The following is a 111628-nucleotide window of genomic DNA, read 5'->3' as shown; positions in this document are numbered from 1 at the left end:
ACCAAGGCGGACCGGGAGCTGTCCACAGCCTGGGGATGGGTGCCGGTCCTGGACTTCGCCTGGGCGCTGTGCGACATCGTCGAGCAGGTGGACCAGGACCCGCTCGGCAGCCGCGCCTCCCGCCCCCAGTACGCGGAGCTCGACTTCACGGAGTCGGCGGACCGCATGCTGTTCACGCGGCGCTTCGGGTGGGTGGACATCGAGGCGGACTGGATGCGGGCGGAGGAGCCCCCGCTGACCTTCTCCCATACGGAACTCCGCCGCGAGGCCCGTGACTTCCTCCAGGACCTCCTGGCAGACCTGATCGACCTCCACGAGTCCCTGGCGGACAACCCCACGATCTGGACGCTCCAGTCCCGCTTTCCCCGGGCGTAGGCGCCTGACGGTCCAATCCCCCCGCACCCGGCATCGAGACCCGAGGGGACGTGCCGGTATTTCCGCCCGGAGCACGGACATTCCGGCGCGCCCCCGCCCCCGGCACGGACCAGCACCGCACCCCCAGACGCCCCCGGCACGGGCACCGGAACCGGCACCGCCACCCCCGCCAGAGCCGGACGCTAGTCCACCGGTACCGCCAACCCCCGCCAAAGCCGGACGCTAGTCCACCCGCACCCCCACCTGCGCGGCGAACGCCGGTGCCAGGTCCATCAGCTGCCCCGCACTGATCACCGCCCCCGCCAAGCAGTCGATCCCGCGCAGGATGTCCACCTCCGCCGCGTCCCGCAGGTCGACGTCCTTCATCCGGACCCCGCTGAAGTCCGCCCCCTTCAGCACGCAGCCCACGAACTCCACCCGCTCCAACGACGCCTGCCCGAAGTCCGGCTCCACCAGCACGCACCCCTCGAAGACGACGTCCTTCAACCGCGCCTTCCGCAAGTTCAGATAGTCCAGCTTCCCGCCCCGCACGACGACCCGCTCCAGCACACTCCCGTGCAGCTGAACGCCCCCCAGCCGCGCGTCCACCACCTCCACGTCCCGCAGCGAAGCCTCCACGAGCTCCGTGCCGACTCCCCGCGGCTCCGTCAGCACGGAGTCCACGAAGCGCGCCCTGCTGAGCCGCGTCTCCGTCAGCCCGCAGCCCGTCACCGCGCAGTCCAGGAACAGCGCGCCCCCGCCGTCCTGCCCCGCGAGATCGAGATCCCGGAACGCGAACCCGTCGTAATCCCCGTCGGGCTCCAGCCCGCCCCCCTCGAACTCCCGCAGCGCGGGCAACCGCACCTCGGGCCGCCGCGCCTTCTTCACCGCTGCCGCATCCCTCTGTCCCATCCGCCCATCGTGCACCCACCCACTGACAATGCCGCGCCCCCCGATGTCACATCCGCCGCACCCCATCCGTCGTACGGAGTGAGCCCCGCGACAAGGCGCCACCCGACCACGACAGGAGCCCCACCCCATGCCCACCAACAGCACCAACGGCACCAACCAGAAAGCCCACAACCACAACCACACACCCACCCCCACTCCTACCCCCACCCCTACCCCCACCCCCCTGACCATCATCGGCGGCGGTTTCGCCGGCCTCACCGCCGCCATCACCGCCGCGGAATCCGGCGCCCGCGTCACCATCCACGAGGCCCACCACACCCTCGGCGGCCGAGCCCGCACCGCCGAAGGCGCGTACCGCACGAACGAAGGCCCGCACGCCCTCTACAACGGCGGCCCCCACTGGACCTGGCTCAAGCAGCGCGACCTCATCGGCCCTCTCGCGTCCCTCCCGCCCGTCGAAGGCACCCGCCTGCGCCTCCACCACCGGGGCAGGCTCCGCCGTACCCCACCCGTGGCGATGGTGAAGCTCCTGCGCCGCAAGCCCGAACAGGCGCCCGTGGACGTCGACTTCATGACCTGGGCCACCGGCGAGGTCGGAGAGGAAGGCGCCCGCGCCGCCGCGCACTACATCGCCGTGGCGACGTTCCACCACGACCCCGGCTCCCTCTCCGCGAGGTTCGTGCACGAACGCCTGCGCCGCGCCACGAAGCTGCCCCCGGAGGCGCACTATCCCAGCGGCGGCTGGGGCTCGGTCATCGACCGCATGGCGGCACTCGCCTGGAACCTGGGCGTACGCGTGGAAACGCTGTCCCGCGTCGACACTCTGGCCTCGCTCCCGGCGTCAGGCCCGGTCATCGTGGCCACCTCCCTCCCCGCGGCCCGCCGCCTCCTCCAGGACGACACGCTGCACTGGGACAGCGCCCGCACCACCCTCGTCGACCTGGCCCTCAACTCCCGCAGGGGCGACCCCTTCGCCATCTCCGACCTGGACAGGACCGGCTGGATCGAACGGTTCACCACCCAGGACCGCACCCTCGCCCCCGCCGGGCAGGAACTCGTCCAGGGCCAGATCCCGCTCTCCCCCGACGAGACCAAGGCGGACGGCGTGGCCCGCGCCGACCACCTGCTCGACCTCGGCTTCCCCGGCTGGCGCGACCGCCTGATCTGGCGCCGGGACTCCGTGTCCAACGGCCGCACCGGCGCGGTGGACCTGCCCGGCACCACCTGGCGCGACCGCCCGGCCATCAACCGCGGCGCCGGCGTCTACCTCGCCGGTGACCAGGTCGCGGCGCCCGGCCTGCTCTCCGAGGTCTCCTTCAACAGCGCCCTCGAGGCGGTGACGCTCGCACTGACCTCCAGGAGGCTTGACCTCAAGTCCGCTTGAGATACGAGGGTGGGGCCACACGCCGGGAGAAGAACCGGCGCCGAGCACCCGAAGCCCGAGCACCCAGAGCCCGGGCACCCGACGAAGCCCGAGGAGCCACCCCATGCACGCCATCCGCCTGCACACCTTCGGCCCGGCCGAGCACCTCACGTACGAGGAGACCCCGGACCCCGCGCCGGCCCCCGGCCAGGTCCGCATCGCGGTGACCGCGGCCGGCGTGCACCTCCTGGACACCGCGATCCGCGCCGGCATCAAGGGCCCGCTCCCCGAACTACCCGAGCTGCCCACGATCCCCGGCCGCGAAATCGCCGGCACCGTCGACGCGCTCGGCGAGGGAGTCGACGCGGGCTGGCTCGGCAAGCGCGTGGTCGCCCACATCGGCTTCGCCCCCGGCGGTTACGCCGAACTCGCCGTCACCGAAGCCGCCCGCCTGCACGAGATCCCGGACGCCCTGGACGACGCACAGGCCGTGGCCCTGATCGGCACGGGCCGTACGACGATGGGCATACTCCAGTTCACCGAGCTGACCCCCGACTCCGTCGTCGTCATCCCGGCCGCGGCCGGCGGCATCGGCACGCTCCTGGTCCAGTACGCCAAGCACGCGGGCGCCACGGTGATCGGCCTGGCGGGCGGCCCGGAGAAGACGGACCGGGTCAGCGCGTACGGCGCGGACCTCGCCGTCGACTACCGCGATCCCGGCAACCCGGACTGGCCGGACGACGTACGCGCGTATCTGACGAAGATCGGCGCCCCCGGCGCCACCGTCGTCTTCGACGGAGTGGGCGGCGCGCCGGGCCTGGCCGCCGTGGACCTCCTCGCCCCCGGCGGCGAACACCTCGTCTTCGGCTGGTCGGGCAAGGGCCCGCACGACGGCGAACCCCTGACGTTCACCGACGAGCAGCTCGCGGCCCGCGGCATCACGCAGACCGGCGTCCTCGGCCCGGCGATGATGCGGAAGGCGGGCGGCGACAACCCCGTCCGCACCCTGGAGCTCGCCGCACTGGCCGAGGCGGCGAAGGGCCACTTCACCCCGGCGGTCCAGCGCTACCCCCTGTCGAAGGCGGCAACGGCCCACGCCGACCTGGAAAACCGCCGCACCGCGGGCAAGGTGGTCCTCATCCCCTGAACCAACCCCGCCTCCTAGTCGACAGCAGCCCCCAGCCCCGCCAACGCCCCGTCGGTCAGCCGGTACACGGTCCACTCGTCCTGCGGCAGCGCACCGAGGGACTTGTAGAAGTTGATCGACGGCTCGTTCCAGTCGAGCACGGACCATTCGAGCCGCTCGTACCCCCGCTCCACGCAGATCCGCGCGAGCTCGCGCAGCAGCGCCTTGCCGTGACCGCCGCCGCGCGCCTCGGGCCGTACGTACAAGTCCTCCAGGTAGATCCCGTGCACCCCGCGCCACGTGGAGAAGTTCAAGAACCACAGCGCGAACCCGACGACCTCCCCCGAATCGTCGTCCTGCGCGATGTGCCCGAACGCGGCGGGCCGCTCCCCGAAGAGCGCTTCACGCAGCTGCTCCTCGGTGGCCCTGGCCTCGTCGAGAGCCTTCTCGTACTCCGCCAGGTCACGGACCATGGCGTGGATCAGGGGGACGTCGTCGGGCGTGGCGGTGCGAATCATGGCCGCAGGGTACGACGCCCCTCGGCGCGCCCCCAACAGATTTACCCCACACCGCCCCGCCAGGATGACCTCACCCCGCCCCCCCCAGCCAGGGCTACCTCACCGCGCCCCCGACAGCAGCCGCGCGACCTCCAGATCCTCCTCGTCCAGCGGCCGCCCGTCCTCGATCTCCCACAGCGCGTTCTGCAACACCCGCCCCAGCGTCCAGGCCTTCGCCCGCTCCCGGTCGAGCCCGAGGACCTCGCTCATCGCGTCGAACCGCCACAGCACGTCATCCGCGTCGAAGCGGTTGTTGAGCGCGGGCCAGAGGTCGAAACCGGGGTCCCCGGCCAGCGGCTTCGGGTCGATGGCGAGCCACGGTTCGCGCTCGGCGGCCAGGACGTTCTCGAAGTGCAGATCCCAGTGCAGGAGTTGGTCGCCGGGCTCCCCCATCACCTCGCGCACCGCGCCCCCGCACCGCTCCACGAGCGCGCGCTGCACCGGATCAGAGATGGCCCGCAGAGCCTGCGGCAGGTCATCGACCATCTCCGCCGCGATGTCACCGAGCCGCCGCATCCCCTCGGGCGCGGGCACGGCGGTGAGCCGCGCGAGCAACTCGGCGATGACGAGCACCGCCTTGCGCGTACTCGATCTGCTGTCCGCCGTGGAGGACAACATCCGCCCGGAGTCGAGGCGTTCGAGCAGCATCGTGCCGGTGGCGGCGTCATGGTCCAGCAACCGCACGGCCCCGTCGCCGTCCCACACCCGAAGACCGACGGGCTCCCCCTCGGTCTCCTCGTCGAGCAGCTGGAACTTGACCGCGGCGGGGGTGCCGTCCCGCCGCACCACGGGCAGCACGAGCGCCGCCATGCCGTGCATGGACGGCCCGTCGAGCGTGAGATCCCAGCGCTCGACGAACTCCGTCACACGCGCGGGCAGCGCCGCGATGAAGGCCCGGCCGGGTTCCCCCGCGTACTCGTACTGCGATGCGATCAGCTCGTCCGGAACGCGAATGTCGATCACGCCCGCGACGCTACCGGCGCGGATAAGTCGCCGCACGGGGATTATCCGGGCCCCGAGACCACCACCGGGGAGGGATGCGGACGGTCAGGAGATCCCGGCGGCCTTGAGTTCCTCGGCGAACGTGTCCCGGGCGAACAGCGACCGGCTGTCCGCCTTCTTGCCGTCGATCACGACGGTCGGCGTGCCCTGCATGCCGTCGTCGGTGAAGGCCTGCATGGCCTCACCGACCCACTTCTTGTACGTCCCCTTCCGCACGGCCTTGTCGAACTCGGCGCCCCGCAGCCCCTCCACCTTGTCGGCGATCTTCAGCAGGAAGGCGGGGGTGTAGGCGTCGTCGGTCTCGACCTCGGCCTGGTTGGCGAAGACCGCGGCGTGGAACTGCGGGAACTTGCCCGCGTCCACCGACGCCCGCAGCGCGTTCGCCGCGTTGACCGAGCCGCTGCCGCCGAGGTTCTTGTCGAGGAACGAGGCGAGCGTGTACTCCACCTTCACCTTGCCCTCCGCCACCGGCTTCACCAGGGCCTGCGCGCCGGTCTCCTCGAACTTCTTGCAGATCGGGCAGCGCGCGTCCTCGTACAGCTTGACCGTGTGCCCGGCCTTCGGGTCGCCGACCGTGATCACCCCGCCCTTCACGGTGGCGGGCGTCTTCGCGAGCGCCTCGGTACCGGCCGGCGGCGCCTTCGCCTCGGGACCGCCGTCGGACGCGGAACCGCCCGCCGAGGCCGACGCCTTGTCGTCGCTGCCACCGCCCCCGCCCGTGAGGTCCTCGGGCCCGCAGGCGGCTGCGCCCCCGGCGAGAAGTGCGGCGGCGGCCACCGCGGTGACGATGCGCCCGGCCTTGCGTACGGCCATCTGAACAGTCCTCCATGATCAAGGCACATGGCACTTCGCCACGCGCCGGATCAACGTATCGGACCCCCCGCCCCGAACCCGTACGCCACGACCCTCCCCAAAGCCCCCACCAGCGCAGTAACGTCCCGCGCATGAGCAGCACGATCAACGGCGGCATCTCGTACTGGTATGCGGACCACGGCACTCCGGCCCCCCGTGAACCCCTGCCGGGCGACGAGAGTGCCGACGTCTGCATAGTCGGCGGCGGCTACACCGGCCTGTGGACCGCCTACTACCTGAAGAAGGCGGCCCCCTTCCTCCGCATCACCGTCCTGGAACAGAAGTTCTGCGGCTACGGCGCCTCCGGCCGCAACGGCGGCTGGCTCTACAACGGCGTCGCGGGCCGCGACCGCTACGCCCGCCTGCACGGCAAGGAAGCGGCGACCCGCCTCCAGGAGGCGATGAACGACACGGTCACCGATGTGATCGAGACGGCGAAGGCGGAAGGGATCGACGCCGACATCCACCACGGCGGCGTACTCGAAGTCGCTTACACACCGGCCCAGTTGGCACGCCTGAAGGAATTCCACGCCACGGAACTCGCGTACGGCGAGAAGGACCGCACCCTGCACGGCGCACGCGAGACGGCCGACCGCATCCGCGTCGCGGGCGCCGTCGGCTCCACCTGGACCCCGCACGGCGCACGCCTGCACCCGGTGAAACTGGTCAAGGGCCTGGCGTCAGCGGTCGAAGCGCTGGGCGTGACGATCCACGAATCAACGCCCGTCACGGAGATCAAGCCGAAACACGCCATCACCCCGTACGGCACGGTCCGCGCCCCCTACGTCCTGCGCTGCACGGAGGGCTTCACGGCATCGCTCAGGGGCCAGCGCCGCACCTGGCTCCCCATGAACTCATCCATGATCGCCACAGCACCCCTCACCGACGCCCAATGGGAGTCGGTCGGCTGGGAAGGCCGGGAAACACTCGGCGACATGGCGCACGCGTACATGTACGCCCAGCGCACCGCCGACGGCCGCATCGCGCTCGGCGGCCGGGGCGTCCCGTACCGCTACGGCTCGAAGACGGACAACGACGGCCGCACCCAACCGGCCACGATCGAGGCCCTGCGCGAGATCCTCACCCGCTTCTTCCCCCAACTGGCCGGAGTGGAAGTGGCCCACGCCTGGTCCGGCGTCCTCGGCGTCCCGCGCGACTGGTGCGCCACGGTCACCCTCGACCGCGCGACGGGCCTCGGCTGGGCGGGCGGCTACGTCGGCTCGGGCGTGGCCACCGCCAACCTCGCCGCCCGCACCCTGCGCGACCTGGTCCAGCAGGACTCGGGCCAAGCAGGCCCCACGGACCTCACCACGCTCCCCTGGGTCAACCACAAGGTCCGCAAGTGGGAACCGGAACCACTGCGCTGGCTCGGCGTCCACGGCATGTACGCGACCTACCGCAACGCGGACCACAAAGAGCTGACCACCCCCACACCCCGATCCCCCCACCTCGCCCGCCTCGCGGACCGCCTCTCGGGCCGCCACTGAACACACGAACGCCGAGGGCCCCGCACGCGACCGGCCCCGGACAAGAAGTCCGGGGCCGGAGGCAGAGCCCCCTGTCGGATTCGAACCGACGACCTACGCATTACAAGTGCGTTGCTCTGGCCATCTGAGCTAAGGAGGCGTGACGCGTCTACTGACGTGCCCGAGCAGTGTAACCAACACCGCTCGTGCCCTCGTCGAAAATTTCCCCGAACATCGCAGCTCCCCGGCTACTGACAGACGTATGGCCCTCGGGGTACGGTCACGAGCAGTTCACTCAGGTGGACTACACCACTCCTCTCTTTACAACGGATCGTCCGGCACGTTCCTGCCGGTGAAGGGGGCCCTCACCATGGCCACTGTTTCGTTCGACAAGGCGACCCGCATCTACCCGGGTGGCGACAAGCCCGCCGTCGACCAGCTCGAGCTCGACGTCGCGGACGGCGAATTCCTCGTCCTCGTCGGTCCCTCCGGCTGCGGAAAGTCCACCTCCCTGCGCATGCTCGCGGGCCTGGAGGACGTGAACGCCGGCGCCATCCACATCGGCGACCGCGACGTCACGCACCTGCCGCCCAAGGACCGGGACATCGCCATGGTGTTCCAGAACTACGCGCTCTACCCGCACATGACCGTCGCCGACAACATGGGCTTCGCCCTGAAGATCGCCGGCGTCAACAAGACCGAGATCCGCCAGAAGGTCGAGGACGCCGCGAAGATCCTCGACCTCACGGAGTACCTCAGCCGTAAGCCGAAGGCCCTCTCCGGCGGTCAGCGCCAGCGTGTCGCCATGGGTCGCGCCATCGTGCGTGAGCCGCAGGTCTTCCTCATGGACGAGCCGCTCTCCAACCTCGACGCCAAGCTGCGTGTCTCCACGCGTACGCAGATCGCGTCCCTCCAGCGCCGCCTCGGCATCACCACCGTGTACGTCACGCACGACCAGGTCGAGGCCATGACCATGGGTGACCGTGTCGCCGTGCTGAAGGACGGTCTGCTCCAGCAGGTCGACTCGCCGCGCAACATGTACGACCGCCCGGCCAACCTCTTCGTCGCCGGCTTCATCGGCTCCCCCGCCATGAACCTCGTCGAGGTCCCGATCACCGACGGCGGCGTGAAGTTCGGCAACTCCGTCGTGCCGGTCAACCGCGAGGCGCTCTCCGCCGCCGCCGACAAGGGCGACCGCACGGTCACCGTCGGTGTCCGTCCGGAGCACTTCGACATCGTCGAGCAGGACGGCAGCACGGCGAAGTCCCTCTCCAAGGAGACCGAGGACGCCCCGGCGGGTCTCGCCGTCTCCGTGAACGTCGTCGAGGAGCTCGGCGCCGACGGGTACGTCTACGGCTCCGCCGAGGTCGGCGGCGAGCACAAGGACCTCGTGGTCCGCGTGAACGGCCGCCGGGTCCCGGAGAAGGGCACGCAGCTGCACGTCGTGCCGCGTCCGGGCGAGATCCACGTGTTCTCGACGTCGACGGGCGAGCGCCTCACCGACTGACGAAGCCGACGCAGGCGAACGACAGCACGCGAAGGGCCCCGCACTCCGGTGCGGGGCCCTTCGCGTGCGCCACGTTGTCGACAAATACCCCGGCAGACCGGTCATTTCGGCGAGCGCCCGTCAACCCCGCTCCGAAAAAACCTCATTCTCCGTCGCTCGACCGAGTGACGTAATGTCGCCAAATCATCACCGACCGCTACGCTCACTCGCGTGACGCACTCCGCCAACTACACCCAGAAGCCGCGCCGAGCCCACCGAGGCCCCGCCCGACGCATCGGCCGCACGCTCGCCCTCGTCCTGCCCGTGATGCTGGTGCTTTCCGGGACCCTAGCGGTCACCAGCGTCAACTGGTCCGGGAACAACTCGGATTCGATGCTCACCGCATCCGCCGACGACCTCTCCGCACCGGCCAAGTCCCGCGCTCCGCACGACGTCCTGCGCGACCGGCTGCTGCTCGAACTCCAGGAGAGGAACCCGGGCGTGTCGCTCACCCACCTCCAGCAGGAGGTGAACCGCCACCCGTCGCTCGCCCGGCACTGCGTATCCATCGCCCGTGCCCTCGGCCGCGCGGCCGTCCAGAAGTACGGCCCGGTCCGCGCCCAGTCGTACGCGCGCCCGGTCTGCGACACGTCCTACGCGTCGGGCGTCGCAGCCCGCCAGAACGGCTGACCCGGGGCGGCACGTAGGGTTTCCGGCATGACCGGCGACCCCCACTCCCACAGGCCCACGCAGGCCGTTGTCCTGGCCGGCGGCCAGGGCTCGCGCCTCCGTCCGTATACCGATGACAGGCCCAAGCCGATGGTCGAGATCCCTGGCACAGGGACCCCGATCATCGGCCATCAGCTTTCCTGGCTGGCGGCCGAGGGCGTGACGGACGCGGTCGTCTCGTGCGGCCATCTCGCCGAAGTGCTCCAGGAGTGGCTGGAGTCGGCCGATCTCCCTCTGAACGTCACCACGGTGGTCGAGAACGAGCCCCTGGGCCGCGGCGGCGGCCTCAAGTACGCCGCGCGCCACCTCCCCCACGCGGACCGCCCCTGGTACGCGACGAACGGCGACATCTGGACCCGCTTCTCGCTGCGCGACATGGCGGAGTTCCACGCCGAGCGCGATGCCACCGCGACGCTCGCCCTGGCCCGCCCCCGTATCCCGTGGGGCGCCGTCGAGACGGACGCGTTCGGTCACATCACGGACTTCATCGAGTCCCCGCCGTCCCCGTATCTGATCAACGCGGGTGTGTACGTCTTCTCCTCGTCGTTCACCGCCCTCCTGCCGGACCGCGGCGACCACGAGCGCACCACGTTCCCGCGTCTGGCCCGCGAGAAGAGCCTGGCGGGCTTCCCGCTGCCGCAGGGCGCGTACTGGCGGGCGATCGACACCGCCAAGGACCTCACAGAGGCCGCCAAGGAGCTCGCCGCCCAGACCACCGGCTGAGGCATCACGCAGGTACGGCGAAGGGCCCCGCACAGTGTCTGTGCGGGGCCCTTCGCCGTATGGCCGGGGAGTCTGCTCAGCCGCCGCCGAGAAGCCCGCCCACGAGCCGCCCGTTGCCGCCCGTGCCGCCACCGCCGCCACCGCCGCCACCGCCGCTCGCGCCGCTCTCGGGGGCGGCGCCACCGCTGCCGCCGCTGGACGTGGGTCCAGCGGTGGCCGAGGCCGGAGGCTGCTGGGGCGAGGACTGCTGCGGCGGGGCCTGCCCGGCCGCGCCCTGCGTCTGGCTCGGCTGCCCTTGTCCGGTGCCCGCGCTGGTCGTCTCCGGCACCGCACCCGGCGTGGCCGCATTGCCCGCGCCCTGCGTGGGGCTCGCGGAGCTGCCCTGCGTCGGCGCCTGCGACCCGGGGGCCGTGGGGCTCTGCGACTGGGTGCCCTGGCGGTGGCGCTGCTTGCCGGGCTCCTGCGGGAGCGGTGAGCCGGGCAGTTCGTTGCGCGGGGCCTCGCCGGGTCCCGGCACGGTCACGCGGTCGGCATCCCGCACCGCGCCGCCGAGCATCGAGCCGATCAGCAGCGTGCAGCCGATGACGAACGCCCCGACGAGCCCGCCGCGCCTCAGCACACGGCGCCGCAGCTCCCAGATGTCCACGCGCGGGCCGAGCCGCCGCCAGGCCTCGCCGGCGAGGCGTCCGTCGACGGAGTAGACGGGCGCGCCCGCGATGATCAGCGGTGACCATGCGGCCAGATAGATGATGTCCGGCGCGTCGTAGACGGGGACGGACTTCCAGCTGACGGTGACGAGGAGCGCGGCGGAGAGGAGCACGCCGACGCCGGCCGCGAGGCGCTGCCAGAGTCCCAGCACCGTGAGCACGCCGACGATGATCTGCAGGAAGGCGATGCAGAGTCCGGCGCCCACCGGGTGCGAGAGGGCGAAGTCCCGCAGCGGCTCGGCGGCGGTCCACGGGTGCAGCGAGTTGAGCCACTTGACCATGGACCCGCGGTCGCCGCCGTCGAAGTACACGGGATCGCAGAGCTTGCCCATACCGGCGTAGATGGAGATGAACCCGAGGAAGACGCGCATGGGGAGCAGTACGACGCCGAGGTTCATGCGGCGGCCGGGGTAATAGGCGTGCCGCACGGGGTCGGCCCCGTGCCGCTTGGTCGCCTGACGCCCGTCCGCGTCGTCGTCACCGGCGTCACCGGCGCCGTCGTACTCGTCGTACTCGTCGTCCTCGTAGGGGAGCCGCTCGTCGAGGTCGCTCTCCGACGCCGGCAGGCGCGGGATGAGCCGGGTCCCGGACTCGGGGTGACGAGGACCGATGACGGCAGGCGTGGCCTGCGTACTTTCGAGGTCGTCCTCGTCGATGCGGGGGATGGTCTGGGTGGAGCCTCCGTCGTCGTACGAGGCGCCGCCGGCCTCGGCCGAATGGCGCACGCCGGTACCGCGCACCGCCTGGAGCAGGCCGGTGGCTCCGGGGTCGCCCGGCTCGGACTTGCCGCTCCAGACGACGGGCGAGCGGCGACGTGCGGCGGAGCCGGCCGCGGGGATGTGCACGGTGTCGTCGGCATTGCTCAAGTGCCGTGCGATACGCGGGGATTGGGTCCGCTGCGCGGTGGGGAGCTGCACGCGGAAGCTCGCGTGATTCACGATGACCTGCGCCGGGTCGCTCGGCACCTTCACCATGCTCAGCGCGGGAGCTTCGTCGAACCCTGACGAGCTTCCCCCCGTGGGATTGCGGGGCGTTCTGGTGTCCACACTCATCTAACCGAGTGATGTGTGTTTAGGACACTGCCTTGACCGCGTTGAAATGTCCGGGCCGCGTCAAGATCTTCGCCGGATGCCCGCCGGCCCGGAAGTACTGGGCCGGCGGGCGTCCGGGGAGACGGCTAGCTGCGCTGCCGTGATGCCTCGTAGAGCACGACTCCCGCCGCGACACCGGCGTTCAGGGACTCCGTGCCGCCCGGCATGGGGATGCGCACGCGGTAGTCGCAGGTCTCGCCGACCAGGCGCGAGAGGCCCTTGCCCTCGCTGCCGATGACGACGACCACGGGACCGGACAGCGCCTCGAGGTCGCCGACCTCGTGCTCGCCGTCCGCCGCGAGGCCGACGATCGCCAGTCCGTCCTTCTTGTATGCCTCCAGGACGCGGGTGAGGTTCGTGGCCCGCGCCACCGGCGTACGGGCCGCGGCTCCGGCGGACGTCTTCCAGGCACCTGCGGTCATTCCGGCGGCACGCCGCTCGGGGACGACGACGCCGTGGCCGCCGAAGGCGGACACCGAACGCACCACGGCACCGAGGTTGCGGGGGTCGGTCACGCCGTCGAGCGCGACGATCAGCGGGTCCTGGCCCACGTCGTACGCGGCGGCGGCGAGCTCGTCGGGGTGGGCGTACTCGTAGGGCGGCACCTGGAGCACGAGGCCCTGGTGGTTAAGCCCGTTGGTCATGCGGTCCAGCTCGGGGCGCGGGGCCTCCATGAGGTGGATGCCGCCGCGCTCGCCGGCGAGCTGGAGCGCCTCACGGACGCGCTCGTCGTTGTCGATGAACTGCTGGACGTAGAGCGTCGAGGCGGGCACGCCCTCGCGCAGCGCCTCGACGACGGAGTTGCGCCCGACGACCATTTCGGACGTGCCCTTGCCGCGGCCCTTCACGCCACTGGGGCGGCGTCCCCCGCCGGGGCCGCCCGCGGACTTCTTGGCGGCGGCGTTGGCGATGCGGTTCTTCTTGTGTCCCTTGCGCGCCTCGGCGGGCGGCGTCGGGCCCTTGCCCTCAAGGCCGCGGCGCCGGTTCCCGCCGCTGCCGACCTGCGCGCCCTTCTTGCCGGACATGCGGCGGTTGTTAGCGGCCATGACCTACCTGTCTCTGTGATGCGTGCGGTGCCGTCGTACGGCACGGGCGCACTGCGTGAACTGCGTACGTATATGAAGTGTGCCGCCCGGCTCGCCGGGCGGCACATCGCGAGGTCAGACGCTCAGCGCGGGCCGAGAGTCCACCGCGGTCCGTTCGGGCCGTCCTCGATGACGAGGCCGGACTGGTTGAGCTGGTCGCGGATGGCGTCGGCGGTGGCCCAGTCCTTGCGGCCGCGCGCCGCCTCGCGCTGCTGGAGCACGAGGCGTACGAGGGTGTCGACGACGCCGTGGAGATCCTCGCCGCGGTCGCCCTCGCCGGCCCAGTGCGGGTCGAGCGGGTCGAGGCCGAGCACGCCCAGCATGGCCCGCACCTCGGCGAGCCGCTCGACGGCAGCTTCCTTGTCGTCGGCGGCGAGGGCGGAATTGCCCTGCCGGACCGTCGTGTGGACGATGGCGAGCGCCTGCGGGACGCCGAGGTCGTCGTCCATCGCGTCGGCGAAGGCGGGCGGCACCTGGGCCGCGGGCTCGACGACGCCCCCGGCCTTCTCCACCACGCGCTGCACGAAGCCCTCGATCCGCGCGAAGGCGGACTCGGCCTCGCGCAGGGCCTCCTCGCTGTACTCGATCATTGAGCGGTAGTGCGGGGTGCCGAGGTAGTAGCGAAGGACGATCGGGCGCCACTTCTTGACCATCTCGGAGACGAGGACGGAGTTGCCGAGCGACTTGGACATCTTCTCGCCGCTCATGGTGACCCAGCCGTTGTGCACCCAGTACCGCGCGAAGGCGTCGCCGTAGGCCTTGGCCTGCGCGATCTCGTTCTCGTGGTGCGGGAAGATCAGGTCGATGCCGCCGCCGTGGATGTCGAACTCACGGCCGAGGTACTTGTGGGCCATCGCCGAGCACTCCAGGTGCCAGCCGGGACGGCCGCGGCCCCAGGGGGTCTCCCAGCTGGGCTCGCCCTCCTTGGCCCGCTTCCACATGGCGAAGTCGCGGGAGTCGCGCTTGCCGGTCTCGCCCTCGCTCTCGGGCTGGAGGAGGTTGTCCAGCTCCTGGTTGGAGAGCTCCAGGTAGCCCGGGTAGGACTTCACGTCGAAGTAGACGTTGCCGTCCGCCTCGTAGGCGTGGCCGCGCTCGATGAGGCCGCGCATCATCTCGACCATCTCGGTGATGTGGCCGGTGGCGCGTGGTTCGTAGGTGGGCGGGAGGCAGCCGAGGACGTCGTAGCCGTCGTTGAAGGCCCGCTCGTTCTCGTACCCGATCGACCACCACGGGCGGCCCTGCTCGGCCGACTTCCGGATGATCTTGTCGTCGATGTCGGTGACGTTGCGGATGAAGGTGACGTCGTAGCCGCGGTAGTCGAACCAGCGGCGCATGATGTCGAAGTTCAGGCCCGACCGGATGTGCCCGATGTGCGGGGCGGCCTGCACCGTCGCGCCGCACAGGTAGATCGAGACACAACCGTCGTTGAGCGGGCTGAAGTCTCGGATCTGCCGGGCGCTGGTGTCGTACAGGCGAATCGTCACCACTCCAGGGTAGTGGTCCAGGGACAGTGCCCTGTGACCTCCCGGGTCAACAGGGCACGGAACTGTGACATGCGCGGGCGCGGCGGAGCCTCAGAGGCGGCCGACGACCTTGCGCGGCGTGACACGGACGACGACGCGGGTGTCGTCGTCGGCGGAGGACGGGTTGAACTCCGCGTACTTCAGACCGGTGTACTTCAGGGCGAGCTCGTCGATGAGCTCCTGCCCGCCTTCGGTCGTCATCGCCGCCTCGCCGCGGATCTCGGCGTAGGTGTACGGGGCGTCGAAGGGCTGGAGCAGCACCGTCACGCGCGGGTCGCGGCGCAGGTTGGTCTCCTTGCGGCGGCCGACCGTGGTGGAGAAGAGCAGGTCGTTGCCGTCGCGCTTCACCCAGACCGGTGAGACCTGGGGGCTGCCGTCGGGCTGGATCGTGGCGACGGAGACGAAGACGGGGGTGTCGAGAAGGGCCTTGAGCTTGTCGGACATTTCGGCGGACATGGGGGATGCCTCTCTCTCGTACGTCGGGGTGCGTTACCGATACTGCTTCAACGCACCCCGTGGCAGCGGCATTTCACCTGTTTCCGGTGGTCCGGCAGGCCGGCGGGCCCGTACGCCGGTCAGCCCGGCCGCACGACCAGTGCGGTGGCGATCGCGGCGAGGCCCTCGGCACGCCCCGTGAGTCCGAGGCCGTCCGTCGTGGTGCCGGACACGGAGACCGGGGCCCCCGCGGCGGCGCTCAGCGTCTTCTGCGCCTCGTCGCGCCGCTTGCCGATCTTGGGGCGTACGCCGATGACCTGGACGGCGATGTTGCCGATCTCGAAGCCTTCGGCGCGCACGATCCTGGCGGCCTCGGCGAGCAGCGTCACCCCGGAGGCGCCGGACCATTCGGGCCTGCCGGTGCCGAAGTGCGCGCCGAGGTCGCCGACGCCGGCGGCGGAGAACAGGGCGTCGCAGGCGGCGTGCGCGGCCACGTCCCCGTCGGAGTGGCCGGCGAGGCCCGCGCTCTCGCCCTCCCAGAGGAGCCCGGCGCACCACAGTTCGCGCCCTTCCTCGAAGGCGTGCACGTCGGTGCCGATGCCGACCTGCGGGAGCGTCACGCGCGGCTGCTGCTGGTCAGAAGCCATCGTTGGCCCTCCTGCGGGCGAGTACGGCCTCGGCGAGTACGAGGTCGAGGGGCCGCGTCACCTTGAAGGCCTCTTCGTGGCCGGGCACGACGACGACCTGGAGGCCGAGCTGCTCGACCATGCTGGCGTCGTCGGTGACGTTGTCGGTGACGGTCGCGTGGGCGCGGACGAGGGTGTCGCGGTCGAAGCCCTGCGGGGTCTGCACGGCGCGCAGACGGGCCCGCTCGGGCGTGGCGACCACGGGTTCCGGCGCGCCGGGCTTGTCGGGGCCGGCCGGCTCGACCTGCTTGACGGTGTCGGCGAGGGGCAGCGCGGGGACGACGGCGGGGGCGCCTTCGCGGACGGCCTCGATGACGCCGTCGACGGTGTCGACGGGCACGAGCGGGCGGGCCGCGTCGTGCACGAGGACGACGCCGATGCCCTCGGGCAGGGCGTCGAGGCCGAGCTTCACGGATTCCTGGCGGGTCGCGCCGCCGGGCACCACGAGGAAGTCGGTGCGCTCGGGCAGCGCGTGGTCGGCAAGGAGGGTCTTGACCTCGGCGGCGCCCTCAGGCGGGGCCACGACGACGACGAGCGAGACGGCGCGGGATGCGGCCATGGCCCGTACGGCGTGGATGAGCATGGGGGTGCCGTTCAGCGCGCGGAGCGCTTTGGGGGCGCCCGGGCCGAGCCGTACGCCGCGTCCGGCAGCGGGGATCACGACCGCGGTGCGGGATTCCTCAGACATCGCTTCCGTTCAGGTTTGTGTGCTCGGGGGAGGTGGGTATGGCCACAGCGAGCCAGCCGGGCGCGAGCCTTGACCGGACCCTTCCGTGACATCCGGTCGAGCCGACTATCCGCGCCCGGCACGCATGCCGAGCAGCATCGAGCGGGACTCGAGCACCACGCGAGAGCACAACGTAAGAATTCAAGGACTGCGTCTTACCGCGTCTTCCAGGATTGCGTCCCGGACTTCGAGGACCCCGTCCGGGTACGAACATGCCGCAGCGCCCGGCGACACCATTGAGGGTCAGCGGGCACCGCGGCATTCATGGCGCCAAGACGTATGCGTACGCGTATGTCAGGACGCGATCAGGACGCGAGGACCTCGTCGAGCAGAGCCTCGGCCTTGTCCTCGTTCGTGTTCTCCGCGAGGGCGAGCTCGCTCACCAGGATCTGGCGAGCCTTGGCGAGCATGCGCTTCTCACCTGCGGAGAGTCCGCGCTCACGCTCACGACGCCACAGGTCACGCACGACTTCCGCGACCTTGATGACATCGCCCGAGGCGAGCTTTTCGAGATTTGCCTTGTAGCGACGGGACCAGTTCGTGGGCTCTTCGGCGTACGGCGCGCGCAGTACTTCGAAGACCCGATCGAGCCCGTCCTGACCGACCACATCACGCACACCGACGAACTCCGCATTGTCCGCAGGCACACGTACCGTCAAGTCGCCCTGAGCGACCTTCAGCACCAAGTAGGTCTTGTCCACGCCTTTGATCTGGCGAGTCTCAATGGCCTCGATCAGCGCGGCCCCGTGATGGGGATAGACCACGGTGTCGCCAACCTTGAACGTCATGTGACAGGTACCCCTTCCGTGGCTATCCATCCTAACACGAGAACCGCCTCTTCTGAATGGCGTTTTCGCAGGTCAGGGCATATCTCGGGGCTTGACAACTACAACAGGAACGTGCTGCGGAAGGCTTCCGGAGCGAGGTATTCGCAGGTGGGAGCGGCTCTTCGGGGGAGCAGAAACACGCCCGTCACACGCCCCCCGAGAGCGCTCCCTGAGGCTGAACGTCCCGGTTTGCGTAGTTCCAGACGGTGAACTTGGGCTACTCCGTTCGGCGAGTGGAGAGACGTACGACTCCGCGTTCGAGATGAATCCGGAATTGATCAAGCGCCCTCGGTGATCAATTTCCCGGACTTCCCCGGACCGCCATGCATTCCTTACCGGAAATCCGCAGGGAGGGCCGTGACGACGCTTGACGACGCTTATGTGAATGGTGGACGAGAGGCCAATGGCGCGGATGTGACGGCAGTGACACGTGCGGCGGGACATAGCGGGAGGCTGAGGTGAGGCAGAGGTGCGACACAGGCGGGACCCGGGGGGTGCGGGAGAGGCTCGCGGGCCATAGGGGCGGGTCGGGTGCGGTGGCGCGCGGACGGCTCGGTAACCTAAGGCCGCTGACACACACTTAGGGCGGCTTTACGGCCGTCCGCCCCTCCTGCCCCGCCCTCGTTCAAGGAGTTGCCGCCGCCGTGAGCCGCAGCCTTCGACGTGGCGCACTCGCCGCCACCGCCATCGCGTTCTCGCTCGCGTCGCTCGCCGCGTGCGGCGCCGGTACCGACGCCCAGACGCACGAGATCAAGCCGGACAACGCCGCGACGTCCGTCGGCGACATCAAGATCCAGAACGCCATGGTGATCACGCAGCCCGACCTGAAGTCGACGGGTCCCGCGGTGATCGCCGCGACGGTGTTCAACACCGGCCGCACCGACCAGACCCTGAACGAGATCTCGGTCACCGGCACCGACAAGAAGGCCAAGATCACGCCGGGCAAGGACGACAAGACCTCCAAGAAGGGTGGTCCGCTGACCATCCCCGCGGGCGGTTCCGTCGTCATCGGCGGCAAGGACAACGCCTCCGCCGTCCTGCCCAGCAGCCGCGAGGCCGTCAAGGACGGCAACGCGCAGGCGGTCAAGTTCGTCTTCAGCAAGACCGGCGACGTGAAGATGAAGACGTTCGTCGTGCCGGCCGAGAGCTACTTCGAGAAGTGGGGCCCGAGCGAGGTTCCCGAGGCTCCGGACGGGAAGCCGTCGACGAGGCCGTCCGGCTCGGCGAGCGGTGAGCCCCGCGACGGCGCCTCCGACGCCGCGACCGAGGGCGCGACCGAGGGCGGCGCGGCCAATCCGTCGAACAAGCCGTCGGGCAGCGCCTCCGGTGCCGCCTCCGACACGGCCGGAACCGGGACCGGTTCGCAGGACGCGGGAACGACCGCGGGCGCGGGCACCGAGCACTGACGCGAGGCCGCGCGTACTGAACGCACATATCGAACGCACATGAGGAAGGGCGGGAACCCGGTGCCGGGTTCCCGCCCTTCCTCGTGCTTCCTCATGTCCGCGGGCTTGCTCTCGCCCGCGGAAGTGCTCTCTACGGCTCGAACTTATAGCCCAGGCCCCGCACCGTGACCAGGTACCGCGGCGCGCCCGGGTCCGGCTCGATCTTTGCGCGCAGGCGCTTGACGTGGACGTCGAGGGTCTTGGTGTCGCCCACGTAGTCCGCGCCCCAGACGCGGTCGATGAGCTGCATGCGGGTCAGGACGCGGCCCGCGTTGCGCAGGAGCATCTCCAGGAGGTCGAACTCCTTCAGGGGGAGGTCGACCTTGGAGCCGGAGACCGTGACGACGTGGCGGTCGACGTCCATCCGGACCGGGCCCGCCTCCAGGGCCTGCGGGGTGACCTCCTCCGGCTCTCCGCGGCGGCGCAGGACCGCGCGGATGCGGGCCACCAGTTCGCGCGAGGAGAAGGGCTTGGTGACGTAGTCGTCGGCTCCTATTTCCAGGCCGACCACCTTGTCGATCTCGCTGTCCTTGGCGGTGACCATGATCACCGGGACGTTGGAGCGGTTGCGCAGCTGACGGCAGACCTCCGTGCCGGGCAGGCCCGGCAGCATCAGGTCGAGCAGGACGAGGTCGGCGCCGTTGCGCTCGAACTCGTCGAGTCCGTCCGGGCCGGTGGCCGCTATGGCGACCTCGAAGCCCTCCTTGCGGAGCATGTAGGACAGGGCGTCGCTGAAGGATTCCTCGTCCTCGACGACGAGCACTCGGGTCACGGAAGGACCTCCGGGGCAGGAATGGGTTCGTACGCAGTGGTCTCGTCGGGCCGTGCGGTGCCGGCTTCGCTGCCGTCTCCGCCGTGACCGGATCCGCGGTCGCGGGTCGCGGCTGCTTCGGGCAGCCGCAGGGTGAAGGTGGAGCCCTGTCCCTCGGAGCTCCACACGGTGACCTCCCCGCCGTGCGAGGCGGCCACATGTTTGACGATGGCGAGGCCGAGGCCCGTGCCGCCGGTGGCCCGGGAGCGGGCCGGGTCGACCCGGTAGAAGCGCTCGAAGATGCGCTCCTTGTCCTTGTCGGATATGCCGATCCCCTGGTCGGTGACGGCCACCTCGATCAGGTCTCCGCCCGGCGCGTTGACCCGGCGGGCGGCGATGCCCACCCGGGTGCGGGCGGGCGAGTAGTTCACGGCGTTCTCGACGAGGTTGCCGAGTGCCGCCGCCAGTTGGCCGCGGTTGCCCCATATCTGCAGGTCGGCGGTGCCGCCCGCGGCCATGGTGATCTGTTTGTGGGAGGCCTGGTGGCGGCTGCGGTCGATCGCCTCCGCCACCAGTTCGTCGACACGGACGGGTTCGGCGTCCTCCAGGGGGTCGTCGTTCTGGACCCTGGAGAGGTCGATGAGTTCCTGCACGAGGTTGGTGAGGCGGGTCGCCTCGATCTGCATGCGGCCCGCGAAGCGTTCGACGGCCTCGGGGTCGTCGGAGGCGTCCATGACAGCTTCGGAGAGCAGCGAAAGTGCCCCTACCGGGGTCTTGAGCTCGTGGCTCACGTTCGCGACGAAGTCGCGTCGTACGGCTTCGATGCGGCGGGCCTCCGTGAGGTCCTCCACGAGAAGCAGGACCAGGCGGGAGCCCAGGGGGGCCACGCGTGCGGAGACGGCGAGGGCTTCGCCCCGGCCGGTGCCGCGGCGCGGCAGATCGAGCTCGACCTGCCGTATCTCGCCGTCGCGGCGGGTGTCGCGGGCCATCTGGAGCATCGGCTCGACGGCGAGCTTGCCGCCGCGGACCAAACCGAGGGCGTACGCCGCGGAGCTGGCCTTGACCACGCTGTCCGCCTCGTCGAGGACGACGGCGGAGGAGCGGAGTACGGAGAGAACCGTGTCGACGCCCGGTGGCAGTACGGGGTCCGTGTGCAGGGAGGTCCGGGTGGGGCGTTTCAGGTCGCGCTCGCTCCAGCGGAACGCCAGCATGGCGATGACACCGGTGCACACCCCGGCGATCGCTGCCGCTGCGGCGACCGCCGCGTTCACGTCCATGCCTCCAGGTTATGCGCCTGACGAGCATCAGCCCCAGCCGTCAGGGGGCCCGCTCGAACACTCGTCGCCCAGAGTTCACCGAGGGGACGGTGATGGTTCACTTCGGCCGAACGGGTCACTCCGGTGCGCGCCGGTGCGCCCCTCCGGCGCGCACCACACGTCGCCCACAGTTCACCTCGGTGACAGGGGCGGTTCATTCGGGATGCCGGAAACGGACGCGTGGGAGCCGCACCGTGGGAGCGTGGGGGTCACCCCCCGGGACGGCACTAGAGAGGGACATCCACATGCGGGACGCGTACCACGAGGAACTTGACTCGATCGGCGAAGGCCTGGTCGAAATGGCCCGCCTGGTCGGGTCCGCGATCGGGCGCGCCACCACGGCCATGCTCGACGCCGATCTCAAGATGGCCGAGAGTGTGATCGCCGCTGACCAGAAGGTCGACGATCTGCAGCACGACCTGGAGGCGCGCGCGATAGCCCTGCTCGCGCGGCAGCAGCCCGTCGCCACCGACCTGCGCATCGTAGTGACCTCGCTGCGGATGAGCGCCGACCTGGAGCGCTCCGGCGACCTGGCCCAGCACGTCGCCAAGCTGACCCGGCTGCGCTTCCCGGCGTCGGCCGTGCCGCAGGACCTGCACGCGACGATCCTGGAAATGGGGCAGCTGGCACAGCGCCTCATGGCCAAGGCGGCGGAGGTCATCATCACCAAGGACGTCGACCTGGCGCTCCAGCTCGAGCAGGACGACGACGAGATGGACCTGCTGCACCGGACGCTCTTCCAGCACCTGATGGACGACCGCTGGAAGCACGGCATCGAGACGGCCGTGGACGTGACGCTGCTCGGCCGCTACTACGAGCGCTTCGCCGACCACGCGGTCTCGGTGGCGAAGAGGGTCGTCTACCTGGTCACGGGCGAGCACGCGGACGAGATGCAGCCGACGGGCACGCCGGTGGAGGGGGCCTGAGCCCTTCCCCGGTCATTCCTGCCTTTGAGGCGCGCAGAGGGGCGGGCCCGCACTGTCGGTGCGGGCCCGCCCCTTTGTGCTCGCGGTCCTCTTTGTGCTCGGCGTCCTCGCCTTTGTGCTCGCCGTCCTCGCCGTCTCAGCCGCAGCCTCCGCCGCACTGGCACGTTCCGCCCGACTGGCAGCCGCAGCTGCAGCCCGAGCCGCAGCCGCAGGCGCCGAGGAGCACGAGTGCGGGCAGGCCCGGCGTCTCGGTCGGCTGCTCGGGGACGGTTCCGGTGATGGGGGACTCGGCCATGGGTCTCCTCCTCGATGGCGTACTGCCTGTTCCCGTTCCATGCCCACTGCGGAGGGGCGCACCAACGGCGCACACGCGCGCGGGTGTTGCGGGGCGGCGAGGGGCGCAGGCCCCCTACGCGCGGGCGGGGAGGTCGGCGGGGGCGACCGGTGCGGCGGGGTCTTCGGGGGCGGCGGGGACGACCGGTGCGGCGGGAGCGCCGGGGGCGGGAGCGACCGGCGAGGCGGGGTCGCCGGGGCTAGTAGAAGCGGCCGGCGCGGTGGCCGGGCCCGTCGCCGTCTCCTCCCCGGGCAGCCCCCGCATCAGCGACCAGTAGCCGAGAGCGGCGACCGTTCCGATGACCGCGCAGGTGCCCCAGAGCCACTCGGCCCCGAAGCGGTCGATGACGAAGCCGGACATCAGCGGGGCCACGAGCGCGGCGACGGCCCAGGACAGGGTGTACATGCCCTGGTAGCGGCCCCTGCCGTGGGTCGGCGAGAGGCGTACGACGAGACCGGTCTGCGTGGGGGCGTTGACGATCTCGGCCAGGGTCCAGACGCACACGGTGAGGGCGAAGACGCCGATGGACCCGGCGAAGGCGGTGAGGCCGAAGCCGTAGCCGGCGAGCAGCGCGGAGACGACCAACAGGCGTTGCGGATCGCGGTGTTCGATGAAGCGCGTGACCGGGATCTGGAGGACGACGATCAGTACGCCGTTGACGGCGATGGCCATCCCGTAGTCGGCGGGCGTGAACCCTGCCTCGCCCATCGCGACGGGCAGCCCCACGGAGCCCTGCTGGAAGATCAGCGCGACGAGGAACGAGAGCCCGACGACGCCCATGAAGCGTCCGTCGCGCAGGACGGTCCCGAGCCCGACGTCGGGCTCCGACGCCTTCTCCAGTGCGGTCCGCACGGGCCGCGACTCCGGCAGCTTCACGAAGACGACGACGGCGCAGACCAGGGTCATCACGGCTTCGATGAGGAACCCGGCGAGGTAGCTGAACTCGGCGATGAAGCCGGCGCCCATGGAGGAGATCGCGAACCCGAGGTTGATGGCCCAGTAGTTGAGCGAGAAGGCCCGTACCCGGTCCTCGGGGCGGACGATGTCGGCCATCATCGCCTGCACGGCGGGCCGGGAGGCGTTGCTCGCCATGCCGACGAGGAAGGCGACGGCGGCGATGGCCAGGGGGTCCTTCATGAAGCCGAGGAGCGCGACGGACAGGGCGGTGGAGGACTGGGCGACGAGCAGCGTGGGCCGCCGCCCGAGCCGGTCGGTCATCACGCCCGCGCCGATCGAGGAGACGACGCCGCCGAGTCCGTGCAGGGCGGCGACGAGACCGGCGTACGTCGCGGAGTAGCCGCGGTCCAGGGTCAGGTAGAGCGCCATGAAGGTGGCGACGAAGGCGCCGAGCCGGTTGACGAGGGTGCTGGTCCACAGCCACCAGAACTCGCGGGGAAGACCGGAGACGGACTCTCTGGCGGCGCGTCTCATCGCGGCGAGTGGCATTCGGGGTCCCCCACAGGTCAGGCAGCTCTGTAAGCGTCAATATCAGCATGTGCACATTACGACTACTGAGTCGCCGGGAGCCAGCGGATTAACAGAAGCCGTCAACTGACGCCCCGCCCGCGGCCGTACTGTCCGGGCCGCGGGCGGGCGCGCGGGGCACCCGGCGGTTCGATTACGCTCAGGGGCATGGCCGACGCACCGTACAAGCTGATCCTCCTCCGCCACGGCGAGAGCGAGTGGAACGCGAAGAACCTGTTCACCGGCTGGGTGGACGTCAATCTCAACGAGAAGGGCGAGAAGGAGGCGGTCCGCGGCGGTGAGCTGCTCAAGGACGCCGGCCTGCTGCCCGACGTGGTCCACACGTCGCTCCAGAAGCGCGCGATCCGCACGGCCCAGCTGGCGCTGGAGTCCGCGGACCGCCACTGGATCCCCGTGCACCGCTCGTGGCGCCTGAACGAGCGCCACTACGGCGCGCTCCAGGGCAAGGACAAGGCGCAGACGCTCGCCGAGTTCGGCGAGGAGCAGTTCATGCTCTGGCGCCGCTCGTACGACACCCCGCCGCCGCCGCTGGACCGCGACGCCGAGTACTCCCAGTTCGAGGACCCGCGTTACGCCACGCTCCCGCCCGAGCTGCGCCCGCAGACGGAGTGCCTCAAGGACGTCGTCGTCCGGATGCTCCCGTACTGGTTCGACGGCATCGTCCCCGACCTCCTGACCGGCAAGACGGTCCTGGTCGCGGCCCACGGCAACTCCCTGCGCGCCCTGGTCAAGCACCTGGACGGCATCTCGGACGAGGACATCGCGGGCCTGAACATCCCGACGGGCATCCCGCTGGCGTACGAACTGGACGCGGACTTCAAGCCCGTGAAGGCCGGGGGCACGTACCTCGACCCCGAGGCGGCGAAGGCCGCGATCGAAGCGGTCAAGAACCAGGGCAAGAAGAAGTAAGCAAGCCCTGCGCTTCAAGCCCTGCGCTTCACCCCGCGCTTCAAGCGCTTGCTGTCTCTCGCCCCCTGCCCGTGGATTTCTCGCGGGTGGGGGGCTTTTGCGTGCGCGGAGGGCGTCGACGAGTTGGGCGGACTCGGCAAGGACGACGCGGGCGTCGTTCGCTCCGTGCGACCACCATCAGCGGGGTGCGCCGGACGAGGGGTGGCCAGAATCGTCACTTAGTGACATGCTGTCATCAAGTGATGCAACCGGCATCGCCTCGCCACCAGACGAATCGGGAGCACTGACCGCCATGAAGATCAACTTCCTGGAGACAAAGCCCGACGCGCGCGCACCGCAGGCAGGACAGCAGGCAGAGCAGCAGGCAGGGCATGCAGGACAGGCAGCGCACGCCGTGCCCCCGCAGCGCCCCTCGGTCCTCGATCAAGCGGGCGGCACCAAGGGCATCGTGTACTCGGCGCTGCCCGTGCTCGCCTTCGTCGTCGTCCACAACCTCCGCGGACTCAAGGCGTCGATCATCGCCGCCTTCGCCGTCGCGGTGGCCATCGGCGTGCAGCGCGTCGCGCGCAAGGAATCCGTGCAGCCCGCGATCGGCGGCGTGTTCGGCGTCGCGATCGCGGCCGGCATCGTCTGGTTCACCGGCTCCGCCAAGGACTACTTCCTCATCGGCATCTGGGCGAGCCTGGCCGGCGCCGTCCTGTTCGTCCTCTCCGTCCTCGTGCGGTGGCCGCTGGCCGGCGTGATCTGGAACGTGGCCACCGGCAAGGGCAGCATCTGGCGCGCGGACAAGCGCTCGCGGTTCTACTACGACATCGCCACCCTGGTCCTCGCCGCCGTCTTCGGTGCCCGGTTCGCCGTCCAGCAGTACTTCTACGTGACCGACCAGGTCGGTTCGCTGGGCGCCGCCAAGATCGCCATGGGCTTCCCGCTGCTCGCCCTGGCCCTCCTCGTCGTCGCCTGGGCGGCCCGGAGTTCGAACAAGCGGCTCGCGGCCATCGGGCTGCTGCCCGCCAAGAACGCCTGACATCCCGGTACGCACCGGTTCCGGACGTCACTTAATGTCAGTGAAAGCCACGAGTGAGAGCTACGGCAGGAACGCGAGCGGAGGCAGGAAAATGAAGGAGCAGCGCCGTGACCGGCTGCGCCTGGAGATCTCCCGGGAGGCGTCGCGGCTGTTCTGGGAGCAGGGCGTGGACGCCACCAGCGGTGATCAGATCGCGGAGGCGGTGGGCCTGTCCACCCGTACGATCTGGCGCCACTTCCGCAGCAAGGAGAGCTGCGCCGAGCCCATCGTGTCCCGAGGCGTCGCATGGGAGATGCGCACGCTGCGCGGCTGGCCCGCGGATCTCTCGCTCGAAGAGCACTTCAGCGCGGAGGCGATCCGGTTCCACCGTGAGGCCGACCCCGTCGAGATCGCCGACAACGCGCTCGCGATGCGGATGATCCGTCTCGCCGACACGGAACCGCCCCTGCGTACCGCCTGGTTGATGGCCTGTGACCAGGTGGAGCGCGAGATGGCCGGGATCATCGCGAAGCGTCTCGACCTCCCGGCCGACGACCTCCAGGTGCGCCTGCACGCCGCGGCGGCCTCCGGCGCCCTCCGTGTCCTCAACGAGCACATCGGCGCGGCCCTCCTGGACGGCGAGGACCCCGCGCAGTTCGCCGACGCGGCGGAACGCGTGGCAAGCGCCGTCCGCAGGGCCACGGGAGGGGCCGTGGGAGACCCCGTGAAAGACCCGATCGCCACCGCGCCGGACCGGGGCTGATCAGGGGCCGGCGCCCACATTCGAGATGCCCTGCGCGACGTCGCTCACGGCGTTCATGATCCCGTGCCCGAAGGCGGTCGGGGCGATCAGCACCCCGAAGACCAGGACGACGGCCATGGTCAGCCCCGTGTCGAGCCGGCTTCGGGCCTGTACGCGTCTGCGCCACAGCAAGTAGATGACGACAGCCAGCAGAACCGCGAGATCGATCGTCAGCACCACTTGGCCAACCCCCCATCACGCACCAACGCCCCCGCGTCCCAGTCCTCCTATGTAGCCGAAGTACGTGGTGCAGTCACGCAGTCACCCACGGTTGGCGACATACCGCGCATCTTGGGCCGGAATGGCCCGTGCCAGGCGCGTATGCCAGGAGCAAGGCGAACCCACGGGCGCCCTGCACGGGGAAGATGTCCCGCAGGGCCTGATCGCTTCGGCGGAACTAGTCCTGCGGCCGGGTCAGATGAGTGAACGCGTCCAGGTTCCGCGTGGACTCGCCGCGCGACACCCGCCACGCGTACTCCTTGCGGATGGCCGACGCGAAACCCAGCTCCAGGAGCGTGTTGAAGGAGCCGTCCGCGTTCTCCAGGACCGAGCCGAGGAGGCGGTCGAGCTCGTCCGGGGTGACCGCCGAGAGCGGGAGCTTGGCGGTGAGGTAGATGTCGCCGAGGGAGTCGATCGCGTAACTCACGCCGTACAGGCGCAGGTTGCGCTCAAGGAGCCAGCGGTGGACCGCCGCGTCGTTCTCGTCGGGGTGCCGGATCACGAACGCCGTCAGGGAGAGGGCGTGCTTGCCGAGCCTGAGGGAGAGCGTCGTCGACAGTTTGCGGGTGCCCGGCAGCGTCACCACGTAGGAGCCGCTCTCAGGGCTTTCCCACTCCAGCTCCGCCTCGTTCAGCGTCTGCTCGATGATCGCGGTCGCGGCGTCGTCAGCCTGATCAGCCATGATGCGAGCGTACGCGACGCCTGTGCTCGTGCACCGCCGCCGTGTACACGTCCGCCGTGGCCGACGCCGCCGTGTCCCAGCCGAAGGACTGCGCGTGCAGGGCCGCCGCCTCGCCCATGCGGTCCACGAGGTGCGGGGTCTCGGCGAAATCGCGCAGCACGCGCGCGTAGTGGGCCGGTTCGTGGCCGTCGACCAGGAAGCCCGTCACCCCGTCGCGCACGGCGACCGGCAGACCGCCCACCGACGCCGCGAGAACCGGCGTGCCCGCCGCCTGGGCCTCTATCGCCACCAGGCCGAAGGACTCGCTGTACGAGGGCATCACCAGGACCGAGGCCGCCCTGAACCAGTCCGCGAGCTGCTCCTGGCCCACCGGCGGCTGGAAGCGGACCACGTCCGCGATGCCCAGCCTGGCGGCCAGCTTCTGCAACCCCTCCGGCTTCGCGAGCCCGCTGCCGCTCGGGCCGCCCACCACGGGTACGACGATGTTCGAGCGGAGCCCGGGGCGCTGGTCCAGGAGCTCCGCCACCGCGCGGAGCAGCACGTCCGGCGCCTTCAGGGGCTGGATGCGGCCCGCGAAGAGCGGGACGAGGGCGCCCTGCGGGAGGCCCAGACGCTGCCGGGCCGCCGCGCGGCCGTCGGCGGGGCGGAAGCGGTCGAGGTTCACGCCGGGGTGGACGACGGCGACCTTGCCCACCTCGGCTTCGTAGTGGCGTACGAGCTCGTCGGCCTCTTCGGAGGTGTTGGCGATGAGACGGTCGGCGGCGCGCACGATCTGCGTCTCGCCGATCACGCGCGCCGCGGGCTCCGGGGTGTCGCCCTCCGCGAGGGCGGCGTTCTTGACCTTGGCCATCGTGTGCATGGCGTGCACGAGCGGTACGCCCCAGCGCTCGGCGGCCAGCCAGCCGACGTGGCCGCTGAGCCAGTAGTGCGAGTGGACGAGGTCGTAGTAGCCGGGGCGGTGGCCCGCCCACGCCTGCATCACGCCGTGCGTGAAGGCACAGAGCTGGGCGGGCAGCTCCTCCTTCGCCAGGCCCTCGTACGGGCCCGCGTCCACGTGGCGCACGAGGACACCGGGGGCGAGTTCGACGGAGGGCGGCAGCGCCCCTGTCGTCGAGCGCGTGAAGATCTCGACCTCGATGTTGATCGCCGCGAGGCGTTTGGCCAGCTCCACGATGTAGACGTTCATGCCGCCCGCGTCGCCCGTGCCGGGCTGGTGCAGCGGGGACGTGTGCACGCTGAGCATGGCCACCCGACGCGGACGCCGGTTCGCACCGGGGAGCCGGAGCCTGCCGGGCGCCGCCGGCGAGCGACGGCCGAGCCTTGTCACGTACTGGCTCACGAGGCGGTCCTCCTGGTGTGCGCGCGGTCACGGCTTAGCGGGCATGCCTCAAGGGAGGGCGTGCACGGTCCTCCAGGGGGAGAACATCGGAAGGCGCAACTCCATTTCCTCTTTGCCAAATCATTACCGGCTACTGCTCAACCAATGACTCGGCCGATGACCTCACCAGCGCCTTGACCCGCGACCGGCGTCCGCTCCGACCAGCCTCGACGAGTACCCCGCCACCACGGCGCATACCCTTCTGACCATGGCCTCCCGCACCCCTTCCCGCCCCGTGGGAACGGTGACGCGCGGGACCACCAACCCCAACCGGCTGCGCCGCATGGACCGCTGGATCGCCGCGACGCACGGCGCGGAGCTGCGGCGCTCCCCCGATCCCGTCGCCGTCGACCTCGGCTACGGAGCCGCCCCCTGGACGGCCGCCGAACTGCTCGTCCGGCTCCGGGCCGCGGCACCGCACGCGCGCGTGGTCGGCGTCGAGATCGATCCGGCGCGGGTCGCGGCGGCGAAGCCGTACGAGAGGGAAGGGCTCGCCTTCCGGCACGGCGGCTTCGAGGTCCCGCTGCCGGGCAGGCCCGCGCTGATCCGCGCGGCGAACGTCCTCCGGCAGTACGACGAGGAGCAGGTCGCCGCCGTGTGGGAACGGCTGTGCGGACGGCTCGCGCCCGGCGGGCTCCTCGTCGAGGGGACGTGCGACGAGATCGGGCGGCGGCACGTCTGGGTCGCGCTCGGGCCGGGCGGTCCGCGCTCGGTGACCTTCGCGACCCGCCTCGGCTCGCTCGACCGGCCATCCGACCTCGCCGAGCGCCTGCCCAAGGCGCTGATCCACCGGAACGTACCGGGCGAACCGGTGCACGCGTTCCTGCGCGACTTCGACCGGGCCTGGGCCGCCGCAGCGCCCTACGCCTCGTACGGCGCCCGGCAGCGCTGGATCAGGACGGTGCGGGAACTGGCCGCGGACTGGCCCGTGCTGGACCGGGAGACCCGGTGGCGGCAGGGCGAAGTGACGGTGCGATGGGAGGCGCTGGCGCCGCGTCAGGGATGACGGGGGTGAAATCGCGGGGTGCCTACGGGTGAAATCGCGAGGCGGCGGCGGGTGAACTCCGCGCGCGACGCGCCGGAAAGGGAACGATCTCAGGGTGCCGTTCGTCACATGTGGCGGTGGGGATCGGAGTTGCCGTCGCGCTCTGTCGGATTGCGCGTCGGCATGGCACCATCCCCGATGGCAACCGTAAGTTACTGACGGTAAATCAGCTCCTGGGGGAGGCGGACGTGACCGGCAAGCGGAGTTCGACTATGGCTGGCCTGGCGCTGATCTGCGCGGCGGCGGTGCTGAGCACTCCCGCCACGGCCTATGCGAGCCCGGCGAAGCCAACGCCCGGCACCACCAAGTCCCTTGAGGACCTGCGAAAAGAGATCGAGAAGCTCTATCACGACGCGGGCGTCGCCACCGACGCGTACAACGCCGCGGAGGAGAAGAGCGAGAAGCAGTCCAAGCAGATCGTGAAGCTCGCCCGGTCCATCACCAAGGGCCAGCAGAAGCTGAACAAGCTCAAGTCCCGCGCGGGCGCCGCCGCCCGCGAGCAGTACCGCAGCGGCGGAGTCTCCTCCGAGGCCCGGCTGATGCTGAGCGACGATCCGCAGGAGTTCCTGGACAGCGCAGGGCGGATGCGGCAGGGCCACAAGGCCACCAAGGGCATGCTGACCGAGCTGGAGCGGACGCAGGAAGACCTGCGGATATACGCCAAGGACGCCACCGCCCAGTGGAAGAAGCTCGAAGAGAACCGCAAGGCGAAGGCCGCGTCGAAGAAGAAGATCAAGAAGAAGATCGCGGCCGCCGAGAAGATGGAGTCGGAGCTCGAGAAGGAGGAGCTCGAGCGGCTCCGGAAGCTCGAGGAGGAGGCCCAGCTCAAGAAGCAGTCGGCCTGGGTGAGTTCGGGCGTCCTGGAGGACATCAAGGGCAAGGCGAGCGGACCCGGCAAGAAGGCCGTCGAGTTCGCCACCGCCCAGATCGGCAAGCCGTACGTCTGGGGCGCCGAGGGCCCGTCGTCGTACGACTGCTCCGGGCTCACGTCCAAGGCCTGGGCCGCCGCCGGCAAGGGGATTCCGCGCACTTCACAGGAGCAGTGGAAGCAGCTGCCGCACATCGACATCAAGAACATGCGCCCCGGCGACCTGATCATTTATCACGCGGACGCCAGCCATGTCGGGATGTACGTGGGCGACGGCGCGATCGTGCACGCGCCGCGGCCGGGGCGCGATGTCACCGTCGCGGGGGCCGGATCGATGCGGATCCTCGGGGTCGTGCGGCCCGACAAGTAGGGGCCGCGGGCTCCACGCGGCCCCCGCATGGGGCGGGGCGAGCAGCGGTACGAGGCGGCGCGAGCAGCGGCACGAGCGGCGGTACGGCACAGGGCGGACGGTCCTGTGCCGTACGTCATGTGATCCACCGCACCCCGCGGACGGCCGCTCAACCCTCCGGGCGTGATGTTCGTCATCCCGGTCGGGACCTGACGTGCCCAATTGCGGTCCTTGTCGCGGCATATGACGGTGGCTGTTTGCCGTGCGCCATTCCAATCGGGTGGCGCCTACCGCTATGGTCCCCGTCGGTGGAGCGTTCGACCGTCGACCCACCGTGCCCTCGGGGGGAGGGAAGGAAACCGAAGCCATGCCCGTACCCATACCGCGGCAGAGAGCGATCCCGGCCGCGGAAGGCGGTCAGGCTCAAGCTCTGCCGACGTCACCCGCGCCCGCGCCCGCACCCCTGCCGGCGCCCGAACCCGTGCCCGCATCCGTGGAGCCCGTACGCACGCCCGTGTCCAGGGACGCGGACAAGCAGACGGGCAGCGGCCCCGGCCTCAGCCTCCTGGTGATCGAGGACGACCCGGTGGGCTCCCTGAGCGTCCCGCAGATGCTCGACTCCGCGGGCAAGCCCATCAGGGTCCGCACCGCCCGCAACCTCACCGAGGCCGAGCGGCTGCTCACCGACGACGTGCACTGCATCCTGCTCGACCTGACCCTCGCGGTCCCCGCCGCCTCCCCCGAGGAGGAAGAGGACGAGCTCGCCACGCTCAAGCACGTCCTTCGCCTCGCGCCCCGGCACGCCGTGCTCGCGCTCACCGCGAGCGGCGACACCGAGGGCGGCGCGGAGGCCGTGCGGGTCGGCGCCCAGGACTATCTCTTCCGTGACGAACTGGACGGACGGCTCCTGAGCCGCGCCATTCGGTACGCCGTGGAGCGCAAGCGCGCGGACGCCGCCCAGCGCCAGCTGACGGAGTCACGCCTGCGGGCCCAGGAGAACGCCCGCCTGGAGCGCGGCCTGCTGCCGACGCCGCTGCTCGACGGATCACCGCTGCGGTTCGCCTCGCGCTACCGCCCCGGTCGTTCGCGGGCGCTGCTCGGCGGGGACTTCTATGACACCGTGCGCACCCCCGACGGCTCCGTGCACGTCATGATCGGCGACGTCTGCGGCCACGGCCCCGACGAGGCCGCGCTCGGCGTGGAGCTGCGCATCGCCTGGCGGACGCTGACCTTCGCGGGCCTGTGCGGCGACGAGCTGCTCAGCACCCTGCAGAAGGTTCTGGAGCACGAGCGCGCCGACGACGAGATCTTCGCGACGCTGTGCACGGTCGACATCGCGCCGGACGGCCGCCGCGCCGGGCTCTGCCTGGCCGGCCACCCGTCCCCGCTGATCGCGCGCGACGGCCGTCTCGCCGAGCTGCTGCCGTACGAGAACAACGGTCCCGCGCTCGGGCTCCTGCCCAACGCCCGCTGGCCGCGGCGCCAGGTGGAGCTCGGCGGCAAGTGGAGCCTGATGCTCTACACGGACGGCCTGATAGAGGGCCGCATCGGCGAGGGCAACCAGCGTCTGGGGCAGGACGGCATGGTGGAGATGGTGCGCCGCCAGATCGCCGCGGGCCTGCGCGGCGACGAGCTGCTCGAAGCCGCGGTGAACGAGGTGCGGGAGCTGAACGGCGGCGACCTGACCGACGATGTGGCCGTGCTGCTGCTTGATCGCGACGTCTAGCGAGTGTGGCGTTCCGCCGGAGGTGCGGTGCGTTGCTGTGCCGGTGCGGTGCGGTGCCGCGTGGTGCGTGCGGCGCTGTGATGCGTCCGCGGGGCGGTGGGGGCTGGGCGCGCAGCTCCCCGCGCCCCTTACGGGGCGCTGTCAGCGGCCGCCGTTGTACGGGCCGTACGGGCCGTCGCTGCTGGAGCCGCCTCGGCGGCCGCCGCCTCCGCCGGTGATCTGTCGCAGCGCGGGCCGCACGTCGACCATGTAGACGATGGTCGCGATGAGCCCGATGATCGGCAGGAACGACAGGATGTTGAAGATCAGGTTCACGATGAAGGCCAGGCCGAGGATGATCAGCCAGAACGGCTTGGTCTTCTTGTCCGCGGCGCGATAGGCGTCCTCACGCCGGATGGCCGCGTCCAGGAGCGCGAAGCCGCTGAAGACGATCAGCGCCAACGACAGCAGCCACATGAAGTTTGCGAACCCCTGCATCAGCACTACGTCCACCACCAGTCTCGGCTCTTGAGTACGCGCACACCGTACCCGCTACCCGGAGAACGGGCCGGACACTTCCAGAGTGCCCGGCCCGCCCCCTCCGTCTGATCAGCCTTACTTGGCCGGCGGCGTGGTCTTCTTCGCCGCCGGCTTACGGGCGGCCGGAGCCTTCTTCGCGGCGGGCTTCTTCTCAGCGGCCGCGGCGGCCTGCGGCTCCGAGGTCTGCGAACCGGACGTCTGCGAACCGGCGGACGCCGACTCCCCCGAAGCGGGCTTCTCGTCCGCGTCCGGCTCGACGGCCACGGCGAGTTCGTTGATCTCCTCGGCGGCCTCGCCGCGCCAGATCCGCACGGCGTGCTCGCCGTGCTCGGCGACCTCTTCGTACTTCTCGCGGGCCTTCACGGCGTACTCGGCGGCGACGCCGACCGAGCTGAGGGCGAGGCCCTGGGCGCTCTCGCTCAGCTTCTTCAGGTCCGTGTCGAGCGTGCCGAGGAACTCGGAGAAGCGGGCCTGGATGGTCGTCTGCGCCTCCTTGGCGCGGGCGACGGCCTTGTCCTGGACGGCCTTCGTGTCGGTGTTGCGCACGGCGTCGAGACGGGCCGGTGCCTCGGCGATCAGCTGCTCGATGGCACTCGGCACCTTCTTCGCCTGCTGGAACGCCAGATCGGCGGTGCCGACGACGAAGTAGGCGGGCGTGGTGTCGGTGAGGGTGTTGCGCAGGTCGTCCTTGATGGCCATGGTGCTGGTCCTCCCGGATTCGCGTCAGCTTGAGGGATGGTCCCTGGTGTCGGCAGCACTGCCGTCGGCCGTGCGGGGGCCGTCAGCGGTGGTGTCCGTGTCGTCAACGACGTGGGCGCCATCGACGTGGTCGCCATCGACGCCGCCGCCATCGACGCCGTCGTCCGAGTACCCGGAGACCTCGAAGCCGTTCTCTTTTCTGAACGACTCGTAGATCTGCAACAGGACCTGCTTCTGCCGCTCGTTGATGGAGGGGTCGGCGAGGATGACGGCGCGCGTCTCCAGCTCGTCCCGCTCCTTCTCGTCGAGGATCCCGGCCCGGACATACAGCGTCTCGGCGGAGATTCGCAGCGCCTTGGCCACCTGTTGCAGCACGTCCGCGCTGGGCTTGCGCAGGCCGCGCTCGATCTGGCTCAGATACGGATTGGACACCCCGGCGGCGTCGGCGAGCTGCCTGAGCGAGAGCTGCGCGTTGCGCCTCTGCTCACGCAAGTACTCACCGAGATTGCCGACGTTGAGTGATGCCATGCGTCGATACTGCCTGCCCCGTGCTAACTATTGCAAGCGCCTGCTTGCAAAAGTGCGCTACGCCACTGATCGTCTCTGATCGCCACTGATCGCCTCCGAGTCGGACGACTTCGCGCCGACGCGCCGCCGTGCCGCCGCGCTGGGTAACGTGGCGGTGTGGCTGCGTCTCCGTCTCTCTCCGACCTCGTCCGGCTCCGTCAGGCCCGTGACCGGATGGACCGTGACTACGCGGAGCCCCTGGACGTCCCGGCTCTCGCCAAGGCAGCCCTCATGTCGCCGGGCCACTTCTCGCGCAGCTTCCGCGCCGCCTACGGAGAGACCCCGTACAGCTATCTCATGACCCGCCGGATCGAGCGGGCCAAGGCGCTGCTGCGGCGCGGCGATTTGTCGGTGACCGACGTCTGCATGGCGGTGGGCTGTACGTCCCTCGGCTCCTTCAGCTCACGGTTCACCGAGCTGGTCGGCGAGAGCCCGAGCGCGTACCGGGCCCGCGACCACGAGCACGGCGCCGCCATCCCGGCCTGCGTCGCGAAAACCCGTACGAGGCCGGTCAGGAACGGAGAAGCGAAACCCGGCACGGGTACGTAGCGTCGTACGCATGGAAATCAACCTCTCCCAGTGCTTCATCGCCGTCGACGACCACGACAAGGCGCTCGCCTTCTACCGCGACGTGCTCGGCCTCGAAGTGCGCAACGACGTGGGATTCGAGGGCATGCGCTGGGTGACCGTCGCCTCGCCCTCGCAGCCGGACGTCGAGATCGTCCTCGAACCGCCGCTCGCCGACCCGAACGCGTCGGACGCCGACCGGCAGGCGGCGGCGGAGCTTCTCGCCAAGGGCATGCTGCGCGGCGTCATCTTCCGCAGCACCGACGTCGACGTCACCTTCGAGCGGATCCGCGCCGCGGGCGGCGAGGTGCTGCAGGAGCCGATGGACCAGCCGTACGGCGTCCGCGACTGCGCCTTCCGCGACCCGTCCGGAAACATGCTGCGCTTCAACCAGCCGCGCCAGAAGTAGCCCACAGCAGCCCAGAGCAGCCCAGAAGCAGCGGCGGGCACGACGCGCGCCGGGCGGCCTACCCGGCTTGGCCGAACGCCCGGCGGTAGTCCCCCGGTGAGACTCCCACCTGCTTGAGGAAGTGGTGGCGGAGGTTGTTGGCCGTGCCGAGGCCGCTCAGTTCGGCGATCTTGTCGATCGGGGCGGCCGTCGCTTCGAGGAGGCTCTGGGCGCGGGCGAGGCGCTGGTTCAGGAGCCACTGGAGCGGGGTCGTGCCGGTGGCGGCCTGGAGGCGGCGGTAGAGGGTGCGCGGGCTCATCGCCGCCCGGCGGGCCAGGTCGTCGACCGTCAGGGGGCGGTCGAGACGTGCGCGCGCCCAGTCGAGTACGGGACCGAGGCCCTCGTCGTCCGTCGCGGGCACGGAGAGGTCGATGAACTGGGCCTGGCCGCCGGGCCGGTGCGCCGGCACGACCATGCGGCGGGCCAGTTGGTTGGCGACGTGCGCGCCCAGATCGCGGCGGACCAGATGCAGGCACAGGTCGAGGCCCGCGCTGACGCCCGCGCTGGTCAGGACGTCGCCGTCGTCCACGTACAGGACGGAGTCGTCGACCTCCACCTTCGGGTAGCGCGCGGCCAGTTGAGCCGTGTGCATCCAGTGCGCGGTGGCCCGGCGGCCGTCGAGCAGCCCCGCTTCGGCGAGCGCGAAGGCGCCGGTGCACAGGGAGACCATGCGGGCCCCCGCGTCGTACGCGCGGCGCAGGGCGGCAGCAAGCCCCTCCGGCAGCGGGCGGCCCTCCTCCACGCAGGCGTCCGGCACCGACGTGACGATGACCGTGTCCGCCCCGACGAGGTCGTCCAGGCCGTACGGGGTGCGCACCGTCATGCCGAAGGCGGCCTCTCCCCCGCTATCGCCGCCGACCCCGCCCCCGTCCCCGCCCCCGTTCCCGTACGCGGTCCCGCACAGCCGGAAGTCGTACCACCGCTCCGACAGGTCCGGCTGCGGCTTCCCGAACACCGTGCAGGGGATGCTCAGTTCGTACAGATCCCACGACGGGATCGCTATCTCCCCGGACACGACCAGGGCCACGGAACCAGCGCTCATGCGGTGAGACTAAGCCGCGGCGGCGACCCGTCGGGGCGTGGCAGGAATTTGGTGGCCGCCGTCACCCCTGTCACTGTCCGGCGCCGCCGCCCGCTGCGAGCGTGGGGGCATGAGCAGCACAGAGCGCACAAAGAAGACCTCAGAGAAGACCCCCGTCACCGTCATCGGCCTCGGCAACATGGGCTCCGCCCTCGCCGCCACCCTCCTGGAGCAGGGGCACCCCACCACCGTCTGGAACCGTTCCGCCGCCAAGGCAAAGCCCTTCGCCGACCGGGGCGCCGTCGTCGCCGCGACTCCCGGGGAAGCCGTCGCCGCCAGTTCGTTGATCATCGCCTGCGTCTTGGACTACGACGCCCTGTACGCAGTCATGGACGCCGCCGGGCCCCTGGCGGGAAAGGCCCTGGTCAACCTCACGTCAGGCGCCCCGGAGCAGGCCGACGAGGCGGCGGCCAGGGCCCGTGCGCTGGGTCTCGGCTATCTCGACGGAGCGATCATGACCACGCCGCCGGGGGTCGGGAACCCGGAGATGATGTTCCTCTACAGCGGCTCGGCCGACGTCTTCGAAGCGCACCGCCCCGCCCTCGCCGCACTCGGTGACCCGCTGTACCTGGGCGCGGAGCCCGGCCGCGCCTCGCTCTACGACGTGGCCCTGCTCGGCCTGATGTGGGCCGCGTTCACCGGCTGGCTGCACGGCACGGCCGTGGTCGCCGGCGACGCGACGAAGGCCGCCGACTTCACGGCCGTCGCCATCCGCTGGCTGACGAACGCGGTAGCCGGGTTCCTCGGCACCTACGCCCCCCAGGTGGACGCCGGTCGCTATCCGGGCGACGACGCCACCGTCGACGTACAGATCGCGGCGATCGACCACCTCATCCACGCGGCGGCCGACCGCGGCGTCGACAACGCGCTGCCGGAACTCCTCAAGGCGACCATGGAGCGGGCGAGCGCCGCCGGTCACGGCTCCGACAGCTATGCGAGCGTGATCGAAGTCCTCCGTAAAGCGTCGCGGAACGGTGCCGCCGTGTGACCATTCGGCAACAACGTGGGCGAGATCCGTAAATACGTGCGCATGATGAACCCACATCACATGCTGGAGTCACGGGCCTTGGGGGGACCGTATGAACAGGCCGCTGCGCCGCGTCGCCGTCTTCTGCGGGGTGCTCACGCTCGCCCTGCTCCTGCGCGCGAACTGGGTGCAGTTCGCGCAGAGCGAGTCCCTCGCGAAGGACGAGAAGAACCGCCGCGTCCAGATCGAGGCCTTCTCCCACCCCCGCGGCGACATCATCGTGGGCGGCAAGTCGATCACCGGCTCGAAGGAAGTCAGCGGCACGGACTTCAAGTACCAGCGGGTCTTCAAGGAAGGCCCCATGTACGCGCCGGTCACCGGCTACTTCTCCCAGGCCCAGGGCGCCACCTTCCTTGAGGGCGTCGAGAACGACGTGCTCAGCGGCGACGACGACCGCCTCTTCATCAAGCGCACCCTGGACATGCTGACCGGCGAGAAGCGCCAGGGCGGCGACGTCGTCACGACCATCAATCCGAAGGCCCAGAAGGCCGCTTACCAAGGCCTGGTGGACCTCGACGCCCGGGGCGCGGTCGTCGCGCTCGACCCGCGCTCCGGGAAGGTGCTCGCCATGGCGAGCACACCCTCGTATGACCCTTCCGCCTTCGCCGGGATCTCCCAGAAGGAGGGCAAGGAGTTCACGAGGCTCAGCAAGAACAAGGACAAGCCGCTCTCCAACCGGGCGCTGCGCGAGATCTATCCGCCCGGATCCACCTTCAAGATCCTCACGGCGGCAGCCGCCCTGGAACACGGCGTGGTCGACGACATCGACGAGCCGACCGGCGCCAAGGCCCCCTACAAACTGCCGCTCAGCTCGACGACGATCGGCAACGACGTGCCCGGCGCCCCCTGCGACAAAGCCTCCCTGAAGGTCGGCATGCAGTGGTCGTGCAACAACGTCTTCCTCGACGCCGCGCTCAAGGTCGGCGACGACGACATGCGCGAGACTGCGGAGAAGTTCGGTTTCAACAAGCAGCAGTTCATCCCCGTGCGCTCGTCGGCCAGCAGCTACCCGGACGGCCTCGACAAGCCGCAGACCGCGCTGACCGGCATGGGCCAGGGCAGCCTGACCACCACGCCGCTCCAGATGGCGATGGTCACGGCGGGCCTCGCCAACGACGGCAAGGTGATGAAGCCCTACCTGGTCGAGGAGTTGCGCGGCCCCGACCTCTCGACGATCGAGACGGGCAAGCCGCAGGAGCTCAGCCAGGCCGTCTCCGAGGACACCGCGGGCAAGGTGCAGGAGATGATGGAACACACCGTCGACGAAGGCACGGCGAGCAAGGCCAAGATCGAGGGCGTCACGGTCGGCGGCAAGACCGGAACCGCCCAGCACGGCTCGAACGTCAACGACGAGCGGCCGTACGCCTGGTTCGTCTCGTACGCCAAGCAGGACGACGCGTCGCCGGTCGCCGTCGCGGTGTTCGTCGACCCGAAGGACATGAACATCCCGCGCTCCGAGATCGCCGGCGGAAAGCTCGGGGCGCCGATCGCGAAGGCGGTCATGGAGGCCGTACTCGACGACTGAGGGGCCCGGCCGCTACGGCATCAGCCCTCCAGGAGCTGCCCCGCGAGGCGCTCGATGCGCGCATGCCACGCGGAAAGCGCCGCGTCCGCCGCAGCCGCGTCGTCGAAGGGGCCGGTCTGCGTGAGGACGAGCCGGGTGCCGTAGCCCGTCCCCTCGCCCAGCTGCCAGCGCACCTCGCCCTTGGGATGCACGGTGTACGCGAGTTCCACCGGCTCCCGCAGCACGGTGACCGGCCCCGCGGAGACGCCGTCCGCCAGGAACCCGTCGGGTGCGGTGTCGCCCGCCAGCGGCACCTCGTCCGCGCACAGGACGGCCCACACCGCGCCCGCGGGCCGCACGAGCTGCCGCTCGAAGCGGATGCCGTCGTCGACCACCTCGCCGTGGCCCAGGTCGAACTGCTCCAGGTACGCCTCGTGCAGCTCGCCCGCGTCCCGGCTCACCTCGGCCCGGCCGCCGTCCAGGAACTGGCCGAGCGCCGAGATGCACAGCTGCCAGCCCGCGGCGAAGCTCGGGGCGCCGAAGCGGTCGCCGAAGGTGTGGACGAGCGTGAGCAGCGAGCCGTGCCCGTCGGGGCCGTCCGGGGTGATCTCCCAGCGCAGGTGGTCCTCGCCCCAGCTGAAGGCGAAGAGGCGCGGCTCGTCGACGTCGGTGACCTCACCGGTCATGCCGGGGCCCTCGTCGCCGGGGAAGTGGAAGCCCATCTCGCCGCCGGGCCGCAGTTCGAGGGTCACCTCGGAGGGAAACCACTGGGCGAGGTGCTCCGGCCGGGTGATCGCGGCCCAGACCTTGGCGGGCGGGTGCGCGAGGCGGCGCTCCATCCGCAGGACGCTGCGGTCGCCTTCCTCGTCGGGGCCGAGGGTGTCGGAGTGCGGGTTCATGAGGAGTCACCGTCCAAGGTCATCGTTCATCAGGACTCACCGTCCATGACGTCGAGGTGCCGTTCGAGGGCGTCGAGCCGACCCGACCACAGGTGCCGGTAGTGGGCAAGCCATGCGTCGAGCTCGGCGAGGGGCTCGGGCCGCAGCTCGTACCAGCGGCGCTGCGCGTCCTGCCGCACCCGCACGAGTCCCGCGTCTCGCAGGACCCGCAGATGCTTGGACGTGCCGGGCTGGCTCAGACCGAGCCGCTCGGTGAGCTCGCCGACCCTGTGGGGTCGTTCGAGCAGCAGGTCGAGGATCTTCCGGCGGCTGGGCTCGGCGAGGACGTCGAACGGTATGGGCATGCTCCGAACATAACCCTGTGGCTATATAACTGCAACGGCATGTACCGCCCGCCCCCGCAGGCAGGCACCGCGTCTCACACGTACTGCGCCTCGCGGGCGGTCGCCCTCACGCCTCCCACGGCAGCGGGCGGCTGTGCAGTACGTCGAGCCGGGAAACGGCCCTGGTCAGGACCACGTACAGGCGGCTGGGCCCGCGTTGTTCCGCCTCCGCGATGGCCGCCGGCTCGACGGCCACGACGTGGTCGTACTCCAGACCCTTGGCCAGGGACGCGGGCAGCACCGTCACGCGGGCATCCGGGTCGTCCGGGCCCGCACTGTCGATACCGGCCTCGGCGAGCGCCTCGCGCAGGTCCGCGACATCGGCGTCGGCGGCGATGACACCGAGCGAGCCCTCGCGGGAAAGACCGGCGCGTACCGCGTCGACGGTGGCGGCGCCCACGTCTGGTACCTCCCGGATCCGCAACTCGCCGTCCGTACGCAGCGAACGGGCGGGCGGTACGTCGACGTCGAGCGTGGCCAGTACGTGATTGGCGAGCCCCACGATCGCCTTCGGTACGCGGAAACCGGTGGTCAGCGGGGTCACGGCGGCGTCGGGCCTGCCGAGGTGCGCGAGGAGTCCGGGCCAGTCGCGGGCGGCCCACGGGGTGGTGCCCTGGGCGAGGTCGCCGAGGACGGTGAGCGAGCCGAAGTCCGCGCGCCGGGCGATCACGCGGGCCTCCATCGGCGAGAGGTCCTGGGCCTCGTCGACGACGATGTGGCCGTATCCCTCGGGCCGTTCGAGCAGCCCGGCGATCTCGTCGAGCAGGACGAGATCGGCCGCGGACCACTTGGCCGACTTGTACGAGCGCGGGGGCCTGGTCCAGGCGATCGCCCGCTGCTCGGCGACGTCGAGAATGCCGTCGGCCGCGGCGGCGAGCGCTGCCGGGTCCGCGAGCAGGGCGGCGAGCACCTCCTCCGGCTTGACCTTGGGCCAGGCCGCTTCGACGAAGGCCGACACGGAGCGGGCGCGGGAGATCTTCTGCAACCAGGTGTTGTTCACGGGGCCCGCGCGGCGCTCGGCCTGCTCCTGGATGTGCCGGACGGCACGGGTGCGCACGCGCTCGCGCCCGACGTCGTACGGCGGTTCCTCCGCGCGTACGTCCGCGATGATCCGCTCCAGGTCGTCGAGCGCGACCCGCCAGGTGTACGAACCGTCCGGCACCGCGATCGGGTCGACGGGCGGCACGACGCGGGAGTAGAGGGCGCGGCGCAGGACGGCGGCCATCCGGGCGTCGTGCTTGACGCGGGCGGCGGCCTCGTCGTCCAGGGCCCGCACGGGAGCGGCGGGCCTCGCGATCTCGTCGGCGACGGTGGACTGCCGCACGCCGGTCTCGCCGAGGGAGGGGAGCACCTCGGCGATGTAGCGGAGGAAGGTGCGGTTGGGGCCGAGGATGAGCAGTCCGGAGCGCCGCACGCGCTGGGGGTAGGTGTAGAGGAGGTACGCGGCACGGTGCAGGCCGACGGCGGTCTTGCCGGTGCCGGGGGCGCCCTGGACGCAGACGGACGCGGTGAGTTCGCCGCGCACGAGGTCGTCCTGCTCGGGCTGGATGGTGGCGGCGATGTCCCGCATGGGGCCGACGCGGGGGCGCTCGATCTCTCCGGCGAGGATGCGGCTGTTCGGGGTGGGGGGCGTGGCGGGGGTGGGAGTTGTGGCGGGGGTGGGTGGCGTGGCCGTGGCGGGTGGCGTGGCCGTGGCGGGTGGGGTGGCCGTGGCGGGTGGGGTGGCGTCGGCCAGCGGCTCGTCCTCCAGGCCGGTGAGGTCGGCGGAGTCGCCCTTGCTGCCGGCGGCCCAGCCGAAGCGGCGGCGGACGGCGACGCCTTGGGGGTCGCGGGCGCCTGCCTGGTAAAAGGCGCGGGAGACGGGGGCTCGCCAGTCGACGACGAGGGGCGGGGCGGAGGGGTGTTCGGTGATGCGGAGGCGGCCGATGTGGTAGCTCTGCCCGCGGTGATCACCGGCTTCGGCGGCGGCGGGGCCCTCGGCGGCGAAGTCGAGGCGGCCGAAGAAGAGCGGGGCTTCGGGGAGTTCGCGCATCGCTTTGGCGTGGCTGCGGAATTGGTAGCCGAGGACTTCGGCGTCGGCGCCGGACGCGGAGACGTCCGCTCCCGTGACGACCTGCTCCTCCGCGCCGTCGACCATGCCGGTGAGGGCGGCGCGGCAGGTGTCGTGAAAGCGGCGTTCCCTGGTCAGGGCTTCGTCGAGCGGTGAGAGGGGTGCGGGTGCGGGTGTGATGGTGGTGTCTGGTGGCCTCATACGGTCGAGAATAATGTAACCGAGTTAAATTTGTTACCGAGAATCAAGCGTGCGGTAGGCTCCGCCCATGACGGACGAAGAAGCGGCGGGCGCCGGCGGCCCCGGCCTGCGCGAGCGCAAGAAGCAGCGGATGTACCAGGCGGTCTCCGAAGCGGCGATCGCGCTCTTCCTGGCGAAGGGCTTCGAGAAGGTGCCGGTCGCGGAGGTGGCGGCAGCCGCCCAGATCTCCAAGCCGACCCTGTTCCGGTACTTCCCGACCAAGGAGGACCTCGTCCTCCACCGTTTCGCGGACCACGTGGACGAGGCGGCCCGAGTGGTCACCGCCCGCCCGGCGAAACGCTCACCCCTGGACGCCCTGCAACGCCACTTCCTCGACGGCCTCGAACGCCAGGACCCGGTGACGGGCCTGTGCGACAACATCCACGTACTCGCCTTCCACCGACTCCTGTACGGGACGCCGTCACTGGTGGCGCGGCTTTACGAGTACCAGGAACGGTCGGAGAGGGCGCTGGGCGAGGCACTGAGCGGGGCGCGGGGTGACGCGCCGAGCGGGGTGGCGGACGGAGCGCCGCCCGTGGACCAGCTCTCCGCGCGTCTCGCCGCCGGCCAGATCATCGCCGTACAGCGCATCCTCGCCCTGGAGAACTGGCGCCGGATCGACGCGGGCGAGAGCGCGGACGCGGTGTGGCCGGACGCGGTGGCAGCGGCGAACAGGGCGTTCGGCCAGCTGCGGTCGGGGTTGGAGCGGTACGCGTGAAGGGAGTCCAGCAGTACGCATGAGGGGAATTCAGCGGCCCGCCCGACCGCACCCCACCGCCGGCCCCCGAGCCAGCCCTACGCGCCGCCGCCCTCCCCCTCCACCAGCACCGCCACCCCGTCGAGCACCCGCGCGAGACCGAACTCGAACTCCGTGTCCTCGGCGTCCTCGGCGTCCGCGACGTCGAGTACGCCCGCGTCGAGCAGCCGACGCAAGCTGGGGAAGCGCTCCGGGGCCGTCGAGGTGAGGGCGTCGACGGTACGGGCGTACTGGCGCATCGCCTCGTCCGGCTCCCGGCCGCCGGCCCGCATGCCCTCCTCCAGATCCGCCATGAGCATGACCTCGTTGCGCACGAAGCCGCCGACGAGCATCAGGACGGAGATCTTCCAGCCCTCCTCCAGACCGCTGTCGTCAAGCGCCGCGAGCCCTTGTTCCATCCACTCCAACTGGCGGGGCGTGGCGGGCGGCCCGGTGACGGGAATCCGCACGATCCACAGATTGCGCCGGAAGACCTCGCGCTGGGCCCGCGCCCACCACTCCATACGCGCCCGCCACCCGGTGACATCGGCGGGCATCCCGGGCGGCGCCCCCGTAGCGGCGTCCTGCATCAGTACGTACAGCTCGTCCCTGGAGGAGACGTACCGGTAGAGGGACATCGTCGAGACGCCGAGCGCCTTGGCGACCCGCCCCATGGAGACCGCGCCGATACCCTCCGTCGCCGCGACGGCGATGCCCGCGTCGACGATGCGATCGAGACTCAGCCCCGGCTTCGGCCCCTTCGAGGGGCGCTCGCGCAGTCCCCAGGCGGTTTCCAGGCTCGCCGAGAGCCCCGTCCCCTGAAGCCCCCGGGCCCCCCGGTCCCTCGCACCGCCGTCACCGTCCGCCGCCATAATCCGCCGCCTTCCTGCTCCCGAGCCGCCCCTCTCTTGACGGACATCGTAGTTCTGCGTAACCCTTACACGGTATCGCGTATGCATTACGCGATAGAAGAGAACGGGGAGAGACACCCATGCCACCCACCCGAGCCCCGGCCGCCATCGAGGCCACGGCCCTCACCAAGACCTACGGAACCGGCGACCGCGCGGTGCCGGTCCTGCGCGGCATCGACCTGCACGTCCCGCACGGCACCGTCTTCGCACTCCTCGGCCCGAACGGCGCCGGCAAGACGACGGCCGTCCGCATCCTCACCACACTCACCGAGCCCGACGCGGGTACGGCGCGGGTGGCCGGCCACGACATCCGTACGGGGCAGCGCGAGGTCCGTCGCGCGATCAGCCTCACCGGCCAGTTCGCGGCGGTCGACGAGACGCAGACCGGCGCGGAGAACCTCCGCATGATGGCGAGGCTGGCGGGGCTCCCGCGCGCCGGGGCACGCACCAGGGCCGCGGAACTACTGGCCCGCTTCGGCCTGACGGAAGCGGGCGACCGCCTGGTCCGCACGTACTCGGGAGGCATGCGCCGCCGCGTGGACCTGGCGGCGGGCCTGGTGGGAGACCCGGAGGTGATCTTCCTGGACGAGCCGACGACAGGCCTCGACCCGCGCAGCCGCCAGGAGATGTGGCAGGTGGTGCGTGACCTGACGGCGGAGGGCACGACGGTCTTCCTGACCACGCAGTACCTGGAGGAGGCGGACCAACTGGCGGACCGCGTCGCGGTGCTGCACGAGGGAGTCATCGTCGCGGAGGGATCGGCGGCGACCCTCAAGGCGCAGGTCGGGGGCCACCGCCTGGACGCGACGTTCACCACCCGGGAGGCCTACCTCCACCTCTCCCCGAGGGCCACGCACCACTCCCCCGAGACCCTGACGCTCGGCTTCCCGACGGACGGCACGGCAGGCGGCGTAAGGGAGTTGCTGGACGCGCTGGACCCGGACCGCACGCGCCTTTCGGCCTTCGCGCTCCGCACGGCAACGCTGGACGACGTCTTCCTGACCTTGACCGGTCCCTCCCGCCCGAAGGGACTGACCCATGTCTGAAGCCCTGATCATGACCGGCCGCGCCATCCGCATCAGCCGCCGCAACGTGGACGCCCTGATCACGGCCATGGCCCTGCCGGTGATGCTCCTCCTGGTCTTCGTCTACTTCTTCGGCGGCGCGATCAAGACGGACACCGAGTCGTACGTCATGTACGTGGTCCCCGGCGTGCTGCTCCTCTGCGCCGGTTTCGGCTCGTCGAACACGGCAATAGCGGTCACCGAGGACCTCAAGGGCGGCATCATCGACCGCTTCCGCTCGCTGGACATCAGCGGCACCCAGATCCTGACGGGCCACGTCATCGCCTCGGTGGCCCGCAACCTCATCGCCACGACCCTGGTCCTGGCCCTGGCCTTCGCGATCGGCTTCCGCCCGTCGGCCACGCCGGCGGGCTGGCTGGCGGCGACGGCCGTCCTCCTGGCGTTCATCCTGGCCCTGTCCTGGCTCTCGGCAGCGGTGGGCCTCCTCGCCAAGTCCCCGGAAGCGGCGGGCGGCTTCACGTTCTTCGTGAGCTTCCTGCCCTACCCGAGCAGCGCCTTCGTCCAGACGTCCGACATGCCGACCTGGCTACAGCCCTTCGCCGAGAACCAGCCGGTGACCCGGGTGATCGACTCCCTCCGCGGCCTCCTCCTGAACCAGCCGGTGGGCTGGACGCCCTGGGTGGCCCTGGCCTGGTGCGCGGCGATCCTGGCCGCGTCGGCGGGGGTTTCGGGGGCGCTGTTCAGGAAGCGGACGGCGTGAGGGGCCGGGCCACGCCCCAGAGGGTCTCGAAGAGCTCCTTGCGCTGCGTGCATTTCTCCCTGGCGGCGGCGCCCGCGTCGATGTGCCAACGCGTCAAGGAGGCTCGATACCCCATGAGGTCAAGGAGCTGCCGGTTCGGCGGCTCGCTCGCGGGATACTTCTGCACGCTGTCGTAGATACCGTCGAACAGCTGCTCGTCGTTGATGAGGCAGAACTTCAGGAAGGGGGACATGTGCAGGACGCGGAACTCCAGGTCGAGCTCCGCCTTGCGCTCAAGTCGTAGCCTCCTGGCCAGCTCCTTCATGCCACGCTCGTAGCCACGAACCTTGGCGAGCAGTTCCTCCCGGAACATCTCGTCGTCCGTTGCCTTTCCCGCGTCGTCGAGCATGCCGGGTATCTCCATCGGCTTCGTGAAGTCCGGCACGAGAATGCGTATCGCGACCTCCGGCCGCACCCGACCGGAAAGGCCCTCCAAGCCTCCGCTGATCTGGTTGACCACGGTCTCGCCGGTGAAGCCGATGGCATCGATACGGACCTCGCGCGAAACCAGCGCATCGTCGAAGTACTGCCGCAGATCACGCGTTCGCACCGTCTCCCTGGCGGCGGGACGCATTGCGGCGTTCAGCTTCTGGACCTCGCTGTACAGCACATATCCCACGAGGCTCAGCACAGCGCCGCCGAGGAATGCTTTGCCTTCCAGCGCGTCACCGACCGGCTGCACGAACTGGGCGACCAGACCGAGGCCGAAGATGGAAAGGAGCAGCACCCTGGTCACGACGCTCTCCGACTGCGCCCACCCCTCCGTGGCGCGCTCACGAACAGAACGTCTCCGGGCCACCAAGTCCCCCTTGTATCAACCAGGTTGATCCGCAAAGGACATCGTGCCCGCTTCCCCGACGGTCAGGAAGGCCCCGACTCCACGAGGTCGACGAGCGGTTGGAGCGTGGTCACGACGATCCCTGCTCCGGCGGCGTGCAGGGGCGCGGCCTTGCGCTCGTCGCGTGCGTAGCCGACGAAGCGGACATTCGCTTTCTCGGCGGCTTCCAGGTCGGTCACCGTGTCGCCGATCATCAGCGCGTCGTCGGGCTTGGCACCCAGGGCATCGAGGGCCCGGCTCAGAGAGTCGGGGTGCGGCTTGAGCAGGCCGGGCTGGTCCGTGCGGCCGTAGATGTGCGGCCCGAACGCATCAAGGAGTTTCTCCCTCTCCAGGTAGGCGACGACAGCCCGGGGCGAATTGTTGGTCACCACGGCGATCCGGCAGCCCTTCGTCTGCAGGGCGCGGATGAGCCTGCTCGCTCCCGGTGTGGCCAGGGCGGTGGCCGCCGCCTCGACCTCGCCTTCCGTGAGCCGGCCCTCGAGCTCGGGGACCAGGCTCTTCCCGAGCGGGTCCTGGTCCATGGCCCGCAGTACGTCGTGCGGGTCGATGGTCTGCCGCACCTCCGCCGTGAGAAGGCCCCCCGACCCGTGCCGGGCAACCACGTCCCTGAGCCGCCGGGCGACACTTTCCGACGACCCGTGCATGAACAGGCGGCAGATGGGTCCGTCGAAGTCGAGGAGGACACAACGGCCGGCCACAGGCGTGAGCCAGTCGGCGAGTTCCATGAACTCATCCGTACCGATGACCTCGTCCGTACCGATGAGCCCGTCCGTACCGATGAGCCCGCACCCGTTCTCGCCCGCATGCCAGTCCCGCAACGCCCGCATCGCCTTCCCCTCGTCCGGTACGTCCGCCAGCTTCAAAGGATCGGCCGCACGCCGCAGGGCCCTGCACACCCGCACGGCCGCGGCCCCGAAGTCATCCTCGTCCGCATCCGTCCGCAGAGCGAGCGCCGCCCTCATCACATCGGGAAACACCGACTGGGCGTACTCGAAGTCCAGATAGACACCGAGGTCGTCATCGAGCCCAGCCGTCATGTCCTCGTGCCCCGCGCGCACCATGGCCTCGGACCACAGCCTCGTCATCCGCTTCTGCTCGTCCTTGTCGTAGCCCATACGTACGAGATGGGTGGCGAGGTCATGGAGAGGATCGCCGTACAGGGCCAACTCCCAGTCGATGACCACCAATTCATCTCGATCGACGACGACATTGGCGCGGTGGACATCGGTGTGCAGCAGACAGAAGGGCCGCGAGGTCAGGGGAGAACGGAAAGGGTCTCTCTTGAATTCCGTCATGACGTCGGTACGAATGCCCACGGCTTCGAAGAGCGCGTCGAAACGTCCTCGGTTCGGACGGTGCACCCGCTTCTCGGTGAAATCGATCAGCCAATCGAGAAAGCCCTGGCTGTCACCGGGCTCGGGCCAGTCCTCGGGCCTCGGCGGCAACTCCTTCTCCGGCACGGACGCCGCCCTCGCGAAGAATTCCGCGAAGGACCACATGAGATCCTCGTCGACCGGTCCGTCCGGATTCATCTCGGACAGCGCCCGGCCCGCCCGATAGGCATGCAGGGACCAGTCCCCGAAATCCGCCACACATCGCGGTACCTCAGGCAGATGCCGCGTCACGACCGAAAGGAGCTGCGCCTCGCTGTGCCAGATACGCGGTACGACCTCCACCCCCGCGAGCGGCGTCCGGCACTTGACCTGCGCCCGGAAAGGCATGCGCAGGAGGAGGGCCAGCGTCCAGCGGAGTGGCACGACGTAGTTGACGTTGTGATGCCCGTTCGCGACCTGACCGTCAGGACGTTCCCGGTAGGACCCGGCGAGCCACCGGACAAGTGCCTGATGGGCTCTGCGAGGCAGAGGAGACCGCATGAGCGCAGAGGGTATCTCCTACGACGCGGCGCTCTGACCACGCAACACCCTCAGCAGCGGCTCCATGGACGTCACCAGACAAGTCGCCCCCGCCTCCGTCAGGACCTTCCCGCGCTCGGGGTCGCGCGCGTAGCCCAAGAAGCCCACTCCGGCCCGCTCGGCCGCCTCGAAGTCCGAGGGGGTGTCGCCGATCATCAGCGTCTCCGACGGGTCGGCGCCCAGGGCGTCCATGGCCTGGTTGAGGCAGTGCGGGTGCGGTTTGAGGAGGTGGAGGTCCCTGGTGCGGCCGTAGATGTGCGGGCCGAAGCAGCGGCTCAGGCCCCGGCCTTCGAGGTAACGGTGCACCGCCCTCGCGGAGTTGTTCGTGGTGACGGCGAGGCGGGCGCCCGTGGCATACCACGTCATGATCAGGGGGTCGGCGTACTCGGTGGGCCACGCGGAGGCCACGGCCGCGAGCTCTTGCTGGGTCAGCTTTTCCTCCAGCTCGGCCACCAGGTCGAGCCCGGGGCGCCTGTGGTCGACCGCGCGCAGGAGACCGTGCGGGTCCAGCCGGTTCCGCTCCTCCTCGGTCAGCAGGCCGTGCAGCTGCCGCTCCTCCAGCGAGCGGATCTGGTCGACCGCGATCTGCTTGGCCGAATGCCTGGCGAACAGCCGGCACATAGGCCCGTCGAAGTCGAAGAGGACGTAACGGGCCCGTTTGATCAGTTCCCGCAGGTTTTCGGTCTCTTCCGCCATCCGCTCAGTCTGCGTCGTATCAGGAGTCACTAAGAGAGTGTCAGCTCCGTCGCGATGGTTGCCCAGAGTGCGTCGAACCATTTCTGCGACTCCTCGACGAACGCGGTGTCCCGCGAGGCGGCCGTGCCCTTCTCGAAGGAGAATAGGGGCGACCTCAGTCCGGACGCGTCGAACGCCTCCATCTCCGCGCTGCCGAGGTCCAGCATGCTGCGCTCGATCGTGTAGTACGCGAGCAGCGCCTCCCGCTCGTTCAGCAGGTACAGCTTCACCGGCGGCGTGAACGGCAGCGCGCGGAACGAGACGTCGACGTCGATGCCGTGCGAGGAACGCAGCGCCCGCAGGTTGTGGCGCAGGACCTGGCCCTGGGCATTGCGCTGCGCCAGCCATCGCTGGTGGACCCGGCCCCCGTCGTCCTGCCCCTCGATCGGCCGGGGGAAGGCGAGCGTGATGTCGCTGCTGGGCAGCAGGATGCGTACGTCGATCGACTCCGGCCGCATACGGCCCTCGTGTATGAGACGCACCGGCTCCCCCAGCGCGATCATCAGCGTCTCCGCCGTGTACGACACCACGTCGATCCGCACCCGCGGCTCCGAGAACGCCGACGCGAGCCGTGGCGCCAGGCTGACCATCGACGCCTGCGGCTCCGCGCCCGCCGACGTCACTCCCCGCGGTTCCGCGGCGATCCTCGGCGGGCTGCCCTTGCTCACATTGGCCAGCAGACCGTCGCCCTGCAAGGTCTTCAGCGCCTGCCGCACCGTCCCCCGCTCCACGCCGAACTCCTGCGCGAGCACCGCCTGCGTGGGCAGCCTGTCGCCGGGTCTGAGGTCGCCGGAGCGGATGCGGTCGCGGAGTTTGTCCGCGATGTGCTGGGGGGTGAGCTTTCTGCCGCCGTTCACTGCACCGTTCTCCTGGGTCACGACCAGACGATACAACTCCATGCCATCTCACGGCAGTTGTCGTGAAGTTGTTTATGTTGTGCGACCAAGTGGGGACAACTCAAGTGAAGTTGGTTGCCAACTCGTCAGAGGTGGCAGAAGGGGGAACCATCATGGACGTCCTTACCCTCCTCGAAACCGTGCTCGCCCTCACCTTCGAACAGTTCGCACACTGGCGGTACGGGACAGCAGGTCTCGTCGGAGTCCTGCTGCTGGCCGTCGGAGTCAAGGTGAAGAGCCACACGTGCAGCTCCATCGGCGCGGTCGTTCTCGCGCTGATGATGACGGGCCCTGCGATCTGATCGAAAGCCGGCCCCCGCCTCAGCCGCGGGCCAGCTCCAGGTCCTGGCTGATCGTGTCCCAGAGCGCGTCGAACCACAGGCCGGACTGCTCCACGAACGTCGTGTCCCGCAGTCCGTCCTGCCGGAAGGGGAAGAGCATCGACTGCGCTCCCTGGGCGTCGTACATCTCCAGGGACTCCTGCCCGATCTCCTCGCTCTGCCTGGTGAGGGTGTAATACGCGAAGAGCGCCTCGGAGCCGTTGAGCAGATACAGCTTCACCGGCGGCGTGAACGGCAGCGCGCGGAACGAGACCCGTACGTCGATGCCGTGCGAGCCCCGCAGCGCCAGGAGGTTATGCCGGAGCACCTGCCCCTGCGCGTTCCGCTGGTCCAGCCAGCGCCGGTGCACATGGCCGCTCTCGTCGTCCCCGCTGTCCACAGGCGTGGGAAAGGCGAGGTCGATGCTGCGGCTCGGCAGCAGCACCCGGACGGTGACTTTGGCCGGTTTCCGCAGCCCCGCGTGGATCCGCCTGAGCGGTTCGCCGATCGCCATCGTGAGCGAGACGGAGGTCAGGCACAGCGCGTCGATCTCCACGTCCGGAGCCTCGAACGCGGCGGCGATACGGGGTGCGAGACCGACCGTGGTGGGCTGCGGCGTGACACCACCGGCCCCGGAGCGCGCCCGGTTCGGGGTCTCGGCGACCGTGGCGGGACTCCCCTTGGACACATTGGCCAGCAGATTCTCGCCCTGCAGCGTGCGCAACGCCTCGCGTACCGCACCGCGTTCGACGCCGAACTCGTCGGCCAACTCGGCCTGCGTGGGCATGCGTTGGCCCGGCCGCAGCGTCCCGGACCTGATCCGGTCGCGCAGTTCGTCGGCCACCTCGTGGTGAGACCTGTGCGGCCTCTTCATCCCGTTGACAGGTGCAGGTTCCGGGCTCACAACCAAACCGTACAACTTCGCGCCATCTTTGGGGAGTTGCATGGAAGTTGCTCGCAAGGTGGTTATAAATCGAGCCACTGCGGAGATAACCCAGGTGAAGTTGGTAGCCAACTTAGGCAGCCTGGCAGGAACCCCGAGGGGTTGGCCGCCAGCCGCTGACCGTCAGGCGGCCACCGACCCGGGGGAGGACGGGGCCCGGCGCCCTGTCCCGGAAGGGGGAACGAAATGCCGCTCATCGCCATTGCCATCGCCGCCCTCGTCATCGGATTCGAGCAGCTCGTCCAGTGGAAGTACGGACCGATGGGCATCGTCGCCTTCGTCCTCCTGACGGTGGGCATCAAGGCCAGGAGCACCACGGTCAGCGGGATCGGGGCCGTGATCCTCGTCCTGCTGCTCGCCCAGTCGGGCTGACAGAGCTGGTTGACCGGGTTCCCATCCGGAGGGGAGCCGGGAGCCCGGTCAACCTTGATCGCAGGGGGCGGCCGCCGGTCGGAGCACGAGAGGGCCGATCGGAGCACGAGAGGGCCGCTCGGAGCACGAGAGGCCGGAGGCTAGAACGCCGCCCGGATCTCGCCCACCTCAAGAGCGCCGCCGAGAAGCGGCGCACGGCCGACGCGGGCGAGTATGTCCGCCTCCACACCCGCAAGGCGCAGCGCACGCGCGAGGACCGGGCCCAGGGCCCGCAGGCCGCCGTCGTCCACCTTGAAGGCGAGCGCACGGCCGTCCGGGAGCGCGAACGCCTGGACCGCCTCCGCGCCCATCTTGGAGAGCGCGCCGGGGATCTCCCGCATGAGCCACGTGTCGGGGCGGCGCGTGCCCGCCACGTACTCGGGGTGGGCACGCATCGCGTCCGCGACCCGGCGCTCCGCAGAGCCCTCGAGGGCGAGGACGAAGTGGCGGAAGGCGCGGGCGAGGCCGGTCAGGGAGATCGCCATCAGGGGCGCCCCGCAGCCGTCCGTACCGACGGCCGCCACCCGCTCCCCCGCCGCTTCCTCGACCACCTCAAGGATCAGCTGCTGGAGGGGGTGCCGCGGGTCCAGACAGGAATCCGCGGGCCAGCCGTTGAGCCGGCACACCGCCAGCATCGACGCGTGCTTCCCGGAGCAGTTCATCGTGACCCGGTCACGAACGGCACCCGCTGCCAGATATGTCTCGGCCTCGACCGCGTCGAGCGGGAGATCCGGCGGACACTGCAGATCCGCCGCCGTCAGACCGTGCTCGGCCAGCATCTTCTGTACGAGATCCCGGTGGAACATCTCCCCGGAGTGGCTCGCCGCGGTCAGCGCGAGGCGCTCGCCCGACAGATCGAGCCCCGCCCGCAGCACCGCCGCCGCCTGCATCGGCTTGTTGGCCGACCGCGGGAAGACGGGAACGCCCACGTCACCCATGGCCAGCTCCACACTGCCGTCCGCCGCCAGCAGCACCAGGCTTCCCCTGTGCCGGCCCTCGACGAAGCCCGAACGTACGACCTCGGCGAGGACCGGGGGTATGGCCGGGGATATGGCGGGGGTGGCGGCGGACTCGGCGGACGTCGAGGTCATCTTCGGCCTTCCGGGGGCGGGGGGTGGCGTGACGGCCGCCCGCGGAAGCCGGGGTCACCGGGTCACGCGAGGAGGTCGTCCACTTGTGCTTCGCCTTCACGGTACCTGCGGGCGATCTCCGCGCTGCAATCGTCCGCCGTGCGCTGCAGCTGCTGGCGCCGCCGGGAAACCTGCTGTTCGTAGCGGGTGAGCCGCCCCATGGCCGTGTGCAGCTCGTCGTCCGTACGGGCGTCCAGGTCGGAGAGCTCGACCTCGGCGAGCATCTCCGTGGCAAGGAGGCCGTACTCCGCGCTGTGCGGCGTGCCCAGCGTCACATGCCGGGCCGACGAGCGGTGCCGGGCGGGGCCGTCCGTGAGGATCTCGGAGAGCCGGAGCACGAGCGGCCCGTCCGGGCCCGGCGCAGCGGGGTCCCTGCGGCGGGCGAGCTCGGCCCGCAGGATGTCGATGCGCCCCTGCAAGAGGCGCCGGACATAGCTCAGGTCGGCCTCGTTCTGCTGCGCGTCCCTGCGCAGCTCGCGCAGCTCCCTCAGCAGCAGCGCGGCCAGGTCGCGCTCGGGCTGCTCGGACAGCAGCCCGGTGCCGCCGCTGCCCGTGCGCTGCGTGGGCGGCCGCGGCACGTTCACACGTCGCGCAGCGCTCATGTGGGTCAGCGACACAGATCCGGGCGGCTGCCCCGTACTTGATGTGCTCATGTGGCTCTACCGTCCCCTCGACCGGCGCGGTACACCGCGTGTGAGCATGGTGCCACCCCGAGTGGCCGCTATGTGAGCGAGTGCCCCCAATCGGCCCCAGATGGGGGGTTCGGGGCACTCCCGCGGGCGCGCATCCGGCGGCAGGTCGGCCGTACGGACCAGGCATGATGGGCCGTATGCGTGCTGTGGTGCAGAGAGTGGACGGAGCGAGCGTCGTCGTCCAGGGCGAGGACGGTCCCGAGACGGTCGGCGAGATCACCGGCGAGGGGCTGTGCGTCCTGGTCGGCGTGACCCACGAGGACACCAAGGAGAAGGCGGCCCAACTGGCCCGCAAACTCTGGTCCGTTCGGATGCTGGCCGACGAGAAGTCCTGCTCGGACATCGACGCGCCCCTGCTGGTCATCAGCCAGTTCACGCTGTACGGCGACGCCCGCAAGGGCCGCAGGCCCACCTGGAACGCCGCCGCGCCCGGCAATGTCGCCGAGCCCCTCGTGGACGAGGTGGTCGCCCAACTCCGCTCGCTCGGCGCGACGGTGGCGACGGGCCGCTTCGGGGCGCAGATGCGGGTGTCGCTGACGAACGACGGCCCGTTCACGGTGCTGCTTGAGATGTGACCGGGTCACACGCGTGACCGGGTCACATCCGTAACCCGGTCACATTCGTTCCTACGGCTCGCTACGGCGCCGCGGCTCCCTACGGCTCGACCACGACCTCCTGCGAAGCCGCCACCGCCCCCGCGAGCAGCCCCGCGTCCAGCGGCACGTTCCGCTTCACCAGGGCCAGCGCGATCGGGCCCAGCTCGTGGTGGCGTACCGCCGTCGTGATGAAGCCGAGCTTGCGGCCCTCCTCGCCCTCCGAGGCGAGCCGCAGCTCCGTACCCGCCACCGGCAGATGCACCTCGCTGCCGTCCAGGTGCAGGAAGACCAGGCGGCGCGGCGGCTTGCCCAGGTTCTGGACGCGGGCGACCGTCTCCTGGCCGCGGTAGCAGCCCTTCTGCAGATGCACCGCCGTGCCGATCCAGCCCAGTTCGTGCGGGATCGTGCGGTGGTCCGTCTCGAAGCCGAGCCGCGGCCGGTGCGCCTCCACGCGCAGCGCCTCGAAGGCGAGGATGCCGATCGCGGGGCCGTTCTCGGCGGCGTACGACTCCAAAGACACACGCGGCAGGAACAGGTCACGTCCGTGGGCGGTCTCGCGTACGACGACGCCCTCCGGGACCGGCGCGATCGAACCGGCCGGCAGATGCACGACGGCGAAATCGTCCGTACGGTCCGCGACCTCGACCCGGTTGAAGAACTTCATGCTCTCCAGGTACGCGACGAGCGCGTCCTGCGTGCCGGGCTCGACGTGCGCCCACACGGTCTCGCCGTCGTCGACGAGATAGAGGGCGTGCTCGATGTGGCCGTTCGCGGAGAGGATCAGCGCCTCGGTGGCCTGGCCGACGGGCAGCTCCGTCACGTGCTGCGTGAGCAGCAGATGCAGCCAGCTCAGCCGGTCGGGGCCGGAGACGGTGACGACACCGCGGTGCGAGAGGTCGACGAAACCGCTTCCGTCCGCGAGGGCACGCTGCTCACGGAACAGATCGCCGTAGTGGGCGGCGACGCCTTCGTCCACACCCTCGGCGGGGACGGCGCCGGGCAGGGACAGGAGGGGGCTCTTCATGTTCACCCACACTACGACCCGGTAGCGGGCGTTCTTATTCCTTGCCCCCGGAGCTGCCCTGTTCCTCGTCCCCCGAGCAGTTCTCGCAGCGCCCGAAGATCGCGAAGTGCTTCAGGTCCGTGTCGAAGCCGAACGTCTCCCGGAGCTTCGCGGTGAAGTCCGCGGCCACGGAGACATCCGCCTCGATGACGTTCGTGCAGTCCCTGCACACCAGGTGGAGGTGGTGATGGCGGTCCGCGAGGTGGTACGTCGGGGCGCCGTGCCCGAGGTGCGCGTGGCTGACGAGACCGAGCTCCTCCAGGAGCTCCAGCGTGCGGTACACCGTGGAAATGTTGACCCCCGACGCCGTCTTCCGCACTTCGCAGAGGATGTCGTCGGGGGTCGCGTGCTCAAGGGTGTCGACGGCTTCGAGCACGAGCTGACGCTGCGGTGTCAGCCGGTAGCCGCGCTGCCGCAGGTCGCTCTTCCAGTCGAAGTCGGTGCTCGCCACACAGGCAGTCTAGGCCAGCGGGGCAAACGGCCTACTTGAAGAACGCGATGCCGTCGTCCGGCAGATCGCCCAGGTTCCTGGCCATCTCGGCGACGTCCTCGGGCGAGACGACCTTCTTCAGCTGCGCGGACATGTACGGACGCAGCGGCACCTCGGGGGTCTGCTTCTCGCCCACCCACATCAGGTCGCCCTTCACGTACCCGTACAGACGCTTTCCGCCGCTGTACGGGCCGGAGGCCGCCGTGCGGGCCACCGCGTCCGTGGCCAGGTCGATCTGCGGCTTCTGGTCGGCAAGCTCGCCGTACCAGACCTCGACGACGCCGTCGTCGCGGACCATCACGGTCTCGACCTTGCGGTCCTTGTCGATGCGCCAGAAGCCCGACTCGGTCTCCAGCGGCTTGACCTTGTTGCCCTCGGCGTCGAGCACCCACGTACGCGAGTGGTACTCGATGAAGTCCCGCCCGTCGTGGGAGAAGGACACCTCCTGGCCGAAGTTCGCCTTCTCGGCGCCGGGGAAGTCGGTGACGCCCGCGCCGGCCCAGTTGCCGAGGAGCCAAACGAGGGGCACGAGGTCGGGGTGCAGGTCGGACGGAATCTCGATCATGGGATGCTCAGGCGATCTCTAGGTGGCGTACGGGGCGTACGGGGCTCAGCGCTGACCCTGGTACAGCTTCTTCACGGTCAGTCCGGCGAACGCGAGAACGCCGACGCAGACCAGGACCAGCAGGGCGGAGAAGAAGGCCTCAAGCACGGGGTGCTCCTCGGTGAGCTATGGGGTGAGCTATGGGGTGAGCTATTGGGGCAGGTATCAGAGCCGCTCCCACTGTAGTCGTGCGCGCCCCGCCGCTCTCTGCGAGGTGGCCTTACGAGTGTCCGCGCGGATGGCCATACGATGCCGCCATGGCGAAGAAGCTCGTGATCAAGGTGACCGCAGGGGCCGACGCCCCGGAGCGCTGCTCGCAGGCCTTCACGGTGGCGGCGGTGGCCGTGGCCAGCGGCGTCGAGGTGTCCCTCTGGCTGACCGGCGAGTCGGCGTGGTTCGCGCTGCCGGGCCGCGCCGCGGAGTTCGAGCTGCCGCACGCGGCGCCGCTGCCCGACCTGATCGACTCGATCCTGGCCGCGGGCAGGATCACCCTCTGCACGCAGTGCGCGGCGCGCCGCGAGATCACCGAGAAGGACGTGCTCGACGGGGTGCGGATCGCGGGTGCGCAGGTGTTCGTGCAGGAGGCCATGGCGGACGGCACGCAGGCGCTCGTCTACTGACGGCGCCGCTTCCCGTCCAGTTCGTCCCACCACTCGTCGGACTTCGAGTCCCCCGAGGGGTCGTCCCACCAGCGGTCGTCGGCGCCGCGCCGGTTGGCCACCATGGCGGCGACCGGCGGGATCACCATCGCCACGACACACATCCCGACGGCGACGGGAATGGACCAGAGTCTTACGACGCCCCACGCCAGGACGAAGAGGGCGATGCACGTCCCCATCATGGCGAAGTAGGCGTGCCGCCTTCGCGCGTACATACGTCCAGCGTAAGCCGGAGGACCGCACCCCGACCCGGTGGCGTCCAACCCCCTTGGGTGCGGCCCTCCGGCCGTCAGTGATCCGCTGTCGTCAGACCGCGATCGCGACCTCCGCCAGGCCGCCCGTCTGGGCCACGACCGTGCGGTCGGCCGTGCCGCCCGGGATCAGGGCGCGCAGGGTCCACGTGCCCTCGGCCGCGTAGAAGCGGAACTGGCCGGTCGCCGAGGTCGGGACCTCGGCGGTGAACTCGCCGGTCGAGTCGAGCAGGCGCACGTAGCCGCTGACGGGCTCGCCGTCGCGGGTCACCTGGCCCTGGATGGTGGTCTCGCCGGGCTTGATCGTCGAGGCGTCGGGTCCGCCGGCCTTCGCTCCACACATATGCGTTCGTCCGTCCTTAACTGGTCACTGCTGGGGGTCGGGAGGGCTACTTGTTGGCGCCGAGCTCGATCGGCACGCCGACGAGGGAGCCGTACTCGGTCCAGGAGCCGTCGTAGTTCTTGACGTTGGTCTGGCCGAGCAGCTCGTGCAGGACGAACCAGGTCAGGGCCGAACGCTCACCGATGCGGCAGTAGGCGATGGTGTCCTTGGCGAGGTCGACCTGCTCGTCCTCGTAGAGGGCCTTGAGCTCTTCGTCCGACTTGAAGGTGCCGTCGTCGTTGGCGTTCTTCGACCATGGGATGTTGCGCGCGGACGGGACGTGGCCCGGACGCTGCGACTGCTCCTGCGGGAGGTGCGCCGGGGCGAGCAGCTTGCCGCTGAACTCGTCGGGCGAGCGCACGTCGACCAGGTTCTGCGAGCCGATCGCGGCCACGACGTCGTCGCGGAAGGCGCGGATCGAGGTGTCCTGGGGCTTGGCCTTGTACGAGGTGGCCGGGCGGCTCGGGACCTCGGAGCCGTCGACCAGGTCGCGGGAGTCGAGCTCCCACTTCTTGCGGCCGCCGTCGAGGAGCTTCACGTCCTGGTGGCCGTAGAGCTTGAAGTACCAGAAGGCGTAGGACGCGAACCAGTTGTTGTTGCCGCCGTAGAGCACCACGGTGGTGTCGTTCGCGATGCCCTTGGCCGAGAGGAGCTTCTCGAAGCCCTCCTGGTCGACGAAGTCGCGGCGGACCGGGTCCTGGAGGTCGTCGGTCCAGTCGATGCGGATCGCGTTCTTGATGTGGTTCTTGTCGTACGCGGAGGTGTCTTCGTCGACCTCGACGATGGCGACCTTCGGGTCGTCGATGTGGGCCTCGACCCAGTCGGCGTCTACCAGGACGTCGCTGCGGCTCATACTTCTTCTCCTCCGGGGCAGTTGCGGCGGGGCGTTCGTGCTGTGCGAGGGTGCGCCGGGTACGTACGGTGATTGCGCGGTGGCGCGGCGTACGCGGCACGGGGTGGCCCTGACGGAGTCAACGGGCCTGGGGATACGGGAGTCGGAGCTCCCGCTCAGAAGGTGCGACAGAGCATGGCGGCGACGCGGCACAGGTCTACTGCCCGCCGCTTCGTGAGGTCCGCCTGTCGCTGCATGGGTCCGATCGTAAGGACGCGAGGGCGGCCGTGTCACCGGGGTGTCGGATGGTGAGACGGGATCATCCATGATGTGGGATGCGATCAACGGGAAAGCCGCCCGCGCGGGGGCGGGGAGCGGGGTTCACTCCCGCCGCATCCATCGCGCGGACGGCTTCGTCTCGTACTGCGGAACGGTCGGCTCGGGGCGGCCGCACCCGGACAGCCGCTCCGGGCCTCAGCCCGCGAGCTTCACGTTCGTGCCCTTGACCGAGATCTCCACGCCGTCCTTCGCCGGCCGCACCTCGTCGATCTTGATGCCGCCCGGCAGGCCGGTGACCTTCTCCTCGAAGTCGGTCACATCGCGCACCATGCCCTCGGGGAGCGGGATCGAGACGCCCATGACCTCGAACTTCTTCGGGACGTCGTCGGCGTTCACCTTGATCGTGTCGTTCTCGACCCTGACCGAGCTCATGACGTGCACCGGCTTCGGCAGCTTCGCGCCGCCCTTGCTGACCTCGACCTCGACCTTGATCTTGTTGCCGCCGCCGTCCGATAGGCCGACCACCTTGCCGGTGGCGCCGAGCGGCAGCTCCACCGGCTCGCCCTGCGCCTGCTTGAGCAGCTCGTCGTACGAGATCAGGGCGGTGCCGGTGGCCTCGTCGGCGGTGGCGGAGCTGTAGTCGCCGGAGAACTCGACGCCCTTCATGCGGGCGTTCAGGTCGGCGATGCGGATCTTGTCGGAGCCGGAGGTGGCGTCGTAGTTCTCGATGCCGATCTCGACGTCGTCGAGCGTGCCCCCGGCGACCTGGGTCAGGAACGGAAAGCCCTTGATGGAAACGTCGGGCGTCTGGCCGAGCCCCTCGCTGGTACGCAGCTTCTCCGCCGCCTCGTCCTCCGCGAAGCCGACCGCCAGGCGGTCGGCGGCCACGAACAGGCCCCCCAGGATCACGACGACGATCAGAAGTATTCGTACGGCGCGTTTCATGTCCGGTGTTCCCCCACCTTGTCCCCCGACTCAACTGACGTTTGCCGCGAGCCTAAAGGACAGGTCCCCGGCGGGAGCGCCCGGCCGGGGACCTGTCGATCAGCTGTGACGATCAGCCGATGGCCCTGCCCAGGAGGTAGACGGCCGGGGCCGCCGCGGCGAGCGGCAGGGCCACGCCCGCCGTCATGTGCACGAAGCGGGACGGGTAGTCGTAACTGGCGACCCGGTGGCCGATCAGCGCGCAGACACCGGCGCCGAGGCCGAGCAGCGCGCCCTTGCCGCCGAAGTCCGTCATGCCGCCGACGGCGATACCGGCTCCGGCGGCCGCGAGCAGCGCGACGACGACGGAGGCGGCTGTCGGCAGGGGCAGCGCGCGGGCGATCACGGCGACCGCGACGGCGATGCCGCCCAGCGTCACGGCGTCGTCCGATGCCGCGAGATGCCCGGTCGCGATGATCGCGAGGGCGGAGGAGGCGACGGTCGCCATGAGTCCGGCCATCCGCTCGTCCGCGGAGGCGCGGCTGCGCAGCTGGAGGACGAGGACGAGCAGCACCCATACGCCGAGGGTGCCGAGGATCGCGGCGGGCGCGTTCCCCTTGCCCGCGGCGAGCAGCGCGATGTCGGCGACGACACCGCCGAGGAAGGCGAGCGCGATGCCCTGCCGGGCGGGCCACATTCCGTTGAGCCGGAACCATCCGGCCGCGGTGACGGCTTGCAGCAGGATCAGCGGTACGAGGAGTGCGTACTGCCCGACGGCGGCCGTACCGGCGAGCAGCAGTCCGAGGATCGCGGTCAGCGCGGCGGGCTGGATTCCCGGCTCTATGATCGGCGACCGCCCTTCGGCGCGGGCGCGCTGGGCATCGGTGATGCGGGGGTTGCCGGTGGTGGTGGCGGGGCCGTAGCCGGCGGAGGAGTCCGTCTCGGGCCGCGACTCGGGCTCGGCCGCCGCTCCCGCCATGGGCAGGTGTCCCGCGGGGTGACCGGGGTCTCCGATGCTCGAACGCGGTTCAGAGCTCGGGGAAGGGTGGGCATGGCCGCCGAAGTCGCCGGGGCCCGACTGAGCGCTCGGCACGTCGTATCCGGGCGCGGGCCTCCCGTACCCCTGCGGGGGCAGGTAGGCCGTCTCCGTCACGTCCACCACGGGTGAGGGCTGGACCCGGGTGTCCCAGGTCTGCCCCTCCCACTGCTGGGTGTACGCGTCCCCGGCGTGGGGCCGCGGCTGCTGCGGGTACTGGTACTGCTGCCGGTCGTACTGCTCCTGTGCGTACTGCTGCTCAGGGGTGTACTGCTGCGGCTGCGGTTGCTGCTGCTCCGGCGGGTAGGGCTGCTGCACCTGCTCAGGGGGATATCCCTGCTGGTAGGGGTCGTAGTTCCCGTACCCGTACCCCTCATAGCGCGGATCGCTCATATCGCTGCTCACCCTCCTGCGAACGGCGGGAGCACCTCGACCGTGCCGCCCTCGGCCAGCCGTACCGTCTCATGCCCGCGGGTACCCACGGGATCGCCGTCGATGAGGAACGAGCATCGCCGCAGTACACGGACGAGCTCACCGGGGTGTCGCTCGCGTGCCGCGTCCAGCGCCTCGGCGAGCGTCGTCGCAGCGTACGGCTCCTCCGCGACGCCTGCGGCTGCTTTGGCCGCGGCCCAGTAACGAATGGTGCCGTTCACCATCACAGCTCCTCTCCTTCGGCGATTGCCGAACCTTCGACGATTGCCGGTCCTTCGGCGTTTGCCGACGTCCATGATGCCGTGGCCCACTCGGCGATCCGACCGAGCAGTGCGTCGTCCGCCGCGTTCTCCGCGTGCCCCATCCCCGCCTCCAGCCAGAGCTCCGCCCCGCCCGCCGCCGCTGCGGCCAGCATCCGGGGATGGTCGACCGGGAAGTACGGGTCGCGGTCCCCGTGCACGACGAGCAGCGGCGTCGGCGCGATCAGCGGGACCGACTCCACCGGCGAAAGGGGGACGGGGTCCCACTCGTGCGGGTGGATTCGGGTGCGCAGGCCGACCCGGCCCACGACACGCCCCAGGGGCCGCGTCACCACCCAGTGCAGCCGCCGCATCGGCGCCGTCCCCCGGTAGAACCAACGGGCGGGAGCGCTTACGGCGACCACCGCGTCAACCCGCGCTTCAGTGCGCCCCCCGTGCGCGGCACCGGCGAGGGCCGCGTGCCGGAGCACCACGGAGCCACCCATCGAGAAACCCACGGTGACCACGCGCGTGTGGCCGAGGAACCGGGCCCACTCCACCGCGACCGCCAGGTCGAGCACTTCGCGGTCGCCGACCGTGGACAGCCCGCCGGACGCTCCGTGGCCCCGGAAGGAGAACGTGATCACGGCCGCACGCTGCGCGAACACACCGGCCGCGCGGCGTACGTGCGGCCGGTCGACGCCGCCCGTGAAGCCGTGCGCGAGCACGATCGCGAGCTCGCCCGCCGGGTCGGGACCGGGCTTGTACGCGGCCTCGACAGCGATGCCGTCCTGTGTACGGAGCGTTGCGCGACGTTGAACGCGGGGCGGAGTCCGCGTGATCGGCGGCACAGAAGATCCCGCCGCTCGACCTGCCGTACCGGAAGTCATGTGGGCTATTCTCCTTGGCAGAGGATCCGGGCAGCGAAGCCCCCGGGTCCTTTCGTGCTTTCTGGGAGCCCGTGGCGGTCTCACATCGCGGACACGTCCACGAAACCCGGGACCGCACGAGGAGAGCTCCGGGCGCGGGCTCTCCGCCGCAGGAATCAGCAAGACCCAGCAGTAATCAGTACGAAGCAGTGCCGTAAACGTCCTCGCAGGGACCGAGGAGGAACCGACGTTATGGGCGAGCGAAACGTGCACAACCGTAGGACGACCCAGGCAGGTGGGCGGCGATGAGTTCTCTGCTGCTCCTCACCAATGCCCTTCAGCCGTCGACGGAGGTGCTTCCCGCCCTCGGCCTGCTGCTGCACAACGTGCGGGTGGCCCCCGCCGAAGGCCCGGCTCTCGTCGACACCCCTGGTGCCGACGTCATTCTGATCGACGGCCGTCGTGACCTGCCGCAGGTCCGCAGCCTCTGCCAGCTCCTCCGCTCCACGGGGCCCGGCTGTCCGCTGGTCCTTGTCGTCACGGAGGGCGGTCTCGCGGCCGTCACCGCCGACTGGGGCATCGACGACGTACTCCTCGACACGGCGGGCCCCGCCGAGGTCGAGGCGCGGCTCCGGCTCGCGATGGGCCGTCAGTCGATCACCGCGGACGACTCCCCCATGGAGATCCGCAACGGCGATCTCTCCGTGGACGAGGCGACGTACAGCGCGAAGCTGAAGGGCCGGGTCCTCGACCTGACCTTCAAGGAGTTCGAGCTGCTCAAGTACCTGGCGCAGCACCCGGGGCGCGTCTTCACGCGGGCCCAGCTGCTCCAGGAGGTCTGGGGCTACGACTACTTCGGCGGTACGCGCACGGTCGACGTGCACGTACGGCGACTGCGCGCGAAGCTCGGTGTCGAGCACGAGTCGCTCATCGGCACCGTCCGGAATGTCGGCTACCGCTTCGTGACGCCGGAGAAGGTGGAACGGGCGGCCGACGAGGCCAAGGCGAAGGCAGCCGCCCCGCCGGCCGGGGGCGAGCGCGACGACGCCTCCGCCGAGAAGGCGACCGCCGCCGCGACCGCGCCGAAGGAAGGTGCGAAGGAAGCCGCCGTACGCCCTGCCCAGCGGTAGTTCCATCCGCGTAGACTCCGCGCGTGGCCAAGGTGACTCGGGATGACGTTGCGCGACTTGCGGGTACTTCCACCGCCGTCGTCAGCTATGTCATCAACAACGGACCTAGGCCGGTTGCCCCGGCCACGCGCGAGCGTGTACTCGCCGCGATCAAAGAGCTGGGGTACCGGCCCGACCGGGTCGCCCAGGCCATGGCGTCGCGGCGGACCGACCTCATAGGCATGATCGTGCCGGACGCACGGCAGCCGTTCTTCGCGGAGATGACGCATGCCGTGGAGCAGGCGGCCTCCGAGCGCGGAAAAATGGTGCTCGTCGGCAACACGGACTACGTGGACGAGCGCGAGGCCCACTATCTGCGGGCCTTCCTCGGCATGCGGGTCTCCGGGCTCATCCTCGTCAGCCACGGCCTGACGGATCAGGCAGCCGCCGAGATCGACGCGTGGGACGCGCGGGTCGTGCTCCTGCACGAGCGGCCCGAGGCGATCGACGACGTCGCCGTCGTCACGGACGACCTGGGCGGCGCGCAGCTCGCCACCCGGCATCTCCTCGAACACGGCCATGAGTACGTGGCGTGCGTCGGCGGCACCGCCGAGACCCCGACCGTCGGCGACCCCGTCTCCGACCACGTCGAGGGCTGGCGGCGGGCCATGCGGGAGGCCGGGCGGTCGGTGGAGGGGCGGCTCTTCGATGCCCCGTACAACCGCTACGACGCGTATCAGATGGCGCTGAAGCTGCTCGCCCGTCCCGATCGGCCGACGGCCGTCTTCTGCTCCACCGATGACCAGGCGATCGGTGTGCTGCGGGCCGCGCGGGAGCTGCGCATCGACGTGCCGGGGCAGCTGGCCGTCGCCGGGTTCGACGACGTCAAGGAGGCGGGGCTCACCGATCCGCCGCTGACGACCGTGGCGTCGGACCGGCCCGCCATGGCGCGGGCCGCGGTCGATCTGGTGCTGGACGACGGGCTGCGTGTCGCCGGTTCGCGCCGCGAGCGGTTGAAGCTGTTTCCGTCCCGGCTCGTGGTCCGGCAGTCCTGCGGCTGCAGCTGACGCGCGGCTTCATCTGCATCTGCGCCCGGCGCCTTTATATGGGGCATACGAGGTTCTATTGGCGTTCTCAGGGCGTACTCAGCCGCCTCTCATGAACGCCCAGCAGCCTTGAACCCATGACCGACACCTTCCGCCACAGCGGCGAGTACCCCCAGCAGCAGTCGTCAGCGCCTGTTCACCATGGCGGTACGCAGGGCGCGTACCCGCCCCCGCCCGCTTTCGCACCGGAAGCGCCCCCGGAGACCCCGGAGCCCGTGAAGCCCCCGCGCCGGCGGGCCAGGGGCCCCCTCGCCCTTCTCGCCGCCGTGGCCATCGCGGCGGCGGCCGTGGGCGGCGGCACCGCCTACGCCTTCCAGGAGCTGACCGGCAAGGACGGCACGTCGAGCAGCGCCACCAACACGAACGTCGTGCCCACCAGCCAGAAGGGCACCGTCTCCGGCGTCGCCGAGGCGGTCAGCCCGAGCATCGTGGAGATCAGCGCGAAGTCGAACTCCGGTGAGGCGACCGGCTCCGGCGTGATCATCACGGGTGACGGCGAGATCATCACCAACAACCACGTGATCTCCGGCGCCACGTCGGTGAAGGTGACGACGAACGACGGCAAGTCGTACGACGCCGAGGTCGTCGGCACCGACAGCAAGAAGGACCTGGCGCTGATCAAGCTCCAGGACGCCACCGGCCTCAAGGCCGCGAGCCTCGGCAACTCCGACAACGTCAAGATCGGTGACGACGTCGTGGCGATCGGCTCCCCCGAGGGCCTGACCGGCACCGTCACCAGCGGCATCATCTCCGCCCTCGACCGCGACGTCACCGTGTCGACGGACGAGGACCAGGGACAGCGGCAACAGCAGGGCGGCGGCTGGCCGTTCGAGTACGGCGGCGAGCAGTTCAACGGCGACACCGGGTCGTCCAAGACCACGTACAAGGCCTTGCAGACCGACGCCTCGCTCAACCCGGGCAACTCCGGCGGCGCGCTCATCGACATGAACGGCAACATCGTCGGCATCAACTCCGCGATGTACTCGCCCAGTTCCTCGTCGCAGAGCGGCGCGCAGGCGAGCTCGTCCGGCAGCGTCGGCCTCGGCTTCGCCATCCCGATAAACACGGTCAAGGCCGACCTGGACACTCTGCGGGCCGGCGCGACCGACTGACCCCGACCACACCACCGCAGCACCTGGAGGCCGCCATGCCCGGACCCCTGATCACCGTCAACCGCGTCCGGCACGCCCTGGCCGTGTCCATCGGCCGGGGGCAGCCCGACACCGACCCAGCCGGACTCGGCCTCCCGCTCGCCGTCGCCCGCGAGCTGCACGGCGCATCGCGAGTGCGCGCCCCCGAAGTGGCCACGGCAGCGTCCCGGCCCGCCGCACGCCGCAAGCCCCGCGCGCGCGTGCGAGGCTGATACCGGCCCCGTCCACCACCCGTACCCGAGGAAGTGCCGAGCCGATGAGCCCCGCCGAAGGCGACCGCGAACAGCTGCGCATCCTGATCGTCGACGACGAGCCCGCCGTGCGGGAGGCGCTCCAGCGCAGCCTCGCCTTCGAGGGGTACGGCACGGAGGTCGCCGTCGACGGCGCCGACGCCCTTGAGAAGGCGGCGGCCTACCGCCCCGATCTCGTCGTCCTCGACATCCAGATGCCGCGCATGGACGGCCTCACCGCCGCGCGCAGGCTCCGCGCGACAGGCTCCCTGACGCCCATCCTGATGCTCACCGCGCGTGACACGGTCGGCGACCGTGTCACGGGCCTCGACGCGGGCGCCGACGACTACCTGGTCAAGCCGTTCGAACTGGACGAGCTGTTCGCCCGTATCCGGGCCCTGCTGCGCCGCAGTTCGTACGCCGCCACCTCGGGGCAGGCCGCGGAGGGCGACACGCTCGCCTTCGCCGACCTGCGGATGGACCTCGCGACGCGGGAGGTCACGCGGGGGGCGAGGACCGTGGAGCTGACCCGCACGGAGTTCACCCTCCTCGAGATGTTCCTCGCGCATCCCCGTCAGGTCCTCACGCGGGAGCAGATCCTGAAGGCGGTCTGGGGCTTCGACTTCGAGCCGTCCTCGAACTCCCTCGACGTGTACGTCATGTACCTGCGCCGCAAGACGGAGGCCGGGGGCGAGCCCCGCCTCGTCCACACGGTGCGGGGTGTGGGGTACGTGCTGCGGCCGGGTTCCGGCGGGGGCGTCGAGTGAAGAGGCTGGCCCGGCGCTACCGCGCGATGCCGTTGCGCTCCCGCCTGGCGATGCTGGTCGCCTTCGCCGTGGCGGTCGCTGTCGCCGCCGCCGCGGTGGCGTGCTGGTTCGTGGTGCGCAACGCGCTCCTGAACTCGCTGGACGACGCGCTGAGCAGCAAGCGGGTCCAGACCCCCGATGTCATCAGCCGTATCGACAGTGCGGGGAACTGCCAGCGTTCGGTCATCCGCGACAAGGACGATCCGGACCTGTTCAAGCAGACGATCCAGGTGGTCGACCGGCAGGGCGGCCACTGCGTCATCGTCGGGACGCAGTCGGTCAAGGTCACGGCCGAGGACACCGCCGTCGCCAAGGGCGAGTCCGGCGAGGTCTACCACTCCGTCGTCGCGTCGAACGGCGCCACGTACCGCGCCCTCACCTACCCGCTGGAGGGTCCCCAGGGCCTCGCCGTCACGGTCGCCCGCCCGCTGAGCGAGGTCGACGACACCCTCGACAACCTGATCCTGGTGCTTGCCGTCGTGGCGGGCATCGGCGTCGTCGGCGCGGGCGCCGCCGGTCTCTGGGTGGCCCGGACCGGGCTTCGCCCGGTCGACGAGCTCACGGCGGCCGTGGAGCACGTGGCCCGTACCGAGGACCTGAACCTCAGGATCCCGGCTGAGGGGGACGACGAGATCGCCCGCCTCTCGCGCTCCTTCAACTCCATGACCGCGTCGCTCGCCTCGTCGCGCGACCTGCAGCAGCAGCTCATCGCCGACGCGGGCCACGAGCTCCGTACGCCGCTCACCTCGCTGCGCACGAACATCGAGCTGCTCGCCCGCAGCGAGGAGACGGGGCGGGCCATCCCGCCGGACGACCGCAAGGCCCTGCTCGCCTCCGTCACCGCGCAGATGACCGAACTTGCGGCGCTGATCGGCGACTTGCAGGAGCTTTCGCGTACGGACGCGGGACCGAGCGGCAAGGTGCAGGTGGTCGCCCTGCACGAGATCGTGCGGGCCGCCCTGGAGCGGGCCCGGCTGCGCGGCCCCGAGCTGACGTTCGCCGCGGACCTCGCCCCCTGGTACGTACGCGCCGAGCCCGCGGGCCTCGAGCGGGCCATCGTGAACATCCTGGACAACGCGGTGAAGTTCGGGCCCCCCGGCTCCACGGTCGAGGTGGCCCTGAAGGACGGCGCCCTGACCGTACGAGATCACGGCCCCGGCATCCCCGCCGACGAGCTCCCGCACGTCTTCGACCGGTTCTGGCGTTCCCCCTCGGCCCGCAGTCTCCCCGGCTCCGGCCTCGGTCTGTCCATCGTGGCCCGCACCGTGCACCAGTCGGGCGGCGAGGTCGCGCTGTGGCCCGCCGAGGACGGGGGCGGCGGGACCGTGGCGACGGTCCGCCTGCCGGGGGCGCCTACCCCGCCCCCCGCCACCACCGCGTAAGCCCGCCGGCACGGCGTTCCCCGGCCGGCACCGCGAGTCCCCGCTACTTGCCGATGCTCAGTCCCGTCCCCGTGAGCCGCACCCGGATTCCGTCCTTCTGCACGTTCACGTCCTTCAGCCACACGTGCCCGTCGCCCGGCAGCTTCGGCAGCTGGAAGGCGAGCGTGAGGCGGTCGGCGAGGACGGGGCGGGTGAGCTCGGAGAGGCCCTTGAGGAGCGCCGGGTCGAGGCCGAACTTCTTCAGGAGCTCGGGGTGGCCCATCGCGACGTCGATGAGGTTGAGGCCCATCACGTCGTTGACGAAGCGCGGGGAGCCGACGAGTTCGTTGAGCTTGGTGTCGCTCTTGAGGGCGCCGCTGACCACGGAGTCCGGTACGCCGAGCCGCTTGACGATCGACGGCACGGACAGCAGCGCCTTCGCCTTGGCCGTCTCCTTGGCCAGGCGGTCCGCCGAGGCCTGGCTGAGATGCAGGCCCTCGGACTCGCGGGTGCCGGGCCGGTAGGTCGCCAGGTCGCCGATCTGCAGGCTCATCCTGCCGATGTCGGTGGAGATACCGCGGTCGCCGTTGCGCTCGATGCGGGCGTCGGCGCGCAGCTTCAGGTCGTGGCCGGCGACGGGCAGCGTGCCGCGCGCGAGGACCTGGTTGCTGCCGCGGCCGGTGAACGTGACCTGGGACGCGCCAAGTTCGCGGTTCAGGTCGTCGAAGGAGAGAAGCACCTCGCCGTTCATCTCGCTGATGAGGGCGCCCTTGATGTCGGTGGGCCCGTCGCCGGTGATCTTCACGTCCGTGCCGGTGGCGGAGACCTGCGCGAGCGAGATCCGGTCGGCCGCGACGTCCGGGACGGTGACCTTGACCTTGTCCACGCGCTTGTCGAGGACCTGGGTCAGGAAGGGGAAGCCCTCGATGTCGACCTCGGGAGCCGCGCTCAGGTGCATGGACTCCTTGAGCTTGTCCGCGGCCTCGTGCTCGGCGTAGAGCAGGGCCCAGCGGTCGCCGAGCGCGAGGAAGGCGGCGAGTACGACGAGGGCGACGACGGCCTTCGCGGCGAGCGGGAGTCCGGCGAAGCGATTGCGGCGGCCCCGGCGGGTGCGGGCGCGGGTGCGGGCACGATTGCCGCGGCGGTGGTTCGGCGGCTGCCAAGGAGCGTCCGACTTGTCGGCATCGCCCTCAGCGCCCTCGGCGTCCTCGGCGTCCTCGCCATCCGCCTCGTGGAGGAAGTCCTCCAGCGGGTTCGGCGTCGCGAGGGCGGCGAGCTCGTCGTACGGGTTGAGCGGGGCGGTCGTCTCCGCCTGCGTCACTTCGGGGGGAACCGATTCGGCGTGCCAACCATCAGACGGATGAGCCTGGTTGTGATCGGGCGGAAGCGTGGCTATGCGGTGGGGGGAACGCATCAGCTGATTTCACCATACGTTCACACCCCACCCCAAGCCTTACGTCCGGTAACGACCGATATGAGCCGCTTACTCTGTGGCTCTGTTAACGCGTCGTTCACTTCACGACGGTGATCCTGTCCGCCTTCGGCGGCGCGATCGGCTTGTCCGCCGTGGAGTTGGCCGCCAGGTAGTCGTTCAACGCCTTCAGGTCATCGCTGCCGACCAGCGGCTTCGTGCCCTTGCCGAGCTCGGCGAAGCCGTCGCCGCCGCCCGCCAGGAAGGAGTTCATCGCCACACGGTACGTGGCGGCCGGATCGATCACCTTACCGCCCAGCTTGATCGAGTCCGTCACGACGCGATCGGCGCCGGACTTCGTCATGTCAAGCGTGTAGGTCAGGCCGTCCGAGACTTGCAGAATCTTCGGGGATGCCTCGTTCGACCCGCTGACCTGCTGCTTGAGCCCGGTGATCAGCTGCGCGCCGGTCAGGTCGACCAGATTGACGGTGTTGCTGAAGGGCTGCACGGTGAAGCCCTCGCCGTACGTCACGACGCCGTCGCCCTCGCTCCCGCTCGCCTTGTAGACGAGGTCGGAGCGGATGCCGCCGGGGTTCATCAGCGCCAGGTCCGTCTCCGGGTCGAGCGACTTGCCGTGCGCGAGCTGCGCGTCCGCGATCAGGTCGCCGAGCGGCGCCTCGGGCACTCCGGCGCCACGGCCGGGGATGTCGGCGGAGATGTATCCGATCGGCTTGTTGGCGACCGGCGCGGCCAGCTTGTCCCAGCGGGAGATGAGCGAGGTCATGTCGGGGGCCTTAGCCTGCTCCCGGCTGACGACGTGGTTCGCCGACTTCACGGACGTACGGACGATGTCCTTGGTCTTGCGGTCGTACGTGAGCGTCGTGTCCGTGTAGAGCTTCCCGAAGGACGAGGCGGACGTGACCATGCGGGGCTTGCCCGACGGGTCCGGGATCGTGCAGACGTACGCGGAGTGCGTGTGCCCGGTGACCAGGGCGTCGACCTTGGGCGAGATGCCCTTGGCGATGGTGGTGATGGGCCCGGAGATGCCGTCGCCCGCGCCCGGCGAGTCGCAGTTGTAGTTGTACGCCTGGCTCGCGGGGGCACCGCCCTCGTGGATGAGCGAGACGATCGACTTCACGCCCTGCTTGTCGAGGATCTTGGCGTACTTGTTGACCGTCTCGATCTCGTCGTGGAACTTCAGCCCCTTGACCCCGTCGGCCGAGACGATGTCGGGCGTGCCCTCCAGGGTCACGCCGATGAAGCCGACCTTCACGCCCTTGTGCTTCCACACCCAGTACGGCTTGAGGACGGGCTTGTCCGTCTTCTCGTCGGTCACGTTCGCCGCGAGGTAGGGGTAGTCGGCCCCCTCGAACTTCTTGCCCTTCTCGAAGCAGCCGTCCTTGGGGTGGCAGCCGCCGTTCTGCATGCGGGCCAGCTCCTTGGCCCCCTCGTCGAACTCGTGGTTGCCGACGCTGGTGACGTCGAGGCCGAGCTTGTTCATCGCCTCGACGGTCGGCTCGTCGTGGAACAGGCCGGAGAGGAGGGGGCTCGCGCCTATGAGGTCGCCGGCCGCCGCCGTGACGCTGTAGGGGTTGCCCTTGCGGGCCGTGCGCAGAGACGTGGCGAGGTACTCGGCGCCGCCCGCGTCGATCTTCTTCTCGGTCCCGTCGGGCTGCTTCTCCGTGACCTGGCCTGACGAGCCCGCCGGGGGCTGGAGATTGCCGTGGAAGTCGTTGAAGGACAGCAGCTGCACGTCGACGGTGCGCTTCTTGCCCGCCGCATCAGCCGCGCCCGCCGCGCCCTGTCCGGCGGACTGCCCGGCGTTCGCGGGCAGCGCGGCGGCCAGCGCGCCGATCGTGGCGAGACCGGCGGCGGCTGCGAGCACACGGGTGGCGCGGCGTCTGGGCCGACGAGGCTGAGGTGTGGCTGACACGTGTCCCCCTGGGAGAGGTGTGAGACGGCTGAGGGTGTGAAACTCCGTGCGCAGCCTAAAGTCAACGCGCGTAGCGCGACAGGGGGTTACGGGTTACGAGGTGGTTGCCATCGGGAGCGGTCGCCATCCGGGAGCGCTGCTGTCGGAGGCGGGGGCGGGGCCGGGTCGGGGGCGGGGGCCGGGTCGGGGGCGGCCGGGGGCAGAGGCGGGCGAAGGCGGCCGGGGGTGGCGCCGGGAGTGCGGACGCCGTAGTGCACTCCCCCGTCAGCCGTGAGTACGTCCGCGATCTGCTCCCCGGGCGGTCGCCGCCGTACCCTCGTCTCCATGACTGACGCGCAGCAGCCTCCCGCCTCCATGCGGCAGATCGACACGGTCGCCGCCCTCACCTCCGACCAGGCCGACGCCGTGCTCGGGCTGATCGCGGAAGCCGCCCGCACTGACGGTCAGCAGGCCGTGTCCGAACAGGGCAGGCTGCAACTGCGCGGCGGGGAGCGGGACGGGGTGCGGCATCTGCTGCTCACCGTCGGCGGCGAGCTCATCGGGTACGCGCAGCTGGAGGACACCGACCCCATCGAGGCCCCCGCCGCCGAGCTCGTCGTGCACCCCGGCCACCGGGGCCGCGGTCACGGCCGGGCACTGGGCGCCGCGCTGCTCGCCGAGTCGGGCCGCCGGCTGCGGATCTGGGCGCACGGCGGCCACTCGGCGGCGCGGCATCTGGCCCAGGTGCTCGGGCTCACCCTCTTCCGCGAGCTGCGGCAGATGCGGCGTACGTTGAGCGACCTCGACCTGCCCGAGCCCGTCCTTCCCGACGGCGTCTCCGTACGCGCCTTCGTCCCCGGCCAGGACGACGCGGCCTGGCTCGCGGTGAACGCCGACGCCTTCGCCCACCACCCCGAGCAGGGCTCCCTCACCCAGCGCGACCTGGACGACCGCAAGGCCGAGCCGTGGTTCGACCCGGCGGGCTTCTTCCTGGCCGAGAAGGACGGCGAGCTCGTCGGCTTCCACTGGACCAAGGTGCACGCGGACGAGGGCCTCGGCGAGGTGTACGTCCTCGGCGTGCGCTCGGGCGCGCAGGGCGGCGGCCTCGGCAAGGCGCTGACGACCATCGGCCTGAACCACCTCGCGCAGGCGGGGCTGCCGACGGCGATGCTGTACGTGGACGCGGACAACAAGGCGGCGGTGAGCGTCTACGAACGGCTCGGGTTCATCACGCACGAGACGGACCTGATGTACCGCACGGAGTCCTGAGCGGCGGACGAGAAGAGGAAGGTCGCGGGGTTCCCTTGAGGGGGACCCCGCGACCTTCCCCTCTGCCGCTGCCCCCTACTTAGGGTCGAGCGGCTTCAGGCACATGCTGTACTGCACCCGGCCGCGCCGGGTCTGCTCGTAGCGGGACTCGCCCGGCTCGCACTCGACTTCGTGCGTGCTCGTCACCTTGTACTCGGCGGTGGCACCGGAGCAGTCGACCTTCTCCATGTCCGGGCTGCTCGTGGAGCCCTTGTTCTGCACGCAGTCACCGACCTCGGTGGCCGCGGGCGCCTTGGCCACCTCGCTGCCGGGGCCCGTGGTGTTGCCGCGGCTCGAGTACCACCAGACGCCCGCGACGACGCCGGCGATGAGCAGGACCACCACCTTCATCAGCGGTGATTGCCGACTGAAGGAGCCGCCACCGCCTCCGCGTGGGCGCTGGGGCTGCGGCTGGGGCGGCTGGGGCTGGGGCGGCGCGAACTGCTGCTGGCCGTACTGGGGCGGCGGCCCCTGATACGGCTGCTGGCCCTGGTACGGCTGCTGTCCGTAAGGCTGTTGACCCTGGTAAGGCTGCTGCCCGTAGGGCTGTTGTGGCTGCTGGTAGCCGCCGTGAGGCGGCGGAGGCATGGACAAGGCAAGTCCCCCGACTTTCCATACGTGTTCACGTCAATGCTGAGCGGCAGACCCTACAAGATCCCCTGACCCTTGACGGAACGGGGCGCCTTGCACCACCCTTTCACTACTCAATTAGTGAAAGGGTGGTGCAAGGGCATGGTCGAGTTCCGTATCGACCGGCGCAGCGGCGTCGCCACCTACCTCCAGATCGTCCAGCAGACCCAACAGGCCCTGCGCCTGGGCCTGCTGGAGCCGGGCGACAAGCTGCCCACGGCCCGTGAGGTCGTCGAAGCGACGGCCATCAACCCGAACACGGTCCTGAAGGCCTACCGGGAGCTGGAACGCGAGGGCCTGGTCGAGGCCCGCCGCGGGCTCGGCACCTTCGTACGGAAGTCGCTGGGCTCCGCGCCCACCGACTCCCCGCTGCGCGGCGAGCTGAGCCAGTGGGCCGCCCGTGCCCGCGCCGCCGGTCTGGAGAGGGACGACGTGGCGGCGCTGTTCAGCGCCGTACTGGAAGAGCAGTTCACGCAGTCAGAGCTCACGCACTCAGAGAAGTCGGAGCAGCACGTGACCGAGGGGGACCCCGCATGACCGACACCGCCATCGAGGCGGCCGCGCTTGCCATGAGTTACGGGCGGCGGGGCCATGCCCTGCGCGACTGCTCCTTCCGACTGCCCGCCGGTCGGATCTGCGCGGTCGTCGGGCCCAACGGCGCGGGCAAATCGACGCTCCTGGCCCTCGCGGCCGGGCTGCTCAAGCCCACCGGGGGCGCGCTCACGGTCCTCGGCACCGACCCGGCCACCGCGCGCGAGCACGTCGCGTACGTCGCCCAGGACAAGCCGCTCTACCCCCAGCTCAGCATCGCCGACACCCTGCGCCTCGGCGCCGAGCTGAACCCCGGCCGCTGGGACACCGGCCTCGCCGAACGTGTCGTACGCGAGGGCGACTTGGACCCGAATCTGCGCGTACGGACGCTCTCCGGCGGCCAGCGCACCCGCGTCGCGCTCGCCCTCGCGCTCGGCAAGCGGGCCGAACTCCTTCTCCTGGACGAGCCGATGGCCGACCTCGACCCGCTCGCCCGGCATCAGCTGATGGGGACGCTGATGGCGGAGGCCGCCGAGCACGGGACGACCGTCGTGATGTCCTCGCACATCGTCGGTGAACTGGCCGAATCCTGCGATCACTTGCTGCTCGTATCCGGCGGCCGGGTGCGGCTCGGCGGCGGCATCGACGACCTCGTCTCCGCGCACGCCCTGGTCACCGGGCGCCGCCCCGTCGAGGACCTCGCCCCGCACACCGTCGTCGAATCCCGCGCCACCGGACGCGGCCTGGCCGCACTGATCCGCCCCGACGGCCCGGTCGGCGAAGGCTGGGACGTCGAAGAACCCTCCCTGGAGGAACTGTTGCTGGCCCACCTGCGTTCGCCCGAGTCCCCCGCACTCCTTACGCCGAGCACGGCCCCCGCCGGGCGCGAGCGCGAGGTGACGGCATGAGTTCTCCCCTCCTTCGCGGTCCGCGCTGGGCGGACGTCCGGCTGCACCGCGGCGCGCTGTGGACAGGGCTCGGCCTCGTCGTGCTCGCGGCCGCGGTGACCGGCTATCTCCGCTGGGCGGCCCACGCCTACCCCGAGCCCACAGGACCCTGCACCTCCGACGGCTCCTGCGACACGTTCCTCGGCTTCGGCAGCGCCCGGACGCTCCTGTACGAGTTCCTGCAGAACTACTCCACGGGGATGCTCCTGATCCCCGTCCTGATAGGCGCCTTCGTCGCGGGCCCGGTCATCGGCCGTGAGTTGGAGACGGGCACCCACCGGCTCGCCTGGACCCAGTCGCAGTCGCCCGCGCGCTGGCTGGTCTCGAAGCTGACGGTGTTCGCCGTGCTGAGCGTGGCCGGCGGGCTGGCCCTGATGGCGGTCTTCTGGGTCGGGCGGTCCGGCCACGAGGGCATGTCGGATCTGATCTGGGCCGATCGCGGCGTCTACGAGTCCATCGGCCCGGCCCTCGTCGCGTACTGCTTGCTCGGCGTCATGGTCGGCGCACTCGTCGGTCTCCTCGTGCGTCGCACGCTGGTGGCCCTCGCCGCCGGGGGCCTGATCACCGGCCTCGTACTGCTGGGCATGGGCAGTGTGCGGTGGGAGCTGTTCCCGGTGCGGACGGTCTCCGGGCCCGCCTCGGGCACGAGGACGAGCTACACGATGCATGACATCCCCGTGCACTCCCTGATCATGGACATGGGGGTCCACAACACCGCCGGTGAACGGTTCGTGGCCGGACAGTGCTCCCCCGGCCAGATGGCCGACTTCCCTTGCCCGTCCGACACCCGCGTCACCGGCTGGTACGCCGACGTCCACCCCTATTCGCACTTCTGGTACGTCCAGTTGATCGAGACCGCCATCGTCCTGGCCCTCGCCGCCGCGGCCCTCTACGCCGCGTTCCGCGTGCTCAGGCGCCGTACGGTCTGAAGCCCGGGCCCGTGCGGAACACCCCCCCGGACGTGTAGACGTCCGGGGGACCCCGGCACATGTCCCGCACGTCATGTCGCCGTAACCAGCGATTCAGACTGCCTTGCGATCCTCGCTCAATGCAGCCCGCCGTGCCCGACCCCCTCCCCCGGAACGGGAAGCTTCATCTCGCCCCGGCATCCTCCGACGCGCCTATCGGCGTCCCCGCGCGGAAGAATGGGGCCATGAGCCAGCCCAGCACGCAAGGTCAGGTCCAGCACGCCCAGCCCTCCGTAGGCTCCATCGCCGCTCATCGCCCGCACACGCTCTCCGCCGCGGTCTCCGACCTCGACCCCGACATCGATGCCGACCTCGACGCGTACGACGAGGACGGCCAGGTCGGGCACGACGGGCAGGAACTGCCGCAGGGCCGGTTCCTGGACCGGGAGCGCAGCTGGCTCGCCTTCAACGAGCGCGTGCTCGAACTCGCCGAGGACCCGAACACCCCGCTCCTCGAACGGGCTAATTTCCTGGCGATCTTCGCCTCGAACCTGGACGAGTTCTTCATGGTCCGGGTGGCGGGCCTGAAGCGGCGCATCGCGACCGGCGTCGCCACCCGTTCGGCCTCGGGTCTGCAGCCCCGCGAGGTCCTCGAGCTGATCTGGAACCGCTCCCGCGAGCTCATGGCCCGGCACGCCGCCTGCTACCAGGAGGACGTCGCCCCCGGCCTCGCCGACGAGGGCATCCACCTGGTCCGCTGGAACGAGCTGACCGAGAAGGAGCAGTCCCGCCTCTTCACGCTCTTCCGGCAGCAGATCTTCCCCGTCCTGACCCCCCTCGCGGTCGACCCGGCGCACCCCTTCCCGTACATCTCGGGGCTCTCGCTGAACCTCGCGGTGGTCGTGCGCAACCCGGTCTCCGGGCACACTCACTTCGCGCGCGTGAAGGTCCCGCCGCTGCTCTCCCGCTTCCTTGAGGCCTCCCCCCAGCGCTACGTCCCCATCGAGGACGTCATCGCCGCTCCCGCGCACCTCGCGGAGCTGTTCCCCGGCATGGAGATCCTGGAGCACCACATGTTCCGGCTGACCCGGAACGAGGACCTTGAGGTCGAGGAGGACGACGCCGAGAACCTGCTCCAGGCCCTGGAGAAGGAGCTCATGCGGCGCCGCTTCGGGCCGCCCGTACGGCTTGAGGTCGAGGAGTCCATCGACAGGAACGTCCTCGATCTCCTCGTGCGCGAGCTGAAGATAAGCGAGGCAGAGGTCTATCCGCTGCCGGGCCCGCTCGACCTGACCGGGCTCTTCGGCATCGCGGCCCTCGACCGGCCCGAGCTGAAGTACCCCAAGTTCATCGCGGGCACGCACCGCGACCTCGCCGAGGTGGAGTCCGCTTCCGCCCCCGACATCTTCGCCGCCCTTCGCGAACGCGACGTACTTCTGCATCACCCGTACGACTCGTTCTCCACGTCCGTGCAGGCCTTCCTGGAGCAGGCCGCCGCCGACCCGGACGTCCTCGCGATCAAGCAGACGCTGTACCGGACCTCGGGCGACTCCCCCATAGTCGACGCGCTGATCGACGCCGCCGAGTCGGGCAAGCAGGTGCTCGTACTGGTGGAGATCAAGGCGCGCTTCGACGAGCAGGCGAACATCAAGTGGGCCCGGAAGCTGGAGGAGGCGGGCTGCCATGTCGTCTACGGCCTCGTCGGCCTGAAGACGCACTGCAAGCTGTCGCTCGTGGTCCGCCAGGAGGGCGACGCCCTGGTCCGCTACTCGCACGTGGGCACCGGCAACTACCACCCCAAGACGGCCAGGCTCTACGAGGACCTCGGACTGCTCACCGCCAAGCAGGAGGTGGGCGCCGACCTGTCCGACCTCTTCAACCGGCTCTCGGGCTACTCGCGCCGCGAGACGTACCGCCGTCTCCTCGTCGCCCCCAAGTCCCTGCGCGACGGCCTGATCTCCCGCATCGAGAAGGAGATCCAGCACCACCGCGCGGGCCGCCCCGCCTACGTGCGCATCAAGTGCAACTCGATGGTCGACGAGGCGGTCGTGGACTCGCTCTACCGCGCGTCCCAGGCGGGCGTGCCGGTGGACGTGTGGGTGCGCGGGATCTGCGCGGTGCGGCCCGGCGTCGCGGGGCTCTCGGAGACGATCCGGGTCCGCTCCGTGCTCGGCCGCTTCCTGGAGCACTCCCGCGTCTTCGCCTTCGGCAACGCGGGCGAGCCGGAGGTGTGGATCGGCAGCGCCGACATGATGCACCGCAACCTCGACCGACGTATCGAGGCACTGGTCAGGGTCACCGACCCGGCGCACCGGGCGACGCTGAACCGGCTCCTGGAGACCGGCATGTCGGACTCCACCGCCTCCTGGCACCTGGGCGCTGACGGCAACTGGACCCGGCACGCACTGGATCCGGAGGGCCAGCCCCTGCGGAACGTACAGGAGACGCTCATAGACGCCCGGAGGCGCCGGCGTGGCACAGCTAAACCATGAGACGACGACCGGCGATGTCCTGTCGGCCTATCTGCAGGGCCAGGCCACGGAGTTCCTGCGCTCGCTGAGGCTGCACCGCGAGTCGACGACCGACGCGCAGGGCGCCGAGGAGTCCCTGGAGGCGGCCCGCGCCCTGCGCCGCGCGGCCCGCCGTATCGGCGGCACCCTGCACACGTTCCGCCCGCTGCTCGACCAGGAGTGGGCGGCGGGGCTGCGGCCCGAACTGGCATGGCTTTCGGGCACGTTGGCCCGCGAACACGCCTACGCGGCCCGCTTGGTACGTCTCCTGGACGCCCTGCACCGCCTCTCGGGCGCCCCTGCGGTGCCCGCGCCTGTCACGGCCGGCGCCGTGGCCGGGGGCGCTGTCGCCGGGGGCGGGCGCAACGCGGGGCGCAACGGCTGGGCCGCGCCGCGGGGCGCGGACGACCAGGGCAGCGCCCCGCGCGGATTGACGGTGGGCGCGGCCAAAGCGGCTGCCCTGCTGGAGCGCCAGCTCACCCTCGCCCGTACGCGGGCCCACTCCGCCGCGCTTCAGGCGTTCGGCTCCTCCCGCTTCCACGCGGTGGCGGACAACGTGGCCGTACTGGCGAGCGAGGTTCCGCTGAGCCGGGCGGCGGATGACCTGAAGCTGCTCGCGGCCGGGGCCGAGGAGGAGCTGGCCAACGCCGTCGCCGCGCTCCCCCTGGGCCAGGCGGGCCATCCGTACAACGCGGAAGCGCTGACGCACGGCCTCGCCGCCGACGCGGACGCCGCTCCCGAAGCCCAGGACGTGCCCTGGCTGAAGACCCGCGACCTCCTGCGTCTGCACAGGTACGCCAGGGAAGTCCTGACCGGATGCCCGGGCGACGACCCGCGCCTCGCCGACGCGAGCCGCGCCCTCGACCGCCACCGCGATGCCGCGGACGCCGCGTCGGCCGCGGCGTCGGCGGCCCGCACCCCGCGCATCGCCCCGGCGACCGCGTACGCACTCGGCGTCCTGCACGCCGACCAGCGGCACGAGGTGGAGGCGGCCCGCTTCGCGTTCCACCAGGCCTGGCTCCGCGAGCCGGAAGCGGTGAGCACCCCATGACGTACGCCGAGGGCGAGGTCGTCCGGGCCGCGGGCTGTGTCCTGTGGCGTCACTCCCCGTACGACGGGGAGCTGGAGATCTGCCTGGTCCACCGGCCGAAGTACGACGACTGGTCGCACCCCAAGGGCAAGCTGAAGCGCGCCGAGAGCCCCCTGGCCGGCGCCCTGCGCGAGGTCGAGGAGGAGACGGGCCACCGCTGCACCCCCGGCGCCCGCCTCCCCACGGTCCGCTACGTGGCCCAGAACCGCCCCAAAGAGGTCAGCTACTGGGCGGCCGAAGCAGCCGACGGCCACTTCACCCCGAACGACGAGGTGGACCGCATCATCTGGCTCCCCCCGACCGCGGCCCGCAACCGCCTCACGCAACCCCGCGACCGGCAACTGATCGACGCATTGCTCGACGCCCGCCACACGGCCTGACGGAACCGCCGGGAATCCGGCGGCAACCGGCGGCAACCGGCGCTCGCGGAACCCCCGACGCCGGTCGAACAGCGTGCCACTTACGCCACGTAACGTGACAGTCGCACACTGCGACCCGCCTTCTAACCAGGCCGACCGCCGAGGTTCACCCGCCGTTCACTCATGCCCATCGGCGGCTTCACCTGCCCTGCCTAATTTCAGCCGTACAAACGCAACGTAAGACCGCAGCACCGCAGCACCGCAGCACCCGCTACGACGAAGACCTCGCACGCCGCCGGCAGAGAGCAGGCGGCTCCCGGAAGGAAGACCCGAAAGTGAAGCTTCAGCGCAAGAACCGGCTCCGCGCCCTCTCCCTCGGCGCCATCGCCGTCTCCGGCGCCCTGGCCCTCACGGCGTGCGGCTCCGACGACACGAGCGGCGGCAGCGGCGGCAGCGGCGAGAAGACGAACGCCAACGCCAACATCAAGTGCGACGACGCCAAGGGCCAGCTCGCGGCCTCCGGTTCGTCCGCGCAGAAGAACGCCATCGACGCCTGGCGCAAGGTCTACTCGACCGCCTGCAAGGACGTGCAGCTGAACTACAACCCGACGGGTTCGGGCGCGGGCATCACCGCGTTCATGCAGGGCCAGACCGCCTTCGCGGGCTCCGACTCGGCGCTGAAGCCCGAGGAGATCGAGGCGTCGAAGAAGGTCTGCAAGAACAGCCAGGCCATCGACCTGCCGATGGTCGGCGGCCCGATCGCCGTGGGCTACAACGTGCCCGGCGTGGACAACCTCGTCCTGGACGCCGCGACCCTCGCCAAGATCTTCGACGACAAGATCAAGACCTGGGACGACGAGGCCATCCAGAAGCTGAACCCCGACGCCAAGCTCCCCGGCACCAAGATCCAGGCGTTCCACCGCTCGGACGAGTCCGGCACGACGGACAACTTCACCAAGTACCTCAAGGGCGCGGCCCCCTCCGCCTGGTCGCACGAGCCCGGCAAGTCCTGGCAGGCCAAGGGCGGCCAGTCCGCCAACGGTTCCTCCGGTGTCGCGGGCCAGGTCAAGCAGACCGAGGGCGCCATCTCCTACTTCGAGCTCTCCTACGCCTCCGACGGCATCAACACGGTCGACCTGAAGACCGACGCCAAGGAGCCGGTGAAGGCCACCGTCGACAACGCCTCCAAGGCGATCTCCGAGGCCAAGGTCGTCGGCAAGGGCAAGGACCTCGCCCTGGAGCTGAACTACAAGCCCACCGCCGAGGGCGCGTACCCGATCACCCTGGTGACGTACGAGGTCCTCTGCGAGAAGGGCAACAAGGCCGAGACCCTCGCCGCGACCAAGTCCTTCCTGACCTACATCGCCAGCGAAGACGGCCAGAACGTCCTCAAGGAGAACGACTACGCGCCGATCCCGGCCGAGATCATCTCCAAGGTCCGCACGACCGTCGCGGGCCTGAGCTAGCTGAACCGAGTGCGGCCGGCCCGGCGAACCAGGGCCGGCCGCACCGTCCGGTGCACCGCCGCCAGGAGCGGCTCCCGCCCAAGAGGCGGGGACGGCTCCGCAGACCGGAGAATCCCATGGATATACCGAGCAGTACGACCTCACCGACCTCCCCGCCACCCCGCCACGACGTCAAGCCGTCGCAGGTCACGCCCAAGCGTGCCGCCCGCGGCGCCACCCGCCCCGGTGACCGGATCTTCCTCGGTCTCTCGCGTGGCTCGGGCATCGCGCTCCTCGTCATCATGGCCGCCATCGCGGCCTTCCTGACGTACCGAGCGGCCCTCGCGCTGTCGGACAACACGGGCAACTTCCTCACCACCTTCGAGTGGGACCCGGCCGGTACGGCCACGAACGGCAAGCCGTATTTCGGCATCGCGGTCCTGGTCTTCGGCACCGTGGTGAGCTCGATCATCGCCCTCGTGATCGCCGTTCCCATCGCCATCGGCATCGCGCTGTTCATCTCGCACTACGCGCCGCGCAGGCTGGCCACCCCGATCGCCTTCGTGATCGACCTGCTGGCCGCGGTGCCCTCGATCGTCTACGGCCTCTGGGGCGCCCTCGTGGTCGCCCCGAACCTCACCGGACTCTACAGCTGGCTCGACGACTACTTCGGCTGGACCGGGATCTTCTCGTACCAGGGCGGCGCCCCACGCTCCCTGATGACGGTGGGCATCCTGCTCGCCATCATGATCCTTCCGATCATCACGAACGTCAGCCGCGAGGTCTTCCTCCAGGTCCCGAAGATGCACGAGGAGGCCGCGCTCGCGCTCGGCGCCACGCGCTGGGAAACCATCCGCATGTCGGTGCTGCCCTTCGCCCGCTCGGGCGTCATCTCCGCCTCGATGCTGGGCCTCGGCCGCGCGCTCGGCGAGACGATCGCCGTCGCCACCGTGCTCTCCCCGAGCTTCGTGATCAACGCCTCGGTCCTCGACTTCGGCGGCGGCACCTTCGCGCAGAACATCGCCAGCAAGTTCAACGAGGCGACCGAGTACGGCCGTGACGCGCTCATCGCGTCCGGTCTGGTCCTCTTCGTCATCACCCTGCTGGTCAACGGCGCGGCCCGCCTGATCATCGCGCGCCGCAAGGAGTACTCGGGGGCCAACGCATGAGCACCACCACCATCGCCAAGCCCGCGAGCCTGCGAGGCGCCCGCCTTCCGCGCTGGACGCCGGCCGTCGTCGCGCTGGGCTCCGCCGCCGTCGCCGTCGCGATCGGCACAGTCGCGGGCCTCGACAGCCGCATCCAGTGGGGCCTGATCGCGGCCGTCCTCTTCATCGTCGCCTCGTACGCCGTCGCGGTCGCCGTCGAGGGCGGACGCCAGGCCAAGGACCGCCTCGCCACCTCGCTGGTGTGGGTCACGTTCCTGCTCGCGGTCGTCCCGCTCGCCTCCCTGGTCTTCGAGACCGTCGAGCGCGGTTCCACCGTCTTCAACGGCTACTTCCTGACCCACTCCATGGGCGTGGTGGCGGACGACGAGCCCGGCGGCGGCATCTACCACGCGATCCTCGGCACCCTGGAGCAGGTGCTCCTCGCCTCGGTGATCGCCGTGCCGATCGGCATGCTCACCGCGATCTACCTCGTCGAGTACGGACGCGGGAAGCTCGCCAAGGTCGTCACGTTCTTCGTGGACGTCATGACCGGCATCCCCTCGATCGTCGCGGGCCTGTTCGTCCTCAGCTTCTGGATCCTTATCCTGGGCTTCGACTTCTCCGGCTGGGCCGGCGCCATGGCGCTCGCCATCCTGATGATGCCGGTGGTCGTGCGCTCCACGGAGGAGATGCTCAAGCTCGTCCCGAACGAGCTGCGCGAGGCCTCGCTTGCCCTCGGCATCCCGAAGTGGCGGACCATCCTGAAGGTGGTCCTGCCCACCGCGATCGGCGGCATCACGACCGGCGTCATGCTCGCGGTCGCCCGTATCGCGGGCGAGACCGCGCCGGTGCTGCTCCTGGTCTGGGTCAACCCCATGATCAACACGAACCCGTTCGAAGGCTCGCAGGCCTCGCTGCCGCTGTACATCTACCAGCAGTACGCGGCGGGCAACCAGGCCGGTTACGACCGCGCCTGGGCAGCGGCCCTGGCCCTCATCGGCTTCATCATGATCCTCAATCTGGCGGCCCGCGGCGTAGCCCGCTGGAAGGCCCCCAAGACGGGCCGCTGACGCGGCCACATCAGCGACCTCTCTGTAACCCCCTGAAAGCAGTGATTCCCATGGCCAAGCGAATCGACGTATCCGGCCTGACAGCGTTCTACGGCTCCCACAAGGCCATCGAGGACATCTCGATGACCGTGGAGCCCCGCTCCGTGACGGCCTTCATCGGCCCCTCCGGCTGCGGCAAGTCCACCTTCCTGCGCACCCTCAACCGCATGCACGAGGTCACCACCGGCGGCCGCGTGGAGGGCAAGGTCCTCCTCGACGACGAGGACCTCTACGGCGCCGGCGTCGACCCGGTCAACGTGCGCCGCACGATCGGCATGGTGTTCCAGCGCCCCAACCCGTTCCCGACGATGTCGATCTTCGACAACGTGGCGGCGGGCCTGCGGCTCAACGGCTCGTACAAGAAGAGCGAGCTGAACGCCATCGTCGAGAAGTCCCTCAAGGGCGCCAACCTCTGGAACGAGGTCAAGGACCGCCTCAACAAGCCCGGCTCCGGCCTCTCCGGCGGTCAGCAGCAGCGTCTGTGCATCGCGCGGGCCATCGCCGTCGAGCCGCAGGTCCTGCTCATGGACGAGCCCTGCTCGGCCCTCGACCCGATCTCGACGCTCGCCATCGAGGACCTGATCGGCGAGCTCAAGGAGCGCTTCACGATCGTCATCGTGACGCACAACATGCAGCAGGCGGCGCGCGTCTCGGACCGTACGGCCTTCTTCAACCTCGCGGCGGTCGGCCAGCCCGGCAAGCTCGTGGAGATCGACGAGACGGAGCGGATCTTCTCCAACCCGTCCGTGCAGGCGACCGAGGACTACATCTCGGGCCGCTTCGGCTAGACCCCGGGCTGCGACGGACTCCCCGCGGTGCTGCATGGCGGTGCCACCGCAGGGGCAACAAAGAAAGGCCCGCCCCCTGGCTCCCGGGGGGCGGGCCTTTCCGTTGCGCTTTTCTCGTGTCCGCGAGTTCCTAGAGGAAAGCGAGATTCACGATCCAGAAACTGACGGCGGCGACGATCGCGGCCGCCGGCATCGTGATGAACCAGCCCAGAATAATGTTCTTGGCAACGCCCCAGCGCACCGCGTTGACGCGCTTGGTGGCGCCCACACCCATAATCGCGGAAGTGATCACGTGCGTGGTCGAGATCGGCGCGTGGAACATGAACGCGGTGGTGAACATGATGCCCGCGCCGGTCGTCTCGGCGGCGAATCCCTGCGGCGGGTCCAGCTCGATGATCTTGCGGCCGAGCGTACGCATGATGCGCCAGCCACCCGCGTACGTACCGGCGGAGAGCATCAGCGCACAGGCGATCTTGACCCAGATCGGAATCGGCGCGTCGGCGCTCTGCACATCGGAGATGACCAGGGCCATCACCACGATGCCCATGGTCTTCTGGGCGTCCTGCAGGCCGTGTCCGAGCGCCATTCCGGCCGCGGACACCGTCTGCGCGATCCGGAAACCGCGCTTGGCCTTGTGCGGGTTGGACTTCCGGAACATCCACATGATCGCGCACATCACCAGATAACCGGCGACCAGGCCGACCAAAGGCGAAATGAACATCGGGATCACGACCTTGTCGAGAACGCCCGACCAGATCACCCCGATGCCACCGGCGAGCGCGGCTCCGACCATTCCACCGAAAAGCGCGTGGGAGGAGGAGGAAGGCAGCCCGAAATACCAGGTGATGAGGTTCCAGACAATGGCGCCCACCAGGGCGGCAAAGAGGATCCACATTCCCTTGTTGCCTTCGGGCGTCTCGATCAGACCCTTACTGACCGTCTTGGCGACCCCGCTGCCCATGAAGGCACCGGCGAGGTTCATGACGGCGGCCATCGCGAGAGCCGCACGGGGCGTCAGCGCACGCGTGGAGACGGAAGTGGCGATGGCATTCGCAGAGTCGTGAAAGCCATTCGTGTACGTAAATCCGAGCGCGACGCCAATGGTCACGACCAAAGCAAAGGTGTCCATGGAGAGGCCTCAGGACTCCTTGACCGCGATGGTCTCCACCGTGTTCGCGACGTGCTCGAACGCGTCGGCCGCCTCTTCGAGCACGTCGACGATCTGCTTCAGCTTCAGTACCTCTATGGCGTCGTACTTGCCGTTGAAGAGCTGAGCGAGAAGCTTCCGGTGAATCTGGTCGGCCTGGTTCTCCAGACGGTTGACCTCGATCCAGTACTCGGTGAGGTTCTCCATGGTCCGCAGGTTCGGCATGGCCTCGGCCGTGAGCTCGGCGGCTCGCGACAAGACCTCGATCTGCTGCTCGACACCCTTGGGGAGTTCCTCGACCTGGTAAAGGACGACCAGGTCGACGGCCTCCTCCATGAAGTCCATGATGTCGTCGAGGGACGAGGCCAGGTTGTAGATGTCCTCGCGGTCGAACGGCGTGATGAAGGAGGAGTTCAGCTGGTGGAAGATCGCATGTGTCGCGTCATCTCCAGCGTGCTCCGCGGCCCGCATACGCTCTGCGATCTCGGCTCGGGCGGAGGCGTCAGCTCCGAGCAGTTCCATAAGGAGCTTCGAGCCCGTGACAATGTTGTCCGCGGAAGCGGCGAACATGTCGTAGAAGCTCGTCTCCCTGGGGGTCAGACGAAAGCGCACGTGGGGTCCTCGGGGTGCTCTGGATTCGGTCAGGCTGATGCTAGGCGCATCATCCGGCCACGGCTAACCGGCCAGACCCCAGTGTCGCCCATCAGGCACAGTGATCAGCACGCCCCCCGAGCAATCGAGTATTCTATACCCGCCAGGGGTATAGGAAGCCAGGGGTGCGGGAAGCCGGTCAAAGCCCGTGGCTTTTCTATGACTGCCCAGCAGAGCGACTGTCCAAGCAGGACCAAGAGCAGGACCAAGCAGGAGGACGCGATGACGACCACCGATGCGGCCGGTGTGGCCATGAACACCGATGCGCCCTCCGAGCCCGGCCACGACCAGGGTGTCCACGGGTACCACAAGCAGAAGGACGAGCACCTCAAGCGCCTCAGGCGCATCGAGGGCCAGGTCCGTGGTCTCCAGCGGATGGTCGAGGAAGACGTCTACTGCATCGACATACTCACCCAGGTCTCCGCGGGCACGAAGGCCCTGCAGTCCTTCGCCCTCCAGCTCCTCGAGGAGCACCTGCGGCACTGCGTGGCGGACGCGGCGGTCAAGGGCGGCGACGAGATCGACGCGAAGGTCGAGGAAGCCACGAAGGCGATCGCGCGCATGATGCGCACCTGAGCGCACACGTGGCGCTCGTCGGGGAGGCGGCAGGGCCCGGGCCGCTCCCCGCCCCGGTGGTCCGGGGCCCGGGACTACTCCCGGATATTGCCTCGCCGCTGCTCCACACCGGTGGAGACGTTAAGGACCTCGTCAATGCGGTCGGCGCTCAGCCGGTCCTCACCCGCGGCACTCGCCGCGATGATGAGTTCGCCGCACAGCTCGATCTCGGCGAGGGCAACGTGGTCCTGAACAGTCGTACCGCGCACCAGAGCCACGTTCATCACCTCTTCCTGACCTTGCGTCCTGCCGGTACCGACTTCCTAGAGTAGGGAGCGGCCTACACACCGCGCATGGCACGGACGGACCATTTCCACACCCCCGGACGCGACTAGCCGACGCCCCTCCCCCCTCTCCCCTCCCCCTCCTCTCCCCCCTACTTCTCGGCGATCTTCCCCGCGAAGATGTCCTCGCTCGCGGGCAGCCGCACGTCCACGCGCACCCCGAAGTCGAAGAGCAGCGTGGTGGACGCCACCTCGGCGTTGGCGACGCTGAACTGCTGACGCAGCTTCCGCAGCCGCCCCTCCTCGTCGAGGTAGGCCTCGAACGGGATCTCGTCCTTGCTGAACCCTTTCGCCGCCGCACTCAGAGCCCGCCGCTGCCCCTCGGACGCGGCCTTCGCGGCACGCGGCAGGTCAGCGATCCCGCGGTAGTGCCGCACCGCCACACCCGCCACCGTCGTCTCACCGACGTACGACGCCTTGCTCACGCCCCGCAGCAGCTCCGCCGCGGCGAGCGGATCGGTGGCGCCGCCCGTGACGAGGTTGCCGTCCCGGAGCGTCGTCGTGTCGATCCGCACCCACTTGTCCGCGGGCACCCCGGCGCCGCGGTTCTTCATGTAGAGCGCGCCGCTCGCCATCAGCTCCGTGATCGGACGGTGCTCCTCGGCCCCGGCGGGGTCCTTCGGCAGGACCACCACGTACCGCCCGACCTGCCGCGCGAAGTCGTACGAGCCCTTCCCGCGGATGGTCACGCGGGTACCGCCGCTGGCCATCTCCATGGACGTACGCGCCTTGGAAGTCCCCGCGCGGACCAGGGCGTCGGCGGACTTCCGCACCGCGTCGACGGCGTCCTCGGCGCGCCGGTCGTCGGCGACGGCCCCGCCTCCCGAACATCCCGTGGCGACGGCCATGAGACCCACCGCCGCGGCCGTGACGACCGCTCCGCCTGTGCGCCTGTGCTGCTGACCCATCGCCGACTACCCCCAAGCCTTCCCGCGAGGTTCTGTAGCCCCCTGTCTTTCCGTGTAACGACCGGTACGTTGACCCGTCACGCGCATTGGGCTCCGGCCGGGCCCGGGTACGGTGGTGACGTGGCCGATGAGCAGCAGCACGAACCCCACCGCACGACGACGGTCGAGCAGGGCCGATTCTGCGCGGCACGCTGCAGTTGCGGCTGGCGGGGGCCGGCCCGCAGGGCGCGCAGCAAGGCCCGCACGGACGCGGAGTCACACATGTCGGACAGCTAGCCCGCGGGCCCCGCGCGCCCTCTCGCGCAACTCCCCTCTCCGCACGCCGGAACCCACTGGTCCCGTACGCCGTCTCGTACTCCGGGAAGCAACGGGAGGCGGAGGCGCGTCATGGACCGACGTACGTTCATCGGCAGCACGGCGGCGGTGACGGCGGCCTTCGCGGCGGCGGGCTGCTCCGGATCGGGCAGCGGCGGCGGAGGCGGAGGTGCCGGCGGCGGCACGCCCCACAGTAAGAGCGCCCCCGGCTCCGGCACGCCCATCCGCACGTCGAGCGCCGCGGCGTCCGCGTCGGCGAACCTCACCGCCCTCGCGAGGGACCTGGACGGCACCCTCGTCAAGCCGGGCGAGGCGAAGTGGGCGGCGGCCCGCCAGCTCTACAACACGCGCTACGACACCCTGAAGCCGACGGCGGTGGCGTACGTGGCGGGGCCCGACGACATCCGTACGACCCTCACCTACGCCCGCGCGCACGGCATCCCGGTCTCCATACGCAACGGCGGCCACTCCTACGGGGGTTGGTCGTCCGGCACGGGCCGCCTGGTCATCGACGTATCGAAGCTGAACAAGACGCGCGCCAGTGGTTCGACGGCCACGGTGGGCGCGGGCGCCAAGCTGATCGACGTGTATCGCGCCCTCGCCGCGAAGGGCGTGACGATCCCGGCGGGGTCCTGCCCCACGGTCGGCATCTCCGGTCTGACGCTTGGTGGCGGCCACGGGGTGGTGTCGCGGGCATACGGCCTGACGTGCGACAGCCTGACGTCGGCGACGCTCGTCACGGCGGACGGCAAGCAGCTGACGGCGAGCAAGAGCGAGCACAAGGACCTCTTCTGGGCCCTTCGCGGCGCGGGGAACGGCAACTTCGGCGTGGTGACGGAGCTGGGCTTCCGCACGCACGCGGCTCCGCAGGGCGTCTCGGCCTACATGAGCTGGCCCTGGTCGAAGGCGGCCGCGGTCATCAAGGCGTGGCAGGAGTGGGGCCCCGACCAGCCGGACGAGATCTGGTCGTCGGCACACCTGGCGAACACTCCGGGCGGCACTCCGACCGTCTCGGTCTCGTGCTTCTCCCTCGGCACGTACGGCGAACTCCAGAACGCGGTGGACCGCCTGGCCGACAAGATCGGTGCCCCGGCGCGCAGCGTCTCCCTGAAGCGGCGCTCGTACGAGGAGGCGATGGAGGTGTACGCCGGCTGCTCTTCCTTCGCGTCGGACGCCCAGTGCCATCTGCCGGGCGCGACGCCGGGCCGGAGCCGGCAAGGGGTGCTGAACCGGGAGACGTACGCGGCGAGTTCGGACTTCTTCGACCGCTCGCTGTCGGCGGCGGGCATCCGCACGCTTCTCTCCCAAGTGGCGAACGTGACGGGCGCGAGCGGGGGGAGCATCGCGCTGACCGCGCTCGGCGGGGCGATCAACCGGGTCGACCCGACGGCCACGGCCTTCGTCCACCGCCGCAGCCGGATGCTGGCGCAGTACATCGCGTCCTGGCGCCCGGGCACGTCCGGCAAGCCGGCCCGCGCCTGGCTGAAAACGGCCCACGGTGCGATGTCCCGCCACGCGTCAGGAGCGGCATACCAGAACTACGCGGACCCCACCCTGACCAACTGGCGCGAGGCGTATTACGGCCCGGCGGCACCGCGCTTGAAGAAGCTGAAGAAGCAGTACGACCCGAAGCGCTTCTTCGACTACGCGCAGGCGATTTAATCGCTTTCAGCGTGTGCGGGGGTGTTCCAGCCCGTCCGGCGATTGAGGACGAACTCGGCGGAGCCGGTGACTGACGGCGACCCCGGCCCCCGCGCCGAGCGGGTTTTCGGGAAGGGGGGTCGGGGACCAAAAAGCCCGATCCCCCGGACGGCGGCCCCCGCAACCCGAACAGCCCCGCCCGACACGCCCTCAGGTGGCCTACTACGCGGGACCCCGCTGCTCTGGGGGTATGACGCCCCGAATAGCCAGAGCCGCAGCCGCCACGGCCGCAACAGCCACGACAGCCGCAACAGCCGCCCTACTGATCCTGGCGGCCCCCGCGGCCCACGCCGCCACCACAGCCGAGCCCGATCACCCGGCCGCAGGGCCCCTCACCGCAGCCTCCGCAGGAGTAACCGCGGCAGCGGCAGGCACAGGCTGGTGGCTACTGAAGCGTCGCCGAGCGGAGGAAGCGAACGGAGACGGGGACGGGGCCGGGGCCGGAGACGGGGCCGGAGACGGGGCCGGAGACGGGGCCGGAGACGGGGCCGGAGACGGCGGACGGAGACGCGGCGGCGGACGCGGACGCTAAGCAGCAAGATCCCGCTCATCGGACCCGGCCCCAGCCCCAGCCCCGGACTCAGACTCGGCCTCGGACGCCGCCCGCCGAGGAAGCTCGGACACGGCCTCATCCCGCGCCCCGGCCCACACAAGACGACCGCCCCGACCCGTTCGCCCGACAGCCTTGGCGACAGGCGTCAGCACAGCCATGGCCAACGGCGAAAGCAGCAGCACGACAGCCGTCCCGAGCGCGAATCCCCCCACGACGTCCGTCGGATAGTGCACGCCCATAAAGACGCGGCAGAACCCTTCGAGCAAGGCGAGAGCTATGCCGACAAGGCCGAACTTCCGGTTGGCCACGAAAAGCCCGACACCGAGAGCCATCGCGAGCGTCGCGTGATCGCTCACGAAGGAGAAGTCGGTCTTTCCGTGCACAAGGAGCTCAAGGCCGTCATGGTCCTTGAAAGGCCGCCGCCGTTCGACAAATCCACGGATCGGCACATTCACCAGGACAGCGAGTCCGGCCGCCAACGGCGCCCAGACAACAGCGGCGACAGATGAAGCGGCATCATCAAGCGTCGCGCGCTTTCGCTGCCCCCACCAACACCAGATGACGAGCAGAACAAGCGCGAGCAACAGCCCGTACTCGCCGACGAATGCCACCGAGCCGGTCAGCCAGTCCGGCGAATCCCCAGCCAGGCCGTTGATGTCGTAGAGCAGGCTGACGTCGGGGTTCGACCCGGTTGTATCGAGTCCAGCCATGGTGCCGCGGCCCCTTGTCTTCTCGCCTCGGGCGCACCTTGCCGTACGCCCTGCCATCAACCCCCGTGGTCAGTTCTGCTTGCTGCGTGGTCAATGCCGCTCGCTACTGGGTGGTCGCGCTCTTCGATCACTTCAGTCAAGGGAACGCGTGGTCCCCTCCACTACGTTCCGCTCTCCACCGAATGATCACGCAGACGTTATCGAAGAGAGACTCATCGCCGCAGCTCAGAGAAGTGTACTGACGGAGAGTTCAAGCCACATAACGCCCCGCGCACACGCCCCGTATGAGCCATTTACGGCGGCTCTCATGCCGCGGAAGGCTTGCTGGGCACGGCATTCGCCCCGTCCTCGGTGACACGAGTCGCGCCAAAATAATCCGGTGTGTCGATCGGGTCGAACCGGATCACCGCACCGGCCCTCGGAGCGTTAATCATGTAACCCCCGCCCACATAGATCCCCACATGCCGGATGGCGCGGGAATTGGTGAGGTCGTCCGAGAAGAACACCAGGTCACCGGGGAGCAGTTCATCCCGTTTCGGATGCGGCCCCGCGTTGTACTGGTCGTTCGCGACGCGCGGCAGATCGATGTCGACGCTTCGATAGGCGGCGAGCGTAAGTCCGGAGCAGTCGAACCGGCCGCCCTGCTCGGGGGTTCCATTGCCGCCCCACAGATACGGCGTGCCGAGCTTCTTCTGCGCGTAGTAGATGGCTCCCGCCGACTGCTGGGAAGGCTGTACCCGGCTGGTGGGGCGGGCGAAGCTCTTCTCCAGGTTCGTGATGGTCTTCACGTAATTCTGGGTCTCGCGGTAAGGCGGTACGCCGCCGTACTTGATGACGGCGTAAGCGCCCGCGTTGTACGCGGCGAGCATGTTCTTCGTCGGGTTTCCGGGTGCGTCCTTGACGTATCCGGCGAGTTTGCAGTCGTACGAGGCGGCGGAGGGGATGGCGTCCTTCGGGTCCCAGACGTCGCGATCGCCGTCACCGTCGCCGTCCACCCCGTGCGTGGCCCAGGTCCCCGGGATGAATTGCGCTATCCCCTGGGCCGCGGCCGGGCTCTTGGCGTTCGGGTTGAAACCGCTCTCCTGGTACAACTGCGCGGCGAGCAGGGCCGGATTGATGGCTTTGCAGAGATTGCCCCACTTCTGCACGAGGGGCTGATAGCTCGCGGGCACGGCGCCTTTCGCAAGCCCGACGCTGCCCTGCGCGGCGCCGCCGGCGCTGCTTCCGGCGGCCACGTACGTCCCCACGACGAGCAGGGCGATGAAGCTCATCGACCCGCCGACGCCAACGGCCGCGACCAGCCATGCCTTACGCACCGTCAACCACCCCTCACCGCGCGGGAGTCCGCCGCGCTTCAGTGTAGAGGGGCCGCCTATGCCCGCGGGGGATCACCGACGACCTCCGCCCGGAGCAGTTTCCCGTCCCGCGCGCTCCGCGGTGCCTGAGTAATAAGGTCCTACTGTGAACGACATCCCCCCGAACCTCGACTGGATTCGCGCCGCTCCCGAGGGCGAGGACGGCCCCGGCCCCTGGATCGAAATCGCGTACGGTCCGGAGGACGCCGTGTACCTCCGGGAGACCAGTGATCCGGAGAACGTGGTGACCACGACCCAGAAGAAGTGGGACGCCTTCGTACTAGGGGTCCAGGCGGGCGAGTTCGACCACTTCGTAGAGGGCGTAGAGGGTGCAGAGGTCGTAGAGGGCGAAGAGGCGTCGAAGGCGTCGAGGGCATCGAGGCCGCAGAAGGGGTGAAGGCCGAGAACGCCCAAGCCCGGGCGGCCCGGGCCCCCGGCCAGGACTAGCCCTCGTTCTGGACGAACTCGTCCGTCAGCACGCACCCCTCGACCAGCGCCGGCGCCGTCGAGACGCCGTCCGGGGGCTGGAACCGCGGGTTGCAGTTCAGGATCAGGAGCCCTGAGGACGACAGGTCGCGCAGGGTGCGGTCGTCCGGGGCGATCACGGCGAAGTCCTTGCCGATGGCGAAGCCGCCGTGAATTCCGGCGAGTTCGCTCGTCTTGGTCCGCTCGGCGATGTCCGCCCGGTAGGCGGACTGGAACTTCTTCATGTCGCTGGTCTTGAAGACCCGTATCCAGCCGTGCCCGCCGTCGTCGCACGTCCCGCGGAACTGCACGCCCCAGGACGCGTCGAACTTCTCGTCCATGGCGTAGTAGCGCTCGTCGGAGGGGTCGATGCTGTACGTCTCGCAGGTGGTGAAGCGCTGGAGGTACTCGCCCGCGGCCATCACGGTGCCCGCCTTCGGCATGTTCTCCAGCATCCACTTCTGCCGGACTTCGGGCCCGCCACTGGCACCGCCGTTACGGGTGGACGCCTCGTCCGAGCCCTCGCCCGAGCCCTCGCCCGAGCCCTCGCCCGTGCCCTCGTTCGAGCCCATGCCGGGGATCACGCCGGAGCCTGACCCGGAATCAGAGCCGGAGTCGGCGCCGCTGTCGGACTCGTTGTCGGACCCGTTGTCGGACTCGTTGTCAGCGCCTCCGTCGGCCCCGGAGATGACACCCGCGGCAGACCCGGACGCGTCCGCAGCCTTGCCCCGGCCGCCCGCCTCATCCTCGCCCTCCCCGTCACAACCAGTGACCGTCAGAGTGAGAGCCGCCGCCGCGACAACCGCGGCCAGTCTGATGCGCGTACGCATGGTGATGTGGTCCGTTCCCCCGTCGTGTCATGACGCCGGGACCCTAGATCACGTGCATGTCCATGATCAACCCGCCCTCGGCGCATCCCACGTCGCCATCCCGGGCAGGGGGCATATCCGCAGGTCAGAGGCCGGAAACCATTCCAGCGTCCCGGATCCGCCACCGTCCCTTGCCCCCGCAGGGACCCGCCCCTTTAGCTGTGATCACCACAGCCCAGCAGCACTCATGAACGACTCACCAGTACTACTTCGGGGGACCCCATGAAGCACACCCGTAAGGCCGTCGCCGCAGTCATCGGCCTCGTCGCCGCGCTCTCGCTCACCGCCTGCAACGGCGACGACAACGCGTCGTCGGACACGGGCAGCAAGCCCACCGTGTCGGCGGACCAGAACGGAGGCGGCTCGGACACGGGCACCGGCGGCGAGGCTTCCGACAGCGGCGAGGGCACCGATGGCGGAGACGCCCGGGACACGGCCGCAGGCACCGGCGACAACAACAACGGCAACGACAACAGCAACAGCAACAGCAACAGCAAGGTCGGCATCTGCCGTACCGACGAGCTCGAAGTGAACGCCACGGACAACACCACGGACAAGACGGAAGGCGTCGTCACCGTCGTCTTCAAGAACGGCGGCGGCCGGGACTGCTCGATCAAGGGCTACGCGGGTGTCGACCTGACGGCATCCACGGGCGACACCCTCTCCGTGGCCCGCAACGGCGAACAGGCCGTACCCGGAGTCCTGAAGGACGGCGACTCCGCCGCCTTCAACATCACGTTCCCGTACAACAACTCGGGCGGCTCGGGCGTCCGCATCACCAAGCTGGTTGTCACGCCGCCGAACGAGCCGAAGCACGTCACGCTCGACTGGCCCGCGGGGACGCTCCCGGTGACGGACGGCGAGGGCGCGGTCAAGCTGGAGATCAGCCCGGTCGGCATCGTCAGCGACTCCCCGGCAGGCTGAGACCCGACGCCGAAGCCCGCGCCCAGGCACCTCCTAAGGCACTGGCTCAGGCGGCCCGCGGCCGAACGACCTTGATGCCGAACCCGTACGACCCGATCGCCTCAGCCACCCCCATGAACAGCAGCGCGAAGTGCTCCTGCCCGCGCGCGGTCCCGATGCCTCCCAGATCCAACTGGGAGGCATCGGCCCATCCCAGGTCGCCGAGCAGCCGGCGGCCAGTCTGCTTTGCCGGCTCATCATCACCGGAGAGGAAGATGGTCGCCTCCTCCTCCAGACTCCCCGGATCCTTCATGACCACGGAGTCGACGGTGGCGAGCGTCTTGACCACCGACACGTCGGGATAGGCGGCCTGAATCTCCTCGCTGAGGCTGTAGTTGGGATGGGAGAGATCCATACCGCCGCCCGCCCCGGCGGTGAACCCGACACCGACGTCAACCATCACTTTCCCGGCAAGGGCCGCCGCCCCGATCTCTCTCAGCACATCCATGGAGGCGGTCCCGGGCGTGGCATTGACCAACACGTCTCCGTGAGCGGCGGTGTCCGCGAGCGTGGCGACATCGAATCCCCGCAGCTCCTCCGCGCTCCCCCGCTCCTTCGGGGCCCGAGACCCCAGTACGACGTCATGCCCTGCCGCCTGCCATCCGGCAGCAAGCGCACGAGCAACATTTCCGGTTCCGAGCAGTCCGATTCGCATGGCCAGGACGCTAATCGGCGCGGTCGCAGAGAGGATCGGGCTCGAGCCCTACTCGGCGTCGACACGTCGACGTACTCCTGAAGCCTGAGACCACACCGGGCACCCCGGCTCCTTCTGCCCCTCTCCTTCAGAGAGAGTGTCCGAGTGAACCTTGCCGAATTCATCACGGCGTGGGCCCACCCGCCCACGCGTCGCGCCTGGATGCAGCACATGTTCTTGAACGTGGCCGGGCTCATCGGATGGATCGGCGGCTGGATCGCACTGCTCGCGATCTCCACCGAGACGCCCGACTGGGTCGTGTGGATCTTCCTGCCGTACTGGATCTACGGCCCGTATCGCGCGCTCGTCCAGGCGAGCTACATCCCGACAGCTCTGCGCATGCGGCGCATCCTGCGCACCTTCCCATGGCAGGTGCTGCGCGACGCTCCTCGCGGTCTGACGGACTACCCAGAGGTCGTGGGGCCCCAACACGGATGGTTCGAGCTGCCCAACCCTGCCGATCCGCAGCAGCAGCTCCCGGTGGTCTTCACCCGGCACTACCGCCTCAACTGGTGGTCCCGGCGGCTGGCTCCGCGCGCCGAGCCACAGCTGAAGGCGCAGATCGAGACCGTCTGGTTCGCCGGCGATCCGCGCATGGTCGGCCTCATCGCCGCGCCGACTCCGAGCGGACAGAAGCCCCGTCGTTTCCAGATCGTCGATCAGGGGCTCGGAAAGGGCGACGGCAATCGCATCGCTGAATGGGGCATCACGCCCGAGGACCTCGAACGTGGTCGACGCGTCGGTGTCACACCGAACGCCTAGTCCGACCTTGCGCAGACCCGCTCGTCCAGGTCTTCGCCCACCTCCCGCACCCGGACGGGGCTGAAGATCTTGTCCAGGTGGTAGTCGAGCGTTTCGCGTACGTCGTCCAGGGTGCGGCGCTCGTGCAGTACGTCTCCGCCCAGGCCGACCGCCGCTGCCACCAGGAGGTCGGCCTCGCGTCGGGCGTTCAGGCCCGGGGCCGTCTGGCCGCTCGACTGCGCCGTGGCGATGAAACCGGCGACGAGCTCCTCCAGGGGGTGCTCGTCGCTCAGGAAGACCGCCGCGATCGCGGGGTCGGTGAGGCTGCGGGCGTAGTACGCGGAGAACACCCGCAGGGCCATCGTCCGCTGGGCGTCCAGGGGCAGGAACTCGTCGAGCATCGCGCTGAGCACGCCACGCAGGTCCGCGGGGTCGTAGTGGACGCGGGTCCTTGCCAGGCGTTCGTTCTCGCGGTGGAGCAGGTGCAGGGCGGCGACGAGTAGCTCGTGCTTGTTGGCGAAGTGGTACTGGACCACCCTCAGCGACACCCCCGCCTCCGCCGCGATCTCCCGCATGCTCGCCGCGTCCAGGCCCCGATCCGCGGCGATGCGCCACACCGCCTCCGCGATCTGGCGGCGTCTGCGCGACCGGGCGTCGGACGTGGGCGCGAGGCGCTCCGGCGCGGGGACCGGCGGGCGTTTCCGCTGCCGGTAGGCCCTCGCCTGGCAGCTGCGGGAGCAGTAGAGGGCGGGGCGGCCCCGTTGCTTCACCGCAGCACTCATTCCGGCACGGCAGACCGTGCAGCGGGTTCGATTTTCGTCACGCACGCTCCTCACTATAGGGCGCAGAATGTGTGATGTAAGTCGGGAAAAATGCTTGGGGAGAGCTGATGTGCCGTACCTCCGTTGATACGTTCGTAACGTGAAATACGACATCCTGCAGATCCTCGGCGCCCTCGTCCTGTGTTTCTCCGCGCAAGGCCTCATCCGGCTGCTCATCGACCACGATGATGCCGGGCTGCTCGGGTGGCTTCCCGGCGGGTTCGCGCTTCTCTTGGTCGCTTACGTCGTGGTGGTCGCCGCCGGATTGCTCCTGACCGGGTGGTCGCATACGCAGGCGAAGGCGCTCGGGCGGCGGGACTGAGGCTGTGCGCGGGCTGCGTGCAGCTCCCTCGCTGCCCCCGTGCCGCCCTGTCCTGCGCTGCCCCGTGCCGCCCTGTTCTGTGCTGCCCCGTGCCGCCCTGCGCTGTGCAGACTGTTGACGGGTGTCCAACATTCCCCGATCGTTGGGGAATTGAGCGCAAATCAAGGCGCTGCGTTGTGACGGCTGGGGGGAGCCGAACATGCGACCTGGGGATGAGCACGTCACGCCGGGGGACGAGGTTGTCAGTGGGCGGCCCGAGCCCAGTGACGCGATTCCGGGTGGGCACGGCGGCGTAGGCAGCGGCTCGGGCTCTGTTCCGAGGGACAAGCCGAGGGACAAGCCGAGGGACGAGCCGAGGGACGAGCCGGCGTCCGGGCCGGCGTCCGGGCCGACGTCCGGGCCGACGTCCGGGCCGACGCCGGAAGACGCCTCACCCACCCTGCCCGGCTCGATGAATGGCCAGCCCTCCGTGCCGGACGAAGTACCGCGTCCGGCCCCGGAGCCGAGCCCGCCTCCCACCGAGCCAAGCCCCGCCACGAGCCGGCACCCCGCACCCACCGCAGCCCCCGCCGCTCCCCCTCCCGAAACCCCCCACGTAAGCCAGTTCGGCCCGCCACCCCCAACGGCACCCCCAACGCCACTCCCAACGGCACCCCCGACAACACCCCCAACCCCGCCTCCCCCCACAGCCCCACCCACCTACGCCCCCACCCCTCCCCCTAGCCCCCCGGCCCCCACCCCCGACCCCCTCCGAGCCCTCTCCGCCGCCCTCCTCAACCTCACCGGACTCGGGGTCGGCTACGTCCTCCTGAAGCAGTGGCTCCTCGCCGCTCTCTGCTGGGCCGCGACCGCCGGGCTGCTCTTCGTGGCGTTGCCCGCCGAGGTCGACGGCGTGCCCGGCGGTGTACTGGTCGGGTTCATCGCCTTCCTGCTCCTCGCGGCCGCCGACGGAGCCCGTCGCGCCCTGCGTACGCACCAGAGCCGGCCGCTGCGCGCACCCCTCGCCGTCGGGCTCGGGCTCGTGCTGCTCGCCGTCCCCGCCGGAGGCGTCATCGCGTACGACGCCGCCCGCGACGAAGCCGTAGAAGAGATGCTGCTCGAACGGCTCGACAAGGCCGACCGGATCGTCACCGCCGCCGACGGCCGCACCTTCGACGCCGCCGAGGACGACTACCGCGCCGCCCTCGCCATCTACCGCGACCTGGGCGAAGACCACCCCGGCTCGAAGGCCGCCGAACGCGTGCCGGACAGCCTCACCGCGTACTACAAATCCGTCGCCGCCCCTTACGACGAGCGCGAGTACTGCGACGCCCTCAAGCCCCTGGAGTACCTCCGCACCCTCCCCGGCACCCTCGGCAAGGGCCGCCTCGGCGCCCTCGCCACCTGGCCCGACGACCGCCTGGCCACCTCCCTCTACGAGTGCGGCAGCCAGAGCCTGGGCACGACGGCCGGCGGCGGCAGGCTCGGCGAGCTGCTGCGCACCTTCCCCGACTCCGACCAGGCCGGGAAGGTCGAGCCCGCCATCCGGGACGCCATCGACGCGCGCTCCTCGGACCTGAAGGGCGCCGACCCCTGCAAGGCCACCGAGGAACTCCGCAACATCGGCTCCACGGCCGGGGCACTGCCCGACGACACGGGCGACGGGCTCTCCGGTGACGCCGCGAGCGCGGTGGAGTCCGGCACGTACGCGTGCGGCGTGGACGAGTTCAAGGACGGGAAGTTCGGGGACGCGGCCAAGACGCTCAGCGGCTTCGCCGGGACCTACAAGAGCAACGGCAAGCGCGACCGCGCCAAGGACATCGCCATCGCCGCCGAGATCGCCGAGGCCCGCCCCGCGGCCGGCCGCAGCCTGCCCCCGGCCAAGTCGCCGGGCGGCGGGAAACTCGCGTACGTCCTCGAGAACGGCGGCCCCGGCCCGCTCGAAGTCCTCTACACCGGCCCGGTCACCGGCAGCCTCAAGCTCGCCTCGTGCGGCGGCTGCAAGACGTACACCGACAAGGCCGAGGGCAAGAAGGCCTGCCTGGCGGGCAAGGGGTATCCGAGCAAGACACTCCACCTGCCGCCGGGCGACTACCACTTCCTCTACAAGCGCGACGCGAGCAGCGTGGGAGGCGTCCGCAACAACACCGAGGGCAGCAAGATCCAGCCCGGCTACCGCTACACCGACTGCTCGTACGTCGTGACGGGCGGCGGCCTCGGCGATCTCGACGGCCTGGACGGCCTGGACGGCCTGGACGGCTAGGACGGTTTGGATCGCTTAAATGGCTTGGATGGCCTCGACGGGCGTACATGGCCCATGATGTGAGCAACCGTCACCGGATCAGGTCACAATGAGACCTGGTCAGAGGGCTCGCCGGGCCGTCATTGCCCGGCGTCACTCACCGTGATACACAGAGTGACCATACGTTTCAGCCAACGAATGACGCCAAGTCGACATGCACTGGCCCATTTGTCGGCGAGAATGAGCTGTCCTCTGCTCGCGGTAGACAGAGGTGACGGAACAACCCACTAGGGGCGGTGAGTTACACATGCTTTTGGCAGCCGAAAAAGGCGACATCACCACCATCATCGGCGGGATCGCCCCCGACTGGGGACCCTTCGGGAGCCTGGGCAACGAGGCGCGGGTGATGATCGAGGTCGTGATGGCGATCGCCATCCTCCTCTGTCTCGGGATCGCGATCTGGGGCGCGGCGAAGCAGCGCATCGGCGCGACGGCGCTGCGCGACACCTTCAGCGCGGAACAGGGCAAGGGTCTGATCATCGCCGGTCTGACCGGCGTCTTCATCATCGGATCACTCGGCACGGTGTTCACCATCGTGTACGGCATGGCGGTCTAGTCCCGACCGCTCGCCACGTCCCCGTCCCCCCACCTGTCCCCCCTCCTCCCCTCCCCCCATCCCTACATCCCCCTGTCCCCTTCTGACCCACCCATCCGTCGTGCCCACCGGCTGAGGTTGCAACTCCCTGATGTCGAGTCACCACACCGCGCCCGCGCGGGAACCAGCACGGCTACCGTCGTACGTGGCGGTACACCGAGAGGTTGAGGGGGCTTACGCGGCATGAGTCTCGACGACGAGCGGAACAGCGGCCTCTACGGCGGCTCCGGTGAGACCCGGACGCGGCTTCCCGGGGGCGAGGGCGGCGGCCAGGACCTCTACGGGGGAGCGCGCAGATCCGGCCGTTCTTCGTCACGGAGCCTCGTGACGGTGGTCGGCGTGGTGGTCCTCCTCATCGCGGCCATCGCCTTCGCGAACCGGGGCGGGGAGGATGCCGGGGGCGGGGGCGGGGAGGGTGAGAAGGCGGGGCCGGAGCCTACCGCCGCGACGGGCCAGAAGCCCGTCAACGGCAAGACCTCCGGTATCCCTTCCGGTTTCGCGAAGAGCGAGCAGGGCGTGCAGAGCGCCGCATCCAACTACGCGGTGGCGCTGGTCTCGGCCGACATCCTCAAGCCCACCCGCAGGACCGAGATCGTGCGTCAGATCTTCGTGCCCGACAAGGTGGACGCGCTCGAGCGGGACTTCGGCAAGACGTACTCCAAGGAGTTCCTGGACAAGGTCGGCCTTGATGCGAACGGCAACGCGAAACCCGGCCAGACCTACGTCTCCCGGACGCTGCCTGTCGGCACCAAGACCACGGCGTACGCGAACAGCTCGGCGACCGTGCAGGTGTGGTGCACCGGCGCCTTCGGCACAGCCGGGCAGGATACGACGAACCCCGTCAGCAACGACTGGTTCACCATGACGTTCAAGCTCCGGTGGTCCGGTGGCGACTGGAAGATCGAGCGGTACTCCTCGAAGGACGGCCCGGCTCCCGTGAACGGCGACAACAAGGTCTCCACGGCCGACGAGATCGCCAAGGCCGTCAAGGAGTACGGAGGGTTCACCTATGCCCGGTAGCCGACGTGCCCTGAAGCTCACGGCCGCGGCTGCGGCCGTGCAGCCTGCGGCGATCCTCCTGGCCTCGCGTGCGTACGCGGCGCCGGACGACGAGAACTGCGACCTCATCGTCGGCCCCGCCAAAAAGTACTGCGAAAAAGGCAACGAAAGCAGCGGCGACGGAGCCGGCAAATACCCCACCGACGCCCCCATAGACTCCACCGCCGACCCCCTCTCCTCCCTGGCAAAGGGCTGCGCCGAAGCCGCGTCCTGGACCGTCGACAAGCTGTCCGACGCCGTGAAGGAGACCGCCGAGGTCGACTTCACGAACCCCAGCTTCCTCAAGCAGTACGCGGTCGTCTTCGCCGCGTCCACCATCCTGACCCTGCTCCTCTGGCTCCTCGCGGTCGCCAAGCGCGCGGTGAGAGGCGTCCCCCTCACCACCGCGCTCTCCGAAGCCATCGGGTTCCTGTGGCTGACGGTCCTCGCCTCCGCGTTCACGCCGCTGATCCTCTACACGGTGGTCTCGGCGGCCGACGGCGTCTCCGACGTCATCGCGAAGGCCACCGGCGGGCAGACCGACACCTTCTTCGGGACGTTCTCCGAGGCCCTGAAGAAGGGCGAGGACATCGGCGGCGGGCCGATCATGCTGATCGTCGTCTCGCTCGTGTCGATCCTCGCCGCGGGCATCCTCTGGCTGGAACTCGTGATCAGGGCCGCGCTGCTCTACGTAGGCGCCCTGCTCGGCACCGTCGTGTACGCCGGCCTCGTCGACAAGAACCTGTGGACGCACGTCCGCCGCTGGGCGGGCATCATGATCGCCGTCATCCTCGTCAAGCCGATCATCGTCATCGTCCTGGGTCTCGCCGGAGCGCTCTCCGCCGACGACGGGCCCGACGCCTTCTCGGCGGTCGTCTCCGGGCTCTCGATCATTCTGCTCGCCATCTTCGCGAGCGCCATGATCTACCGCTTCGTCCCCGGCTTCGGCGACGAGATCGCCAACTCCCGGAACAACCGCATCTCCCAGGGCGCCGAGAACCGCGCCGCGGCCGTCATCACCTCCCCCGCGTCCCTCGTCTCCCAGGGCATCAAGACCCACAGCTCGCGCGGCGGAGGCGGCGGCGGCAACAACCAGCCGCGGCCCGCCAACCCGGTCAGCGGCGGCGTCGCCGCCCACAGCGGCCGCGCCGGCGGCGGCGGCTCAGGCGGCTCATCGAACGGCGGCGGATCTGTCCCATCCGCCGCGCCCGCACCCCGGGGCAGCGCGACCAGTACTCCGCACGCGCGCAACCGCGGTCCGGGCGGCTCAGGAAACGGTTCCACTGGAAGTACCAAACGCACGGGAGGTGAAGGGCGTTGACGACTCAGTCCCACGTGTCGCAACCGATCGCGCCCCGCCGCACATATCTGATCGGCCGCGCGAGGCCGAACGCGATCGTCGGCAAGAACCGGGAGACCGGCGAGATCGCGCTGATCATCGCGGGAGCCTTCCTCGGGATGATGTGCGGGCTCCTCGTCCCCGTCCTCTCCCTGCGCATCGTGCTGCTCATGGGCTTCCCCATGCTCGCGATCGCCGCGGTCTACGTCCCCTACAAGGGCCGCACGTTCTTCAAGTGGTTCGAGATCAACCGCAGCTTCAAGCGCTCCCTCAAGCGCGGCACCGCCTACCGCTCCGCCACCCCCGAGGCCGGTATCCGCCTCGACGGCAAGGAGGTCGAGGTCGGCCCGCCGCCGGGCATCGGACGCATCAGCTGGCTCGCCGCGCCCTTCGGGCCGGATGAGATCGCCGTACTGCTGCACGCCGACCGGCGTACCGTCACCGCCGCCATCGAGATCGAGGGTCCCGGCGTCGGCCTGCGCGACTCCGAGGACCAGGAGGCGCTGGTCGACCGCTTCGGGACGCTGCTCAAGCACGTCGCCAACGGCGACGGGTTCGTGACGCGGCTCCAGATGCTCGCGCGCACGCTCCCGGCCGACCCGGACGCCCACGCCAAGGACGTCACCGTCCGGGGCGACGACCGGGCGCTGCCCTGGCTCCAGCAGTCGTACGAGCAGCTCCAGTCGATGGTGTCCACCAGCAGTGAGCAGCACCGCGCCTATCTCGTGGCCTGCATGCACTACTCCCGCGAACTGGCCGCCGAGGCCCAGGCCATGGCCCGCGCCAGCCGTCCGCACGGCGGCCGGAAGCTCGACAAGGACGCCGGTCTCGCCGTCGTCATGGCGCGCGAGCTGACCGACATCTGCTCGCGGCTCCAGGAAGCCGACATCCGGGTGCGCCAGCCCCTCGGGCAGGGACGTCTCTCCTCGCTCGTGCACTCCATGTACGACCCGGACCACCCCATCGACCACATCCAGGCGATGACGAAGCGCAACGCCTGGCCCGCCGAGCTCGACGCCATGGAGCCCACCTACCTCCAGGCGAAGACCCGCGAGTCCTCCACCCGCGCGCCCTGGTGCCACGCCACGGCCTGGGTGAAGGAGTGGCCGATGACCCCGGTCGGCGTCAACTTCCTCGCCCCGCTGCTCGTCCACACCCCGGACGTGATCCGTACGGTCGCGGTGACCATGGACCTCGAACCCACCGAGGTCGCCATCGAGCGCATGCTGACGGAGAAGACGAACGACGAGGCGGAGGCGAGCCGCCAGGCGAAGCTGAACCGCACCGTCGACCCCCGCGACATCGCGTCGAACTCCCGCCTCGACCAGCGCGGCGAGGACCTCGCGAGCGGCGCGGCCGGCGTCAATCTCGTCGGCTACATCACCGTGTCGTCCCGCTCCCCCGAAGCCCTCGCGCGCGACAAGCGCACCATCCGGGCCTCGGCCGGGAAGTCGTATCTGAAGCTGGAGTGGTGCGACCGCGAGCACCACAGGGCCTTCGTCAACACGCTGCCGTTCGCGACCGGCATCCGACGCTAGAGCTGAGGGCTGCCAAAAATGCGGGATCCGCTGACCATCCTCACGGACGCCTTCACGTCCTTCCTCTTCGGGAAGGTGGAGACGACCAGACTCCCGGTGCGTACGTCGACGGGGCAGGCCCAGGCGGTCTACCTGCCGACGGCCGCCCCCGGCCTCGGTGACTCGGGCGTGATCATCGGGCGAGAGGTGTACTCCGGCAAGGGCTACATCTACGACCCCTTCCAGCTGTACGGGCAGCAGCTCCCCGCCCCGCACTGGCTGGTCCTCGGCGAGTCGGGCAACGGCAAGTCGGCGCTGGAGAAGACGTACGTCCTGCGGCAGTTGCGGTTCAAGGACCGGCAGGTCGTCGTCCTCGACGCACAGGGCGAGGACGGCGTGGGCGAATGGAACCTCATCGCCCAGGAGCTGGGGATAACTCCCATCCGCCTGGACCCGACGGCCGCGCTCGACATGGGCATCCGCCTCAACCCGCTGGACCCCTCGATCACCACGACGGGCCAGCTCGCCCTGCTCCGCACGATCATCGAGGTCGCGATGGGGCACGGGCTCGACGAGCGCTCGGGCTTCGCGCTCAAGGTCGCCCACGCGTACGTGAACGAGACGATCGTGGAGCGCCAGCCCGTCCTGACGGACATCGTGGAACAGCTCAGGCACCCGGAGCCGGAGTCCGCGGAAGCGATGAACGTCGCCATAGACGACGTACGGGCATGGGGTCTGGACGTCGCGCTCGTCCTGGACCGCCTGGTCGACGGTGACCTGCGGGGAATGTTCGACGGCCCGACGACGGTCGGCATCGACCTGGACGCGCCGCTCATCGTCTTCGACCTCTCGCACATCGACCGCAACTCGATCGCGATGCCGATCCTGATGGCGATCGTGGGCGTCTGGCTCGAACACACGTGGATCCGCCCGGACCGCAAGAAGCGCATCTTCCTGGTGGAAGAGGCTTGGCACATCATCAACTCGCCGTTCGTGGCCCAGCTCTTCCAGCGCCTGCTGAAGTTCGGGCGGCGGCTCGGTCTGTCCTTCGTGGCGGTGGTCCACCACCTGAGCGACGTGGTGGACGGGGCCGCGGCCAAGGAGGCGGCGGCGATCCTGAAGATGGCGTCGACGCGCACGATCTACGCCCAGAAGGCGGACGAGGCGAGAGCCACGGGCCGGGTACTCGGCCTGCCGCGCTGGGCGGTGGAGATCATCCCCACCCTCACGCCCGGCATCGCCGTATGGGACGTGAACGGCAACGTCCAGGTGGTCAAGCATCTGATCACCGAGACCGAACGCCCCCTGGTCTTCACCGACCGCGCCATGACCGAATCGTCGGTGGACGCGACGGACCAACTCCTCGGCGACGACGCGCTGCGGGCCGCGGATCTGGAGGCGGAGGAGCGTGCGGCGTACATGGAGCAGCAGATGAACGGTCCTTCGTCGTCGCGTTCCGGGGTGGCATGAGCGATGGGATACCGGGGGCCTGAGCCCGAGCACGGCTACCGGGGCGGACGGCGCGAGTCACGGGAGCGGGGCATTCCCGACGGCCTCCTGGTGGGCGGACTCGCCTTCGTGCTCGGCCTGACGGTCCTCGTCTGGTCGGCCACGGGCCTCGCGGGCCTGTTCTCGCACGGCTCCTGGCCCGAGCACGTCACCTTCGGCAATACGCCGGTGGCGATGCGGCACCTCGTCCAGGAGCCGCACGACATCGCGGGCGCCTGGCCGGCGACTCCGGCCGCGCAACTCACGGGCTACGGCTTGTTCTGGGGCCTCTTGATCGGCCAGCTGATGGTCCTGGTGGTGCTCACGATCTTCGTCATGGGGACGGTGACGCGCTGGCGGGCGGTACGGAGGGCGAGACGGGCGCCGGCTGAAGCTGTACCCGCTGTGGGCAGGCGTCCCGCAGGGCGGGACGGGTGGGCACAGCCCGCAGCGCCGGGTGCGGATGACATGAGCGCCGGCCCCGCCCCGGCCGAGGTGCCCGGCCAAGAGCCGCCGGGCATCGAGACACCGGGCACGGAACCACCGAGCCCGGAGCAGCCCAGCATCGAGCAGGCCACAGTCCCCACCCCCCGTACCCCCCTGGTACTGGGCCCCCAGGAAACCCGCAGACCCCTCGCAGCAGAGGCAATCCGAGACGCGGAGGGCGCAGCCCTCGTCCTCACCTCGGACCCCACCCTGTGGGAGGAGACGAAGGACGCCAGGGCGAAGCTCGGCCCGGTCCTGGTCTACGACCCCTCCCACCTCTGTGACACCCCCGCAAGAATGCACTGGTCCCCCACGGCGAACTGCGAGGACAAGGCAGTGGCCGCGCAACGGGCCACCGCCCTCCTTGCCGCCATAAGGCCCAGCGCCAAGCTGGACAGCACCGTCGCCGACACCGCGGAAACCCTCCTCCGCAGCTTCCTGCACGCCGCAGCGGTGGACGGCCGCCCCATCAAGCACGTACACCGCTGGGCCCAGGGAACGGGCGTCCAAGACGCGGTCCGCATCCTCCGCACCCACCAGAAGGCGGCCTCGGGAGCCGCGGGCGAGCTGGAGGCGGCACTCACGGCGTACCCGGAACGCCGGGACATCGCGCAGGAGTTGACGGCACGCGCCCTCTCCGCGCTCTTCACCCTCAACGTACGGGAATCCTGCACCCCGAACCGAACCGATGCCCTCACCCTGGATTCCTTCATCGATGAAGGGGGCACGCTTTTTGTGGTGGGTGAACCGATCGAGGACCCCAAGTCACCCCAGGGACCAGGCGCGATGCCCCTCCTCACGGCACTCGCCTCAAGCGTGGTCGAGCACGGCCGGCGCATGGCCGAACGGTCATCCTCCGGTCGGCTCGACCCACCAATGACCCTGGTCCTCGACGACGTGGCCGCCGTGGCCCCGCTCCCCCAGCTCCCGGAGCTCCTGGCCACCGGCGCGGACCGCGGCCTGCCCACCCTGGCCCTCCTCCGCTCCCGCGAACAGGCCCGCACCCGCTGGCCGCACGCGGAACTCCCCGGCTGAGCAGGCGGGGTCGGCCTCTCAGGGTCACTGTCGTACCCCGGTACTACCCCCGCCCGCCCACGTCCCGCCCCTGGTCCGACGCCCCGCGCCCCCGCGGACGCCAGCATCAGAAGCATGATTCGGGCATACGAACTCACCAAGCGCTACGGCGAGAAGACCGTCGTGGAGGACCTGTCCTTCACCGTCCGCCCCGGCACCGTCACCGGCTTCCTCGGCCCCAACGGCGCCGGCAAGTCCACCACCATGCGGATGCTCCTCGGCCTGGACGCGCCGACCCGCGGACGCTCCACCATCGGCGACCGGCCGTACGCGACCCACACCGCGCCCCTGCACGAGGTGGGCGCGCTCCTGGAGGCCCGGTCCGTCCACCCGGGCCGCACCGCCTTCCACCACCTGATGGCCCTGGCCCACACGCACGGCATCCCGCGCCGCCGCGTCGACGAGGTCCTGGACCTCGCGGGCATCCACGACGTCGCCCGCAAGCGCGTGAAGGGCTTCTCGCTCGGCATGGGCCAGCGCCTCGGCATCGCGGCCGCGCTCCTCGGCGACCCGGCCGCGGTCATCCTCGACGAACCGGTCAACGGCCTCGACCCCGAGGGCGTCCTGTGGATCCGCAACCTCCTCAAGTCCCTTGCCGCAGAGGGACGTACGGTCCTCGTCTCCTCGCACCTGATGAGCGAGATGGCGCTGACCGCCGAGCACCTGATCATCATCGGCCGCGGCAGGCTCCTCGCGGACACCACGGTCGAGAGGTTCGTACGCGAGTCGGGCACCGGCTCGGTCAAGGTCGTCACCCCCGAGGCGGGCCTCCTCGCCGAGCTGCTCGCCGAGCCGGGGGTACAGATCACGAGTGACGCGCCGGGCGTCCTCGACGTACGCGGCACCGACGGCGAACACATCGGCCGCACCGCGGCGCGCAACGGCATCCCCCTCTTCGAACTGACCCCGCAGACCGCCTCGCTGGAGCAGGCGTTCATGGACCTCACCCGGGACTCGGTCGAGTACGTCACCCCATCCATCGCACCGCAGCCGGAAGGAGCCGCAGCATGAGCACCGGCACTCTCACCCCCACCAGGCCGGCCCCGTCGGCGTACCGGCTGAGCACCAAGGGCGTCCTGCGCTCCGAATGGCACAAGCTGTGGACGCTCCGCTCCACCTGGATCACGCTGCTCACCGGGTGCGCCCTCGTCCTCGCCGTCGGCATCACGATGGGCGTCACCTACGACGGGGACGACGCCGACATCGACACGATCGTCTTCACCCTCTTCGGCACCCAGCTCTCCCAGATCTGCCTCGCCGTGCTCGGCATCCTCGTCACCGCGGGCGAGTACTCGACGGGCATGATCCGGGCATCGCTCGCGGCCGTCCCGAGCCGCCTGCCCGTCCTGTGGTCCAAGGCGGGCCTCTTCACGGCGGTCGCCTTCACTGTGTGCTTCGTGACGAACGTCGTCACGTTCCTCGCCGCCCAGATCTGGCTCTCCGGCACCGACAAGGAACTGTCCCTCACCGACTCCGGCGTGCTCGGCGCCCTCGCGTCCAGCGCCGCGGCCCTCACCTTGCTCAGCCTCATCGCGCTCGGCCTCGGCGCCCTGTTCCGCTCGGTGCCCGGAGCCATCGGCGCCTTCGTCGGCGCCGTCCTGATCCTGCCCGAGGTCGTGACCATGATGCCGTTCAGCGCCGTGGACACCGCCGTCAAGTACTTCCCCGCCCAGGCGGCGAGCGCCCTCGGATCGGTGGCCCGGGTGGAGAACACCATCGCGCCGGGCACGGCCCTGATCACGCTCGCCCTCTGGTCGGCGGCGGTCATCTCCGCGGCATCCGTGCTGCTCAAGCGTCGCGACGTATGACGCCCGAACATCCAACTCCTGTACGAGCAAACCCTGTACGAGCAAATCCTGTACGAGGATGAGGCCGTGACCGAGCCACGCACCGCGCCGCACGACGAGCCCCGCACCGCGCCGCATCCCCTCACCCGGCTCCTCCAGCGTTCGACACAGCGGGTGCGCGCCTTCGACAGGCGCCGCCCGCTCGTCTGGGACCTGCTGGTCACCGGCTTCTTCGTGGTGGCCGCCCTCGTCGACGCCGCAGGCGGCTGGCGCAACACCGCACCGAACACGGCCGTGCCGGGCTGGCTCATCTTCCTGCTCAGCACCGCGCTGTCGCTACCGCTGCTGTGGCGCCGCCGCCGCCCGATGGCGGCCCTCACCGTCATGGTCGCCGCGAGCCTGGTCAGCAGCTGGACCGGTGCCATGCTCCAGGCCTCGCTGATCCAGATGATCGTCCTGTTCAGCGTGGCGATGTGGCTGCCCCTGAAGACGCTGGGCGTTGCGGGCCTCATGATGACCGCACCGCTCGTCGTGGGCGCGTTCCGCTACCCGGAGAACAGCTGGGACCAGCAGATCGTCCCGTACGTGTGGGCGTACGCCCTCGTCGCCCTCCTCGGCATCGCGGTGCGCTCACGCCAGGATTACACCGAGGCCCTCGTGGAACGCGCCCGGCAGCTCGAAGTCGAACGCGACCAGCAGGCGCAGCTCGCCACCAATGCCGAACGCACCCGCATAGCCCGCGAGATGCACGACATCATCGGCCACAATCTCTCGGTCATCACGACCCTCGCGGACGGCGGTTCGTACGCCGCCGCCAAGTCCCCGGAACGTGCCGCCCAAGCGCTCACGGCCATCGGCACGACCAGCCGCCAGGCCCTGACGGAACTGCGCCGGCTCCTGGACGTCCTGCGCGAGGAGACCCCGGGGGAGGCCGCCGCACTCGCTCCCCAGCCCGCCCTGACCGACCTCGATCAGCTCATCGACGGAGTACGGGCCGCGGGGCTTCCGGTCCGCAGCACGGTGCGAGGCCGCCCGGACTCCCTCCCGGCGGGCCGCCAACTGACGGTCTACCGCGTCGTCCAGGAGGCCCTCACGAACACCCTCAAACACGGCGGTCCGGAGGCGACGGCGTACGTGGAGGTCGTGTACGGCGACGACGGGGTGCGGGCGACGGTGACGGACACGGGCACGGGCACGGGGGCCGACCCCACCGGATCTCTCGTCCCCTCACCCGGTGATGCGCCCGGCCGGGGTCTCACGGGAATGCGCGAGCGAACGGCGCTGTACGACGGGACACTTGAGGCGGGCCCGCTGCGGCAACCGGCAGGCGGCTGGCAGGTAAGACTCCATCTCCCCGAAGAACTCAAGGACTCCCCTCAGTGACGACCGTACTCATCGTCGACGACCAGCCGATGCAACGCTTCGGCTTTCGCATGCTCCTGGAAAGCCAGGACGACATGGAGGTGGTGGGCGAGGCGGGCAACGGCAGCGAGGCGGTCCGCATGGCGGCCGAACTCCACCCGGACGTCGCCCTGATGGACATCCGCATGCCGGGCCTGGACGGCATCGAGGCCACGCGCCGCATCGTGGCCGCCGGCGACCGCACCCGCGTCCTGATCCTCACGACATTCGACCTCGACGAGTACGCGTACGCGGGCCTGCGCGCGGGAGCCTCGGGTTTCCTCATCAAGGACGCACTGCCGGAGGAACTCCTCGCCGGTATCCGCGCGGTCGCCACGGGAGACGCGGTCGTGGCCCCGAGCCTGACCCGCCGTCTCCTCGACGCCTTCGCGGATCACCTCCCGACGCGGACCGGCGAGGAAAGCGACCTGTCACGGGACCCGCGTCTGGCCGCACTGACCGACCGGGAGCGCGAAATCCTGACGGTCATCGGGCAGGGCTGGACGAACGCGGAGATCGCAGGTCGGCTGCATCTCGCCGAATCAACGGTGAAGACTCACGTCGGACGCATTCTCTCGAAGACGGGCGCGAGAGACCGGGTGCAGGCGGTGATCCTGGCGTACGACACGAAATTGGTGAGCCCGGAGTAGGAAATGGGTCCGGAACGCAGAAAACCCCCGCACCCAGAGGGTGCGGGGGTTTCCCGTCAATAATAGTTCGGCGGCGTCCTACTCTCCCACAGGGTCCCCCCTGCAGTACCATCGGCGCTGT

The 111628-nt window shown here is 70.0% G+C and carries 117 protein-coding genes and 1 tRNA gene (1 of these 118 cut by a window edge); 61 read left to right on the top strand and 57 right to left on the bottom strand.

What is annotated here, in order from left to right; genetic code table 11:
• Positions 1-375 carry the 3' portion of a hypothetical protein gene (locus IE226_RS25850; RefSeq protein ID WP_190083766.1) on the top strand. 123 nt of this gene lie to the left of the window's left edge, so 375 of the gene's 498 nt are visible here — the last part of the coding sequence; the start codon falls outside the window, past its left edge; it ends in the stop codon at positions 373-375.
• Between the two features lie 222 nt (positions 376-597).
• On the opposite strand, the gene IE226_RS25845 is transcribed toward IE226_RS25850, so the two are convergent.
• Positions 598-1266: a pentapeptide repeat-containing protein gene (locus tag IE226_RS25845; protein ID WP_229871538.1), complete on the bottom strand. Its 669-nt coding sequence runs from the start codon at positions 1264-1266 to the stop codon at positions 598-600.
• 127 nt (positions 1267-1393) lie between these two features.
• Here IE226_RS25845 and IE226_RS25840 point away from each other — a divergent pair, with 127 nt between their 5' ends.
• The gene (locus IE226_RS25840; RefSeq protein WP_190083764.1) at positions 1394-2650 is read left to right on the top strand and encodes an NAD(P)-binding protein; all 1257 of its coding nucleotides are present in this window, start codon (positions 1394-1396) and stop codon (positions 2648-2650) included.
• A 103-nt stretch (positions 2651-2753) separates the two neighbouring features.
• A complete protein-coding gene (locus IE226_RS25835) occupies positions 2754-3776 on the top strand; it encodes a zinc-binding dehydrogenase (RefSeq protein ID WP_190083763.1) in 1023 nt (340 codons plus the stop codon).
• A gap of 14 nt (positions 3777-3790) precedes the next feature.
• Here the strand turns inward: IE226_RS25835 and IE226_RS25830 are convergent, their stop codons facing one another.
• The 3 genes from IE226_RS25830 to IE226_RS25820 all read right to left on the bottom strand — a co-directional run bounded on the left by IE226_RS25830 (position 3791) and on the right by IE226_RS25820 (position 6127).
• Positions 3791-4273, bottom strand: coding sequence for a GNAT family N-acetyltransferase (locus tag IE226_RS25830; RefSeq protein ID WP_190083762.1), 483 nt, complete (start codon positions 4271-4273; stop codon positions 3791-3793).
• 99 nt (positions 4274-4372) lie between these two features.
• Positions 4373-5275: an aminoglycoside phosphotransferase family protein gene (locus IE226_RS25825; RefSeq protein ID WP_190083761.1), complete on the bottom strand. Its 903-nt coding sequence runs from the start codon at positions 5273-5275 to the stop codon at positions 4373-4375.
• Positions 5276-5359: 84 nt separating this feature from the next.
• Positions 5360-6127, bottom strand: coding sequence for a DsbA family protein (locus IE226_RS25820; protein ID WP_190083760.1), 768 nt, complete (start codon positions 6125-6127; stop codon positions 5360-5362).
• Between the two features lie 131 nt (positions 6128-6258).
• Here IE226_RS25820 and IE226_RS25815 point away from each other — a divergent pair, with 131 nt between their 5' ends.
• Positions 6259-7653, top strand: a complete 1395-nt coding sequence (locus tag IE226_RS25815) for an NAD(P)/FAD-dependent oxidoreductase (RefSeq protein WP_190083759.1) — start codon at positions 6259-6261, stop codon at positions 7651-7653.
• Between the two features lie 65 nt (positions 7654-7718).
• On the opposite strand, the gene IE226_RS25810 is transcribed toward IE226_RS25815, so the two are convergent.
• Positions 7719-7792, bottom strand: a tRNA-Thr gene (locus tag IE226_RS25810).
• A 210-nt stretch (positions 7793-8002) separates the two neighbouring features.
• Here IE226_RS25810 and IE226_RS25805 point away from each other — a divergent pair.
• The 3 genes from IE226_RS25805 (at position 8003) to IE226_RS25795 (ending at position 10570) form a co-directional block, all read left to right on the top strand.
• Positions 8003-9139, top strand: coding sequence for an ABC transporter ATP-binding protein (locus IE226_RS25805; protein WP_190083758.1), 1137 nt, complete (start codon positions 8003-8005; stop codon positions 9137-9139).
• 210 nt (positions 9140-9349) lie between these two features.
• A complete protein-coding gene (locus IE226_RS25800; protein WP_190083757.1) occupies positions 9350-9808 on the top strand; it encodes a hypothetical protein in 459 nt (152 codons plus the stop codon).
• A gap of 27 nt (positions 9809-9835) precedes the next feature.
• Entirely contained in the window at positions 9836-10570 is a 735-nt protein-coding gene (locus IE226_RS25795; protein ID WP_190083756.1) for a nucleotidyltransferase family protein, read from the top strand.
• Positions 10571-10646: 76 nt separating this feature from the next.
• Here the strand turns inward: IE226_RS25795 and IE226_RS25790 are convergent, their stop codons facing one another.
• The 7 genes from IE226_RS25790 to IE226_RS25760 all read right to left on the bottom strand — a co-directional run bounded on the left by IE226_RS25790 (position 10647) and on the right by IE226_RS25760 (position 17612).
• A complete protein-coding gene (locus IE226_RS25790) occupies positions 10647-12329 on the bottom strand; it encodes a DoxX family protein (protein WP_229871537.1) in 1683 nt (560 codons plus the stop codon).
• A gap of 125 nt (positions 12330-12454) precedes the next feature.
• The gene (rlmB, locus tag IE226_RS25785) at positions 12455-13414 is read right to left on the bottom strand and encodes a 23S rRNA (guanosine(2251)-2'-O)-methyltransferase RlmB (protein WP_190083755.1); all 960 of its coding nucleotides are present in this window, start codon (positions 13412-13414) and stop codon (positions 12455-12457) included.
• Positions 13415-13536: 122 nt separating this feature from the next.
• Positions 13537-14937, bottom strand: a complete 1401-nt coding sequence (gene cysS / locus IE226_RS25780) for a cysteine--tRNA ligase (protein ID WP_190083754.1) — start codon at positions 14935-14937, stop codon at positions 13537-13539.
• A 90-nt stretch (positions 14938-15027) separates the two neighbouring features.
• Positions 15028-15432 (bottom strand): PPOX class F420-dependent oxidoreductase, encoded by a 405-nt coding sequence (locus IE226_RS25775; RefSeq protein ID WP_190083753.1) that lies wholly within the window; start codon positions 15430-15432, stop codon positions 15028-15030.
• Between the two features lie 119 nt (positions 15433-15551).
• Complete coding sequence (ispF, locus tag IE226_RS25770) at positions 15552-16058, bottom strand: 2-C-methyl-D-erythritol 2,4-cyclodiphosphate synthase (protein WP_190083752.1); 507 nt, start codon at positions 16056-16058, stop codon at positions 15552-15554.
• Positions 16048-16785, bottom strand: coding sequence for a 2-C-methyl-D-erythritol 4-phosphate cytidylyltransferase (ispD, locus tag IE226_RS25765; protein WP_190083751.1), 738 nt, complete (start codon positions 16783-16785; stop codon positions 16048-16050). Before ispD ends, ispF begins: the two co-directional genes overlap by 11 nt.
• A gap of 344 nt (positions 16786-17129) precedes the next feature.
• Positions 17130-17612 carry a CarD family transcriptional regulator gene (locus IE226_RS25760; RefSeq protein ID WP_003953493.1) on the bottom strand — a complete coding sequence of 161 codons (483 nt, stop codon included), beginning with the start codon at positions 17610-17612 and terminating at the stop codon, positions 17130-17132.
• Positions 17613-18295: 683 nt separating this feature from the next.
• Between IE226_RS25760 and IE226_RS25755 the strand changes: the two genes are divergently transcribed.
• The gene (locus IE226_RS25755) at positions 18296-19057 is read left to right on the top strand and encodes a copper chaperone PCu(A)C domain-containing protein (RefSeq protein WP_190083750.1); all 762 of its coding nucleotides are present in this window, start codon (positions 18296-18298) and stop codon (positions 19055-19057) included.
• A gap of 130 nt (positions 19058-19187) precedes the next feature.
• Here IE226_RS25755 and phoP read toward each other — a convergent pair whose 3' ends face one another.
• Both phoP and phoR read right to left on the bottom strand, forming a co-directional pair.
• Entirely contained in the window at positions 19188-19868 is a 681-nt protein-coding gene (phoP, locus tag IE226_RS25750) for a two-component system response regulator PhoP (RefSeq protein ID WP_190083749.1), read from the bottom strand.
• On the bottom strand, positions 19865-21124 hold the full coding sequence (phoR, locus tag IE226_RS25745) for a two-component system sensor histidine kinase PhoR (RefSeq protein ID WP_190083748.1): 1260 nt from the start codon (positions 21122-21124) through the stop codon (positions 19865-19867). The genes phoP and phoR overlap by 4 nt, the downstream gene beginning before the upstream one ends.
• A 284-nt stretch (positions 21125-21408) precedes the next feature.
• Between phoR and phoU the strand changes: the two genes are divergently transcribed.
• On the top strand, positions 21409-22089 hold the full coding sequence (gene phoU, locus IE226_RS25740; RefSeq protein WP_190083747.1) for a phosphate signaling complex protein PhoU: 681 nt from the start codon (positions 21409-21411) through the stop codon (positions 22087-22089).
• 136 nt (positions 22090-22225) lie between these two features.
• On the opposite strand, the gene IE226_RS25735 is transcribed toward phoU, so the two are convergent.
• A complete protein-coding gene (locus tag IE226_RS25735; RefSeq protein ID WP_190083746.1) occupies positions 22226-22384 on the bottom strand; it encodes a hypothetical protein in 159 nt (52 codons plus the stop codon).
• A gap of 114 nt (positions 22385-22498) precedes the next feature.
• The gene (locus tag IE226_RS25730; RefSeq protein WP_190083745.1) at positions 22499-23869 is read right to left on the bottom strand and encodes an MDR family MFS transporter; all 1371 of its coding nucleotides are present in this window, start codon (positions 23867-23869) and stop codon (positions 22499-22501) included.
• A 186-nt stretch (positions 23870-24055) separates the two neighbouring features.
• Between IE226_RS25730 and IE226_RS25725 the strand changes: the two genes are divergently transcribed.
• The 3 genes from IE226_RS25725 to IE226_RS25715 all read left to right on the top strand — a co-directional run bounded on the left by IE226_RS25725 (position 24056) and on the right by IE226_RS25715 (position 26583).
• Positions 24056-24817: a phosphoglyceromutase gene (locus tag IE226_RS25725; RefSeq protein WP_190083744.1), complete on the top strand. Its 762-nt coding sequence runs from the start codon at positions 24056-24058 to the stop codon at positions 24815-24817.
• A gap of 292 nt (positions 24818-25109) precedes the next feature.
• Positions 25110-25841 (top strand): DUF3159 domain-containing protein, encoded by a 732-nt coding sequence (locus IE226_RS25720; RefSeq protein WP_190083743.1) that lies wholly within the window; start codon positions 25110-25112, stop codon positions 25839-25841.
• A 91-nt stretch (positions 25842-25932) separates the two neighbouring features.
• Complete coding sequence (locus tag IE226_RS25715; protein ID WP_190083742.1) at positions 25933-26583, top strand: TetR/AcrR family transcriptional regulator; 651 nt, start codon at positions 25933-25935, stop codon at positions 26581-26583.
• Here IE226_RS25715 and IE226_RS25710 read toward each other — a convergent pair whose 3' ends face one another.
• From IE226_RS25710 to mshA, 3 genes are all read right to left on the bottom strand, one after another.
• A complete protein-coding gene (locus IE226_RS25710) occupies positions 26584-26802 on the bottom strand; it encodes a hypothetical protein (RefSeq protein WP_308429534.1) in 219 nt (72 codons plus the stop codon). It abuts the gene before it with no gap.
• A gap of 217 nt (positions 26803-27019) precedes the next feature.
• Entirely contained in the window at positions 27020-27523 is a 504-nt protein-coding gene (locus IE226_RS25705; RefSeq protein ID WP_190083741.1) for a type III secretion system chaperone family protein, read from the bottom strand.
• The gene (gene mshA, locus IE226_RS25700; RefSeq protein WP_190083740.1) at positions 27516-28862 is read right to left on the bottom strand and encodes a D-inositol-3-phosphate glycosyltransferase; all 1347 of its coding nucleotides are present in this window, start codon (positions 28860-28862) and stop codon (positions 27516-27518) included. The genes IE226_RS25705 and mshA overlap by 8 nt, the downstream gene beginning before the upstream one ends.
• 247 nt (positions 28863-29109) lie before the next feature.
• Between mshA and IE226_RS25695 the strand changes: the two genes are divergently transcribed.
• The 3 genes from IE226_RS25695 to IE226_RS25685 all read left to right on the top strand — a co-directional run bounded on the left by IE226_RS25695 (position 29110) and on the right by IE226_RS25685 (position 32889).
• Positions 29110-29907, top strand: a complete 798-nt coding sequence (locus IE226_RS25695) for a class I SAM-dependent methyltransferase (protein WP_190083739.1) — start codon at positions 29110-29112, stop codon at positions 29905-29907.
• Between the two features lie 251 nt (positions 29908-30158).
• A complete protein-coding gene (locus IE226_RS25690; protein ID WP_190083738.1) occupies positions 30159-31184 on the top strand; it encodes a C40 family peptidase in 1026 nt (341 codons plus the stop codon).
• 346 nt (positions 31185-31530) lie between these two features.
• The gene (locus IE226_RS25685) at positions 31531-32889 is read left to right on the top strand and encodes a PP2C family protein-serine/threonine phosphatase (RefSeq protein ID WP_190083737.1); all 1359 of its coding nucleotides are present in this window, start codon (positions 31531-31533) and stop codon (positions 32887-32889) included.
• A gap of 141 nt (positions 32890-33030) precedes the next feature.
• Here IE226_RS25685 and IE226_RS25680 read toward each other — a convergent pair whose 3' ends face one another.
• The 3 genes from IE226_RS25680 to IE226_RS25670 form a co-directional block, all read right to left on the bottom strand.
• Positions 33031-33366, bottom strand: coding sequence for a DUF2516 family protein (locus IE226_RS25680; protein ID WP_190083736.1), 336 nt, complete (start codon positions 33364-33366; stop codon positions 33031-33033).
• 117 nt (positions 33367-33483) lie between these two features.
• Positions 33484-34107, bottom strand: a complete 624-nt coding sequence (locus IE226_RS25675) for a hypothetical protein (protein WP_190083735.1) — start codon at positions 34105-34107, stop codon at positions 33484-33486.
• 24 nt (positions 34108-34131) lie between these two features.
• Positions 34132-34635, bottom strand: a complete 504-nt coding sequence (locus IE226_RS25670; protein WP_190083734.1) for a helix-turn-helix domain-containing protein — start codon at positions 34633-34635, stop codon at positions 34132-34134.
• A gap of 213 nt (positions 34636-34848) precedes the next feature.
• Here IE226_RS25670 and IE226_RS25665 point away from each other — a divergent pair, with 213 nt between their 5' ends.
• Both IE226_RS25665 and IE226_RS25660 read left to right on the top strand, forming a co-directional pair.
• Positions 34849-35223, top strand: coding sequence for a helix-turn-helix transcriptional regulator (locus IE226_RS25665; RefSeq protein WP_190083902.1), 375 nt, complete (start codon positions 34849-34851; stop codon positions 35221-35223).
• 10 nt (positions 35224-35233) lie between these two features.
• Entirely contained in the window at positions 35234-35650 is a 417-nt protein-coding gene (locus tag IE226_RS25660) for a VOC family protein (protein ID WP_190083733.1), read from the top strand.
• A gap of 58 nt (positions 35651-35708) precedes the next feature.
• Here IE226_RS25660 and IE226_RS25655 read toward each other — a convergent pair whose 3' ends face one another.
• The gene (locus IE226_RS25655; RefSeq protein ID WP_444546084.1) at positions 35709-36710 is read right to left on the bottom strand and encodes a helix-turn-helix domain-containing protein; all 1002 of its coding nucleotides are present in this window, start codon (positions 36708-36710) and stop codon (positions 35709-35711) included.
• A gap of 130 nt (positions 36711-36840) precedes the next feature.
• On the opposite strand from IE226_RS25655, the gene IE226_RS25650 reads away from it, so the two are divergent.
• Both IE226_RS25650 and IE226_RS25645 read left to right on the top strand, forming a co-directional pair.
• Positions 36841-37758, top strand: coding sequence for an NAD(P)-dependent oxidoreductase (locus IE226_RS25650; RefSeq protein ID WP_190083731.1), 918 nt, complete (start codon positions 36841-36843; stop codon positions 37756-37758).
• Between the two features lie 91 nt (positions 37759-37849).
• Positions 37850-39322 (top strand): peptidoglycan D,D-transpeptidase FtsI family protein, encoded by a 1473-nt coding sequence (locus IE226_RS25645; RefSeq protein ID WP_190083730.1) that lies wholly within the window; start codon positions 37850-37852, stop codon positions 39320-39322.
• Positions 39323-39342: 20 nt separating this feature from the next.
• On the opposite strand, the gene IE226_RS25640 is transcribed toward IE226_RS25645, so the two are convergent.
• The 3 genes from IE226_RS25640 to IE226_RS25630 form a co-directional block, all read right to left on the bottom strand.
• Positions 39343-40200, bottom strand: a complete 858-nt coding sequence (locus IE226_RS25640; RefSeq protein ID WP_190083729.1) for an SRPBCC family protein — start codon at positions 40198-40200, stop codon at positions 39343-39345.
• A 29-nt stretch (positions 40201-40229) separates the two neighbouring features.
• Positions 40230-40544, bottom strand: a complete 315-nt coding sequence (locus tag IE226_RS25635; protein WP_190083728.1) for an ArsR/SmtB family transcription factor — start codon at positions 40542-40544, stop codon at positions 40230-40232.
• A gap of 106 nt (positions 40545-40650) precedes the next feature.
• Positions 40651-42834: a HelD family protein gene (locus tag IE226_RS25630; RefSeq protein ID WP_229871536.1), complete on the bottom strand. Its 2184-nt coding sequence runs from the start codon at positions 42832-42834 to the stop codon at positions 40651-40653.
• 67 nt (positions 42835-42901) lie between these two features.
• On the opposite strand from IE226_RS25630, the gene IE226_RS25625 reads away from it, so the two are divergent.
• Positions 42902-43591 (top strand): TetR/AcrR family transcriptional regulator, encoded by a 690-nt coding sequence (locus IE226_RS25625; protein ID WP_190083727.1) that lies wholly within the window; start codon positions 42902-42904, stop codon positions 43589-43591.
• Between the two features lie 77 nt (positions 43592-43668).
• On the opposite strand, the gene IE226_RS25620 is transcribed toward IE226_RS25625, so the two are convergent.
• The gene (locus tag IE226_RS25620) at positions 43669-44481 is read right to left on the bottom strand and encodes a TetR/AcrR family transcriptional regulator (protein WP_190083726.1); all 813 of its coding nucleotides are present in this window, start codon (positions 44479-44481) and stop codon (positions 43669-43671) included.
• 119 nt (positions 44482-44600) lie between these two features.
• Between IE226_RS25620 and IE226_RS25615 the strand changes: the two genes are divergently transcribed.
• A complete protein-coding gene (locus IE226_RS25615) occupies positions 44601-45566 on the top strand; it encodes an ATP-binding cassette domain-containing protein (protein WP_190083725.1) in 966 nt (321 codons plus the stop codon).
• On the top strand, positions 45559-46305 hold the full coding sequence (locus tag IE226_RS25610; protein WP_190083724.1) for an ABC transporter permease: 747 nt from the start codon (positions 45559-45561) through the stop codon (positions 46303-46305). Before IE226_RS25615 ends, IE226_RS25610 begins: the two co-directional genes overlap by 8 nt.
• Here IE226_RS25610 and IE226_RS25605 read toward each other — a convergent pair.
• The 4 genes from IE226_RS25605 to IE226_RS25590 form a co-directional block, all read right to left on the bottom strand.
• On the bottom strand, positions 46286-47080 hold the full coding sequence (locus tag IE226_RS25605) for a hypothetical protein (protein WP_190083723.1): 795 nt from the start codon (positions 47078-47080) through the stop codon (positions 46286-46288). The genes IE226_RS25610 and IE226_RS25605 overlap by 20 nt on opposite strands.
• A 125-nt stretch (positions 47081-47205) precedes the next feature.
• On the bottom strand, positions 47206-49056 hold the full coding sequence (locus IE226_RS45100; protein ID WP_190083722.1) for an HAD-IA family hydrolase: 1851 nt from the start codon (positions 49054-49056) through the stop codon (positions 47206-47208).
• A gap of 18 nt (positions 49057-49074) precedes the next feature.
• Entirely contained in the window at positions 49075-49791 is a 717-nt protein-coding gene (locus IE226_RS25595) for an HAD family hydrolase (RefSeq protein WP_229871535.1), read from the bottom strand.
• A 29-nt stretch (positions 49792-49820) separates the two neighbouring features.
• Positions 49821-50714, bottom strand: a complete 894-nt coding sequence (locus IE226_RS25590) for a GntR family transcriptional regulator (protein ID WP_190083900.1) — start codon at positions 50712-50714, stop codon at positions 49821-49823.
• Between the two features lie 125 nt (positions 50715-50839).
• On the opposite strand from IE226_RS25590, the gene IE226_RS25585 reads away from it, so the two are divergent.
• On the top strand, positions 50840-51028 hold the full coding sequence (locus IE226_RS25585) for a hypothetical protein (RefSeq protein WP_190083720.1): 189 nt from the start codon (positions 50840-50842) through the stop codon (positions 51026-51028).
• Between the two features lie 19 nt (positions 51029-51047).
• On the opposite strand, the gene IE226_RS25580 is transcribed toward IE226_RS25585, so the two are convergent.
• Positions 51048-51920, bottom strand: a complete 873-nt coding sequence (locus IE226_RS25580) for a FadR/GntR family transcriptional regulator (protein WP_229871534.1) — start codon at positions 51918-51920, stop codon at positions 51048-51050.
• Between the two features lie 255 nt (positions 51921-52175).
• Here IE226_RS25580 and IE226_RS25575 point away from each other — a divergent pair, with 255 nt between their 5' ends.
• On the top strand, positions 52176-52361 hold the full coding sequence (locus IE226_RS25575) for a hypothetical protein (protein ID WP_190083718.1): 186 nt from the start codon (positions 52176-52178) through the stop codon (positions 52359-52361).
• 140 nt (positions 52362-52501) lie between these two features.
• Here the strand turns inward: IE226_RS25575 and IE226_RS25570 are convergent, their stop codons facing one another.
• Together IE226_RS25570 and IE226_RS25565 are read right to left on the bottom strand one after the other, a co-directional pair.
• Positions 52502-53491 (bottom strand): asparaginase, encoded by a 990-nt coding sequence (locus IE226_RS25570; protein WP_190083717.1) that lies wholly within the window; start codon positions 53489-53491, stop codon positions 52502-52504.
• A gap of 62 nt (positions 53492-53553) precedes the next feature.
• Positions 53554-54183 (bottom strand): RsiG family protein, encoded by a 630-nt coding sequence (locus IE226_RS25565; RefSeq protein WP_190083716.1) that lies wholly within the window; start codon positions 54181-54183, stop codon positions 53554-53556.
• A gap of 176 nt (positions 54184-54359) precedes the next feature.
• On the opposite strand from IE226_RS25565, the gene dtd reads away from it, so the two are divergent.
• Positions 54360-54797 carry a D-aminoacyl-tRNA deacylase gene (gene dtd / locus IE226_RS25560; protein WP_190083715.1) on the top strand — a complete coding sequence of 146 codons (438 nt, stop codon included), beginning with the start codon at positions 54360-54362 and terminating at the stop codon, positions 54795-54797.
• 79 nt (positions 54798-54876) lie between these two features.
• Here the strand turns inward: dtd and ygfZ are convergent, their stop codons facing one another.
• Genes ygfZ through IE226_RS25545 form a run of 3 tightly spaced genes read right to left on the bottom strand, consistent with a single transcriptional unit; the run spans position 54877 to position 56936 of the window.
• On the bottom strand, positions 54877-55842 hold the full coding sequence (ygfZ, locus tag IE226_RS25555) for a CAF17-like 4Fe-4S cluster assembly/insertion protein YgfZ (RefSeq protein ID WP_190083714.1): 966 nt from the start codon (positions 55840-55842) through the stop codon (positions 54877-54879).
• A 34-nt stretch (positions 55843-55876) separates the two neighbouring features.
• Complete coding sequence (locus IE226_RS25550) at positions 55877-56332, bottom strand: Fur family transcriptional regulator (protein ID WP_190083713.1); 456 nt, start codon at positions 56330-56332, stop codon at positions 55877-55879.
• Between the two features lie 31 nt (positions 56333-56363).
• Positions 56364-56936 (bottom strand): heme-binding beta-barrel domain-containing protein, encoded by a 573-nt coding sequence (locus tag IE226_RS25545; protein WP_190083712.1) that lies wholly within the window; start codon positions 56934-56936, stop codon positions 56364-56366.
• A 296-nt stretch (positions 56937-57232) separates the two neighbouring features.
• Here IE226_RS25545 and IE226_RS25540 point away from each other — a divergent pair, with 296 nt between their 5' ends.
• The gene (locus IE226_RS25540) at positions 57233-57595 is read left to right on the top strand and encodes a DsrE family protein (protein WP_190083711.1); all 363 of its coding nucleotides are present in this window, start codon (positions 57233-57235) and stop codon (positions 57593-57595) included.
• Here the strand turns inward: IE226_RS25540 and IE226_RS25535 are convergent.
• The 8 genes from IE226_RS25535 to IE226_RS25505 all read right to left on the bottom strand — a co-directional run bounded on the left by IE226_RS25535 (position 57589) and on the right by IE226_RS25505 (position 62899).
• The gene (locus tag IE226_RS25535) at positions 57589-57849 is read right to left on the bottom strand and encodes a DUF3099 domain-containing protein (RefSeq protein WP_190083710.1); all 261 of its coding nucleotides are present in this window, start codon (positions 57847-57849) and stop codon (positions 57589-57591) included. The genes IE226_RS25540 and IE226_RS25535 overlap by 7 nt on opposite strands.
• Positions 57850-57940: 91 nt before the next feature.
• Positions 57941-58228 carry a DUF1416 domain-containing protein gene (locus IE226_RS25530; protein WP_160505842.1) on the bottom strand — a complete coding sequence of 96 codons (288 nt, stop codon included), beginning with the start codon at positions 58226-58228 and terminating at the stop codon, positions 57941-57943.
• 46 nt (positions 58229-58274) lie between these two features.
• Positions 58275-59120 (bottom strand): sulfurtransferase, encoded by an 846-nt coding sequence (locus IE226_RS25525; protein WP_190083709.1) that lies wholly within the window; start codon positions 59118-59120, stop codon positions 58275-58277.
• A 155-nt stretch (positions 59121-59275) separates the two neighbouring features.
• Positions 59276-59356 (bottom strand): putative leader peptide, encoded by an 81-nt coding sequence (locus tag IE226_RS45275; protein ID WP_351007875.1) that lies wholly within the window; start codon positions 59354-59356, stop codon positions 59276-59278.
• Between the two features lie 217 nt (positions 59357-59573).
• Positions 59574-60323, bottom strand: coding sequence for an LmeA family phospholipid-binding protein (locus tag IE226_RS25520; protein WP_190083708.1), 750 nt, complete (start codon positions 60321-60323; stop codon positions 59574-59576).
• Positions 60324-60435: 112 nt separating this feature from the next.
• Positions 60436-61731 carry a hypothetical protein gene (locus tag IE226_RS25515; RefSeq protein ID WP_190083899.1) on the bottom strand — a complete coding sequence of 432 codons (1296 nt, stop codon included), beginning with the start codon at positions 61729-61731 and terminating at the stop codon, positions 60436-60438.
• Between the two features lie 8 nt (positions 61732-61739).
• On the bottom strand, positions 61740-61994 hold the full coding sequence (locus tag IE226_RS25510; protein WP_160505846.1) for a MoaD/ThiS family protein: 255 nt from the start codon (positions 61992-61994) through the stop codon (positions 61740-61742).
• The gene (locus IE226_RS25505) at positions 61994-62899 is read right to left on the bottom strand and encodes an alpha/beta hydrolase (protein ID WP_190083707.1); all 906 of its coding nucleotides are present in this window, start codon (positions 62897-62899) and stop codon (positions 61994-61996) included. Before IE226_RS25505 ends, IE226_RS25510 begins: the two co-directional genes overlap by 1 nt.
• A gap of 284 nt (positions 62900-63183) precedes the next feature.
• Here IE226_RS25505 and IE226_RS25500 point away from each other — a divergent pair, with 284 nt between their 5' ends.
• The 6 genes from IE226_RS25500 (at position 63184) to IE226_RS25475 (ending at position 68662) form a co-directional block, all read left to right on the top strand.
• The gene (locus tag IE226_RS25500; RefSeq protein ID WP_190083706.1) at positions 63184-64008 is read left to right on the top strand and encodes a winged helix-turn-helix transcriptional regulator; all 825 of its coding nucleotides are present in this window, start codon (positions 63184-63186) and stop codon (positions 64006-64008) included.
• A gap of 23 nt (positions 64009-64031) precedes the next feature.
• Positions 64032-65054, top strand: a complete 1023-nt coding sequence (locus IE226_RS25495; protein ID WP_190083705.1) for a LacI family DNA-binding transcriptional regulator — start codon at positions 64032-64034, stop codon at positions 65052-65054.
• Between the two features lie 116 nt (positions 65055-65170).
• Positions 65171-66205, top strand: a complete 1035-nt coding sequence (locus IE226_RS25490; RefSeq protein WP_190083704.1) for a S1C family serine protease — start codon at positions 65171-65173, stop codon at positions 66203-66205.
• A 35-nt stretch (positions 66206-66240) separates the two neighbouring features.
• Positions 66241-66456 (top strand): hypothetical protein, encoded by a 216-nt coding sequence (locus IE226_RS25485; protein ID WP_190083920.1) that lies wholly within the window; start codon positions 66241-66243, stop codon positions 66454-66456.
• Between the two features lie 44 nt (positions 66457-66500).
• A complete protein-coding gene (locus tag IE226_RS25480) occupies positions 66501-67241 on the top strand; it encodes a response regulator transcription factor (RefSeq protein ID WP_190083703.1) in 741 nt (246 codons plus the stop codon).
• Positions 67238-68662 carry a sensor histidine kinase gene (locus tag IE226_RS25475; RefSeq protein WP_190083702.1) on the top strand — a complete coding sequence of 475 codons (1425 nt, stop codon included), beginning with the start codon at positions 67238-67240 and terminating at the stop codon, positions 68660-68662. The genes IE226_RS25480 and IE226_RS25475 overlap by 4 nt, the downstream gene beginning before the upstream one ends.
• 43 nt (positions 68663-68705) lie before the next feature.
• On the opposite strand, the gene IE226_RS25470 is transcribed toward IE226_RS25475, so the two are convergent.
• Positions 68706-70055 carry an LmeA family phospholipid-binding protein gene (locus IE226_RS25470; RefSeq protein ID WP_190083701.1) on the bottom strand — a complete coding sequence of 450 codons (1350 nt, stop codon included), beginning with the start codon at positions 70053-70055 and terminating at the stop codon, positions 68706-68708.
• A gap of 97 nt (positions 70056-70152) precedes the next feature.
• Positions 70153-71985 (bottom strand): bifunctional metallophosphatase/5'-nucleotidase, encoded by a 1833-nt coding sequence (locus IE226_RS25465; RefSeq protein ID WP_190083700.1) that lies wholly within the window; start codon positions 71983-71985, stop codon positions 70153-70155.
• Between the two features lie 324 nt (positions 71986-72309).
• Between IE226_RS25465 and mshD the strand changes: the two genes are divergently transcribed.
• Positions 72310-73233 (top strand): mycothiol synthase, encoded by a 924-nt coding sequence (mshD, locus tag IE226_RS25460; RefSeq protein ID WP_190083699.1) that lies wholly within the window; start codon positions 72310-72312, stop codon positions 73231-73233.
• Positions 73234-73308: 75 nt separating this feature from the next.
• On the opposite strand, the gene IE226_RS25455 is transcribed toward mshD, so the two are convergent.
• Positions 73309-73860, bottom strand: a complete 552-nt coding sequence (locus tag IE226_RS25455; protein ID WP_190083698.1) for an LppU/SCO3897 family protein — start codon at positions 73858-73860, stop codon at positions 73309-73311.
• A gap of 144 nt (positions 73861-74004) precedes the next feature.
• On the opposite strand from IE226_RS25455, the gene IE226_RS25450 reads away from it, so the two are divergent.
• The 10 genes from IE226_RS25450 to pstB all read left to right on the top strand — a co-directional run bounded on the left by IE226_RS25450 (position 74005) and on the right by pstB (position 84737).
• Positions 74005-74439, top strand: coding sequence for a GntR family transcriptional regulator (locus tag IE226_RS25450; RefSeq protein WP_190083697.1), 435 nt, complete (start codon positions 74005-74007; stop codon positions 74437-74439).
• A complete protein-coding gene (locus tag IE226_RS25445) occupies positions 74436-75341 on the top strand; it encodes an ABC transporter ATP-binding protein (protein ID WP_190083696.1) in 906 nt (301 codons plus the stop codon). The genes IE226_RS25450 and IE226_RS25445 overlap by 4 nt, the downstream gene beginning before the upstream one ends.
• Positions 75338-76309: an ABC-2 membrane transporter-related protein gene (locus IE226_RS25440; RefSeq protein ID WP_190083695.1), complete on the top strand. Its 972-nt coding sequence runs from the start codon at positions 75338-75340 to the stop codon at positions 76307-76309. The genes IE226_RS25445 and IE226_RS25440 overlap by 4 nt, the downstream gene beginning before the upstream one ends.
• Positions 76310-76428: 119 nt before the next feature.
• Positions 76429-78780, top strand: a complete 2352-nt coding sequence (locus IE226_RS25435; protein WP_373307028.1) for an RNA degradosome polyphosphate kinase — start codon at positions 76429-76431, stop codon at positions 78778-78780.
• Complete coding sequence (locus IE226_RS25430) at positions 78761-79849, top strand: CHAD domain-containing protein (RefSeq protein WP_190083693.1); 1089 nt, start codon at positions 78761-78763, stop codon at positions 79847-79849. Before IE226_RS25435 ends, IE226_RS25430 begins: the two co-directional genes overlap by 20 nt.
• Positions 79846-80268 carry an NUDIX hydrolase gene (locus IE226_RS25425; RefSeq protein ID WP_190083692.1) on the top strand — a complete coding sequence of 141 codons (423 nt, stop codon included), beginning with the start codon at positions 79846-79848 and terminating at the stop codon, positions 80266-80268. The genes IE226_RS25430 and IE226_RS25425 overlap by 4 nt, the downstream gene beginning before the upstream one ends.
• A 314-nt stretch (positions 80269-80582) precedes the next feature.
• Positions 80583-81713, top strand: a complete 1131-nt coding sequence (gene pstS / locus IE226_RS25420) for a phosphate ABC transporter substrate-binding protein PstS (RefSeq protein ID WP_190083691.1) — start codon at positions 80583-80585, stop codon at positions 81711-81713.
• A gap of 116 nt (positions 81714-81829) precedes the next feature.
• Entirely contained in the window at positions 81830-82861 is a 1032-nt protein-coding gene (pstC, locus tag IE226_RS25415; protein ID WP_190083690.1) for a phosphate ABC transporter permease subunit PstC, read from the top strand.
• The gene (pstA, locus tag IE226_RS25410; RefSeq protein WP_190083689.1) at positions 82858-83910 is read left to right on the top strand and encodes a phosphate ABC transporter permease PstA; all 1053 of its coding nucleotides are present in this window, start codon (positions 82858-82860) and stop codon (positions 83908-83910) included. Before pstC ends, pstA begins: the two co-directional genes overlap by 4 nt.
• 50 nt (positions 83911-83960) lie before the next feature.
• Positions 83961-84737 (top strand): phosphate ABC transporter ATP-binding protein PstB, encoded by a 777-nt coding sequence (pstB, locus tag IE226_RS25405; RefSeq protein ID WP_190083688.1) that lies wholly within the window; start codon positions 83961-83963, stop codon positions 84735-84737.
• Positions 84738-84867: 130 nt separating this feature from the next.
• On the opposite strand, the gene IE226_RS25400 is transcribed toward pstB, so the two are convergent.
• Together IE226_RS25400 and IE226_RS25395 are read right to left on the bottom strand one after the other, a co-directional pair.
• Positions 84868-85866 (bottom strand): inorganic phosphate transporter, encoded by a 999-nt coding sequence (locus tag IE226_RS25400; protein WP_190083687.1) that lies wholly within the window; start codon positions 85864-85866, stop codon positions 84868-84870.
• 9 nt (positions 85867-85875) lie between these two features.
• A complete protein-coding gene (locus IE226_RS25395; RefSeq protein ID WP_190083686.1) occupies positions 85876-86496 on the bottom strand; it encodes a DUF47 domain-containing protein in 621 nt (206 codons plus the stop codon).
• A gap of 261 nt (positions 86497-86757) precedes the next feature.
• Between IE226_RS25395 and IE226_RS25390 the strand changes: the two genes are divergently transcribed.
• Entirely contained in the window at positions 86758-87111 is a 354-nt protein-coding gene (locus IE226_RS25390; protein WP_308429531.1) for a metal-sensitive transcriptional regulator, read from the top strand.
• Between the two features lie 74 nt (positions 87112-87185).
• Here the strand turns inward: IE226_RS25390 and IE226_RS25385 are convergent, their stop codons facing one another.
• Together IE226_RS25385 and IE226_RS25380 are read right to left on the bottom strand one after the other, a co-directional pair.
• Positions 87186-87374 (bottom strand): hypothetical protein, encoded by a 189-nt coding sequence (locus IE226_RS25385; protein ID WP_190083685.1) that lies wholly within the window; start codon positions 87372-87374, stop codon positions 87186-87188.
• A gap of 152 nt (positions 87375-87526) precedes the next feature.
• A complete protein-coding gene (locus IE226_RS25380; protein ID WP_190083684.1) occupies positions 87527-88342 on the bottom strand; it encodes an SCO4651 family lipoprotein in 816 nt (271 codons plus the stop codon).
• 120 nt (positions 88343-88462) lie between these two features.
• On the opposite strand from IE226_RS25380, the gene IE226_RS25375 reads away from it, so the two are divergent.
• Positions 88463-88618: a hypothetical protein gene (locus tag IE226_RS25375; RefSeq protein WP_190083683.1), complete on the top strand. Its 156-nt coding sequence runs from the start codon at positions 88463-88465 to the stop codon at positions 88616-88618.
• A gap of 111 nt (positions 88619-88729) precedes the next feature.
• Complete coding sequence (locus tag IE226_RS25370; RefSeq protein WP_190083682.1) at positions 88730-90319, top strand: FAD-binding oxidoreductase; 1590 nt, start codon at positions 88730-88732, stop codon at positions 90317-90319.
• 567 nt (positions 90320-90886) lie between these two features.
• Here IE226_RS25370 and IE226_RS25365 read toward each other — a convergent pair.
• Positions 90887-91621: a phosphatase PAP2 family protein gene (locus IE226_RS25365; RefSeq protein WP_190083681.1), complete on the bottom strand. Its 735-nt coding sequence runs from the start codon at positions 91619-91621 to the stop codon at positions 90887-90889.
• 305 nt (positions 91622-91926) lie between these two features.
• A complete protein-coding gene (locus tag IE226_RS25360) occupies positions 91927-92937 on the bottom strand; it encodes a C40 family peptidase (protein WP_190083680.1) in 1011 nt (336 codons plus the stop codon).
• A gap of 145 nt (positions 92938-93082) precedes the next feature.
• On the opposite strand from IE226_RS25360, the gene IE226_RS25355 reads away from it, so the two are divergent.
• Positions 93083-93373: a DUF397 domain-containing protein gene (locus tag IE226_RS25355; RefSeq protein WP_190083679.1), complete on the top strand. Its 291-nt coding sequence runs from the start codon at positions 93083-93085 to the stop codon at positions 93371-93373.
• A gap of 46 nt (positions 93374-93419) precedes the next feature.
• Here IE226_RS25355 and IE226_RS25350 read toward each other — a convergent pair whose 3' ends face one another.
• On the bottom strand, positions 93420-94271 hold the full coding sequence (locus IE226_RS25350; protein ID WP_190083678.1) for a hypothetical protein: 852 nt from the start codon (positions 94269-94271) through the stop codon (positions 93420-93422).
• Positions 94272-94532: 261 nt separating this feature from the next.
• Between IE226_RS25350 and IE226_RS25345 the strand changes: the two genes are divergently transcribed.
• The gene (locus IE226_RS25345) at positions 94533-95234 is read left to right on the top strand and encodes a DUF4232 domain-containing protein (protein WP_190083677.1); all 702 of its coding nucleotides are present in this window, start codon (positions 94533-94535) and stop codon (positions 95232-95234) included.
• Positions 95235-95280: 46 nt separating this feature from the next.
• Here IE226_RS25345 and IE226_RS25340 read toward each other — a convergent pair whose 3' ends face one another.
• On the bottom strand, positions 95281-95928 hold the full coding sequence (locus tag IE226_RS25340) for an NADPH-dependent F420 reductase (protein WP_190083676.1): 648 nt from the start codon (positions 95926-95928) through the stop codon (positions 95281-95283).
• 144 nt (positions 95929-96072) lie between these two features.
• On the opposite strand from IE226_RS25340, the gene IE226_RS25335 reads away from it, so the two are divergent.
• Positions 96073-96729, top strand: coding sequence for a hypothetical protein (locus tag IE226_RS25335; RefSeq protein ID WP_190083675.1), 657 nt, complete (start codon positions 96073-96075; stop codon positions 96727-96729).
• Here the strand turns inward: IE226_RS25335 and IE226_RS25330 are convergent.
• Complete coding sequence (locus IE226_RS25330) at positions 96726-97478, bottom strand: TetR/AcrR family transcriptional regulator (RefSeq protein ID WP_229871532.1); 753 nt, start codon at positions 97476-97478, stop codon at positions 96726-96728. The genes IE226_RS25335 and IE226_RS25330 overlap by 4 nt on opposite strands.
• 151 nt (positions 97479-97629) lie before the next feature.
• On the opposite strand from IE226_RS25330, the gene IE226_RS25325 reads away from it, so the two are divergent.
• From IE226_RS25325 to IE226_RS25270, 12 genes are all read left to right on the top strand, one after another.
• Positions 97630-97851, top strand: a complete 222-nt coding sequence (locus IE226_RS25325; RefSeq protein WP_190083673.1) for a hypothetical protein — start codon at positions 97630-97632, stop codon at positions 97849-97851.
• Positions 97852-98716: 865 nt separating this feature from the next.
• Complete coding sequence (locus tag IE226_RS25320; protein WP_190083672.1) at positions 98717-100093, top strand: hypothetical protein; 1377 nt, start codon at positions 98717-98719, stop codon at positions 100091-100093.
• A gap of 286 nt (positions 100094-100379) precedes the next feature.
• Positions 100380-100688, top strand: a complete 309-nt coding sequence (locus IE226_RS25315) for a DUF8827 family protein (RefSeq protein WP_190083671.1) — start codon at positions 100380-100382, stop codon at positions 100686-100688.
• 222 nt (positions 100689-100910) lie between these two features.
• Positions 100911-101747 (top strand): DUF8175 domain-containg protein, encoded by an 837-nt coding sequence (locus IE226_RS25310; RefSeq protein ID WP_190083670.1) that lies wholly within the window; start codon positions 100911-100913, stop codon positions 101745-101747.
• Complete coding sequence (locus tag IE226_RS25305) at positions 101737-103086, top strand: hypothetical protein (protein WP_190083669.1); 1350 nt, start codon at positions 101737-101739, stop codon at positions 103084-103086. Before IE226_RS25310 ends, IE226_RS25305 begins: the two co-directional genes overlap by 11 nt.
• Complete coding sequence (locus IE226_RS25300) at positions 103083-104642, top strand: SCO6880 family protein (RefSeq protein WP_190083668.1); 1560 nt, start codon at positions 103083-103085, stop codon at positions 104640-104642. Before IE226_RS25305 ends, IE226_RS25300 begins: the two co-directional genes overlap by 4 nt.
• Positions 104643-104660: 18 nt before the next feature.
• The gene (locus tag IE226_RS25295) at positions 104661-106091 is read left to right on the top strand and encodes an ATP-binding protein (protein ID WP_190083667.1); all 1431 of its coding nucleotides are present in this window, start codon (positions 104661-104663) and stop codon (positions 106089-106091) included.
• A gap of 3 nt (positions 106092-106094) precedes the next feature.
• Complete coding sequence (locus tag IE226_RS25290; RefSeq protein ID WP_229871531.1) at positions 106095-107630, top strand: type VI secretion protein; 1536 nt, start codon at positions 106095-106097, stop codon at positions 107628-107630.
• 114 nt (positions 107631-107744) lie between these two features.
• A complete protein-coding gene (locus IE226_RS25285) occupies positions 107745-108680 on the top strand; it encodes an ATP-binding cassette domain-containing protein (protein WP_190083666.1) in 936 nt (311 codons plus the stop codon).
• Entirely contained in the window at positions 108677-109477 is an 801-nt protein-coding gene (locus IE226_RS25280; RefSeq protein ID WP_190083665.1) for an ABC transporter permease, read from the top strand. The genes IE226_RS25285 and IE226_RS25280 overlap by 4 nt, the downstream gene beginning before the upstream one ends.
• Positions 109478-109543: 66 nt before the next feature.
• Positions 109544-110839 carry a sensor histidine kinase gene (locus IE226_RS25275; protein ID WP_190083664.1) on the top strand — a complete coding sequence of 432 codons (1296 nt, stop codon included), beginning with the start codon at positions 109544-109546 and terminating at the stop codon, positions 110837-110839.
• The gene (locus IE226_RS25270) at positions 110836-111507 is read left to right on the top strand and encodes a response regulator (protein WP_190083663.1); all 672 of its coding nucleotides are present in this window, start codon (positions 110836-110838) and stop codon (positions 111505-111507) included. The genes IE226_RS25275 and IE226_RS25270 overlap by 4 nt, the downstream gene beginning before the upstream one ends.
• Positions 111508-111628: the final 121 nt, after the last annotated feature.

Source organism: Streptomyces longisporoflavus (assembly GCF_014649775.1).
Classification (GTDB): Bacteria; Actinomycetota; Actinomycetes; order Streptomycetales; family Streptomycetaceae; genus Streptomyces; species Streptomyces longisporoflavus.
Note: the sequence above shows the minus strand (reverse complement) of the source record. Positions and strands in the feature narration are given on the sequence as shown.

Excerpts from the sequence above, each read along its gene's own strand:
- IE226_RS25845 (WP_229871538.1), bottom strand. The coding sequence starts at position 1,266 with ATGGGACAGAGGGATGCGGCAGCGGTGAAGAAGGCGCGGCGGCCCGAG.
- IE226_RS25840 (WP_190083764.1), top strand. The coding sequence starts at position 1,394 with ATGCCCACCAACAGCACCAACGGCACCAACCAGAAAGCCCACAACCAC.
- IE226_RS25835 (WP_190083763.1), top strand. The coding sequence starts at position 2,754 with ATGCACGCCATCCGCCTGCACACCTTCGGCCCGGCCGAGCACCTCACG.
- IE226_RS25830 (WP_190083762.1), bottom strand. The coding sequence starts at position 4,273 with ATGATTCGCACCGCCACGCCCGACGACGTCCCCCTGATCCACGCCATG.
- IE226_RS25820 (WP_190083760.1), bottom strand. The coding sequence starts at position 6,127 with ATGGCCGTACGCAAGGCCGGGCGCATCGTCACCGCGGTGGCCGCCGCC.
- IE226_RS25815 (WP_190083759.1), top strand. The coding sequence starts at position 6,259 with ATGAGCAGCACGATCAACGGCGGCATCTCGTACTGGTATGCGGACCAC.
- IE226_RS25805 (WP_190083758.1), top strand. The coding sequence starts at position 8,003 with ATGGCCACTGTTTCGTTCGACAAGGCGACCCGCATCTACCCGGGTGGC.
- IE226_RS25795 (WP_190083756.1), top strand. The coding sequence starts at position 9,836 with ATGACCGGCGACCCCCACTCCCACAGGCCCACGCAGGCCGTTGTCCTG.
- IE226_RS25790 (WP_229871537.1), bottom strand. The coding sequence starts at position 12,329 with ATGAGTGTGGACACCAGAACGCCCCGCAATCCCACGGGGGGAAGCTCG.
- rlmB (WP_190083755.1), bottom strand. The coding sequence starts at position 13,414 with ATGGCCGCTAACAACCGCCGCATGTCCGGCAAGAAGGGCGCGCAGGTC.
- IE226_RS25775 (WP_190083753.1), bottom strand. The coding sequence starts at position 15,432 with ATGTCCGCCGAAATGTCCGACAAGCTCAAGGCCCTTCTCGACACCCCC.
- ispF (WP_190083752.1), bottom strand. The coding sequence starts at position 16,058 with ATGGCTTCTGACCAGCAGCAGCCGCGCGTGACGCTCCCGCAGGTCGGC.
- ispD (WP_190083751.1), bottom strand. The coding sequence starts at position 16,785 with ATGTCTGAGGAATCCCGCACCGCGGTCGTGATCCCCGCTGCCGGACGC.
- IE226_RS25760 (WP_003953493.1), bottom strand. The coding sequence starts at position 17,612 with ATGACGTTCAAGGTTGGCGACACCGTGGTCTATCCCCATCACGGGGCC.
- phoR (WP_190083748.1), bottom strand. The coding sequence starts at position 21,124 with ATGGACGTGAACGCGGCGGTCGCCGCAGCGGCAGCGATCGCCGGGGTG.
- phoU (WP_190083747.1), top strand. The coding sequence starts at position 21,409 with ATGCGGGACGCGTACCACGAGGAACTTGACTCGATCGGCGAAGGCCTG.
- IE226_RS25735 (WP_190083746.1), bottom strand. The coding sequence starts at position 22,384 with ATGGCCGAGTCCCCCATCACCGGAACCGTCCCCGAGCAGCCGACCGAG.
- IE226_RS25730 (WP_190083745.1), bottom strand. The coding sequence starts at position 23,869 with ATGCCACTCGCCGCGATGAGACGCGCCGCCAGAGAGTCCGTCTCCGGT.
- IE226_RS25725 (WP_190083744.1), top strand. The coding sequence starts at position 24,056 with ATGGCCGACGCACCGTACAAGCTGATCCTCCTCCGCCACGGCGAGAGC.
- IE226_RS25720 (WP_190083743.1), top strand. The coding sequence starts at position 25,110 with ATGAAGATCAACTTCCTGGAGACAAAGCCCGACGCGCGCGCACCGCAG.
- IE226_RS25715 (WP_190083742.1), top strand. The coding sequence starts at position 25,933 with ATGAAGGAGCAGCGCCGTGACCGGCTGCGCCTGGAGATCTCCCGGGAG.
- IE226_RS25705 (WP_190083741.1), bottom strand. The coding sequence starts at position 27,523 with ATGGCTGATCAGGCTGACGACGCCGCGACCGCGATCATCGAGCAGACG.
- IE226_RS25695 (WP_190083739.1), top strand. The coding sequence starts at position 29,110 with ATGGCCTCCCGCACCCCTTCCCGCCCCGTGGGAACGGTGACGCGCGGG.
- IE226_RS25690 (WP_190083738.1), top strand. The coding sequence starts at position 30,159 with ATGGCTGGCCTGGCGCTGATCTGCGCGGCGGCGGTGCTGAGCACTCCC.
- IE226_RS25685 (WP_190083737.1), top strand. The coding sequence starts at position 31,531 with ATGCCCGTACCCATACCGCGGCAGAGAGCGATCCCGGCCGCGGAAGGC.
- IE226_RS25680 (WP_190083736.1), bottom strand. The coding sequence starts at position 33,366 with ATGCAGGGGTTCGCAAACTTCATGTGGCTGCTGTCGTTGGCGCTGATC.
- IE226_RS25675 (WP_190083735.1), bottom strand. The coding sequence starts at position 34,107 with ATGGCCATCAAGGACGACCTGCGCAACACCCTCACCGACACCACGCCC.
- IE226_RS25670 (WP_190083734.1), bottom strand. The coding sequence starts at position 34,635 with ATGGCATCACTCAACGTCGGCAATCTCGGTGAGTACTTGCGTGAGCAG.
- IE226_RS25665 (WP_190083902.1), top strand. The coding sequence starts at position 34,849 with ATGGACCGTGACTACGCGGAGCCCCTGGACGTCCCGGCTCTCGCCAAG.
- IE226_RS25660 (WP_190083733.1), top strand. The coding sequence starts at position 35,234 with ATGGAAATCAACCTCTCCCAGTGCTTCATCGCCGTCGACGACCACGAC.
- IE226_RS25650 (WP_190083731.1), top strand. The coding sequence starts at position 36,841 with ATGAGCAGCACAGAGCGCACAAAGAAGACCTCAGAGAAGACCCCCGTC.
- IE226_RS25645 (WP_190083730.1), top strand. The coding sequence starts at position 37,850 with ATGAACAGGCCGCTGCGCCGCGTCGCCGTCTTCTGCGGGGTGCTCACG.
- IE226_RS25640 (WP_190083729.1), bottom strand. The coding sequence starts at position 40,200 with ATGAACCCGCACTCCGACACCCTCGGCCCCGACGAGGAAGGCGACCGC.
- IE226_RS25635 (WP_190083728.1), bottom strand. The coding sequence starts at position 40,544 with ATGCCCATACCGTTCGACGTCCTCGCCGAGCCCAGCCGCCGGAAGATC.
- IE226_RS25630 (WP_229871536.1), bottom strand. The coding sequence starts at position 42,834 with ATGAGGCCACCAGACACCACCATCACACCCGCACCCGCACCCCTCTCA.
- IE226_RS25625 (WP_190083727.1), top strand. The coding sequence starts at position 42,902 with ATGACGGACGAAGAAGCGGCGGGCGCCGGCGGCCCCGGCCTGCGCGAG.
- IE226_RS25620 (WP_190083726.1), bottom strand. The coding sequence starts at position 44,481 with ATGGCGGCGGACGGTGACGGCGGTGCGAGGGACCGGGGGGCCCGGGGG.
- IE226_RS25615 (WP_190083725.1), top strand. The coding sequence starts at position 44,601 with ATGCCACCCACCCGAGCCCCGGCCGCCATCGAGGCCACGGCCCTCACC.
- IE226_RS25610 (WP_190083724.1), top strand. The coding sequence starts at position 45,559 with ATGTCTGAAGCCCTGATCATGACCGGCCGCGCCATCCGCATCAGCCGC.
- IE226_RS45100 (WP_190083722.1), bottom strand. The coding sequence starts at position 49,056 with ATGCGGTCTCCTCTGCCTCGCAGAGCCCATCAGGCACTTGTCCGGTGG.
- IE226_RS25595 (WP_229871535.1), bottom strand. The coding sequence starts at position 49,791 with ATGGCGGAAGAGACCGAAAACCTGCGGGAACTGATCAAACGGGCCCGT.
- IE226_RS25585 (WP_190083720.1), top strand. The coding sequence starts at position 50,840 with ATGGACGTCCTTACCCTCCTCGAAACCGTGCTCGCCCTCACCTTCGAA.
- IE226_RS25580 (WP_229871534.1), bottom strand. The coding sequence starts at position 51,920 with ATGAAGAGGCCGCACAGGTCTCACCACGAGGTGGCCGACGAACTGCGC.
- IE226_RS25575 (WP_190083718.1), top strand. The coding sequence starts at position 52,176 with ATGCCGCTCATCGCCATTGCCATCGCCGCCCTCGTCATCGGATTCGAG.
- IE226_RS25570 (WP_190083717.1), bottom strand. The coding sequence starts at position 53,491 with ATGACCTCGACGTCCGCCGAGTCCGCCGCCACCCCCGCCATATCCCCG.
- IE226_RS25565 (WP_190083716.1), bottom strand. The coding sequence starts at position 54,183 with ATGAGCACATCAAGTACGGGGCAGCCGCCCGGATCTGTGTCGCTGACC.
- dtd (WP_190083715.1), top strand. The coding sequence starts at position 54,360 with ATGCGTGCTGTGGTGCAGAGAGTGGACGGAGCGAGCGTCGTCGTCCAG.
- ygfZ (WP_190083714.1), bottom strand. The coding sequence starts at position 55,842 with ATGAAGAGCCCCCTCCTGTCCCTGCCCGGCGCCGTCCCCGCCGAGGGT.
- IE226_RS25545 (WP_190083712.1), bottom strand. The coding sequence starts at position 56,936 with ATGATCGAGATTCCGTCCGACCTGCACCCCGACCTCGTGCCCCTCGTT.
- IE226_RS25540 (WP_190083711.1), top strand. The coding sequence starts at position 57,233 with ATGGCGAAGAAGCTCGTGATCAAGGTGACCGCAGGGGCCGACGCCCCG.
- IE226_RS25535 (WP_190083710.1), bottom strand. The coding sequence starts at position 57,849 with ATGTACGCGCGAAGGCGGCACGCCTACTTCGCCATGATGGGGACGTGC.
- IE226_RS25530 (WP_160505842.1), bottom strand. The coding sequence starts at position 58,228 with ATGTGTGGAGCGAAGGCCGGCGGACCCGACGCCTCGACGATCAAGCCC.
- IE226_RS25525 (WP_190083709.1), bottom strand. The coding sequence starts at position 59,120 with ATGAGCCGCAGCGACGTCCTGGTAGACGCCGACTGGGTCGAGGCCCAC.
- IE226_RS45275 (WP_351007875.1), bottom strand. The coding sequence starts at position 59,356 with ATGCAGCGACAGGCGGACCTCACGAAGCGGCGGGCAGTAGACCTGTGC.
- IE226_RS25520 (WP_190083708.1), bottom strand. The coding sequence starts at position 60,323 with ATGAAACGCGCCGTACGAATACTTCTGATCGTCGTCGTGATCCTGGGG.
- IE226_RS25515 (WP_190083899.1), bottom strand. The coding sequence starts at position 61,731 with ATGAGCGATCCGCGCTATGAGGGGTACGGGTACGGGAACTACGACCCC.
- IE226_RS25510 (WP_160505846.1), bottom strand. The coding sequence starts at position 61,994 with ATGGTGAACGGCACCATTCGTTACTGGGCCGCGGCCAAAGCAGCCGCA.
- IE226_RS25505 (WP_190083707.1), bottom strand. The coding sequence starts at position 62,899 with ATGACTTCCGGTACGGCAGGTCGAGCGGCGGGATCTTCTGTGCCGCCG.
- IE226_RS25500 (WP_190083706.1), top strand. The coding sequence starts at position 63,184 with ATGAGTTCTCTGCTGCTCCTCACCAATGCCCTTCAGCCGTCGACGGAG.
- IE226_RS25490 (WP_190083704.1), top strand. The coding sequence starts at position 65,171 with ATGACCGACACCTTCCGCCACAGCGGCGAGTACCCCCAGCAGCAGTCG.
- IE226_RS25485 (WP_190083920.1), top strand. The coding sequence starts at position 66,241 with ATGCCCGGACCCCTGATCACCGTCAACCGCGTCCGGCACGCCCTGGCC.
- IE226_RS25480 (WP_190083703.1), top strand. The coding sequence starts at position 66,501 with ATGAGCCCCGCCGAAGGCGACCGCGAACAGCTGCGCATCCTGATCGTC.
- IE226_RS25470 (WP_190083701.1), bottom strand. The coding sequence starts at position 70,055 with ATGCGTTCCCCCCACCGCATAGCCACGCTTCCGCCCGATCACAACCAG.
- mshD (WP_190083699.1), top strand. The coding sequence starts at position 72,310 with ATGACTGACGCGCAGCAGCCTCCCGCCTCCATGCGGCAGATCGACACG.
- IE226_RS25455 (WP_190083698.1), bottom strand. The coding sequence starts at position 73,860 with ATGCCTCCGCCGCCTCACGGCGGCTACCAGCAGCCACAACAGCCCTAC.
- IE226_RS25450 (WP_190083697.1), top strand. The coding sequence starts at position 74,005 with ATGGTCGAGTTCCGTATCGACCGGCGCAGCGGCGTCGCCACCTACCTC.
- IE226_RS25445 (WP_190083696.1), top strand. The coding sequence starts at position 74,436 with ATGACCGACACCGCCATCGAGGCGGCCGCGCTTGCCATGAGTTACGGG.
- IE226_RS25440 (WP_190083695.1), top strand. The coding sequence starts at position 75,338 with ATGAGTTCTCCCCTCCTTCGCGGTCCGCGCTGGGCGGACGTCCGGCTG.
- IE226_RS25435 (WP_373307028.1), top strand. The coding sequence starts at position 76,429 with ATGCAGCCCGCCGTGCCCGACCCCCTCCCCCGGAACGGGAAGCTTCAT.
- IE226_RS25425 (WP_190083692.1), top strand. The coding sequence starts at position 79,846 with ATGACGTACGCCGAGGGCGAGGTCGTCCGGGCCGCGGGCTGTGTCCTG.
- pstC (WP_190083690.1), top strand. The coding sequence starts at position 81,830 with ATGGATATACCGAGCAGTACGACCTCACCGACCTCCCCGCCACCCCGC.
- pstA (WP_190083689.1), top strand. The coding sequence starts at position 82,858 with ATGAGCACCACCACCATCGCCAAGCCCGCGAGCCTGCGAGGCGCCCGC.
- pstB (WP_190083688.1), top strand. The coding sequence starts at position 83,961 with ATGGCCAAGCGAATCGACGTATCCGGCCTGACAGCGTTCTACGGCTCC.
- IE226_RS25400 (WP_190083687.1), bottom strand. The coding sequence starts at position 85,866 with ATGGACACCTTTGCTTTGGTCGTGACCATTGGCGTCGCGCTCGGATTT.
- IE226_RS25390 (WP_308429531.1), top strand. The coding sequence starts at position 86,758 with ATGACGACCACCGATGCGGCCGGTGTGGCCATGAACACCGATGCGCCC.
- IE226_RS25385 (WP_190083685.1), bottom strand. The coding sequence starts at position 87,374 with ATGAACGTGGCTCTGGTGCGCGGTACGACTGTTCAGGACCACGTTGCC.
- IE226_RS25380 (WP_190083684.1), bottom strand. The coding sequence starts at position 88,342 with ATGGGTCAGCAGCACAGGCGCACAGGCGGAGCGGTCGTCACGGCCGCG.
- IE226_RS25370 (WP_190083682.1), top strand. The coding sequence starts at position 88,730 with ATGGACCGACGTACGTTCATCGGCAGCACGGCGGCGGTGACGGCGGCC.
- IE226_RS25365 (WP_190083681.1), bottom strand. The coding sequence starts at position 91,621 with ATGGCTGGACTCGATACAACCGGGTCGAACCCCGACGTCAGCCTGCTC.
- IE226_RS25350 (WP_190083678.1), bottom strand. The coding sequence starts at position 94,271 with ATGCGTACGCGCATCAGACTGGCCGCGGTTGTCGCGGCGGCGGCTCTC.
- IE226_RS25345 (WP_190083677.1), top strand. The coding sequence starts at position 94,533 with ATGAAGCACACCCGTAAGGCCGTCGCCGCAGTCATCGGCCTCGTCGCC.
- IE226_RS25340 (WP_190083676.1), bottom strand. The coding sequence starts at position 95,928 with ATGCGAATCGGACTGCTCGGAACCGGAAATGTTGCTCGTGCGCTTGCT.
- IE226_RS25315 (WP_190083671.1), top strand. The coding sequence starts at position 100,380 with ATGCTTTTGGCAGCCGAAAAAGGCGACATCACCACCATCATCGGCGGG.
- IE226_RS25310 (WP_190083670.1), top strand. The coding sequence starts at position 100,911 with ATGAGTCTCGACGACGAGCGGAACAGCGGCCTCTACGGCGGCTCCGGT.
- IE226_RS25305 (WP_190083669.1), top strand. The coding sequence starts at position 101,737 with ATGCCCGGTAGCCGACGTGCCCTGAAGCTCACGGCCGCGGCTGCGGCC.
- IE226_RS25295 (WP_190083667.1), top strand. The coding sequence starts at position 104,661 with ATGCGGGATCCGCTGACCATCCTCACGGACGCCTTCACGTCCTTCCTC.
- IE226_RS25290 (WP_229871531.1), top strand. The coding sequence starts at position 106,095 with ATGGGATACCGGGGGCCTGAGCCCGAGCACGGCTACCGGGGCGGACGG.
- IE226_RS25285 (WP_190083666.1), top strand. The coding sequence starts at position 107,745 with ATGATTCGGGCATACGAACTCACCAAGCGCTACGGCGAGAAGACCGTC.
- IE226_RS25280 (WP_190083665.1), top strand. The coding sequence starts at position 108,677 with ATGAGCACCGGCACTCTCACCCCCACCAGGCCGGCCCCGTCGGCGTAC.